The organism is Paenibacillus sp. FSL H7-0714 (assembly GCF_038003765.1).
Taxonomy (GTDB): Bacteria; Bacillota; Bacilli; order Paenibacillales; family Paenibacillaceae; genus Paenibacillus_AQ.
Genome location: NZ_JBBOPT010000001.1, coordinates 5649952 through 5765294, shown reverse-complemented (window position 1 = coordinate 5765294; position 115343 = coordinate 5649952). Strand labels below are relative to the sequence as shown.

Here is a 115343-nt window from a genome sequence, read left to right as displayed (position 1 = left end):
TAGAACTGGAATTCAAACGTTTGGAACGTGTTCTCGCTGAAGAACCTGAAGTTATTCGCGAAATAATCAATCAGATTGTACCGATGCAGCCCGTTGCCCAAGTTGCTATCAGCTAAATCATTCATAAAGGGGGATACATAAGTGTTCAACAAACGATGGAAAAAGATCCTTTTATGGACGCTGTCAGTCATTGTAGTTCTGGGTGTTGGTGGTTTGTTCGCTGCGAATTATGCGGTCGATAAGCTGATGAATTCTATGGTGGATGGTTTTGATCTGGAGTCTGAGGATCAAGTTAATGGTGGTCAAGATCAAGGAACTGCACCTGAAGATAGAGTAGCAGATGGTAAGGTCGAACCTGTAGCTTCTGCAACACCTGTTCCATCTATAGATGATAAGGGAAGCAAAGATACTGGGGAAACTGGAAAAGAAACAACAGCTTCTACTACTAGTGAACCGACCAAAGCTCCATCATCAGATTCAAAAAATGCGAATTCAGATGGTTACACAGCACAGGTCTCCACAGATAAAGCTAAGCAAATTCAAGAGAATGTAACGATTAAGGATAAAGCAGATGTTGCTTCTATTGTTCTCGGTCAACTTAGCGTATCAGATATTAATCGTCTTAAAGATTTGGCAAAGGGTGGCTTAACGACTGAGGAGAAGCGTGAAGCGCGCAGTATCATCCTAGGTAAAGTATCCACAGAGCAGTACAATGAGCTTTCTCAGATTGCTAAGAAGTACGGAGTCAGTCAAGGGAAAACACATGACCAAATCATTGCTGAAGAAGAACAATTAAAAGCGAAAGAAAAGGGAAGTGAATAAGCATGTCTAAAGCAACATTATCAGTCGTGGCTTTATCGTTAATTGCTTCAATTGGTTTAGCACCCTTAACAGCATCCGCACCTATATCAGTATCAGCAGCTGCAGTACCAAGTGCAACGCCTAAGGCTGCAAATAATACGATTAAAGTGCAAAGTATGAACGTGAATTTGATTTTTGACGGCGTGAGTATTCAGCCACCCGCAGGTCAGTATGTATTCATGTACAACAATACAACATATGTTCCATTACGGTTTATGTCATATGCTTTACAAAAGAGTGTAGCTTGGGATGCTAAAAACGTTAAAGTTACCGTAGCAGAGCCTAGTAGCTCAGAGCTAGTTGTGATTAAAGAATACCTAATGAATGCAAAGAACGGGAATGGTTCTTCAGCAGCAGCGAAGAATATTGTCCTCAATCAAGTTAAGGCAAGTTATGTATTTAACGGTGCAACCAAGGCTTTGCCTACAGGCCAATCTAGCTTCATCCTGAATGGTTCCTTATATGTACCCCTACGTTTTTTATCGGAATCTGTAGGTCATAATATTAGCTGGGATCAGAAGACGAAGACCATTACTGCAGCTTCCAAGGCTTATCAGGAACAAACCACTAATGGATCGACAAACAATGACAATGGTAAGGACCCATCTCCAGTAGCGACACCAGCGCCAACGGATACAACAGGTGCACCAGGTGGTACAGGTGCAATAGGTGGTGGTTCTGCAGGAACTGGAAAGGTTTCATATGAAACTATCACTAGTGACACAGAAGCTAAGCTTACGGCGCTTAAAAATCAAAGTCAATCGACATTAATGAGTATTGCATTTGAGTATGTTGGAGCAACAGATGAGGCGAGTAAGAAAAGTATAAAAGCTAAAGGGGTACAACAACTAGCCTCATTCACTGCTAGCTTCAATAGTATAGTTGCTGATGCTGAACAAAAACTGAACAGCAATGGGTACAGTACAGAAATTATTAGTCAATATAAAAGTGAATTTGAATCACAGCTTCAGTTAGGGAAAGATCTGGCTGCGGGAATGGCGGATTAAATATCCGCTGTTTCTTTATCAATATAAATGTAGAGGTTGAGGGATAGATGAAGCCTTACTTAGTTGTAAAAAAAACACTTGATTGGATCACAGCTTGTTTTTTAATCATTTTATCTTCACCTATTATGTTAGCAGCAACAATAGCTATCATGATTGGTTCGAAAGGTCCTGTTTTATTTCGTCAGAAGCGACCTGGTAAGATGGGAAAGATATTTACAGTGTATAAGTTCAGAACAATGTCATTAGAGACTGACCAAGATGGAAATCTATTACCTGACATACTAAGAATGACTAGAGTAGGTTCCTTTTTGAGAAAATGTAGTATAGATGAATTGCCGCAATTATTCAATATTTTAAAAGGCGACATGAGCTTTATTGGTCCCCGTCCTTTACTAGTGCAATATCTTAAACATTATACTCCTGAACAAAATCGTAGACATGAAGTGGTTCCTGGCATTTCTGGGTGGGCCCAGGTGAACGGTAGGAATACCATCAGTTGGGAAGAAAAATTTCAATATGACGTTTGGTATGTAGATCATATTAGCCTCAGTTTGGATACTAAAATTGTCTTTAAAACCATAAAGAACGTTCTAGTAAGAGAAGGAATAAATAATTCTCAGAACGATACAATGCCGATTTTCTCTGGAAGTACTCTAGATATCTAAGTAGAAAGAGCGAAAGCTGGGTGAATATGGGTGTCTAAGTTATTGATTTTGGGAGCAGGTGGGCATGGCAAGGTTGTTGCTGATGCGGCGTTGAGTACTGGCAATTGGGATGAAATAGCCTTCCTAGATAATAATAAAGAGCTTAATGATGTATTGGGGAAAGCTGTATTGGGTGGATTTGAAAGTTATATGGATCATAGAGAAGATTATTCAGCAGCGTTTGTAGCCATAGGAAATAATGTGACAAGAATGATATGGCTGGAAAGACTTGAACGTGCAGGCTATGAAATTCCGAGTATCATTCATCCATCTAGTACAATAAGCAGATTCAGCCAGATAGAAAGAGGCAGTGTCATTATGGCTGGAGTAGTAGTAAATGCTAGTACTAAAGTTGGTAAAGGTTGTATTCTAAATACTTCTTCTTCCATAGACCATGATTGTATATTAGAAAATGGGGTGCACATCTCTCCAGGTGTTAATGTTTGTGGAACTGTTCATGTGAAAAGCTGTAGTTGGTTGGGTGTAGGTTCTAAAGTGCTAAATAATGTAACTATCGGATTTAATGTAATTGTAGCTGCTGGAACCATAGTAATAAAGGATATACCGGACAATGTAATGGTGGCAGGAGTGCCTGCAAAAATAAAGAAAAACTTGGAGATGAAAAGCGATGTCGGAAAGGATTTTTTTATCCCCGCCTCATATGAGTGGGAACGAAATGAAGTACATACAAGAAGCGTTCGATACTAACTGGATAGCTCCCCTGGGGACAAATGTTGATAAATTTGAAGAAGAATTATGCGAGTACGTAGGCGTAGATCATGGATTGGCTTTATCTTCTGGCACAGCAGGTATTCATTTAGCACTGAAATATTTTGGTGTTGGTCCAGGAGATTATGTGTTTTGCTCAGACCTAACCTTTGCAGGAAGCTGTAACCCTATTCTATATCAATATGCTAATCCAGTTTTTATTGACTCTGAACCAGAAACTTGGAATATGTCTCCTATTGCTTTAGAGAAAGCGTTTAAGTGGGCTAAAAAAGAAAATAAAATGCCTAAGGCAGTTATTATAGTTGATTTATATGGTCAGAGTGCTGATTATGATTTGCTACTTCCGATATGTGAAAAGTATGATGTTCCAGTTATAGAGGACGCAGCTGAAGCGCTAGGGGCAACGTACAAAGGGAAAAAATGTGGTTCATTTGGTCATATTGGTATTTTTTCATTTAATGGTAACAAGATTATTACTACCTCAGGTGGTGGCATGGTTGTTTCCAATGACGAAGAGGCTATAAAGAAAATGCGTTTTTGGTCTACACAGTCAAAAGAAGCTTCAAGGTATTATGAGCATAAAGAAGTTGGCTATAATTATAGAATGTCCAATATTTGTGCGGGAATCGGGCGGGGGCAGTTGGAAGCTCTAGATAGCTTTATAAGGAATCGGAAATCTATAAATTTAGAATATAACCAATTAATGAAAAGCTTACCGATTGCATTTATGCCTATGTATGATGCAGGTGAACCAAATTATTGGTTGTCGGTGTTCACTATTTTTTCCAAGCACCCTAGCATTAGAGAAGTTATTTTAGATGAATTTGAAAAAAACAACATAGAAGTCCGGTCTGTTTGGAAGCCAATGCACCTACAACCTCTATTTCAAAATTATCATTATTTTAGACATGCTGAAGATGTATCTCAAAGTCTCTTTGAAACAGGTATCTGTCTCCCTTCAGGAACTGGGATGTCTCAAGATGATATTAGAAGAGTTGCGAATATATTGAGTGAAGTTTTCGATTCTGTACTTATTAAATGAAGGTTTTAATAATTGCTGGTTATACACCATCGCTAATTAACTTTAGGGGAGACTTAATAAAAGCGATTGTGAAAAATGGACATGAAGTAGTTGGTGTAGGGCCCGAAACTGGATTTGAAGCAGAAATAGAGCAACTAGGAGCCCGATTTGTACAACTTCCAATTGTAAGAACTGGAACTAATCCATTAAATGATATTGTTCTTATAAAGGAAATTTATAAATTAATTAAGAGAGAAAAACCGGATGTAGTTTTTAGTTACACTATTAAACCGGTTATATTTGGTTCTATCGCAGCGCGTGTAGCAGGTGTGGGGAAAATTTATTCAATGCTAACTGGTCTAGGCTATGTTTTTATAGCTAGTGGTTTTAAAGCTTTTATCGTTAAGACTATAAGTAAATTTTTATATCGGAGCGCATTGAAAAGTTGCGATAAGGTTTTATTTCAAAATCCAGATGATTTAAACGAATTTGTATCTAGTAAACTTGTTAGTAGTGGGAAGACAGGTCTAATTAATGGCTCAGGTGTGAATTTAGCTCATTTTCATCCTGTACCATTACCTAAAAATATATCATTCTTAATGATTTGTAGAATTATCAAAGACAAAGGTGTAATAGAATACTTAAAAGCTGCTGAAATAGTGAAAAAAACTTATCCTAAAGTTGAATTTTCTTTAGTCGGACCATTTGATGTGAATCCTAATGCGTTAGCTTATGATGACATACAACCATATATAGTTTCTAACATTGTTAATTATCTTGGTGAAACTAAGGATGTTAGACCATTTCTTGAGCAATCATCTGTATTTGTCCTCCCCTCTTATAGAGAGGGAACTCCTAGGACGGTGTTGGAGGCAATGGCAATGGGGAGAGCAATTATAACAACGAATGCTCCTGGGTGTCGTGAAACAGTAGTTGATGGTCTAAATGGCTTTCTGGTTCCTGTTAAAGATGTCGAAAGTCTTGCTAATTCAATGATTTATTTGATAGAGAATCAAAATGATCTGAAGAGCAAAGCAAAGGAAAGCCTTAATATATGTAAACAGAAGTACGATGTAATAAAAGTAAATGATAGTATAATAAAACATTTAGGACTGGAATCTTGATCGATTTATAAAATTGTTTGGAGGACTTATATGACTTCACTATACGAGGGTATTAGAAGCAAGGAAGAAAAAATATCGATTATTGGGCTTGGTTACGTAGGTATGCCGCTCGCCATAGCTTTTGCTAAAGTAGCAGATGTTATAGGGTTTGATATTTCACGTAGTAAGGTAGAGGAGTACATACAAGGAATCGACGTAACCAAAGAGGTAGGAAATGAAGAAATAGCTAAAACATCAGCATATTTCACATGGGAAGAAAGATACTTGAAAAATGCAAAGTTTCATATAGTAGCAGTACCTACACCTATAAATAAGGATAAAACTCCTGATCTAACACCACTTATCTCTGCTAGTAGAACGTTGGGGAGAAATCTTACCAAGGGCTCAATTGTCGTTTTTGAATCTACTGTATATCCAGGTGTGACGGAGGATATATGCGTACCAATATTAGAGGAAACTTCCAATTTAAAGTGTGGTGTTGATTTTAAAGTTGGCTATTCTCCAGAGAGAATTAATCCAGGAGATAAATTACATAGGCTTGAAACTATTGTAAAAGTAGTCGCAGGGATGGATGGGAATTCATTAGAACAAATCTCAAATGTATACAGTATGGTTATAGAAGCAGGAGTGTACAAAGCGGAAAGTATCAAAGTTGCTGAAGCAGCAAAGGTAATTGAAAATTCGCAAAGAGATATCAACATAGCCTTTATGAATGAGCTCTCAATAATATTTAATAAACTAGGGATTGATACGGAAGCTGTTTTAAAGGCAGCAGGAACCAAGTGGAATTTTTTGAATTTTAGTCCTGGATTAGTAGGGGGTCACTGTATTGGCGTGGATCCATACTATTTGACTTATAAAGCAGAAGAAGTGGGTTATCATTCACAGATCATATTATCTGGGAGAAGAATAAATGATGGAATGGGTAAGTATGTTGCCGAGAATGTTGTTAAAAACCTTATTACAGCAGATTTGTCCATACATGACGCAAAGGTTGCAATATTAGGTTTTACATTTAAGGAAGATTGCCCTGATACAAGAAACAGCAAGGTTATTGATATAGTCAATGAATTAAAAGAATACAAAATAAATCCTGTTATTTATGACCCAGTTGCAGATAGTTTAGAAGCAGAACGAGAATATGGGATAAAATTCACGGATATTAGAGATATAAATAATATGGATGCCATTATTATTGCGGTATCACATAAACAGTTTTTGGATATGGATTTAAATGATTTAGATAAACTATTTAAAAAAGTAGACAATAACAAAAAAATAATTATTGATGTAAAGGCAGTACTAGATCGAATAGAAACAGAAAACTTAAATTACCGATATTGGAGATTATAAAAATGGGATATAAAAATTTGGAGTTTCCTATAGGTAGTAGATTTTTAGTTACTGGTGGAGCTGGATTTATAGGTTCTAATTTATGTGAAGCTATTTTAGATATGGGATACTTTGTAAGATGTCTAGACAATTTCTCTACAGGAAAGAGAGAGAATATAGCTCCTTTCTTAGAAAACCCCTTATTTGAACTTTTAGAAGGGGATATTAGAGATTTGGATACTTGTATGCAAGCATGCAAGGGTATTGATTTTATTACACACCAAGCGTCATGGGGAAGTGTACCAAGGAGTATTGAAATGCCGCTTCTTTATGAGGAAATTAACATAAAGGGTACACTAAATATGATGGAAGCAGCAAGACAAAATAAAGCAAAGAAATTTGTTTATGCATCTAGTTCCTCAGTTTATGGTGATGAACCAAATCTTCCTAAGGTTGAAGATAGGGTAGGTAAGGTATTGTCTCCTTATGCACTCACTAAAAAAGTTGGTGAAGAATATGGAAGATTGTACACTCAGATATATGGACTAGAAACAGTAGGATTTAGATATTTTAATGTCTTTGGTAGAAGACAAGATCCACACGGTTATTATGCTGCTGTCATTCCTAAATTTGTAAAAGCACTATTGAATAATGAGATTTCTACTATAAATGGTGATGGAGGACAGTCAAGAGATTTTACTTATATCGAAAATGTAATAGAAGCAAACTTAAAAGGGATGCTTGCTCCTAAGGAGGCTGCAGGCGAGGTTTATAATATTGCCTTTGGTGGTAGAGTGTTCTTGGTAGATTTGTATAATAAGCTATCTGAATTGTTAGAAAAAAATATTCAACCTAATTTCGGACCAGACCGAGCTGGTGATGTTAAGCATTCGAATGCAGATATATCTAAAGCGAAAAAACTTTTAGGATATAATCCGGAGTATGATTTTAATTCTGGTATTGAATTGGCAGTGAATTGGTATAAGTTTAATCTGTGATAAATTGTTTAAAAATGACGTTGAATTTATTTCTTTAACTAGTAAATGGGGGAAGAATGAGAACTTATATATTTGTAAGAAATAAAAAATATCGTCCTAGTACATATTATAGAATTTATCAATATATAGATGAATCTATAGAGGTGAATTGTAAAATCATTGAATACGAATCAAATTTATTTTATGAAGTTAAGGCGAAAAATCGTATTATTAATTTGATTTATTTAATACTGTTTTCTTTTATACCTGGATATTTCCGGAGGATTATAGCGCTTTTAAAAATTTCTACAGTAAATGCCCCTTATAAAGTATTTGTTCAAAGAGAATGTTTTCCTAGAACAATAACACCTCTCGGGAAACTTTTATTAGGTAGGGCCATTAGAAGAGCAGATAAAGTTTATTGGGATTTTGATGATAACATATTTGATGCCAAGGAAATATCAAAATTTGAAGGGAAATTACTCAATAAATATGCGGATTTAGTTATAGTGGGTAACCGTTTTTTGGAATCTAAAGTGAAAGAAAATAAAAATATTTTAGTTTTAAATACAACTGACAAAATGATGGAAAATATACACTTAGAGAATATTAATGAAGAAAGAAAAAGAAAATTTAATGATGAACTGATATTAGTATGGGTAGGGACTAAAAGTAATTTGATTTTCTTGGAACAAATAATTATTGAACTTGATAAAGCAGCGATGAAAATACCAAATAAAAAGGTAATTCTTAGAGTTATTAGTGATAGAGAGCTAGGGGTTAAAACTAAATATCTAATAGTTGATAATATTAAATGGAGTAGATCCTTGGCATTTAGCGAAATGCTTAAGAGCCATATTGGAATAATGCCGCTATCAGAAAATAAGTTAACTCTAGGCAAATGTGCTTTTAAAGCAGTTCAGGCTATAGGATGTGGTTTGCCTGTTATCGTATCCAATGTGGGAATGAATAAAGATGTTGTTACTAAAGGAAACGGTATTCTAATTAACACTAAGACTGAATGGGTAGATGCTATAGTTAGTCTGGGTTCGGAAGTTGATATATGGGAAGGTTACTCTATACGCTCAAGAGAACTTTGGCTTGAAAATTTTAATTCGAAAAAAATACAAAAATATATATTAAATAAATTATTTTAATAAGTAAAATAAACTTTTACGGAAATATATATTAATTTCCTGGAAGTTTCGCGTGAAATTTAGCAGGAATCAGATTTCTTAGTGGAAAATGAGTGTAAAATTGATTTCCGTTTAGTAGAAAGACTTAAGGTGGAAAAATCATGAGTATTATCAAACAAGTTATTCGATATATCCCAGGAACACTTATACCTGCTTTATTAACACTTCTTTCGACAATAGTATTTACAAAGATATTAACAACATCTGAATACGGAATTTATATGTTGGGACTTTCGGCTATAAACATATTAACGTCTGTATTCGCAGAATGGTTAAAACAATCGATCGCAAGATATTTACCAGGGGTGGAGGAAGATGATAAGGTAATAAATATAAAAAATTCTATTCTTATTAGTTTATTTTTATTATTAGTTATAATACTAGTTATTTCTTTGTTGTTAACTCCTATATTCTTTTCAAATATTTATTTATATGGAATTATAGTATTTTCTACTATATTTAATATCTTCTACTTTATATTTTTAGTTGTTTTACAGAGCCAATTGAAGGCAGGTATGTACAGTTTATTTAATTTATTACTCTCTGTGCTAAAGTTAATCATTCCGATATTTCTTATTTGGTTATTAGAAAACTCAGCGCAGCAAATACTGGTTGGAAATATGTTAGCTTTAATTATCGTTACTATTCCTATGTTTATGTATATAAAATTTGATCTGCTTAAAGCATTACGATCTTATAATCATTTAGAGACAAACAAGCAAATCAAAGCTTTCTTCTCTTATGGACTCCCAATGCTTATGTTTTTTCTGAGTGCTCAACTTTTGAATTCTGGCGATAGATTTATTATTAGCTTTTTTTATAGTTCAGAGCAGGTAGGGATATATTCTGCAAATTATACTTTAATATATGGAGGTATTGGACTAGTAAGTACACCCTTTATATTAGCCTTGTCCCCTATCATAATGAAATATAAAAAATTAAATGAAAGTTCAAAAGTACAAAATCTTATTTCAAAGATGACAACTTATTATTTGTTAGGAGCAATACCTGTTATAGTTTTGATTTTTTTGATAGGAAATGAAATAGTATCACTTCTTATCAACAATAAATATGCTACTAGTAACCAATTGATAGGTGTTATATCTATAGGATTTGTATTATGGCAATTATCCATATATGGTCATAAAGTGTATGAAGTTTCTGATAAAACGTTCAAGATGATGATTTACTCTATAATTACTGCAGTTGTAAATATCTTTTTGAATCTAATATTTGTCCCAATATTTGGTATAGTGGGGGCTGCTTGGGCGACTTTAATAAGTTATTTACTATATAGTGGGCTTGTATACTACGGATCTCAAAAATTTCTTCCATGGATAATTCCATGGAAAATCTGGATTAATATATTTTTAGCTTTAATTTTGGGGCTTATTGGTATTTATTTAATTACAAAATGTGGTTTTAGCAGTGGAACAATAGTTAATAAGTTAGTTTTATTTATTGTGTACTTAACAATATATATATCATATTTGTTAATGTTTTATTGGAGAAAACTAAAAACATTAGTTAAACAAAGGAATGGAGTATATTAATGTGGTTAGTATTATTTGTCATAATTGTTTTCCTTATTGCAGTCGTCTTTCTGTGGAAAAAAAATCCGTATCATCCTTTGCTGGTTTATGTAGGGATATGGTTGTTGGTTATTGGACTTTGGTGCCTTGATGATATATTCTCCATAATTGGATATATCAAGATCTCTAAGGAAGCATGGTTCAATTTCTTAGTTATACATTTTGCTTTTGCACTAGGAAGTATAACTGCTACTCTTATGCTACTCCATTCACGAAACAAAATTAATATTTCAGTTCTTAACCCTACTCCTACTCCACATAATCCTAACTATTCCAAAAAAGTAGTTTATATATCTTATCTATTTTTTCTGCTAAGTGGTATTGGATATTTAAGCTATATAAGCCTAGTTTTAAAATCCGTAAATTTAGGATCTGGTATTATAGGGGTATTTAGACAGTGGAACTATGAAGTGGCTTATGGTAATTTGGGTCAATTTGGAGGTCTTATGGGTCGATTATATACATTACCACAAATAGCCATACCTTTTAATGTATATATAATATCTTTTATTCCAAAAAACAGAAAAAAAATAATTATTCTTCTTAGCATTGTCGAATTCTTTTTCTTACTGTCCCCTAGGAGAGCTTTATTATTTCAAACAGCTATTTTGGTACTTTTAATATTATTAATCACGAAAAAAATTAGAATCACAATAAAAACGTTCTCATTATCTATGTTTTTATTGTTCTTATTTTCATATTCACAGTTTATGCTGAATAAAAGTATGGGCAATGGTTTGCTTGGAGGGTTGAAAGATATATACGTATATATCACTGGTAACATTCCCTCATTTGAAATATTAATGAATATAAAAAGAGAAGATAATGGCAATATGTCTTTTGCAAATTTTTATAATATATTTAATTCAATAGGATATCATTTTAATAATGTTGATATGAGTATAGCTTTTGTAAATATTCCAATTCCTTTTAATACCGTACCTTATAACTATTATTTTTTAATGGATTTCGGAATTTGGGGATCATTTCTTGTCATATTTTTAGTAGCATATGTCATAACGTATTTATTTTATAAGACGCGTTATTCGAAAGATAGTTTGAATATCCAGAAATTCAGTATTTTATATATATATTGTTATTTGCTGATGGGAGTGATTTTTTCATTTAGAGAGAATGTATGGATTACTTACAATTCTCTTTTCTTAATTACGCTATCACTATTTTTAGCGGTTGTTTTTAAAAAAAATGATAAAAAAAAAGAAAGTAAGGTGGGGGAATAATGCCGCGTGTATTAATAGTGGCGCAAGCTGTTCCACCAAATGGTGGTTCTCATGCTACAAGAATTAAATACTTTATTAAAGAATTAGCTGAGCTAGGATGGGAGATTGAAATATTAACCACAAGAATATATCCTGGAACTCCACTAATTGATAATTCATTACAAGAAAGTATTCCAAGTCACGTGTCTTTTACAAGATCGTTCCCTGGTCCATTACATGCATATGCATATAGAAAAAAACGCTCTGTTTCAGGAACTGTTAAAGGGAGTAAAAAAAAAAGTATGAAAAAGAAGTTGCTTATCCCTGATACTTATATTGAATGGCTTCCAGGAGCATTGGTCGACGTATTTATAAGAAAGAAAATAAAAAAGAAACCCGATATTATATTAAGTTCAGCCGTTCCCTATACATCTCACCTAATCGCACTTTTTATTTCGAAAAAGTGGAAAACTCCTCTAATAGCTGATTATGGCGATCCATGGGTTTACGATCCCGGAAATCCCAGAAAAGGAGTAAGGTATTTAATTGAAAGATTCCTCGAATCTTTAGTTATATCAAACTCAAATATTATTAGCGTAACAACAGATTTGACGAAAGAACTTTATATTGATAAATATAAAGTTGAGCCAAGTAAATTGAAAGTGATTCCCATGGGATATGACAAGGATGATTTTTCTTTACCGGTGCCTCTTGCAAACAATGAAAAAGTTCGTTTTCTATATACTGGAAGATTAGAACCCGAGAGCAGAGATGCAAATTTATTTTTTCTTACATTAAAGAAATTATATGAAAGTGGTCATTTAAGGCAATGTTCATTTGAATTTATTGGAGTGTTTAACAGAGATTTTTTGGATATTGTGAAAAATATGGGACTAGATGATTTGATTAAATTTCATCCATGGATGAATCACAGAGATTGTATGAAGTATTTATGTACCGCTGATTATTTACTACTATTTGGAAATAATAATAATATTCAAGTTCCTGGAAAAACATTTAATTATATTGGTAGTGGTACTCCAATTATATATTTATCTAACTTGAATGGTGAGAAAGATTCAGTTGATGAAATTCTTAAAGAAAGTGGTACAACATATTGGAAAGTTGAAAATAGTCAATCTTCCATTCAGGAAGTTTTATTAGAATTACAATCAAAGTTTAGTTATGAAAAACGAAATACGGCCAATGATCTTTTTAGCTGGAAAAATCGAGTTAAAGAATTATCAGAGATTATGGTAAGATTATTATAAAAAAGAGTTTAATCATAGATTTATTCGTTAGTACAATTCGATTTTAAAAGTTATACCTGATTATTAATAACTATTTTTAGAAATAGAGGGATGTTATGAAAGGCATTATCCTAGCAGGCGGCAGTGGCACGCGGCTATACCCATTAACAATGGTTACGAGTAAACAACTACTCCCCGTTTACGACAAACCAATGATCTACTATTCACTTTCCACATTAATGCTAGCGGGCATTAAAGAGATTCTAATTATTTCAACTCCAGAGGACACACCTAGATTTGAAAGCTTATTAGGTGACGGTTCACAAATTGGTATATCTCTACAATACATAGTTCAACCAAGTCCTGACGGTTTAGCTCAGGCTTTTATTTTAGGTGAGTCTTTTATTGGTAACGATTCGGTTGCTATGATCCTTGGCGATAATATCTATTATGGAAATGGAATGCGGAAAATGCTACAACGTGCTTCTTCTAAAGAGCGAGGAGCTACTGTATTTGGTTATCATGTACAAGATCCAGAGCGTTTTGGTGTAGTGGAATTTAATGATGATGGAAAAGTATTGAGCGTGGAAGAAAAACCAACTGAGCCGAAATCTAACTACGCAATTACTGGTCTATATTTCTATGATAATAGAGTTATTGAAATTGCTAAGAATGTTAAGGTCTCTTCACGTGGGGAATTTGAGATTACCTCCATTAATGAAGCTTATTTAAATCTTGGTCAGCTTGATGTGGAACTTCTAGGTCGGGGATTTACCTGGTTAGATACCGGAACTCATCAAAGTCTTGTCGACGCAACTAATTTTGTACGGACTATTGAAGATCATCAAGGAATCAAGATCGCCGCTCCTGAGGAAATTGCATATATTAATGGATGGATTACCAAAGAACATTTGTGGAATTGCGGGGAGAAGTTGAGTAAGACTGGGTATGGTCAATACTTGATGAAGGTAGCTACAGGTAAAATACAATACTAATAACTGAAAGTGTGGCAGCGATGAAAATTACAGAAACCATATTGCAAGGCGTATTAGTCGTTGAGCCAGCTGTTTTTGGGGACCACCGAGGTTGGTTTATGGAGACATATAGCGGAGCTAAGTTCAAAGAGCACAGTATTGAGATGGATTTTGTACAAGATAACCAATCTTACTCTGCAACTAAAGGAACATTACGTGGTTTGCATTATCAATTACATCCTAAAGCACAGACAAAGCTGGTTCGTTGTACACGTGGTGCTATTTTTGATGTAGCCGTAGATATCAGAAAAGGTAGTCCTACTTATAGTAAATGGTTTGGCATTGAACTGAGTGCTGAGAACAAGAAGCAACTGCTTATTCCAAAAGGGTTCGCTCATGGATTCATGACGCTAACAGAAGACGTAGAGGTTCAGTATAAGTGCGATGAGCTTTATGCCCCGGAATGTGATGGTGGTATTCTGTGGAATGATCCTTCTATTGGCATTGAATGGCCTCTTCATATTACACCGGTATTATCTGCCAAAGATGAGAAGGCGCCTTTATTAAAAGAGGCTAATTTGAATTTTTTTTACAATAACTAATAAAGCTAATAGATCGGGAGTGCGTTCATTGAGTAAGCAAAAGATGCTGGTTACGGGTGGTGCCGGATTTATTGGAGGCAACTTCGTACAGTATATGGTAGATAAATATCCGCATTATGATATTGTGAATTTGGATTTGCTAACTTATGCGGGTGATCTAACAAAACATAAGGATATTGAGTCCAAATCCAACTATCGGTTTGTTCAAGCTGATATTGCTGACCGAGAGGCAATATTGTCTCTTTTTGAGTTGGAGAAATTCGATTATGTTGTTCATTTTGCTGCGGAGAGTCATGTGGATCGCTCAATTACTGATCCTGCGATATTCGTTCGTACGAATGTTATGGGGACACAGATACTATTGGATGCAGCTAAAAAATTTGGCATTACTAAATTCCTCCATGTCTCTACGGATGAAGTGTATGGCGAACTCGATTTTGATCCTACTGTATTTTTTACCGAAGAAACACCTTTGCAGCCTAACAGTCCTTATAGTGCTAGTAAAACGGCGTCTGATTTACTAGTCCGTGCGTATTATGAGACCTTTGGTTTACCAATGAACATAACACGCTGCTCGAATAATTACGGCCCGTATCATTTTCCTGAAAAACTGATTCCACTAACCATCTCAAGAGTATTAAACGAAGAGAAGGTTCCTGTATATGGAGATGGAAAAAATATTCGCGACTGGCTCCATGTCTGGGATCACTGTGCGGCCATTGACCTTGTCGTGCACCAAGGAGTATGCGGTGAAGTTTATAATGTAGGTGGTCATAATGAGAGAACTAATCTTGAAGTAGTTAAGACGATTATCAGTACCTTGAGGAAATCTGAAGATTTGATTGAATTTGTAACAGATAGATTAGGACATGATAAACGCTACGCCATTGATCCAACGAAACTTGAGAATTTAGGTTGGAAGCCAACTTATACTTTTGAGACCGGAATTGCGCAGACGATCCAATGGTATATTGATAATGCTGAATGGTGGCAACAAATCCTTAGTAACGAATCGCATAAGTGATTTATGCACGAATTAACGGTTAAGAAAAGAAAAGGTAATTTAATGAATAAAAGATTGGTCCTTTTCGTATGCTTACTATTGTTAATTACTGGTTTCTTCAGTGCAGGCCGCTTCTTAGCTCTATCTGACCCTCCCAAACAATCAGATGTAATCATCGTACTTAGCGGAGGCCAAGGTCGTGTGGAAAAGGCTGCTGAGTTATATAAAGCAGGGTATGCTCCTTATGTAATTCTTTCCAATGCTAAAGAGGCAACGAGTAAATCGGGTGACATGGTCCAAACCGCCCTAGCTTTAGGCATACCCCAGGACGTTATTTATACCGAGAACGCGGCGGATAGCACTTATCAGAATGCCGAGTACACTCTTCCTATAATGAAAGAATACAGTTTTAAATCTGCGATTGTTGTTTCCTCTGACTTTCACATGCGGAGGGTGAAATTTCTTTTTGGTCGTGTGTACAAAAAATCGGAGATTGAGCTGACGTATGAGGGTTCTGCATCAGGATATAACGCTAAACGCTGGTGGAGTGACCGAAAGAGTAGGGAAACAACGTTCAACGAGTATGTAAAAATGATCGGCAACACCTTTGGTTACAATGGGCCAGAGGCAAAAAGTATTCTTGATCAGATTAAGAACTGGTTTCGTTAATCTCACCAAAGGCTAAATGAGCAACGAGGATTCAAACTTTTCCCCATTGGTAAAGCTTTTTCTTTTGGCTCACCATTTATCTTCACATTTTGTAAAAAGTGGAGAAGTAGCCTCAATAAAAGTTACCAAACCCGAGAAATTTTGACTCATTGATTCAGGGCTGTATTATTGGAGGATATAAGACGATTTTTAGAATTAATATCTCATATTATTCCCTCCCCACTTCCACCAACTAATAATTAATCACAAAATAACCCATCCTAACCGTAGCGAACCTGCGGTTTTTTATTTATAATAATTATTATCTGGATTTCATAAAGCGTTCAAAAAATCTGTAAAAAGTCGTATTTTCGTGTGATATACTTAACACAGTGTTTTGAGATGTTGTGAAAGTGAATATTATGTAAAAATATTCTTTAATATAGCTGTACTACAGTAATGAATAGAGACTAGGATGGTGAACTATCGATGCACATCGTCGTCGTTGGCCTGAATTATCGTACGGCTCCCGTGGAGGTTAGGGAACAGTTTGCTTTTGCGGAGAGTGATCTTCCGGCAGCGCTTCATCAACTGATGAAGACGAAGGGTGTGCTGGAAGGGGTCGTAGTAGCCACCTGCAACCGTACGGAAATTTATGTGGTCATGGACCGCCTTCATATGGGAGGGTATTTCCTCCGCGGCTTTATGGAGCAGTGGTTTGGAGTGAAAAACGAGCAATTTGCACAGCATATGTATATATATGAAGACGAGCAGGCGATTGCGCATTTGTTCCGCGTGACCTGCGGCCTGGATTCCATGGTGATTGGCGAGACGCAGATCCTGGGACAGGTGCGAAGTTCTTTTCTCACGGCTCAGGCTGAGGGTGTAACTGGAACTTGGTTCAATCGGTTATTTAAACAAGCGGTGACACTCGGCAAAAGAGCACATAGTGAAACGTCAATCGGCGAAAGTGCAGTATCTGTCAGCTATGCGGCAGTGGAGCTGGGCAAGCGGATTTTTGGCATGTTCACTGGTAAAAGGGTGCTGATTCTCGGCGCCGGCAAAATGAGCGAGCTCACTGTAAAGCATCTATATAGTAGTGGTGCGGCTGAGGTGATTGTCGCTAACCGTACGCTGTCGCGTGCGATTGAACTGGCAGAGAAGTTCTCGGGTAAGCCAAGCACGATTGAAGATGCGCTAAAAACTCTTAATGAGGTAGATATCGTGATCAGCTCAACGGGAGCTGACGGCTATGTACTTTCGGCAGATCAGGTAGCGAATGCTATGAAGCGTCGCCCTTCGCGGCCGCTTTTTATGATTGATATAGCTGTACCCCGTGATATTGATCCTGCAGCGGCTAATGTGCCAGATGTTTTTTTGTATGATATTGACGATCTGGAGGGCATTGTGGAGAGTAACCTGGAAATGCGCCGGAGTGAAGCTGCGAAGATTGAAGTGATGATCGGTGAGGAAATGGATGAGTTCCAGCTGTGGCTTAAGACGCTTGGCGTGAGACCGGTAATCCGGGCTCTTCAGGATAAGTCGAATGCGATTCATGAGGAAACGATGGAGAGTCTGTTCAATAAGCTGCCTGAGCTGGACGAGCATCAGCGCAAGGTGATCCGTCGCTTGACCAAAAGCATTGTGAACCAGATGATGCATGATCCAATCAATGTAATTAAAGAGATGTCCGGTGGCAAGCAGGGGAATGAAGCTCTTGATTATTTCTCCAAAATCTTTGCGCTACAGGAACAGCTCGAATCTAATTCAGATGGCGGAGATTCCGCCCCGGTTAAGCAGTCTAGTTCCACAGAACGTACTGCCGGTAGCGGCGATTTTTCTGTGCCTAAGACGGTGCTTGCTCCGGCAGGCCTGTTGGGTAGGTGAGTGATATGCAACTGCTGAACGGAATATATGATGCCGCTCTGCTGCTATATGCCCTGAGCCTGCTGTTTGTTTTCTCGGATTGCCTTTATCGCAACCCGAGTGGGAAGCGGTTAGGCACGGGGCTTCTTGTTGTTGTGGGTCTTTTGCAAGCTGCAGGACTGGGGATTCGTTTCTCTCAGGAGAAGGGACTGCCCATTTTCACACCTTATGATTTCTTGTTCTGGTTTGCATTTAGTATTGTGCTGACTTCGCTTGCGGTGGCTTTCACACGTGGAGGCGAGTTTACGATTCTGCTGCTTAGTGTGGCTGGATTCTGTGTTTTTCTCCTAAATCGGGTGTGGCTGACGGCGGGGGGGCATACGCTTGAGACTTGGAGCTCGGTGTATGGCTGGTTGACAATGCATGTGATTTTGGCCAATTTGAGTTTTGCTGCACTGACACTTGGGACGGTATTTGCAATATTGTACTTATTCCTGCACACCAGACTCAAAAGCAAGCAATGGAGTGACCGAATTCGTCGTTTACCAAACTTAGAGACTACAGATAAATATTCTTACACCGCTATTCTGGTGGGGACTCCTTTGCTGGCAATCTCTCTGGTGGTGGCTAGCTTATCTATTGTTTCTGAGGGACGGACACTATTATTGAAGGATTTAAAAGTACTAACGACACTTATTGGCCTTGGAATTTACATATTTTATATTATCTTTAAGAAATCCGGGCGGAAAAGTGGAGTAAGTATGGCTCGCTGGGCGATTTTAGGATATGCTTTTATTATCTTGAATTTTTTGTTGAATTCTTTATCTGGTTTTCACGGTTGGAGCGGGGAGTGAAGAGCATGACTCGGTATTTGCCCATAATGCTGGATTGTGAAAAGCAACAGGTTGTGGTTATTGGCGGTGGTGCCGTGGCTGAACGGAAGGTGAGTGGGCTGCTGGAAGCTGGAGCGGTGGTTAAGATGATTAGTCCCTCTTTGACAGATACGCTTGCCTCTCTAGTGAAAAAGGGTCTCATGACCTGGCATGACCGCCCTTATGCTCCCGGAGATCTCCGTGGGGCCTTTCTCGTATATGCAGCCACTAACGATAGAGTGATTAATGAAGAGATTGCGCTGGAGTCTAGGCGACTTGGCATTCATGTGAACGTGGCTAGCCATGCGGAAGCGGGGAATTTTATCACGCCCGGAGTTGTACGGAGGGGTCGTTTGACGGTAGCTGTATCTACTTCGGGTGCTGGTCCGTTTGCGGCTGCGAAGATTAAAAGTGTGCTTGAAGAGGCGTTGGATGCGGCGTATGAGCCATATTTGGATTTTGTACATACCATGCGAACCCGGATTAAGGAACAAGAATCTTCTGCTGACGTTCGTGGAAAGCTTTTGCGGAAGCTTGGGGCGCTCGATGTGTTAAATGAAATAAGAAACGGTAGCTTTATTGCGTGGAGCCCGGAGGATATGGAAGCTTGGATTGCTGATCATCGGGCGAAGTAAAAGTGCGCGTGGACACTGTGAAGATTACAAAATTAGGTTAGATTAATGATATGAGTACGGCTGAAGTGGCTGGAATGGTCGAAAAAGCGGTATAAGTACCGTTGAATTGGGCCGAAATGGCTGGAATGGTCGAATGAGCGGTATAAGTACCGTTGAAATGGGCTGAAGTGGCTGAAATGGTCGAAAGAGCGGTATAAATCCCGTTGAATTGGCCTGAAGTGGCTTAAATGGTCGAATAAGCGGTGTAAGTACCTTTGAATTGAGCTGAAGTGGCTGGAATAGTCGAAAGAGCGGTATAAGTACCGTTGAATTGAGCTGAAGTGGCTGAGATGGTCGAAAGAGCGGCAAAAATGCCTCCTAATTGAGTAATAGTCGCCGATAGAGATAAATGAAGGGTATAAATACCCTTGAATTGCCCTAAAACGCTCATATCAGTCAAAAGAGGGGCAAAAATACCCCTTAATTGAGTAATAGTCGTCAAAAGAGATAAATGAAGGGTATAAATACCCCTGAATTGCACTAAAACGCTCATATCAGCAAAATGAGGGGCAGAAATACCCCTAAATTGAGCTATAACCGACGAAGGAGCTAAATAAAGGGCAAAAATGCCCTTTTAATAGTGCGGAGTAGCTTTTGCTTAGTTTAGATTACTATATACAGTCTACGGTGAAGAGTAAGAGGCAGACGTAATCAGGAGGAATGGACAATGCGTAAGATTATTGTGGGGAGTAGACAGAGCGCGCTTGCGTTGACGCAAACAGGGCATGTGATTTCGGATCTGGAGCGACTGAGCGAGGAGCATGGTTTTGGATTCACTTTTGAAGTTAAAAAGATTGTTACCAAAGGGGACCGCATCCTAGATGTCACCTTGTCCAAGGTAGGCGGCAAAGGGTTGTTCGTGAAGGAAATCGAGCAGGCCATGCTGGAAAAGGAAATCGACATGGCGGTGCACAGTATGAAGGACATGCCCTCCGAGCTGCCGGAGGGGCTGATCAACGGTGCTGTGCCGAAGCGCGTCGATCCGCGCGATGCACTGATCTCTAACGGAGGCGTCTCGCTGGACGAGCTGCCTCAGGGCGCACGCGTAGGCACAAGCAGCCTACGCCGCTCCAGCCAGCTAGCTGCGCTGCGGCCTGATCTGGTCATTGAGCCCGTGCGCGGCAACATTGACTCGCGGCTGGGCAAGCTGGAGAGCGGAGAATACGACGCGATCCTGCTTGCAGCAGCGGGGCTGTCGCGCATGGGCTGGCAGGATCGCGTGAGCGCCTACCTGCCGCCGGAAGTTTGCCTGCCCGCTGTAGGGCAGGGCGCGCTCGGCATCGAGTGCCGCGCAGATGACGCCGACCTACGGAAGCTGCTGGAGTTATACAACGACGCCAATACAGCGTTGACGGTGGCGGCGGAGCGCACTTTCCTTGGCGCGCTGAACGGCGGCTGCCAAGTGCCAATTGGCGCTTATGCGGTGCTTGACGCAGCCGCGGAAGCCACTACTGCGGAGCACAAAATAATCTCCTTAACCGGGATGGTGGGAACACCTGACGGTTCAACGATTTTGAAAGAAACTTGCACTGGAGTGGATCCGGTACAGCTCGGCGAAGAAGTCGCTAAGAAGCTGATCGCAAGAGGAGCGGAGAAGATACTGTCAGACATTAGGGGATGAGGGGATTGACGGGGAAGGTTTATTTGGTAGGTGCAGGTCCCGGGGACGCAAAGCTGATTACTGTAAAAGGCCTCGAGTGTATTCGAAAAAGCGACGTGCTGGTGTACGATCGGCTGGCAAGTCCTAGATTGCTGAAATGCATGAAGCCCGGCGGCGAGAAGATTTATGTTGGCAAGCTGCCGGATCGCCACACGATGAAGCAGGAAGAGATTAATCAATTGTTAGTTGATCTGGCTTTACAGGGGAAAACAGTGGTGCGGCTGAAGGGTGGGGACCCTACGATTTTTGGCCGCGTAGGTGAAGAAGCGGAGCTGCTGCGCAAAAATGGGATCTATTACGAAATCGTACCGGGTATCACGTCGGCGATCAGCGTACCTGCTTATGCGGGAATACCTGTCACGCACCGCGATCATGCTTCTTCCCTGTCGATTATCACCGGACATGAGAGTCCAGATAAACTGGATCATTCCATTCATTGGGATAAAGTAACGAATGCCACGGGGACGTTAGTATTCCTGATGGGCGTAGCTAAAATAGGATATATCAGCGCCCAGCTGATCAAGCATGGGCGTCCGCCAGAAACACCAGTAGCGCTGGTGCGCTGGGGTACCCGCGCAGATCAGGAGACACTGACGGGAACCCTCGCCGATATTGAGGCGAAGGTGAAGGCGGCGGATTTTCAGCCGCCGGCCGTCATCGTCGTTGGCGACGTGGTGCTGCAGCGGGAGCAGCTCAAGTGGGCTGAGGCGATGCCGTTATTCGGCAAACGCATCGTGGTGACACGGGCTCGGAGCCAAGCGAGCGAGCTCGTGGATATGATTGAGGAACTCGGCGGGGAACCCTACGAGTTCCCGGTGATCGAGACGATCATGCCGGAAGGCGCAGAGAAGAAGGAGAAGATTGCAGCGGCGTTTGGCGCGCTGGAATCGTACGATTGGGTATTCTTCACTAGCCCGAACGGCGTGGAGTTTTTTTGGCGCCACTTAGCGGAGCAGGGGGCGGACATTCGGGGGCTTCACCGCGCAAGGATTGCAGCGGTGGGGCCGGGTACAGCAGCCGCGCTGGCGCAGCGCGGGGTGATCGCTGAGGAACTTCCGGCAAAGTTTCAGGCGGAAGGTCTGATTGAGAAGTTCGGTCCCCAGCTGCTGCCGGGGCAGAACGTGCTGTTGCCTCGCGGCGATCTGGGGCGCGACTGGCTGCCGGACAAGCTAAGAGAGCTTGGCCTTCAAGTCACAGACGTCGATACCTATGAGACGGTTGTGACGGGTGAGGATGACGACGAGCTGCTGAAGCTGCTGGAGGAGGGGCGCGTTCACGCGGTGACTTTTACTAGTTCTTCAACGGTGCGCAATTTCATCCACATTCTGAAAAGAATGGGGCTCGAAGATCCACTCCCATTGCTAGCTAACGTGAAAATAGCCTGCATCGGGCCATTAACTGAGCAGACTGCCGTGGAAGCGGGGCTTACCCCGGGACTGCTACCTGAAGAAGCAACTATTAATAGTCTGGTGCAGGAACTCTGTCGATGGAATGCGGAGACTCAGCTACAAAAAGCTTGAATTGACGCCAATAGAACATCGGCTTTACAACATCGTCTGTAGTTGTATCTAAGCTCGGAAGCGCCACGCCGCTATTGTAAGTAACTTAAGTAACATTAAATTGGCCACCAAACGCAGGTACTGTTGAAGCTCAGAGTATGATGGATGGCGAAGTTGTAAACTAACTGGTGTGTGTATGGGTGAGTAAGTTTATGTGTGTATGTATAAAGTTCACGCAGTTCTAAGTGATATATTAGATGTTGGGTACTTGGATTAGTATGCAATCTAGTGGAAATATAGCTTTTAATCTGGTTACGAGACTGGTATGAGGTCTGTTAGCATGAGGTCTGATTGAGGTTTAGTTGCACTTTATACACTTAAATTCCCTGGATATAAGCGAAGATCGATTTTAATTGTAATATGTGCAATTAAAAACGGGCTAAAACAGGGAGTTTCGCTCTTTTGTAATAAATAACTGTAGAGAGTGCAACTAAAGCTTACAGTTACGATATAACATCAAAATAACTGCACAAACTACAACTAAGCAGCCGCAGTTAGTCAACGATCGAGGGTTTGGTTATATATTTTATTTTCAGGAGGATGAACAAATGAGCTTTCCAATTACACGTCACCGTCGTCTACGCGGTTCTGCTGGAATTCGTGGTATGGTGCGGGAGACAGTACTGAATGTGCTGGATTTTGTACAGCCTATATTTGTGACTTATGGAACAGGTGTGAAGAATGAGATTAGCTCGATGCCGGGCGTGTACCATTTTTCGCTGGATACTTTAAAAGCAGAAGTGGACGAGATTGCCGCACTAGGCATTCCGGCTGTACTGTTATTCGGGATTCCTGAAACGAAGGATGCAATCGGTTCTTCCGGTTTCGCAGAGGATGGAATTGTGCAAGAGGCTACTCGCTTGATCAAGCAGTGGTACCCTGAGCTGTTGGTCGTTGCAGATACCTGCCTTTGTGAATTTACGGATCACGGACATTGCGGGATGGTGCATACGCATACGGTAAATGGTGTGGTACACGGTGATGTCATCAACGATGCATCGCTAGAGCTTTTGACCCGTACGGCGGTATCTCAAGCTAAAGCTGGAGCAGATATTATCGCCCCTTCGAATATGATGGATGGATTCGTACACGCGATTCGTGCGGGACTAGATGAGAATGGCTTTGAGCATGTGCCGATTATGTCGTATTCGGTCAAATATGCTTCGGCATTTTATGGCCCTTTCCGCGAAGCTGCGGATTCAGCACCACAGTTCGGAAATCGCAAAACGTATCAAATGGACCCTGCCAATCTGCGCGAAGCGCTCCGTGAAGCAGAATCCGATGTGCTGGAAGGTGCAGATATGTTAATGGTGAAGCCAGCTCTGGCTTACTTGGACGTGATTCGTACGATCCGCGACCAGTTCGATTTACCTCTCGTGGCTTACAATGTGAGTGGCGAATATTCCATGGTAAAAGCAGCAGCGCTGCAAGGCTGGATTGACGAGCAAGCCGTTGTGCTGGAAATGCTGACTGGCATGAAACGGGCCGGAGCGGATATTATTATTACTTATTTTGCAAAAGATGCTGCGCGCTGGCTGCGTGGTTAATCTATACCTGTGTGACCAAGAACAGAATAGGAGTGAAGATAGATGAGTAATGAGCCAATGGCGCGTAAAGAGGAAGCGTCCCGCAAGGCTTTTGATGAAGCAAAACAATATATTCCCGGTGGGGTGAACAGCCCTGTAAGGGCGTTCAAATCCGTAGGCTTGACTCCGATTTATGTGGATCATGGGATCGGATCGCGTATTTATGATATCGACGGCAACAGCTTTATCGACTATGTATGCTCATGGGGACCGCTGATTATGGGTCATGCGCATCCTGAGGTTGTAAAGGCATTGCAGGAGACGGCGGTAAAAGGGACAAGCTTTGGCGCACCAACTTTACTTGAAACTGAAATGGCAAAAATGGTTGTCGAACGTGTAGCCTCTGTAGATATCGTACGTATGGTTAACTCCGGAACGGAAGCGACGATGAGTGCGATTCGTTTGGCACGTGGTTATACAGGACGCAGTAAAATTTTGAAATTCGAAGGATCCTACCATGGTCACGCGGATAGTCTGCTTATTAAAGCGGGTTCCGGTGTAGCCACATTAGGTCTGCCGGACAGCCCAGGTGTTCCCGAAGGTGTGGCAGTAAATACGATTACAGTTCCATACAATGATTTGGAGTCCACTCAGATTGCTTTCGAACGTTTTGGCAGTGAGATTGCCGCAGTGATCGTAGAGCCGATTGCCGGCAACATGGGTGTTGTACCACCACTTCCGGGATTTCTGGAAGGACTTCGCAAGTTAACTTCAGACAATGGATCTTTGCTTATCTTTGATGAGGTAATGACAGGCTTCCGTGTCAATCGTGGCTGTGCTCAAGGCTTGTTCAACATTACTCCGGATATTACTTGCTTCGGCAAAGTTATCGGTGGAGGACTTCCAGTCGGCGCTTATGGCGGCAAAAGAGAGATTATGGAGCAAATCGCTCCTACGGGACCGATCTATCAGGCTGGCACACTTAGTGGTAATCCATTAGCGATGGCGGCAGGACTCACTACACTGAAGCTGCTGACACCGGAAGTATATGATCGTCTTGAGCAATTAGGGGCGCGTCTAGAGGCAGGCTTGAAAAAGAATGCAATCGAGACCGGTGTTCCACTGACAATTAACCGCGTGGGCTCGATGGTCTGTCCGTTTTTCACGGAAGGACCAGTAACTAACTTTGAAACAGCCAAGACTAGCAACACGGATCTATTCCGTCGTTATTTTGGTCATATGCTGAGCCAAGGCATTAGCGTGCCACCTTCACAGTTTGAAGGCATGTTCGTGTCGGCTGCGCATAGTGAGCAGGATATTGATGATACCATTGAGGGCCACTATAATGCCCTGAAGGCCCTTTGAGTATTGGAGCCGGAGAACGAACCGGTGGTGGAGCTTGGACTAGACGTGGGGAGTGGCTGGAAGTAACACCCGGCAAAATCATTACAGGAGCCGAGGATTCTGAAGCTGCAATTGATAAGTGGCTGCTGGAAACTGTAGGTATGCCTGAGAAGCTTCATCTGCGTCTGCGCCGCGAGGGGGGCATTCAGTGGAAGGGAGATCGACTGCGACTGGCACTTTTTCCGGATCGTGAAGCCGGCATTGAACCGGTATGGGAAGAGCTTGAGGTGCTGTATGAGGATGATTTTTGCTTGGTTGCCCACAAGCCGGCAGGCATGGCGGTTCATCCGGATGGCAGTGGCTTAGGTGTAACGCTGGATCACCTTGTAGCTGCGCATTATGTCGCTACCGGTGTTAGTGTAGCTGTAAGGCATATTCACCGACTGGACAAGGATACAACAGGCCCGGTGATGTATGCGAAGAATGAATTCGCTCAGCTTGTCCTAGACGAGAATATGCGTGAAAAAAGCATCTCGCGGCTCTACGCCGCGATCATCGAAGGCACAGTGCCGCCGACGCTTAAAGTGATCGACGCGCCGATTGGGCGCGATCGTCATCATGCGGCGCGGAGAAGAGTCTCACCCGGCGGACAGTCCGCCGTGACTCGAATCCTCGGACGCGAAGCACTGCATGGCGGGAGCCTGGTGCATGTGCAGCTGGAGACCGGACGGACGCATCAGATTCGCGTCCATCTCAGCCATATGGGTCATCCCTTGTATGGGGATGCGCTATATGGCGGGCCGGTCTGGGCTCCCAGCGCTAGTGGCAGACATGCGCTCCATGGCGAGCTGCTGTCTTTCCGCCACCCTTGGAGCGGTGAACAACTGGAAGTAAGCGATCCGTGGCCGGAGGATATGCTTCAGCTGCGGGAGCTGCTGTCTGAAGCGCCTTGACGGCTACGTTATAAACCTGAGAATCGTGGTATCAGCAAATGCTGGTATTACGGTTCTTTTTTTATCTATTTTTTCGTGGGAGTAAATAATTTTCTGTTTTTTCAGAAAGAAGCACCTATCTATGTCCTAATAGCAAAAGCAGCATATAATACTTTGTTCATGCGGAGTAGTTCATCTATTGGCCGGCAGATAGGTTCGAATAGTCCCTGAATTTATGAAATTAATAGCATCCTGTCCGGTTAGTGCCACCAAAGTTGTCATGCCTTTCTGTTTGAAGCATATACATGTGGGGAGTAACATTTTGGGCTTATGCTCTGGGCCTGTCTCAGGGTTAGATTATGCCAAGAAGGAGGACATATCCCGTGTTTGATCAGTCCCACGGCTTGCGGTTTGATATTTATGAACGCATTCACCTATCGGAAGAGCTTCCGGGAATAGCTGAGCTGGAGGAGGTTGAACTACTTCCGGAAATCCAGGTGATTCAGCGGGAGGATCGTGCCGAGTTATATGGTCAGCTGTTGCTTACCGGACTCTACCGGAGTGAAGATGACCGAACACAACGTCTGGAGCATGCCATTCCCGTTGAAATCACAGTTCCGCTTACACGCGTCAGCTCGATTGAAGATATCGGGGTGGAGATCGAGAATTTTGATATTGATCTGCTCACGATGCGCACAGTGAATATAACAGGCGTATTATCACTGCGGGGAATCGGTGGTGCGGAGCCTCAACCACAACCGGCCTGGCAGCAGGAAGAGTACACAGTTGCCTATTCCCCTCTCAGTGATGACAGGGTAATCGAAGCATCTGCAGAGAACCAAGAGCACGAAACTGATGCACTTTATGAAAATTCTCAGTGGACCTTTGGCGAGGATGCATCGGAGGTTGCCGTAGAAGAACATGAGCATGCTGAAGCTAATGCAGACGCATCAGAGGCTCCACTGGTCTCAAGTGGAGCTGGTCATTCGTCCCCTATAGTGAATTTCTCATCCGCTCATGAGAAGGACAAGGGCGCGAAAGCTCGGACGCATAGTCTGGATTCGCAAACAGAGGATTCCAAAGCAGGAATAGCGGATTACTGGTTTAAAGCTGAGTCACAGAATGAAGCTGAGGCCACTCAGCTGAATCAAGTTAGCCAGGCGAGTCAAGCGGATCAGGAGCAAGAAGCTGAATATACTTTTGCTTCAAGAGAAACCGCTGTTCCAGCAGCTAATGCTGATGTGGATCAAGATATTGCCGTATTCGCTTCGGAAAACGAGGCCAATAATGAGCTTCATGCACAAGAAGAGAATGCTCAGCCGATCCACGAGAATACGAATGAAGTTTTTGTTTCTCAAGAGACTGTGCCACAGTCAGAGGAGAAGCAAGATCTTAAGATTGCGCTAGGAAGCAAGAAAGATGCTGAGGCTCCAGTCAAAGAACATCTCACCTTCTCTTCATTACTCAGCTCTAGTCGTTCTCGTAAAGAACAAGAGGCTCTCCTATCTGAAGGAAATGCATCGGCTGCAGCGATCATTCCAGAGGCCGGAAATAATACGGAGTGGAAGAGCAGATTCATTGCTGGAGCAGATGGCGCTAACCTATTCCGTAAGGTTCGCCTTTGCATCGTGCAGCGTGAAGAAACGCTGGATACAATCGCAGAGAAATATCAGCTAAGTGCGCGGGAGCTGGGAATGTATAATCGATTGTCTGGGCAGAGTGTAGAAGAAGGGCAAGTGTTGTACATTCCGTAATTGAATTACAATGCGTACTCATATGAATAGGTGAATCCCGATCTGATAGTAGATCGGGATTTTTGTCAAATATAAGAATATATAAGTTTCACGTTATACATTATCCTTATATTTCTCGAATAAACGCTTACCCTCCGTAAAAGGATGTCGAAGGCGTTTATTCTTGTGTGACCGGAGAACGTTAGAATGTGGGGTATCTAACCAACGCAGAGTGATGAATCGAATGAAAATTCGACATATGCACGCTATAAGTCGAAATTCCGCTTAAAGTCCCGCTGTAGAAGCCTATTCAGGTTGACTAGGGATGACTCAAAATGTATTATGGAGTAAGCAATATCTAAGTAAAGACTGGGAACGGGAAGAGTAGGCGGTCAGCCCTTCAGAGAGCGGAATGCAAGTGCTGTGACATTCCGTAGGATACAGCCACCGAAGTCGCCCCGGAGTCGCCCTTCTGAGCTTGTCTTCATGGATATGAAAGATAAGTTAGGATGTGGCCGGTAGCAGCCGTTATCTGTACGAGTGTCGCGCTAAGCTTCTGAACCGTAAGGTGAAAGAAGTGCAGGTTTATTTTTCATTGGCGCGAAACAAAGGTGGTACCGCGAAAGAATGGCCTTTCGTCCTTTGAGACGAGGGGTCTTTTTGTTTTTTAGAAACCAACTACAAGTAACCAAGTGGAGGTATCAGAGAATGGCTGACCAAAACAATCTAACAGCGGCAGAGTTGCCGAACTTGCAAGATACAGCGGCAGATGCTGCCGCTGCAAATGATTCTAAGAATGAAATGCCAACCACGTATGATCCGAAATCGGCAGAAACCAAGTGGTATTCCTACTGGACAGAGGGTGGATATTTCCGTGCAGGCGGGCGTCCAGATGCAAAAGCATACAGCATTGTAATCCCGCCGCCAAACGTAACGGGAATGCTGCACATTGGTCATGCGCTTGATTTTACGCTTCAGGATATCCTGATTCGTACAAAACGGATGCAAGGCTTCGATACGTTGTGGCTACCAGGTACGGACCATGCCGGTATCGCAACGCAGACAAAGGTAGAGCAAAAGCTGCGTGAGCAGGGAATTTCTAGACATGATCTCGGCCGCGAGAAGTTTCTGGAGCAGGTGTGGGAGTGGAAAGATAAATATGCGAACACCATTCATGAGCAGTGGGCTAAGATGGGGCTTTCCCTTGACTATTCCCGCGAACGTTTTACCCTGGATGAAGGGTTGTCGAAAGCTGTACGCGAGGTATTCGTTAAGCTCTATAATAAAGGCTTGATCTACCGCGGCAAACGCATTATCAACTGGGACCCGGCGGCTCGTACAGCATTGTCGGATATCGAGGTTGAATATAAAGAAGTTAATGGTCACTTGTATCATCTGCGTTACCCGCTCAAAGACGGTAGCGGATTTATTACAGTAGCGACCACACGTCCGGAGACCATGCTGGGTGATACAGCGGTTGCTGTTCATCCGGAAGACGATCGTTATAAAGATCTGATCGGCAAAACGTTGATCCTGCCGATTATTGGCCGTGAGATTCCGATTATCGCTGATGATTATGTAGACAAAGAGTTTGGTAGTGGTGCGGTTAAGATTACACCAGCTCATGATCCGAATGACTTCGAGATGGGTCAACGTCACAATTTACCGCAGATTAACGTGATGGATGAGAGCGGTACGATGAATGAAGAAGCAGGACCTTACCAAGGTCAAGACCGGAGTGTATGTCGTAAGGCTATCACTGCTGACCTGAAGGAGCAAGGTGTGCTGATCAATATCGAAGATCATGTGCATCAAGTAGGACACAGTGAACGCTCTGGAGCGGTTGTTGAGCCGTACTTGTCCACACAATGGTTCGTGAAGATGCAGCCACTCGCTGAAGCTGCCATCAATGCACAGAAGGATGGGAACGGGGTTAACTTTGTACCGGACCGCTTCGAGAGAACTTACCTGAACTGGATCGAGAACGTACGTGATTGGTGTATTTCCCGTCAGCTGTGGTGGGGACATCGTATTCCAGCATGGTATTCCGAGTCTACTGGTGAATTGGTTGTGGCAAATGACGAGGAAGAAGCGCGCCGGATCAGTGGTCTAACCGACTTGAAACAGGACGAAGATGTACTGGATACCTGGTTTAGCTCTAATCTGTGGCCTTTCGCCACACTAGGATGGCCAGATGAGAACAGTGCAGATTTCAAACGCTACTATCCGAACGATGTGCTCGTAACAGGCTACGATATTATTTATTTCTGGGTAGCGCGGATGATCTTCTCAGCTCTTGAATTTACCGGAGAAAAACCTTTCTCAGATGTATTGATGCATGGTCTGGTACGGGATTCCGAAGGTCAAAAAATGTCCAAATCACTCGGGAATGGCGTAGACCCCCTTGAAGTAATCGAGAAGTATGGCGCAGATGCAATGCGTTACATGATTTCTACCGGAAGTACAGCTGGACAGGATCTACGCTTCCGTTGGGAAAAGGTTGAGCAGGCGCGTAATTTCGCCAATAAGATCTGGAATGCATCACGCTTCGCGTTGATGAATTTGGAAGGCGTAAGCTTTGACAATATTGACATTTCGGGTGAGCTAAGTACTGCTGATCGCTGGATTTTGCACCGTCTGAACGAAACTTCTCGTGAGATTACGCGTCTAATTGACTCGTACGAGTTCGGTGAGACCGGTCGCCAGCTGTACAATTTCATTTGGGACGATCTATGTGACTGGTATATTGAGTTCGCGAAGCTGTCACTTTACGGATCAGACGCCGCGGCCAAAGCGAAGACACAGTCTGTACTTGCCTATGTACTAGACCGCACAATGCGCTTGATTCATCCGTTTATGCCGTTTATTTCGGAAGAAATTTGGCAGCACCTTCCGCATGAAGGGGAGACGATTACGCTGGCTGCATGGCCGGAGTATGATGCTGCTCTGGAGAATCCGCAGGCCGTAGCGGAAATGAACCTGCTGATGGATGTAATCCGGGCCGTTCGTAATATCCGGGCTGAAGTGAATGTACCGATGAGCAAAAAGGTTGAATTGATCATCAAAGCGGGTAATGAAGAGACGCTGAGTATTATCACCCGTAACGACAACTACATTGGACGCTTCTGTAATACGTCTTCCTTCGAAGCTGGCCTGAATCCAGAAACGCCGGATAAGGTAATGTCCGCTGTAGTAACAGGAGCAGAACTGCTTCTGCCATTGTCGGGACTCATTGATATTGAACAAGAAATCGCTCGTCTGGAAAAAGAAGTGCAGACGCTGAACAGCGAAGTAGAACGCGTAGAGAAAAAGCTGAGCAATCAAGGCTTCGTGGCCAAAGCTCCTGCTAAAGTTATCGAAGAGGAACGGGCGAAGCAGGCAGATTATTCTGCTAAACGTGAGAAAGTACTTGCCCGCATCGCAGAGCTGAGAGGATAAGAGACATGGATGACCTAAATCGGGGCGGAAGTACCGCCCCTCTTGCGACATACACCGAAGCGGTTGATTGGATCAAGAGCCTAATCCCTTTTGGGATACGGCCAGGTTTAGATAGAATCGAGATGTTGATGGACAAGCTGGGAAATCCGCACCGTCGGCTGAAGTTTATTCATGTGGCGGGTACGAACGGCAAAGGTTCAACTTGTGCTTTTTTGACTAGTGCACTTATACAAAGCGGCTATTCAGTAGGCACCTTTACATCTCCGTATATTACAAAGTTCACGAACAGGTTCCAATATAATAATACGGACATCTCTGAAGAAACGCTTGTCGAACTGGTTAACCAATTACGTCCACTAGTCCAAGAAATTTCGGAAACGGAGTTTGGCTCACCTACGATGTTCGAGGTAACTACAGCTGTGGCCATTCTATTTTTTGCGGGCGTCTCTTGTCCTGATGTTGTCGTATGGGAGACCGGGCTTGGGGGAAGGCTGGATGTAACGAACATCGTGACTCCGATTGTTTCTGTGATTACTAATGTTGGTCATGATCACATGGATATTTTGGGAGATACGCTAGAGAAGATTGCAATGGAGAAAGCCGGAATTATTAAGACGGGCGTACCTGTTGTTAGCTGCGTAACTCAGCCGGAAGTCGTAGCGGTTCTGAAAGAGAAAGCAGCGGCTTGCCGCTCTACTCTTTATCTTGCCGGAGAAGATTTTAGCTATGAGGCTACTGAAATCCGGGAGGATGTGCAGACTTTTCATTTTAAGGGTCCCTTTCGTTCGCTTGAACTTGGGATCGTAATGAAAGGCGAGCACCAGATTAGCAATGCGGCAGCTGCCATGATGGTACTTGAGGTTCTGCGTCAGTATATGGCCTTTATGCTTGAGGATGAAGATGTGCTTGAAGGTTTGCGCCACGCATTCTGGGCTGGAAGGCTGGAAGAGGTAAGCAAGTCTCCAAGGATTGTACTGGACGGAGCACATAATCCGGAAGGTGCGGAGAGTCTTGCAAAAAGTCTGCCTCAGCTCTATCAATACGGTAAATTAAATTTACTTATGGGAATGCTGTCAAATAAGCATCATGAATCCTACTTTAAGCATATACTGCCTATAGTGGATACGCTCATCCTGACCGAACCGGATTTCCAGAACAAAATGGACGCGGAGAATCTGCAAGTTATCGCAGAAAGTCTGCGGGAGAAATATGCCAAGGAAAACTTGGCAATCATAGTAGAACATAATTGGGGAAAAGCGCTGCAGCTACTGAAGTCGATTACAGCGGAGGATGACCTTGCCGTCGTATCTGGTACGCTGTATTTAATCTCTGACGTACGCGGTACACTTTTGCAGCAACCCGATACTGAAAAAGGCTGGTGACGACTGTTGGATACTACTGAACGTGTGCATTTTATAGGGATCGGCGGCTACGGAATGAGCGCGATTGCCCGGGTAATGCTAGAAATGGGATATACAGTTACGGGCTCCGATGTGGCTGCCCAAGAATTAACGGATAAATTGATTGCTAAAGGTGCCAAGATTTATATTGGGCATACAGCAGAACAAGTAAAAGGTGCGGATCTAGTCGTATACTCTACGGCTTTGTCTAGTGATAATGTGGAATGGGTGGAAGCTGAGCGTCTTAAGATTCCAATTCTGCATCGTTCGCAAATGTTAGCCCGTTTATTGAATGAACGTAAAGGGGTAGCCGTTGCTGGAGCACACGGGAAAACTACCACCTCCTCCATGATTGCACTTGTGATGGAAGAGTGCGACGTTGATCCAACGTATATTATCGGTGGAGAGATTATGAATGTAGGTACGAATGCAAAGGCGGGACAAGGTGAGTTTGTAGTAGCGGAAGCGGATGAGAGTGATGGCTCTTTCCTGCACTATCACCCTTGGCTTGGGATCGTTACGAATGTTGAAGCGGATCACTTAGAAAATTACGACGGAGACTTTAACCGTCTTAAGGCTGCATACGTGCAGTTCATGAACCAAACGCGCGAAGATGGAACTGCTATAGTATGCGCTGACGACGAGAATGTGATTTCTCTTTTACCTGAAGTAACAGGTAAGGTGATTACTTATGGCATCAAGTCGAACACTGCGGATTATATTGCCACTGATATCGTTTTAGGCGATCGTCAAGTATCGTACACGATGAATCATAATGGAGAAGTGCTTGGACGGATTGAACTCTCCGTTCCCGGACAGTACAATCTTTATAATTCAATGGCAGCGGTAATCGCTTGTTTGAAATCAGGGATTTCTTTCGAGAAAATCGCTGAAGCAATTGTGAAATTCCATGGTGCGAAGCGCCGTTTTCAAGTGCTCGGAGAAGTCAATGACATTCTGGTCATTGATGATTATGCGCATCATCCTACAGAGATTCAGGCAACGATCAGTGCTGCTAAGGCAACAGGGAAACGGATTATTGCGGTATTCCAGCCTCAGCGCTATACACGTACTTTCTTCCTGTTAGATGCTTTCAGCCGTGCCTTTAGCGAAGCTGACGAAGTCATCATCACTGATATTTACTCTCCGGCTGGAGAGAAACAAATCGAAGGTGTTACTTCTGCGAAGCTGGTTGAGCTTATCGTTAAGAACAGTAATGCGGGCGCGAGACATCTGCCAACCAAAGAAGATGTGCTAGCTGATCTGACACCTCGTATTGCTCCAGGTGATCTGGTGATTACGATGGGCGCAGGCGATATCTGGAAGGTCGGATACGCACTGGCAGACGGTTTGAAGAAGAAGCATTAAGTTTGCAAATTGAGGCTAATTCGAGGATATTTATATTCTCTATTCAATAGCACTTCCCCAAAATTTCGTTCAGATAATCCTTGTGTTTATCTGAAGGGAGTTTAGAGGGAAGTGTTTTTTTGGTATTGTTAACGTATTTACTGATATAGTTATAAAGTGCTATAGTGCTGTCAGAAGAGGATCGATTTTTCAACGTATATTTGGGATCCCCACAAAGTACCCGAGTACGCATCGAAGCAAAGCCGCACTTTGTGGGGATATTTTCGCATAGGTGGTGACGTATGAGCTCCCTGCTTGAAATTAGAACACTGATTTATTTGTTTATTTTCGGAAATTTATTTATATTACTGCTTATAACCAATTATCGAAGTACCGCTGTTAAAGATACAGCCTCCACCTTGTTCATCCGATCAAAGGAAGTGCAGCTACTCTTTTGGTGTTCGATTTTATTATGGGATTATCTCCCTCATGCGTTGTCCATTCCGCTTAGCAATGCTCTAATCCTTGGAGGGTGCTGTCTAGAAATTACAGCGTTACTGCTGATGATGGGAGTACTGGGGCCAAAAATAAAGCGATATTACATCATCCTTTCGGTATTGAGCATAATTAGTTTTAGTATCATCGCATTATTTTTTAATCATTCCAACTTGCGCATCGCTTGTACTTCACTTTGGTCTATACTATTTATAGTTTATCCAGCTTATCATCTAACTGTGAATAAAAAGGCTACCCCTCTTCAAAAAATATTAGGCGTATTATTTTATGTATTTGCAGCGATTATGCTGATGCGGGCGCTTGTTGCATTGATTTGGGAGCCCGAGATGAATGTGTTCTCAACAAATCTCACGCAATATTTGTATTATTTGGGGATGTATTTATTATTTATCGTAGGGGCTGCCGGTTATATTCTTCTCTCAAATGAGCATTCCTTCGTCAAACTAAAAAGAATAGCCAGTTATGATGATTTGACGGGGATCCTAAACCGTGGAGCATTTCTTCAGGAAGCGGAGATAAAGCTTGAAAAGGCATTTCGAGCGCAGGAGTACTTCTCATTTTTGCTATTGGATTTGGATTATTTTAAACAGGTCAACGATACTTATGGTCATGATACCGGTGACATTGTGCTGGAAGAGTTCGCATCGACGATTAAAGATAATCTCGGAAATGGCGATTTGTTTGGCAGACTAGGGGGCGAGGAATTCGCAGTCATACTCTGTGGGGTAGATGAGCAGAGCTGCGACCAGAAAGCTGAAGCGCTTCGTGAGGCGATAATGAATACTTCCACTAATAAGGTTCAACAGGGGTACACAGTTAGTATAGGTGTAATTACGATCATGCCAGATCAGGAGATTTCGATAAATAAGTTGTACAAGCTAAGCGACAAGGCATTATATCAGGCCAAACAAGAGGGAAGAAATAGAGTCATCAGATACCGATATGTATACTGAGAGTCAGGAATACTAGGGGAGGTGAACTTCACTTATATGCATCTGGATCTCCAGACACTGCTGGTGTGTCTCTTTTTGTGGCAATCGTTCACGGTGCTGCTTATCGTGGTGTATCGTTTGCGTTATCCGCAGGAACAGACTTCTTCATTGTTTATCACAGCAAAATATTTGCAACTAGCAGCCTTGATCCTCTTATTACTGAAGGATTTTATAGATACACCACTTAGTCTACCGATCATAGCACTTCTTGCTTTGGCTGGAGGCACGCTCGAAAGCTTGGCGCTTCTAATGCTTCTCAGAGTATTCGGGAGCAAAGTGGAGAGATATTATTCTATATTATTTGGAGTATCCATTCTAGTTGTGGTGCTTATGTATTTGTTGATGCCAAAGGATCCTCTCGTTATTCCAGTCGCTTGTCTGGCTGGAGTTCTGATTATAGCCTATCCTGCTTATATACTATGTCTGAAGGTCATGGAGACTTCGCTACAAATAATAATGGGACTGCTATATTGTCTTGTCATCTTGTCGTTGGCGGGGAGAGCCTTAGAACCGCTGTATTCCGTATTAGGAATCAATACACAAGTTGCACAATTTCTTTATTTGTTTTTTTATCTCGGGATTTATTTGTATATGTTTCTAGGAACCGCGGGAATTATGCTGCTTTATAGAGAAGATTCCTTTGCAGAAATGGAGCGGGTAGCAACTTATGATGAGTTGACCGGTATTTTGAATCGCAGGTCGTTCGTTTTGCGTGCTCGGCCTTTAATAGCTGCTTCAGCGATGAAGAAACTGCCCTATTCTTTTTTACTGCTGGATGTCGATCACTTTAAGAGCATAAATGATAATTACGGCCATAATACAGGTGACCAAGTACTAACTGATTTGGCGTCTAAAATAGAGCAACAGCTTGGTCATGGTGATCTGATCGGAAGATTTGGGGGAGAAGAGTTCGCAGTGCTCCTGCACAGAGCCGATGAGAAGAGTAGTGATGTTATTGCTGAAGGAATGCGCACAGCTGTTATAGGTTCAATGATTCATGGCGTACCGCTGCACTACACGATAAGTATTGGAGTCATTACGATAGAATCGGGTGAACGTTTTTCTCTAAATAATCTCTACAAACTTTGTGATAATGCATTGTATCAAGCTAAGAAAAAGGGTCGGAACTGCGTTGTTAGAAGCTATGAAATATAAAAGTGTCTTCCTTTCGTCATTAGATGAGGAAGACACTTTTTTGTTTGCATAGGGAATAGTTCAGAATACCTAACGAGTATAAAATTTTGGAATAGAAAATTCATGTTCGTGTATTACTGGAAAAGAAGTTTTTTTGCTTGAATCTTCAAAAAAATAGCGATATATATAGGTTTATCGCAATGATTTTCGAATAAAGCATGAAAATATATAAAAATTTTAAAGGTTTCCCTATAAATCGACAAAAATTTTATGTGAAATGAGTTACTATTGAACTGCATCTAAAGTTGCAGTGATAAGTAGAGATGATTTATATAAAAAATTCAAGGAGCCAGAGTCATGCGAGAAAGAATGCTGTTCCTTTCAGCACAAAATCAAAGCGCAGAGGATCTAGAAGGAGAAATGAGAACAGGGAGTATTCTCGAGATTTTGCTAGGGAAATTTGATATTGATTTGCTGACGTATGCCAGTACGCACAAGGATATGTCTACAAATGATGGAACTGCACTAACGGTTCATTACATTAACGGGTGCATTAACTCGTGGAGATCTATGCTGCGTCCCTTACATATATTACGGAATTTCACTAATCGGAGTCATGCGGAGAAAGACATGAAGAGTACCATCTTGGAGCTTTGTAGATCGAATAATTACAGACATGTATTTATATCGCATAGCTTGCTGGGAAATTGCATTGATATGGTTCGTAATCTGCTTCCTGAGGCCAGTGTTATTACAGATACGTATCGTTTTGAGAGCGGGCTTGCCGTTGGAAAAGAAATTGGGAAGCCGAGCAGCAGTAATCCTTATTATAAACTAAATGAGGCTTTGGTTCGGCGGAATAAGCGGAGACTAATGAATAAAACGGGTGTACTCTTGGCAACCTCGGAATGGGATGCCCTTTCATTCAAATCTCTATCCTTTGCGGATGCCCGTAAAGTTCATGTTGTTCCTCATTTCATAAAAATGAATGAATACGACGTTTTTACTGAGCCTGTTGCAAAAGAAAATTCAATGGTTCTGCACTGGAATATGAACACCAGACAAGGGATTAAGGCTGCTCAAAACTTCTTTAAGAAAAGCTACCCTTTGATTAAAGAGCAAGTGCCTGATATCAAGTGTTACATCACGGGTCATGAGGTTCATACGGATGTGTTGACGCTTGTAAAGGATGATGTATCGGTCATTATCACTGGACCTTTGAAACCGTCTGCTGATTATATACGTCGTGCTAAAGCGGTTCTTGTGCCGATCCTTGAAGGTTGTGAAGTCTCCAGAAACATTCTGGAATCATGGGCACTCAAAACGCCGGTGGTTACTAGTTCTATAGTATGCGAGCGATTGAACTGTGAGCATAACCGTAATATTTTGCTTGCTAATACCTCAGTTGATGTTGTTGCTAGCGTAATAACGTTGTTAAAGAATCCTGAGATGGCAACGATTATTGCTGATCGGGCGCATCGCACATTGTTGAAGGATTACGAAGTGAATTATGTGAAGAACAAGATTCTTAGTCTTGTGTAAAAGGTACGCCCGAGAAGGCTCTGCCTGCAGTATATAAAAAACCCGCGAGGACGTTTTAGGGTCCTACGCGGGTTATTTCATTTTTGTATGATTTTACAGCAGGTTGCGGCGTAATTCTTCTGGAGATTTCGGAGACAACATTCCAAGTGGAATATCGAATACTGTACGCGCTCCGCTCTGTCCTTCTTGACTCATACGCTGAGCGGCTCTGGCATAGGCCACGAGAACACTAGCTGTAAATTCTGGATTGCTCTCCAGCTTCAGGCCGAATTCAACAATCTGCTTCGTACCTTCCCCTGTTACACCACTGCGAATAACAAACCCGCCGTGCGGAATTCCGCTATGCTGAGCTGCCAATTCTTCTTCAGTGATGAAAGTAACCGTAGTATCATAATCTGCAAAATAGTTCGGCATATTCACGATTTCTGCACGAATGCGTTCTTGATCTGCCCCTGCTTCAGCCACTACAAAACACTCTCTAAGGTGTTTTTGACGAGTGGTAAGCTCTGGTGTTTCACCAGCGCGAATGGCCTCAATAACCTCTTGTACTGGAACGGTATATTGTACACCAGCTTTAACTCCATCTACTCTGCGGATCGCATCGGAGTGGCCTTGGCTAACGCCTTTGCCCCAGAAGGTGTATTCTTTACCTTGTGGAAGAATAGCTTCAGCGAGCAGACGATTCATTGAGAATAAGCCTGGATCCCAACCAGTAGAAATTACGCTGAGTGTTCCACCTTGTTTAGCTGCGGCGTCAACGGTCTCGTAGAACTCGGGGATTTTGGCATGAGTATCAAAGCTGTCCACGGTATTAAACATCCGGGCAATGGCTGGTGTTTGTTCTGGCAGATCGGTAGCCGATCCTCCGCATAGAATCATAACATCCACTTTACCCTTATATTGTTCGACGGCAGAGATGTGTTCGAACTTCACACCGGCTTCTCCGGCTTCCAGTTGTCCAGGTTCTCTGCGCGTAAAGATCGCAACTAGCTCGATATCTTCACTTTGGTTGATAGCCTTACGTACACCTTTTCCTAAATTTCCGTAGCCTACAATAGCTGCTTGAATTTTTTGTTTCAGAAGAAGCCCTCCTAATCAGTAGTGAACTAAAGCATCATTTCTAGCTTACCTAGTATAGTGTACACTTTTAGCTCTTTTTATATAGTATATAAAAGGTACATGTAATGTAAACTGAATCTGCATAATCTTTCATAATTCCTATGGCTTAAAAATAGCATATCTCTCTATTGTCTATCATATATTTACTTATAGATTAGATGAGGTGAGGTGTAACTGTTGAATAACGGAAGAATGACATTCCGATTTGACGTGAACAAGGACGAGCCTAAACCAAAGCCTAAAGTGGTGGAGCGCTGGTCAAATGGCGGATTGGGCACAGCTGAAGAGTACGCTGAGGGACTGCGTCAAGAGGTAGGTCCAGCACAGCAAACATGGCTTTATGAGCCTGATTTTCGTTCCACGCATGAGGCACCACCGGAAGATTCCTATGACTATTACTCGGGTACTGTAGATCCACGTCAGGAAGAATGGGACGAACAGGATAAGGATTTTAGATATACACAGCAATCGTATCTTCTGTCAGATATGGTTTCGGATAGCAGGGATAAATTAGAGAATGTATCCTCTGGCAGTTACGGAGGCTCTTATCATACTCGGCGTCCTTCGTATTGGTGGAAATTAGCTCTTTCTGTTACGGGAGCCATCGGCACAGGGGTACTGCTTGGTTATGCTGCACTTTCTTTTTTTTACGGAGGGAATATGGACAGCAGTTCTGGAAATGGGACAGCAGACATGGCGGCTACTTCAGTGCAGTCCAGTGGAGCTAAAGATCCGGCAGGTGTAGGTACATCAGGATTACCAGTGACGGGTACTGAAAATGCAGGGAAGAACACCATCCCAGTTCAAGTAGCTGCGCAAAGCTATTATCTGCTGCAGTACGGAGTATTCAGTACACCTGCAGGTGCTGAAGAGGCTCGCCAGGAGTTGTTAACCGCAGGATTGGCTGCGGGTATGGATCCTGCAGACGGCAATCGTGTGTATGCTGGAATGTCATCCGACCGTGAACAGGCCAAGCTACTTAGCAGCGGACTAAAGAATCAGGGTATTGAACTGTATGTGAGAGAGGTGGCACTTCCCGGGGCTGAACAGCTTGTCTATACCGGTAATGCAGAGGAAGTGAAGAACTATTTCTCCGTGAGTGGGCAGCTGCTCAGTGAACTAAGCAGTCAATCTGCTTCTTTACTTAGCGCTGGCCAAACTAGTACGACAGCAAATACCCCCGCTATGAGTGATCTCCATCTGAAATGGAGTGAAGCAGTAAAAGTGCTGGAACAAGGCGTATCTCCTGAAGCCAAAAGCATTTGCGCAGCGTTAGAGAAATCAATGAGCCAAGGGATATCAGCCTGGAGTGAATATAACAAGAACAAGGCTCAGGGCCTACTTTGGGAAGTGCAAGAATCGATGCTGAGCTTTTTGACTAGCCAGAAACAGCTACTAACTGCAATGAATTAACTGATAGATTGTTGACATTAAAGACAGCAAGCCTCCAGATGTGGGGGCTTGCTGTTTTGGCGCGAAAGAGGAAATTATCCCTATATAACTTAAACTATAATTGATACGGAGGATGGTATCGCTCCGCAACTTTTAGTGCAAATGGTGGTAAACATTACCGTAAGGGATTTTACGTTTGTATTGATCACAATTTCACCGTATAATAATTAGGGTGTCAAAAAATGGCGAGGGAAGACTGAGATGAAGAAGAAAAATGTAGGAACACTGCTGTTATTTCTAATTCTAGGCTGGCTGGCTGGAGCCTGGATCGCCAAGCTACTGCAGCCGGTAAAGGCTCTTTCTTTTCTAACAACATCGACTGTGCTTAAGTGGTCTCCGCGAGCCGATTTGGACATCATAACCTATGACATCACTATTCATTTGAAATTGTGCATGCTAAGTCTCGTCGGTATTATTACAGCTGTATGGCTGTACCGAAGACTGTAACTCTCGTTACTGATCAAGAAGGGACGTTTACAACGTGGACAACTCACAACACATTATTTTAGCCTCAGGTTCACCGCGTCGACGAGAGCTTTTGTCTTTACTGGGCTTGCCTTTTGAGGTCATTACCAGCGAAGCTGACGAAAGCACACCACCGAACTTTACGCCGGAGCAAATCGTGCGCAGTTTGGCTCTACGAAAAGCAGAGGCTGTAGTGGCTGCAGCAGGAGAGCGTAACGCAGTAATTATTGGTAGTGATACGATTGTTGTACTAGATAACACTGTGCTAGGCAAACCGGTGGACGAGCTGGACAGTAAATCGATGCTTACCAGACTTCAGGGCCGGAATCATAAGGTATACACGGGTGTAGCTTGTATTGGACTTCCGCATGGAAAGACTATAGTGGAGCACCGTGTTACTTCCGTAACGATGAGAGCAATGACGGAGAATGAAATTATTGCTTATATAGCTACGGGAGAGCCCGCTGATAAGGCTGGCTCTTATGCGATACAAGGGCTTGGCTCCACCTTGGTGGAACGAATTGAAGGCTGTTATTTCAATGTTGTCGGATTGCCGCTGTCGCTTCTTGGCGAAATGCTGTCCGAGTTCGGTATAACTGTATTGAACCGGTAGGAAGCTTGGGAAAGAGGGATAGGGATGGAGTCGCAATCAGTAATGCTGCGGGACCTCCCCCATGAAGAACGACCAAGAGAGCGCATGATGCATTATGGGGCGGAATCATTAAGTCAAGCGGAGTTGTTAGCCATTCTGCTGCGTACGGGAACACGCCGTGAATCGGCTATTCATATTGCACAGCAGATGCTGGGGAAAATCGGTGGCCTGCGTGGGCTAGTTGACCTTAGCATCGAAGAACTGACCGAAATCAAAGGTATCGGCCCTGCCAAGGCCGTGCAACTAAAAGCAGGCATCGAACTTGGAAGGCGCCTTGCGAACTCCAGGTTTAACATGCCGGTCATTATCCGTTGTCCTGAGGACGCTGCGGAGATACTGACTGAGCAATTGCGTTATCTGCAGAAGGAGCATTTTGTCTGCTTGTTTCTGAATACGAAGAATCATGTGATAGGACAAGAAACGTTGTCTATGGGCAGTCTTAATGCTTCGATTGTTCATCCTCGTGAGGTATTCCGAGCAGCTATAAAATGTAGTAGTGCCTCTATCATATGCGCACATAATCATCCTAGTGGTGATCCAACGCCTAGTCCGGAGGATATCTCCTTGACCTCAAGACTGCTTCAGGCAGGCGAGATTGTCGGGATTGACGTGTTAGATCATCTAATTATCGGTGATAGCAGCTTTGTAAGCTTGAAAGAAAAAGGACACATGTAATATAAATGTGAAGATTTACTTAGGAAAAGGAGAATTAGCATGTTGGGTAGTTTTACGAAAGATTTAGGAATTGACTTGGGGACAGCGAATACGCTTGTCTATGTACGCGGTAAGGGGATCGTTGTAAGAGAGCCTTCCGTTGTAGCCATTAACACTGACACTAAGACGATTGAAGCCGTGGGTGAATCCGCTAAAAAGATGATCGGTCGTACACCGGGAAACATTCGTGCGATCCGTCCGATGAAGGATGGCGTTATCGCTGATTTTGACACAACGGCTACGATGATAAAATATTTTATTCGTCAAGCACAGAAACAACGTTCTATGTTCCAACGTCACCCTAATGTAATGGTCTGCGTACCATCCGGCATTACTGCTGTAGAGCAACGTGCCGTAGAAGATGCTACTAGACAAGCTGGTGCTCGCGAAGCTTACATTATCGAAGAACCTTTTGCTGCAGCGATTGGTGCAGATCTACCGGTATGGGAGCCAACAGGAAGTATGGTTGTTGATATCGGCGGAGGTACTACTGAAGTTGCTGTAATTTCACTCGGCGGTATTGTTACTAGTCGTTCCGTACGTGTTGCGGGTGATGAAGCGGATGAGTCCATCATTCAGTACATCAAACGTCAGTACAATCTGATGATTGGTGAACGTACTTCGGAACAGCTTAAAATGGATGTAGGTTCTGCCTTGCCACTTGAGAAAGCTGAGACTATGGAAATTCGCGGACGCGATCTCGTTACAGGCCTGCCAAAGACGCTTACAATTACTTCTGATGAGATCTGTGAAGCATTGTCCGATACAGTGAGTTCTATTATTGAAGCTGTTAAAGTAACTTTAGAAAAATGTCCACCGGAGCTCGCAGCAGATATCATGGATCGCGGGATTGTCTTGACAGGTGGAGGCGCCTTGCTTCGTAACTTGGATAAACTGCTTGCGCGTGAAACCGGAATGCCAGTTATTGTCGCTGAGAACCCTCTGGATTGTGTAGCGATTGGAACAGGAAAGGCGCTTGATAATATCCATTTGTTCAAGAGTCGCAGCAGTTCCAGTCTTCGCTCTAAGAGATAAGCCTATGTATTGCCACTTGTGTACGTCAACCCCTGTTATGGGAGAAATACTGTTGTTAGAGGGTGTTGAAACTGTTTAAACTCTTAAGCAATAAACGTCTGTTTATTCTGTTGATTACACTGGTGCTGTTCATTGTAGTGATGGGCTTCAGTTTGGCATCAAGGAGTTCCTTGTCCTGGCCGGAGAATTTTCTTAGAGATACGACTGGTTTCGTGCAAAAAATGTTCTACAAGCCCGCTGGATATGTAGCGGGCTTGTTTGAAGATATCGGAAATCTGAAAGATCTTGCTGAGGAAAATAAGCAACTGAAGATTCTAGCCGCTCAGTATGCGCGTGATAAAGCCCAGTATAACTTCATTCAGGCACGGAATGATTCGTTGGAGAAAAAATGGAAATTTACTGAAGAACAGAAGAAATTGTATAAATATGATTATCATATTGCTCAGGTAATTAGCCAGACTACCGAACCAAGTAATAGTACGATTGTTATCGATTTAGGCTCCAAAGATGGCGTTAGACCAAATATGTCCGTGATATCTGTTGAAGGTTTGGTGGGCGTTATTAGCCAAGTCAGCAATTTCACTTCTACTGTGAAGCTGATGACTATGATGGATACGAATGACCCTAATTCCCAGCCGCCGATTGCGGCAACTGCCTTAAATAAAGAGGGGAAGTCCTTTGGTATGATTGAGAGTTATAATCCAAAGACAAATAGATTGCTGATGACTAAAATTCCACCGGGTGATCCTATTAAGGCGAAGGATGTTATAGTTTCTTCAGGTATTGGGGGATTGTATCCGCGAGGATTGACTATCGGTACGGTTGATAGCGTTGAGGTTGGTGAATTTGGATTAACCTCCACAGCAGTGATTAAGCCTTCAGCGGAATTTCAGGACTGGAAAGAGTTGATTGTTGTTTATACGGAGGAGCGTGCTGAATAGTGAATATGCGCAGATCTGTTCTTGTTCTGCTACTGTTCCTCTTGTTTATTCTGGAGGGAACCATTCTGCCTTGGTTGATTCCAGATGTTTGGCAGATGCGAATTATTCCGAATCTGGTGTTCGTTGTACTATTGTTCGTGGCTGTATATCATCATCGTCATACAGCACTTATATTGGGTCTATCTTTCGGATTATTACATGATGTCGTTTTTTATGGCAGAATTTTAGGAGCACATTCTTTTGCGATGGGTCTGTCGGCTTATTTAATCGGCCTTCTGTTTCAGATTCCGCGTGCGCCACTGCCTCTTATGATGACTGTGATTCTGCTCGGAAGCTTGCTAGAGGATAGTGTGTTATTTGGTATTTATAGTGTATTCAATCTCAATCAGGAGCCTTATAGCTGGGCTATTTTGAATCATATGCTACCAACGATGCTCTTTCATTTTGCTATTGCTCTGATCCTCTACATACCGGTACGACGCCAGCTTGAGCTGATCAAGAAAGAGAAGAGTACGGAAGAAGCGGCATAAAGAGCTTCTATTTTCTTTCTATTCAAAGCAGGAATTTAAGGGGCCCGGCACGAATGAATGAGGATAGGGGGCCAGGCATATGACAGTAAAATCCAAGCATGTAAGGATTAAGGGCATCAAGGATGGCCTGATATTCCTGCTAGACGACAAGTGTCCCTTCGAAGATCTTCTGAGCGAGCTTCGCTATAAGCTGGAGCACAGCCATCAAAATATTTTGACTGGACCGATTGTCCATGTGGATATTAAGCTGGGCAATCGTCCCGTAACTGAGGAAGATAAGGAAGCTGTGCTAGAGATTCTGAAGGGACAGGGAAACCTACTGATTCGTTCCATAGAGGCGCTTCCAGTGCCCGGCAGTGAGGATAATGACGCGTTGTTTCTAATGAGCGGGATTCTTCGTTCCGGTCAGGTGCTGCACCATGATGGAAATCTTTTATATCTGGGGGATGTGAACCCAGGAGGGACCATAACCTGTTCAGGCGATATCTACATTCTAGGTTCACTTAGAGGGATGGCGCATGCTGGAGTAGATGGGAATGAGGAGGCGATTATCGCTGCTTCATTAATGTCTCCAACACAACTGCGTATTGCTGATATTATCAGTCGTCCTCCCGATGAGTGGGAAACCCGAGAGAGTAGTATGGAGTTTGCATATTTGACGAACGGAGCTATGCAAATCGATAAAATTCATAATTTGGTCAAATTACGTCAGGATTTAAATGTGTTTAAAGGGGTGTAGCCTCCATGGGAGAAGCGATAGTCGTAACCTCGGGCAAAGGCGGAGTTGGCAAAACAACCACAACAGCCAATATTGGAACCGCTCTTGCACTGCAGGGTAAAAAAGTATGTCTCGTCGATACCGACATTGGACTGCGTAATCTGGATGTTGTAATGGGGCTTGAGAATCGTATCATTTATGATCTTGTGGATGTAGCGGAGGGTCGTTGTCGCCTTAATCAAGCGCTCGTTAAAGACAAACGCTTTGATGAGCTGTATATGTTGCCCGCAGCTCAAACGAAGGATAAAACGTCCGTCACTCCTGAACAAGTAAAAGATATTATTCTCGAACTGAAGAAGGAATATGAATATATTTTGATTGATTGTCCAGCAGGGATTGAACATGGCTTCCGCAATGCGATTGCCGGTGCGGATAAAGCGATCGTGGTTACCACACCAGAGCATGCTGCTGTGCGGGATGCGGATCGTATTATCGGACTGCTTGAGCAGTCACATGTGGAATCGCCAAAGCTGGTGGTAAATCGTATTCGCCCAGGTCTTGTGAAGTCTGGGGATATGCTTGATATTGAGGATATTTTACAGGTGTTGAATATTGATCTTATCGGAATTGTTCCGGATGATGAACTGGTCATTAAGGCCGCAAATAGTGGAGAGCCTACAGTTATGAATCCCGATTCGTCAGCAGCTATTGCCTACCGCAATATTGCTCGTAGAATTTTAGGTGATGCTGTGCCGCTAATGCAACTTGATCGGAAACCGGGAGCATTTAAGAAGTTCAAGAAATTTTTCGGTATGGCTTAATTCTGCACCAAGCAATCTTACTATAGAAGCATTAACGGTCCCACCACTAGAGAAATCTATGGGTGGGATTTATTTATTTAGTGGTATTTAAGTGCTCCACCTTGGGTGGGCTTGTTCTAAAGAGACTTCCGTGCTTCATAAAATGGAAGTAAAACAAGCCCGTCCGGAGGGATAAACATGGATCTCAAATCAGATATCAAGAATCGCCGTAAGGAGCGTATCCGTAGTTTGCTGGAGGAAATCCCGAATATAGAAACAGCAGAGGTGCCTCCGTTATTCGTTATGCCCGAAAAGAGTACGAGCTTCAAGGAGTGGGGTACGGGGTTTAAGAAAAATGAGGAGCAATCATCTATAGAGCCTGATCCGGAAGTGATGTGGAAAGAGAGACGGGGTGGCTGGGAGGAACCAGGAGGAGGAGGTTCTAAATTTTCTTCCGGTTTTATTCGACGGGTTATAGCCAGTGTGCTTGTGTTTGGAGCGGTGTGGGGAGTTTTTACAGTTCACCAGCCATGGTCCTATAAAGTCCAAGCCTTTATTAGTGATGCCTTGAGTAATGACATGGATTTCACAGCAGTGCGGGTCTGGTATGAGGAGAATTTTAATGGTGCACCGGCGTTCATACCGATATTTGGTGACAAAGACGAACCTGCTCAAAAGGCAGCAGCTCAACATGAGCTTAGTGCTCCGGTAGCTGGAAGCATTGTGGAGCCCTTTGCCTCCACGCTAAAAGGTGTAGAAATTATGCCTCAAATCGATTCAACCTCAAATGTGACGGTGAAGAGTATAGACATGGGACGTGTTCTTTCCATTTCCAAAGAATTGGACGGTGGCATTCGAATTGCAGTTCAACATTCTGGAGGAATCACAGCAGAATACGGACATTTAAATGGCACTAAGCTGGAGATTGATGACTGGATTCAGAGTGGAGATGAACTCGGGTGGATGCTGGAGAAAGAGGGCTCCTCAGCTCCAACGCTATTCTTTGCAGTGATGAAAGACAAGACTTATATTGATCCTACAGAAGTGGTATCGTTTGATTAGGATCTTAGGGATCGATCTGTCACTACATCCATTGTTCGTAATCATTATGTTGTTCTCTGTACTCACAGGACAATTTCTGGAGTTGCTAACTTTATTTACGATCGTCCTCATTCATGAAATAGGACATGTGGTGGCTGCCCTTTTAGTTGGTGTTACAGTCAAATCGGTTCAGCTTCTTCCGTTTGGCGGAGTTGCGGTTATTGAGGATCATGGGCGGCTCACCGCTAGTCGTGAGATTGGTATTGCACTTGCCGGTCCGCTGCAAAATGGAATCATGATTGTTATGGCTCTTGGGCTTCAGCAAGCAGGTTATGGTAATCAGGAATTTTTAGTCTATTTTATAAATGCTAATGCCATTATTGCGCTCTTTAATCTTTTGCCTGTTCTGCCACTTGACGGAGGCAAAGTACTTCAGGCTACAGTTAGTTTATTTCTTCCTTATTACTATACTTTGCTATGGAGCGGACGAGTGAGTGTTGCTGCAAGCATTTTTGTGATTGTTTATGCGCTATTGCCTCTTGGAGCGGGCGGAGGCTTGAGGCTGAATATGGTTATGATCGGTGCTTTTTTATTGTATTCAAATCTCACGGATCATCGGAATTTACCGTACCGATTTGTTGCATTTTTGATGAATAGGGAGGCGGTTTATGAGTATCATTTGCGGACAGGAAGTGTGGCTCGTCCAATTGTTGCCTTATCTGCGAAACCTTTAGATGCTATATTGCGTCTATTTAAACGTAATCAATATCATTTTATCTATGTATTAAACGGCGAAGGAAATGTTGTTGCTGTTGTGCCGGAACAGCGCTTAATATCTACCTACTTCGGAATGTAGTGTATTTATGCAGAGCGTGAGAAGGGATGAATGAATGAACGAAACCAGAGGTGAAGCCATGAAACAGATGATCGTTCACTGCACGCAGCACATTACCCGAATGGCTCTTCTGGAGAACGGAAGGCTTGTGGAGTACGCGGCTGAACGCGATCAGCAGCAAGGGCTGGTCGGAAGTTATTATAAAGGCCGTGTGATTAACGTACTTCCAGGTATGCAGGCTGCTTTTGTTGACATTGGACAGAAGAAGAATGCTTTTTTATATGTTGATGATGTATTGCACCCTCATTTGGATAGACAGCCGGATGTGAAGCCTTCTATCGAGACGCTTTTGCAGCCGGGTCAGGATATTGTTGTACAAGTAAGAAAAGAGCCTAGTGGCGGCAAAGGTGCGCGTGTAACGACCCATTATACATTGCCCGGTCGCTGGATGGTGTACATGCCTTTTGCCGATTATGTTGGGGTATCCAAAAAAATAAGTCGCGATGCAGAACGTAGCCGGCTCAAAGGAATTGGTGAACGTCTGCGAATGAAAGAAGAGGGGGTTATTATGCGGACCGTCTCTCAGGATGAGCCGCATGAAGCAGTGGAGGGTGATCTTTCATTTTTACGTGCGCAATGGGATAACATTACACGTCGGGCACAAACTGCAGAACCCCCAGCTCTACTTCATCGTGATCTTAGTATTGTTCAGCGTTTTATAAGAGATGCTTTTAATCCACAGCGTGATCAGTTGATTATAGATTCTCCAGTTGCAGTTAAAGAAGCCAAGGCATTTCTGGATGACATGGCACCTGATGGGTACAAGCCTGTGAGTTTATATAATGGACCGGAGTCCATTTTTACAGCTTATGGGGTTCAGGAACAGCTGCACAAGAGCTTCAGTCGCAAGATCACGCTGGAGGGCGGAGCGACAATGATCTGGGATGAGACGGAGGCGCTCACCGTTATTGACGTGAACACCGCGCAATACATTGGAGGAGCATCCCTTGAAGAGACGGTGACGAATACTAATTTGCTTGCAGCAGAGGAGATTGGTCGTCTGATCCGTTTGCGAGATACGGGCGGAATTATTATTGTTGATTTTATTGATATGGAAGAAGAGATACACCGTAAAATGGTTACCGAGCGGCTGGAGAAAGTGATCTGCAAGGATCGAACCAAAACCCATATTCTCGGTTGGACAAGACTTGGACTCCTCGAGATGACCCGGAAGAAGGCAAGACATGATTCAGCCAGCTTCGCACCTATCCTTTGTCAGTGCTGCGGAGGGACTGGGAAAGTTGGAGAATGGATGGAATGAGTTGACGATGGGCGATAAGTATGATAATATCTTCAAGTATGTGTTTGATTGATTCGGTCCTGCACATGCTGTAACCGCTCCGATCGGGTACATAAGTGCAGTTCCCACGGGAATCTGCCACCTAGACTAGGCGAGTCTGAGACATGAGGAGGTGCAAGTAAAATGTATGCAATTATCGAAACTGGCGGTAAACAATACAAAGTCCAAGAGGGCGATGTTTTGTTCATTGAGAAGTTGGAAGCTGAAGACGGCGCAAGTGTAACTTTTGACCGTGTATTGGCTGTTTCTAACGAAGGTGGTCTGACTGCAGGAACTCCGCTCGTAAGCGGCGCGTCTGTAACAGCTAAAGTCGAGAAACATGGTAAAGGCGCTAAGGTTGTAGTTTACAAATACAAACCTAAGAAGAACTACCACAAGAAACAAGGCCATCGTCAACCGTACACGAAAGTAACTATCGAGAAGATTCAAGCGTAAGAAGGTGCGTGAATGATTAACGTACGGATTACACGATCTTCGGATCTAGGAACTATCGTTGGCTTTGAGGTAAAAGGGCACGCGGGTTATGCAAAGCGTGGCGAAGATATCGTATGTGCCGGTGTTTCGGCCGTAACGGTTGGAACCGTCAATTCGATTGAGACTTTGACCGGAATCTCCATGGATACATCCATGAAGAACGGATTCCTAAGTGGAACATTAGGTTCCATTGATGATTTCGATACTTCCGCGAAGGTGCAATTGCTGCTTGAATCCATGGTCGTGATGCTAAATGATATCGCAGAATCATACGGAAAGTATCTTCAAATAGAGCAAGTAAATATTTAAAGAAGGAGGTTGACAACATGTTGAAATTGAATCTTCAATTGTTCGCATCGAAAAAAGGTGTAGGTTCCACAAAAAACGGACGGGATTCCCATTCCAAACGTCTTGGCGTGAAACGTGCTGACGGTCAAGCAGTAACCGGCGGTAACATCTTGGTTCGTCAACGCGGAACAAAAATTCACCCAGGCACTAACGTAGGCATCGGTAAAGATGATACGTTGTTCGCATTGGTGGATGGCGTAGTGAAGTTCGAACGTTGGGGCCGCGATCGCAAAAAAGTGAGCGTATACCCAGTTGATGTCGCTCCGGTAGCAGCGGCACTGGAAGCGTAAGCTTACGGAACCATATTTGCATGTAGAAGCCTCCGGCATGAGTGCCGGAGGCTTTTTTGTAGAATATTTAGAAGCGTTTGTGGATACCTCTTTGAGCACTTTAGAAATGTATACCTTCAGAGTTTTAAGAAAACATAAACATCCTTAGACATATGTGAAATCTCACGGTTGTCTCTGGTGAACTACAGGGAACTGCTGTGTTATACTAGGAAATGGTAATTGATGAGGGTAATAATCTAAACGAAGTCATGAATTTTGCGAACTGAGGGACGGGGAGAAAGAATGAAATCCTGGAAAAGTGCAATCTGGGCAGTCATGTTATCCGTAATGCTTCCTTTAGGACTCGTGTATTGGCATACCTCCCTTTTGACGTGTCTGTTGCTTGGAATTTGGATAGCAGCAACGGTTGCTTTCAGCTTGATTTGGAATCAGCGTCATTGGGAACGGGAACTGCGTATACAAGAGAACACTCTGCAACAGGCGGCGATTCGGACACTGAATCATCATCGTCATGATTGGATGAATGATTTGCAGATTCTTTACGGATATATTCAGCTTGGAAAGCCTGATAAATCCGTGGAGTGTGTGGAAAGAATAAAGGAACGCATAGCGCTTGATAGTCGTATCGCGAAGCTGGGCATTCCTTCATTGGTCTTCTATATCCAATCTTTCCGAACTTACCGGACTAGTCTGGAACTGGAAGTTCAAGTGGAGGAAGGATTGCAACTGGAGGAGAAGCTAAACCGGGAAGCAGGAGATGAGCTGACTTCAGTGATCATGCAGACCGTACGAGCTTATCAATATAACGGACTGGCTCCTCAGGGTGAAACGCGCAAGCTGCGTCTTGGCTTTATTCAGGATGGAGGAGACATTCTTATCTCCTTCGAAGGTGAGGGAGAGCATGGCAATCCCGAGCAGCTCAAAGGGCAAATTTATAATATAGTACAAGGGAAAATCATGAAAGCGGAGCAGTTTAAGCCCAGCAAGGCTTATGTAGAGCTGCGTTTGCCGCTTGAAATGTGAGGAAGGTGAACATTAATGTTCGTAGATAAAGCTAAGATTTATGTTAAGGGCGGAGACGGCGGGGATGGTATCGTTGCGTTTCGCCGGGAAAAGTATGTACCGGATGGTGGTCCAGCAGGTGGTGACGGTGGCCGTGGTGGCGACGTTATCTTCCGCGTAGATGAGGGCTTGCGTACGCTGATGGATTTCCGTTATCAACGCCATTTTAAAGCGGACAAAGGGATTAAAGGACGTAACAGAAGTCAGCATGGGGCGAACGCTGATCATATGATCGTGCGGATTCCACCTGGAACCATGTTAATTGACGATGATACTCAAGAGATCATCGCCGATTTGACTCGTCATGGTCAGCAAGTTGTTGTTGCCCGTGGGGGTCGTGGGGGTCGTGGGAATGCTCGTTTTGCAACAGCAGCTAATAAGGCTCCAGAGCTAGCAGAGAACGGCGAAGAGGGTCAAGAGCGTTATATTGTCATGGAACTTAAGGTTATGGCTGATGTGGGACTTGTAGGCTTCCCGAGTGTGGGCAAATCTACGCTACTGTCGGTCGTATCCGCAGCTCAACCAAAGATTGGTGCATACCATTTCACTACGATTACACCGAACTTAGGTGTAGTAGATGTTGGGGATGGACGAAGCTTTGTAATGGCGGATCTGCCAGGATTAATTGAGGGAGCTAGTGAAGGTATAGGGCTTGGTCATGAATTCCTGCGTCACGTTGAACGTACACGGATCATTATTCACGTAGTGGATATGTCTGGTTCAGAGGGGCGTGATCCCTTCGAGGATTGGGTTCTCATTAATGACGAGCTGAAGCAATACAATGCGGCTCTAATTGATCGTCCTCAGATCGTGGCCGCGAATAAAATGGATATGCCAGAGTCAGAGGAGAATCTCATCGCTTTCCGAGAACGCGTAGCTGAGCTGCGTCCGGATCTTGAGGTTATGCCAATCTCCTCGCTTACCCGTCAGGGTGTTCAGGAACTGTTATATCGTGCAACGGATATTCTTGATAGTATTCCGGTGGCACCGGTAGTTGAAGAAGTATCAGGAACAACTGAACGTAAGGTTTATAAGCTAGAAGCGGAAGATAATAACTCGTTCACCATTACACGTGATAATGAAACATATGTGGTCAACAGCCCTCGTATCGAGAAAATGTTGAAACGTATGCAGCTTAGTACACATGATGCGATTCTAAAGCTCGCCCGGACATTGCGACATATGGGTGTAGATGCAGAGCTTCGTAAACGTGGAGCTGTAGAGGGGACTATTGTCCGTATTGGTGAGTTCGAATTCGAGTTCGTAGAGAATAGCAGTTACTATTAATATTTAGCTGATTACAAAGCGCGACTTGTGTTCTCCTGTAAAGGAAGACACAAGCCGCGCTTTTTTTATTTCCATATCGAGTATATTTTTTTCGTGAAAAGAACCCAAATCACGATATATATCGTATACAATTAATATCGAAATACACAATTTCCCATCCGGGAACGCATACGTTATTCATATATCATAGATGATGAAAGAGGGAATAGCAGATGGCAATTATAGAAGTGGTGAAGTACGACGGTCCTCCGGGGATTTTCGCATGGAAATATCCTAACCAAGAGCTAGGGACATGGACTCAGCTAATCGTTAATGAATCTCAGGAAGCGATCCTATTCAAGGGCGGACAAGCGCTTGATTCCTTTACAGCAGGGCGGCACACCCTGAGCACCGCCAATATTCCTATTTTATCTAATATCGTCAATCTTCCTTTCGGTGGGAAGTCGCCGTTCACAGCAGAAGTATGGTATGTGAACAAGACCAATTCGATGAATGTTAAATGGGGAACCAGCGCACCTTTACAACTCCAGGATCCTAAATACAAAATTATGATTTCTGTTCGTTCCTTCGGACAGTTTGGTGTAAAGGTTGATAACCCGCGCAAATTTTTGTTGCAGCTTGTTGGAACGCTTCCTCAGTTTGATCACGATACGCTCGTGAATTATTTCCGCGGCTTGCTTATGTCGAATATAAATGAACTGATTTCATCCTACCTTGTACATAAGCAAATCAGTATACTGGAGATTAATGCCTATGTTGCAGAGATCTCAAAGCATATCCAGGGGCGGCTAGCATCAACTTTTCTGGATAATGGACTTGAGCTGAATAATTTCTATATTGATTCCATTAATATTCCTGATGATGATCCGGCAACGATTCGATTAAAGGAAGCTTTAGCTAAAAAAGCAGAAATGGATATTATCGGCTTCAACTATCAACAGGAGCGTGGCTTTAACACGATGGAAAAAGCAGCAGGTAATCCTGGCAATCTTGGAGTAGGCATGATGAACACCGGGATGGGGCTTGGACTTGGTATGGGATTCGCTGGACCGGCTATGGATATGGTGAATCGTATGACCCGAGGGATGAGTTTTGATTCAGGGACTACAGTTGTGCGCCAAGAGCGCTCCTGTTCGAAGTGTGGGGTTATGAATTCTGTTGAGGGAAGGTTCTGCAGTGGCTGTGGGCATGCTCTGGAGAGCATTCAGCAAAGCGCATCGTCCGGAAACAAGATCAATTGTTTGGAATGTGGACATGAATTGAAAGCAGGAGCCAAGTTCTGTCCTGGTTGTGGCAATCCTTATCGTGCTTGTCCAACCTGTGGAGCAGATAATCCTGAGGGTGCATCTTCCTGTGTCTCTTGTGGAAAAGAAATGCCTAAAGCCTGTGGTAAATGTGGAGAAATGGTATCACCAGGGGTGAAATTCTGTCCTCACTGTGGAGATAGCTTGGTTATTAAATGCGGAGGTTGTGGGCATGAGCTGAAGCCTGGACAGAAATTTTGTGCAGAGTGTGGAACAAAAGCAGGCTGAAGGAGGACGTTATGAACAAGGGCAAAAGCTATATTCGTATCATCACCATTATTTATGTGGCTGCTATAATACTAACGGTGTTCTCCTTTATAGGGTTAGGCTTCTCTGAATCACTGTTTCGATTCGTGATTTCGCTAGTTGCTGTTCTGCTGGCGGAGAGTGTGGTGTATGGCTATTGTATTTTTTGGCTCCGTACTGCAGGTAGTGTGCAGCGGACCTCACCCGTTCTTCTCAGCGGTGCATTCATCACGGGGATTTATGCGGTTGGAGTATTCGCATCGGCTATTGTCTTCGATTGGCTACTGGAGTTGTCCCCTCTGTGGTATGCTGCGGTTCAACTGCTGATTCTTTTGATTGGTGGAATCACACTGGCTGTGATCGGGATTTATGGATGGAATGCCGAAACAGAAGAACAGCAAATGCAGAGGTCCTTGCAAGCTTTTCGGCAGCATCAGAGTGAAATAAACGAGATCAGTACGCTGGCAAGCAGCTGGAACAATCCCGAAACTGAACAGCTTGTAAAATTGCTCAATAAGTTACGAGATCAATTCAAGTTCAGTGATCCTGTATCAGATCCATCTTTATACGCTACTGAGGATATCATGCATCAGCAGATCTCCCTGTTGCATGATCATGTGAAGCTTCTGCTCATGACAAATGAGCCACATGAGAACTGGCAAGCTGAAATCAACGAAATGGCCGACAGTATTAAAGCTACACTAGAGCGGCGAAATCGGGAATTAGCGGCACTTAAATAGGAGGAAATAACTACATGAACAGATTGAACATACAAGAGCCGTCACCGACCCCAGCGGGGAGTGCAGCGGTTCCTCTGATTAAATTAGACCGGACTGGGTTTGATTATGTCATTCTTGCAGCGGCTTATCTATTCACACCCATTGGACTCGTTCTTGCATTGTTACGTTTGATGCTAACCCATTATAAAAATCATCGGAGACCCACCAATCTAAATCTGATCATGCATGTATTTATCGGAGGATTTGTTGAACTCTCTATTGCAATGTTTGTAGATACCATGAGTGGAAACACTGGAACTTCCGAATTATTAACGATCCAGATTTTCCTTGCAGTCATATTTTTGATTCCGGCACTTATTCTTGCGAGTGTGACAGCAAAAGCTAAATATACACTTTCTAAGCTTAACACTTCTTATATAGAGCTGATTCAAAATAAAAATATCCGATATGTCGGCAGTATATCTGAACGGATAGGTCAAAGCGATAGCGATGTACGGAGAGATGTCCAGTATCTAAAGAATAAAGGATTATTGGATATTGATATTGTACTTTCCGAGGGGCGTCAGACGCCAGATCCATCCATGGCAGCACCTAATCTTGTACATCCTGAAAGGACTTCAGGCTTCGGAGCCCAAGCTTCGGGACAGCAGATTCATTCTCAACCGCAGTCCTCACCGCTGCTGCCTAAGTCCATCCGTTGTCCGGGCTGCGGAGCACAGAACACGGTTCAGCCTAGTCAGTCAAAGAGCTGTGAATACTGTGGCACGATGATATCGTATAGTTAATGCCAAGGTTCTCCCTGAGCATTGTAGATATAACTTAACTAGGGGAGATAGAAGATGAGTAAATTGGATATACGAAGGCAGCCACCAACAACAGGCAAACCGATATATAAGCACGAATATGAGCGGACGGCGTTTGATTATACGACTATTGTGTTTGCGTATGTATTTGCTCCGGTTGGCTTTATATTGGCTGCCATTCGGTTATTATCTACACATTCCAAGAGACAGCGCAAAGCAAGCAATATTAACCTGTTTTATCATGCGTGTATGGGTGCCTTTGTAGAATTGGCGATCTATTTCATTATTAGCAAGCTACTCGGTCAAATCGATTATATTGCACTCTTGATCAGGCTGGTGATTATCTACGCATTGTTTAGGGTTCCCGCCATCAAATTGTCGGTTAGGGCCGTAGGATGGAGAGAGGGATTCACCTATCTTTGCAATGACTATATCGCTTTGGTTCTTGTGGACGGCATAAGGCATATCGGCAGCCTATCCGATATTCGCGGATTCAGTGAAGAGAACGTCCGCGAGGTTTTGGAATATTTAAAAGATCAGGGAGTACTTTCTCCAGATATTGTTTATTATGAAGGACGTGTAGACAATCCATTTGTAAAATTGCCGCCGAAGCTTATTTATTCCAAACGGGCACAAGCACTGGTGCGTGCGCCTGAGAATAACCTTCGCTACCGTAACAAGCGAGACCGGACAGTGTTTGATCGAATCATCATGGCGATTGCCTATTTGTTTGCTCCGCTTGGGTTTGTACTTGCGATGCTTCGTTTTGTAAGCACTCATTATAAGAATGAGCGGAAATCATTTAACTACAAATTGCTCTATCATGTATGTATGGGAGCTTTTATGGAACTTGCCGTCCTCTTCGCCGTGGGGACCTACAAAGGGGATTTTAAGTGGTTCACTTTATTGATCATTCTGGTGGTCCTCTACTTGATCTTTATAATTCCGGCGGACAGCTTTGCAGGGAGGGCTACCTTCGCAACAGAAAACTTTGATTTTCTGTGCAAGAAGTATCTCATGCTGATCATAGTGGATGATGTTAGACATATTGGTAATTTAGCTGATATCACGAAACAAAGTGAAGATGATGTACGTAGAGACCTACGGTATTTGGTGAGATGGGGGTTACTTGCTTCTGATCTTGTCTATTATGAAGGACGTGTTAAGCTCTTAGATAAACAACCGCCCAATCTTGTGCATCCTGACCGGGCACAGCCCTCCGCGGCATCAGAGAACCAGCCATCATCTGGGCGGCAGTCATTACCGGAGAATAGGCCTAAGCCACCTGTCCAACTGCCGAAATCCATCGTTTGTTCGAGTTGCGGTGCTAAGAGTAGAGTACTTCCTGGGCAGGATAAAATCTGTGACTATTGCGGGACGACGATTCCATACAGTTAGTGTACATACGATTGCCTGCTGCCCCCGGGAATCCGGGGGTTTTGCTGCACCGTACTCCCTGGCCTCAGAGTATACATATAAAGTTATTGCATTTTATAAGTCTTTTCCGATATAATGTCCACTAAGAAAACACAAAAGTCTTTGAGGTGAGGACGTTCGTGAAAGAACGCTATTATTTGGTCCGTGAGGACATATTACCTGATGCCGTACTTAAGACTATGCAGGTCAAACAATTGCTTGAGGCCGGGGATGCGAAGACCGTACATGAGGGTGTAGAACAGGTAGGATTAAGCCGGAGCGCTTTTTATAAATACAAGGATGGCATTCACCTGATCCATCAGCTCGAACGTGAGCGAATTGTTACGATCTCCATGGATTTGGAACATGAATCGGGGATGCTCTCCAAGGTTCTAGGATCTGTGGCGGGGCATGGGGCTAACGTGCTGACGATTCACCAGAGTATTCCGCTACAAGGACGAGCGAATGTGGTGATTTCCGTGGAAATCTCACATTTGAATGAGGAGCTCGGAGAGATGCTTGATAGTCTGAAGAATATTCCGGGAGTGAAGCGCGCCCTAATCGTTGGACAGGGATAGAGAAATTATATACGTAAAACTTTTAGGAGGATACTGATGAAGCCGGTTAAAGTAGGATTGCTGGGTCTGGGAACAGTTGGTACAGGTGTAGTTCGTATCGTGGAAGGAAATCAGGAGGATTTGAGCAGTCAAGTAGGCTCTCCAATACTCATTGAGCGCATAGCGGTGAATAATTCCAATAAGCTCCGTGATATTGAGGTCGACCCTGCTAAAATAACAACAGATCCATGGGATGTTATTCGTGACCCTGAGATCGATGTAATCGTTGAAGTGATGGGTGGTATCGATGGAACAAAGGAATATATTCTTGAAGCTTTGGACCGTGGTAAACATGTCGTAACTGCGAATAAGGACTTGATGGCGCTGCACGGTTCGGAGATTCTGGCTAAGGCGCAAGAGAAGCAATGTGATGTCTTTTATGAGGCTAGTGTTGCAGGTGGTATTCCGATTATTCGGACGCTTATCGAAGGCTTTTCTTCAGATAAGATCATGAAGATTATAGGTATTGTGAATGGAACAACTAATTACATACTAACCAAAATGAGCCAAGAAGGCGCATCCTACAATGATGTGTTAAAAGAAGCGCAGGATTTAGGATATGCAGAGGCTGATCCAACTTCCGATGTTGAAGGTCTGGATGCTGCCCGCAAAATGGCGATTCTCGGGACCCTAGGCTTCCGTACTAACGTGGAGCTACATGACGTCAGTGTGAGCGGGATTTCAGAAGTGAGTAAAGCCGATATTGCCTTTGCAAAGCGTCTCGGATACGAAATTAAGCTGCTAGGCATTGCTGAACGTCAGGATGAGGAATTCAGTATCAGTGTTCAACCGACCTTGATTCGAGCAAGTCACCCACTTGCATCTGTAAATGGTGTCTTCAATGCAGTTTATGTGTATGGTGAGGCAGTAGGAGAGACAATGTTCTATGGTGCGGGCGCGGGTGCAATGCCAACGGCAACTTCGGTAGTAGCTGACTTGGTAGCCATTATTAAGAACCTCAAGCTGGGTGTTAATGGATTGAAGCAAAAAGTACCTTATAAGCAGAAGAAGCTTAAGAGTGATGAGGATATCTTTTATAAAAACTTCCTACTTTTACACGTTGATGATAAAGCAGGCGTATTGGCCAAGATTACTCAGGTGTTTGCCGAGTATGACGTGAGTCTTGATTCGGTAGTTCAGCAAGCCAATCCAAATAATCCTGATGCGGAGATTATTATTGTTACCCATAACGCCAGCAAAGCAAGTATGAATAAAGTGCTGCGTCACTTTAATGAACTGAAAGTCATCCACCGGATCAAGAGTCACTACCGTGTGGAAGGTTAGCACTGTAGATGGACTATACTTTCTATATTTAAACAATGAGTAAGGAGATTGCACCTGTTATGAGTACTTATGGAGTAGCAAGGGTTAAAGTACCTGCTAGTACTGCCAATCTTGGTCCGGGCTTCGATACTCTTGGCATGGCATTGCCGCTGTATGCCTGGATTGAGATGGAGGAAGCAGAGGAGACTGTTTTTCATCTATATGGTGACGAGATGAAGGGAGTGGCTCAGGATAAGAGTAATTTACTCTATAAGGTCGCTCAAATGGTATTTGCAGAAGCTGGCGTTACGGTGCCTGAAATATCTATTTCGATGTACTCTGAGATTCCGCTTACGCGTGGACTCGGCAGCAGTGCCTCGGCCATCATTGGGGGCATGGTCGCAGCTAATACGATGATCGGCTCTCCGCTCGATGATGCGAAGCTGTTTGATATGGCTACCCAGCTTGAGAAGCATCCTGACAATGTAGGAGCTTCCTTATTTGGTGGCATCATTACCGCAGTGTGGGACGGTGATCATGCGGATTACGTTCGCCTTGATCCACCTCAAGACCTTGAGGTTCTCGTGGTTATTCCTGAATTCGAGCTGGAAACCACAAAAGCACGGGGAGTGCTTCCAACAGAAATCTCAGTTAGTGATGCTGTGTACAACATCAGCAGAACCTCTTTAATGACAGCCTCGTTTGCATCAGGTCGGCTTGACCTGATCAGTAGAGCGATGCAGGATCGTCTGCATCAGCCCTATCGTGCAGCACTTATTCCAGGCATGGAGAAGCTGCTCGCGGAAGCACCTAACCATGGTGCTTTAGGAATCGCACTTAGCGGTGCCGGTCCTACCCTACTGTGTTTAGTTGATCGCCATGAGACTCGTAAGCGAGAGCTTGAGGCTTTCCTGATGAATACGATGCAAGAACACGGCATCTCTGCTCAGACTTGCTGGCTGATGCCTTGTACTTCAGGTGTTACATCAGAGCTTCTTGAAAGAAACGAGATGCAAAACGTATCATTTTTGGATATGATAAAAGGAGAAGTACGGTTATGAAATCAATAGCGGTATTGCCGCAGGGCTCGGTATCTCACGAAGCGCTGCTGCATTTGTTTAACGGCGAGCCTGTAAAAATTGTGCATCACAAGCTAATTTCCGATGTCTTTCTCTCTACGGCTGGTGGCACCACTGATTACAGCGTTATCCCGATTGAGAATACTATTGAAGGCTCAGTTAGTCTACATATTGATTGGCTCATTAATGAGGTCGATCTACCTATGCAGGCTGAATGGATCTTTCCATCGATACAGAATCTCATCGGCCACCCGCTGGAATTCAGAGATACGAACGGCAATAAGGATTTCACTAAAATTAAAAAAATCCTTTCGCATCCTGTTGCAATGGCACAATGCATGCAATTTGTTCGGAAGCATGCACCTTGGGCTGAACTGGAGTCGGTCGGAAGCACCTCTGAAGCTGTTGAAATCGTTAAGAACAATCCTGACAAGGGCTGGGCTGCGATTGGTACTGCTCTTGGCGCAGCAACTCATGGGCTGGAGATTGTTGATCGGAAAGTTACAGATCACAACAACAACTACACGCGATTTGTCCTTGTCGGTCCGCAGAAGGTTGATCTTCCACGGAGCAGCAATGGTGTAAAGACGAGTGTCCTAGTTACGCTGCCGGAGGATTTTCCCGGTGCTTTGCATCAGGTCCTCGCTGCCTTTTCTTGGCGGAAGCTGAATTTATCGCGTATTGAATCACGACCAACGAAAAAGAAGTTGGGTACTTATTATTTTTATATTGATGTGCTGGAACCGATAGAATCAGTCCTGCTACCAGGAGCGATTGAAGAGATTAGCGCTTTAGGCTGTCAGGTTCGGATTCTGGGCTCGTATCCCACATACACCTATGAGGAAGAGAAAGCGGAGGTGCAGTAAATTCATGGCTGAACAATGGATCTATCTGGATGGACAACACGTAACTAAGGAAAATGCAAAGGTATCCGTTTTTGATCACGGTTTTTTGTATGGAGACGGCATATTTGAAGGTATTCGTATCTACAATGGTAATATTTTTAAATGTAAAGAGCATTTGGACAGACTATATGATTCGGCGAAGTCGATCATGCTGGACATTCCGCTTACTTATGACGAGATGCTGGAAGCTATGGCTGAAACGATTCGCCTTAACGACATGCGTAACGGTTATATTCGACTGATCGTATCCCGTGGTCCTGGTAACTTGGGTCTTGATCCACGCCGTTGCCCTAAAGCCAGCGTAATCATTATCGTTGAACAATTAGCTATTTACCCAGAGCAAGCGTACATTAATGGGCTTCGTGCTGTTTCTGTATCCCAACGTCGTAATATTCCGGATGCACTGAATCCGAAGATTAAATCGCTTAACTATCTCAACAATATCCTAGTAAAAATCCAGTCCAATCTGGCAGAAGCCGATGAAGCAATCATGATGAATGCTCAAGGATATGTTACTGAAGGATCTGGAGATAATATTTTCATCATCAAAAATGGTGTGGTCTTTACTCCTCCGTGCTATTTGGGAGCGCTTGAAGGAATCACACGTCTGGCGATCATCGAGTTATGTGAGAAATTGGGTATTAAGCTAAAAGAAGAACCATTCACTATGCATGATGTTTACATAGCGGATGAGGTATTCTTCACAGGTACTGCTGCTGAAGTTATTGCTGCGCGTGAAATTGACGGCCGAATCATTGGTGAAGGACAAGCGGGTCCAATCACTTTGAGATTGCTTGAAGAGTTCCGCAATGTTGTTGACAAAGATGGCTACAAGGTTTGGGAATAACATTTAATCGTACAATTTGCTCTTTACATGCTAGTCGTGTAATGAGTATTGAATAGGCATTAGATATCCTTTCATGCATATGAAGAAGATGGCCGGAGGTCTCTGGTACATCTTTTCATGTCTCATGAAAGGATTTTTTTTATTTCAGGGATGTCATTCGCCCATGGGCTGCATAAGATGTAGTAACGAAGGAGGCGGCTGTACCGCATATAACTTTGTAAGAGAGCAATGTTCCATCCAAAGGGTGTTTGCTTTCAAAGCCAGTTTTGCTGTGTAGCTGTAAGAAAGCAATACTCCACAAAACTTTTAGGAGGTTAATGCTACGTGAAAATACACATTGTCAAACAAGGCGATAGTCTGTATGCATTATCGCAAAAGTACGGAGTGCCGTTACAAAAAATTATTGAAGCTAATCCACAGATCAGTAATCCGAATGTGCTGGCACTTGGTGAAAAAGTAAAAATACCTACGGCTCCTGTATCCGTACCGGATAACAGTGAAGTTTACTACAAGCATACAGTCAAACAAGGAGATACCTTATGGAAATTATCTAAGGCGTGGGGAATCCCTTTAAAAGATATGGTTGAAGCAAACCCCCAGCTAAAGAATCCGAATGTATTGATGTTAGGGGAAGTAGTCAACATTCCTAAAAAGACATCAAACGCTTCACCCGTACAGCCAGGCTACATGCCTTCTAATGCTTCTGAGAAAACACAAGTTGGCGGGAAGGAATATACGGGTCCAAAAGAACAGCCAGTAGCTGAGGTAGTTCCTGCACCAAAACCGGAAACTAAACCAGAGGTCAAACCAGAAACTAAACCGGAAGCAAAAGCAGAAAATAAACCAGAGGCAAAAGCAGAAAATAAACCAGAAGCTAAAGCGGAAACTAAACCTGCACCTAAATCATCGCCAAATATCTCGCCTTTGTACAATTCTGCACCACACCCATCGATGAACATTGCCCCTATTAATACTCAAAATGCTGCACCTAATCCTGCACCGAATATGCAGATGGAAGTTGCTCCTGTGCAAGAAATTGAAATGCAGAGCTTATTTGTTCAGATTACAGTTCCAAATCAAGAGCCTGTAGCACATCATGAGGCACCAAAAGCTGAGATGAAGCCAATGGCTTGCAAAGAGGAAAAGGCAGATGCTTGTGACAACATGGGATATCCAGGACTAGGAGGAAATCCTTATCTCTATGATTCTTATCAAAATAGCCCTAATATGAACATGAATTGGGCACCAAGTTATGTTCAACCGGCGTCATATGGACCTGAATGCATGTCTCCATACTACTTTTCAGAAAATATGTATTCACCTAACATGAGTCCAGAACAATGGAATCCGAATGCTGCGCCTAACATGAGTCCAGAACAATGGAATCCGAATGCTGCACCTAACATGAGTCCAGAACAATGGAATCCGAATGCTGCGCCTAATGTGAGTCCAGAACAATGGAATCCAAACGCGTGGCCTAACATGAGTCCAGAACAATGGAATTCAAACGCGTGGCCTAATATGAGTCCGGAACAATGGAATCCGAATGCTGCACCTAACGTGAGTCCAGAACAATGGAATCCAAATGCTGCACCTAACAATATGGAGGCTAATGTTTCAGGGATGAACCCGATGTATGGGATGTCACCGAACCTTCCTTGGCCAACTACTTGTGGGTGTGGGGGAATGCATGTTCAACCCTATTCATATGAAATGCCCGTATATAATACCTATCCTGCATATGGAAACCCAAATGCATTCTCTGCTTATGGAGCGGGAACACCTAATCAGGGAATAGTTCCAGAATCTCCTCTTGGAGCTTTTGGCGGGCCGATAATGTCGAGTATTCCGTCTAATCCGCAGTATCCAGGTATTGGTAATTATTCGCAGCATAATCGGGTTCCGGAAATCCAAGATCCTGAAACGTTTGTACAGGATACTCCCGAAGTTGCTAGAACAGTGAGTGAGGAATCTACTTCTGGCGCTTCTCTCAAGAGCAAGGGAACTGCAACGAAGGAAACGGCATCAAAAGCAAAGACCTCGAGTCAAAACAGCAGTAAGAAAAACAAAACAGCTGTGAAGTCTCAACGTTCAAATGCTGGTGGTCGTACAGAGAGCTCAAAGAAACGCAGAAATCCGTGGATTTCTAATTAATACAGTTCTAAACTAACATCCAATCTCTATTTAACGTGTAGGTTCTGATTATTAGAATCTGCACATTTTTTATGAGAAGATGGGAACGAGAAGTAGGACTGAAGCAGCGAAAGTACTTATTTATGTTTTTTGAATTTAGGGGTTGTTTTTAGAGTGGGTTATATGTTACATTATAAATCCAGTCGCAAAGAGTAGATATAAACTTTCGGTTGGTGAATGTTAATCCGGATGAAATTACAAAAGACTTTGAAAAAAAAGTGTTGCAATTCATCGGAAAACATGATATATTATAAAAGTTGCTGCTGAGACATTAAACGGCGCCAACGAGAACTTGATCTTTGAAAACTGAACAACGAGTGAGTAGGAAATCACGAAAGTGAAATCCAAAACTAGAGAATTAATTTTCTCGTCAGATGTTTCAAAATGAGCATATCGCTCTTTTCAATACTAATTGGAGAGTTTGATCCTGGCTCAGGACGAACGCTGGCGGCGTGCCTAATACATGCAAGTCGAGCGGAGTTACTTTGAAAGCTTGCTTTCAAAGTAACTTAGCGGCGGACGGGTGAGTAACACGTAGGCAACCTGCCCCTTAGACTGGGATAACTACCGGAAACGGTAGCTAATACCGGATAATTTCTTTTTTCTCCTGAAGAAAGAATGAAAGACGGAGCAATCTGTCACTGAGGGATGGGCCTGCGGCGCATTAGCTAGTTGGTGGGGTAACGGCCCACCAAGGCGACGATGCGTAGCCGACCTGAGAGGGTGAACGGCCACACTGGGACTGAGACACGGCCCAGACTCCTACGGGAGGCAGCAGTAGGGAATCTTCCGCAATGGACGAAAGTCTGACGGAGCAACGCCGCGTGAGTGATGAAGGTTTTCGGATCGTAAAGCTCTGTTGCCAGGGAAGAACGTCCGGTAGAGTAACTGCTACCGGAGTGACGGTACCTGAGAAGAAAGCCCCGGCTAACTACGTGCCAGCAGCCGCGGTAATACGTAGGGGGCAAGCGTTGTCCGGAATTATTGGGCGTAAAGCGCGCGCAGGCGGTCATTTAAGTCTGGTGTTTAAACCTTGGGCTCAACCTGAGGTCGCACTGGAAACTGGGTGACTTGAGTACAGAAGAGGAAAGTGGAATTCCACGTGTAGCGGTGAAATGCGTAGATATGTGGAGGAACACCAGTGGCGAAGGCGACTTTCTGGGCTGTAACTGACGCTGAGGCGCGAAAGCGTGGGGAGCAAACAGGATTAGATACCCTGGTAGTCCACGCCGTAAACGATGAGTGCTAGGTGTTAGGGGTTTCGATACCCTTGGTGCCGAAGTTAACACAGTAAGCACTCCGCCTGGGGAGTACGGTCGCAAGACTGAAACTCAAAGGAATTGACGGGGACCCGCACAAGCAGTGGAGTATGTGGTTTAATTCGAAGCAACGCGAAGAACCTTACCAGGTCTTGACATCCCTCTGAATCCACTAGAGATAGTGGCGGCCTTCGGGACAGAGGAGACAGGTGGTGCATGGTTGTCGTCAGCTCGTGTCGTGAGATGTTGGGTTAAGTCCCGCAACGAGCGCAACCCTTAACTTTAGTTGCCAGCAGGTAAGGCTGGGCACTCTAGAGTGACTGCCGGTGACAAACCGGAGGAAGGTGGGGATGACGTCAAATCATCATGCCCCTTATGACCTGGGCTACACACGTACTACAATGGCCGGTACAACGGGAAGCGAAACCGCGAGGTGAAGCCAATCCCATCAAAGCCGGTCTCAGTTCGGATTGCAGGCTGCAACTCGCCTGCATGAAGTCGGAATTGCTAGTAATCGCGGATCAGCATGCCGCGGTGAATACGTTCCCGGGTCTTGTACACACCGCCCGTCACACCACGAGAGTTTACAACACCCGAAGTCGGTGGGGTAACCCGCAAGGGAGCCAGCCGCCGAAGGTGGGGTAGATGATTGGGGTGAAGTCGTAACAAGGTAGCCGTATCGGAAGGTGCGGCTGGATCACCTCCTTTCTATGGAGAATCGTCTTCTGCAATGAAGACATTCAAATCGGAAGTTAAACTTCCAAATCTCAGGTTTAGGCCTGTTACTCACTCGTTGCTCAGTTTTGAGAGTTTAAGCTCTCAGTAAGACTTGATCCTTGAAAACTGGATACCGAAACGAATTTGCGTTTTAGAACATCTTTTAGCAACTTGTGTAAACAAGTAAATGTTATTAGTGAGATGATTCCAAAGAGAATGTCATTATGTGATATTTTCCTGAGGAAAAATCAAGGTTAAGCTAATAAGAGCACACGGAGGATGCCTAGGCGCCAGGAGCCGACGAAGGACGTGGCGAACAACGAAACTGCCTCGGGGAGCTGTAAGCAAGCTTTGATCCGGGGGTGTCCGAATGGGGAAACCCAGCTGTGGTAATTCGCAGTTACTCATCTCTGAACACATAGGAGATGTAGAGGCAGACCAGGGGAACTGAAACATCTAAGTACCCTGAGGAAGAGAAAACAATAGTGATTCCGTCAGTAGCGGCGAGCGAACGCGGAACAGCCTAAACCTAAGAGCTTGCTCTTAGGGGTTGTGGGACGTCTCACATGGAGTTACAAAGGAATATGGTAGGTGAAGAGGTCTGGAAAGGCCCGCGATAGAGGTAAAAGCCCTGTAACCTAAACTGTGTTCTCTCCGAGACGGATCCCGAGTAGTGCGGGGCACGTGAAACCCCGTATGAATCCAGCAGGACCATCTGCTAAGGCTAAATACTACCTGGCGACCGATAGTGAAACAGTACCGTGAGGGAAAGGTGAAAAGCACCCCGGAAGGGGAGTGAAATAGAACCTGAAACCGTGTGCTTACAAAAAGTCAGAGCCCTATTAATGGGTGATGGCGTGCCTTTTGTAGAATGAACCGGCGAGTTACGTTTAACATGCAAGGTTAAGTCGAGAAGACGGAGCCGCAGCGAAAGCGAGTCTGAATAGGGCGATTGAGTATGTGGACGTAGACCCGAAACCGTGTGATCTACCCCTGTCCAGGGTGAAGGTGCGGTAACACGCACTGGAGGCCCGAACCCACGCATGTTGAAAAATGCGGGGATGAGGTGGGGGTAGCGGAGAAATTCCAATCGAACTCGGAGATAGCTGGTTCTCCCCGAAATAGCTTTAGGGCTAGCCTCGGTATAAGAGTAGTGGAGGTAGAGCACTGATTGGGTGCGGGGTCCGCAAGGATTACCAAGCTCAGTCAAACTCCGAATGCCATATACTTATTGCCGGGAGTCAGACAGTGAGTGCTAAGATCCATTGTCAAAAGGGAAACAGCCCAGACCATCAGCTAAGGTCCCCAAGTGTGTGTTAAGTGGGAAAGGATGTGGAGTTGCACAGACAACCAGGATGTTGGCTTAGAAGCAGCCACCATTGAAAGAGTGCGTAATAGCTCACTGGTCGAGTGACTCTGCGCCGAAAATGTAACGGGGCTAAACACACCACCGAAGCTATGGCTAGATACGTATGTATCTGGGGTAGGGGAGCGTTGTATGTGGGTTGAAGGTGTACCGTAAGGAGCGCTGGACAGCATACAAGTGAGAATGCCGGTATGAGTAACGAAAAGATCAGTGAGAATCTGATCCGCCGAAAGCCCAAGGTTTCCTGAGGAAGGCTCGTCCGCTCAGGGTAAGTCGGGACCTAAGGCGAGGCCGAAAGGCGTAGTCGAAGGACAACAGTTTGAAATTACTGTACCACCGTAATCCGCTATGAGCGATGGGGTGACGCAGGAGGGTAGTGACGCGGACTGATGGATATGTCCGTCTAAGCAGTGAGGCTGATGTGTAGGCAAATCCGCACATCGTTAAGGCTGGGCTGTGATGGGGAGCGAAAATTACAGTAGCGAAGGTCATGATCTCACACTGCCAAGAAAAGCCTCTAGCCAGGAGAAGGTGCCCGTACCGCAAACCGACACAGGTAGGCGAGAAGAGAATTCTAAGGCGCGCGGAAGAACTCTCGTTAAGGAACTCGGCAAAATGACCCCGTAACTTCGGGAGAAGGGGTGCCCCGGTAGTGTGAATAGCACGAGGGGGCCGCAGTGAAAAGGCCCAAGCGACTGTTTAGCAAAAACACAGGTCTGTGCGAAGCCGCAAGGCGAAGTATACGGGCTGACGCCTGCCCGGTGCTGGAAGGTTAAGGGGAGTGGTTAGGGGTAACCCGAAGCTATGAACCGAAGCCCCAGTAAACGGCGGCCGTAACTATAACGGTCCTAAGGTAGCGAAATTCCTTGTCAGGTAAATTCTGACCCGCACGAATGGCGTAACGACTTGGGCGCTGTCTCAACGAGAGATCCGGTGAAATTTTAATACCTGTGAAGATGCAGGTTACCCGCGACAAGACGGAAAGACCCCATGGAGCTTTACTGCAGCTTGATATTGAATTTGGGTACGATCTGTACAGGATAGGTGGGAGCCGTAGAAATCGGAGCGCAAGCTTCGGTGGAGGCGCCGTTGGGATACCACCCTGATCGTATCTAGGTTCTAACCTAGTACCCTAATCGGGTACGGGGACCGTGTCAGGCGGGCAGTTTGACTGGGGCGGTCGCCTCCTAAAGAGTAACGGAGGCGTTCCAAGGTTCCCTCAGAATGGTTGGAAATCATTCGAAGAGTGCAAAGGCATAAGGGAGCTTGACTGCGAGACCTACAAGTCGAGCAGGGACGAAAGTCGGACTTAGTGATCCGGTGGTACCGCATGGAAGGGCCATCGCTCAACGGATAAAAGCTACCCTGGGGATAACAGGCTTATCTCCCCCAAGAGTCCACATCGACGGGGAGGTTTGGCACCTCGATGTCGGCTCATCGCATCCTGGGGCTGAAGTAGGTCCCAAGGGTTGGGCTGTTCGCCCATTAAAGCGGTACGCGAGCTGGGTTCAGAACGTCGTGAGACAGTTCGGTCCCTATCTGTCGTGGGCGCAGGAAATTTGAGAGGAGCTGTCCTTAGTACGAGAGGACCGGGATGGACGTACCGCTGGTGCACCAGTTGTTTCGCCAGAAGCATGGCTGGGTAGCTACGTACGGACGGGATAAGCGCTGAAAGCATCTAAGCGTGAAGCCCCCCTCAAGATGAGATTTCCCAATTAGTAAGACCCCTTGAAGACGACGAGGTAGATAGGTTGGAGGTGGAAGTGCAGTAATGCATGGAGCTGACCAATACTAATCGGTCGAGGGCTTATCCTATACTTAGAACGCAAATTCAATTCGGATTCAGTTTTCAGGAATCAAGTTCTAAACCATATGGTCCTAGTGGCTGTATGTTGATGAATTTGTTTTCAGCATTTGGCGATGCTGAGACCTGAATAATGCATTTGTACCGCAAATGCCCGTTTGGTGGCGATAGCGGAGGGGTTCCACGCGTACCCATCCCGAACACGACCGTTAAGACCTCCAGCGCCGATGGTACTTGGACCGAAGGGTCCTGGGAGAGTAGGACGTTGCCAAGCACGCAAGACCACTGTTGAGTAATCGACAGTGGTCTTTTTGTTGTGCCTTGTAGAGTGAATTTGCTTGTAAGGGTTTTTATGATAAAGTGGTTTAATAGAGTCACTAATAGATTATTCATGGGGGATAAAGATCTTGATTATATGGATCAATGGAGCTTTTGGTGCGGGGAAGACAGAAACTGCATATGAATTACATCGCAGACTTCCTGATTCTTTTGTATACGATCCAGAGAATGTAGGGTATTACATAAGAGCAAACATTCCCGATGTGATGACAAAAAGTGACTTTCAGGACTATTATCTTTGGCGTGAAATTAACCATTCCATGTTAAAATACATAGCTAGCGAATATAGGGGAACGATTATCGTACCTATGACCATAGTCAACCCAGAATATTGGATGGACATTGCTGGTAATCTAATAAATGAGGGATTAGAGGTTCATCATTTTACTTTGTGTGCCTCACGAGAGACGCTGCTCAAGAGATTGGGTGGTAGAGGTGAAGGGAATGACTCGTGGGCCGTTCAACAGATCGACAGATGCCTCACAGGGCTTAATAAGGACGTATTTAAAGACCATTTAGACACAAATAACCTGACTACTCTAGGAGTCGTAAAGATGATAGCTAGTAAGCTTGATATCACTTTAACGCCTATTATAGAAGAAAAGTGAAAATATATTAATTTAGGTATTGCTATACTTCGAAATACATGATATAATCTTTTTTGTTGTCAAAACATTTTGTTTTCAATAAGGCCCGTTGGTCAAGGGGTTAAGACACCTCCCTTTCACGGAGGTAACATGGGTTCGAATCCCATACGGGTCACCAATTTATTTAAAACGTAATTGTTCTTCTGAAATAAAGTGTTGCATTACAGGTTGGAATGTGTTATGATAATTGAGTTGCTTCTTTACATGGAGGCTTAGCTCAGCTGGGAGAGCATCTGCCTTACAAGCAGAGGGTCGGGGGTTCGATCCCCTCAGCCTCCACCATGAAGCTTTCTTATCGTAATGAATAGCTAAATATTTTTAATGACGCGGGGTGGAGCAGCCCGGTAGCTCGTCGGGCTCATAACCCGAAGGCCGCAGGTTCAAATCCTGCCCCCGCAACCAATTTTCATCAAGCAATTATATCTTTTGGAACCGTGGTGTAGTTGGCCTAACATGCCTGCCTGTCACGCAGGAGATCGCGAGTTCGAATCTCGTCGGTTCCGCCATTTTTCTTGCTTCATGAGCCATTAGCTCAGTTGGTAGAGCACCTGACTTTTAATCAGGGTGTCGAAGGTTCGAGTCCTTCATGGCTCACTTCTTAAGTGAGTCGGACACTAATACATATCGTGTGCGGACGTGGCTCAGCGGTAGAGCATCGCCTTGCCAAGGCGAGGGTCGCGGGTTCGATTCCCGTCGTCCGCTCCATATAAATTTTGCGCCCTTAGCTCAGCTGGATAGAGCGTTTGACTACGAATCAAAAGGCCGGGAGTTCGAATCTCTCAGGGCGCGCCATATTTTAACTTCATACTTTGCCGGCGTGGCGGAATGGCAGACGCGCTCGACTCAAAATCGAGAGGGAAACCGTGGAGGTTCGAGTCCTCTCGCCGGTATCAATTAGCAAGCGAAGCTCTTATGCGTTAAGCTAAGGGCTTTTGCTTTTCAAGTATAGTAAGGTAAATCATTATATTGTGGACTCTTAGCTCAGTTGGTAGAGCAGTAGACTCTTAATCTATTTGTCCAGGGTTCGAGCCCCTGAGAGTCCATCCTTAAAAGAAACGGCAGAGATGCCGTTTCTTTTTTTATAAGAGTTATACGGTTTCAATTATAGTCACAAAAAAAGCCACGAAGTACGATATTAGCGTACTTCGTGGCTTTTGATATTTATGGAAGGATATTACCCGCAGCACGGTAAATTTCATACCATTCTGGTCTGGTGAGTGTAATATCGGATGCTTTGGCAATATCCCGCAATCGCTGCGTATTGGTTGTACCTACAACAGGCTGCATATTTGCCGGATGTCTGAGAATCCAGGCAATGGCAATAGCGGTATTGGTAACCTCTTTTTCAGCTGCCAAACGGTTAATGACCTCGTTCAATTCAGGGAACTTGTCGTTGTCCAAGAATACACCTTCAAAAAAGCCATATTGGAAAGGTGACCATGGCTGAATGGTCATGTCGTGTAGACGGCTGTACTCTAAGATCCCGCCATCATGAACAACCGAACCGGAGTTAGTCATATTCACATTGAAGCCGGTATCAATCATACCCGTAAACATAATGCTCAATTGCAGCTGGTTGAACAGCAGCGGTTGCTTTACATTTTTCTTAAGTAGCTCGATTTGTAACGGATTCTGGTTGCTGACACCAAAATGCTTGACCAATCCCTTGCTTTCCAGAATGTCAAAAGCCTCAGCCACTTCTTCCGGCTCGAACAGCGTGTCAGGACGGTGAAGCAAAAGCACATCGATATAATCGGTCTTCAAGCGTTTAAGGCTACCCTCCACAGATTGTAGGATATGCTCTTTGGAGAAATCAAAATAGCCCTTGCGGATTCCGCATTTGGTTTGGATCAGCATTTTATCACGCATACCAGGATTGTTCTGAAGTACCCCTGCGAATACCTCTTCAGCTTTGCCGTCCGCATAAATGTCGGCATGATCAAAGAAGTCTATTCCGAGCTCCAACGCACTATGTACATGTGTATCAGCCTCTTTTGCAGATAAATCCGCAATCCGCATACAGCCAAGCGAAATTTGGGACACGTCAAGTACACCATTCGCTACACTAATTTTCTTAACCATGAGTGATTCACTCCTTAGAATGTAAGTTAGAACTTGCAGTATTCTATCAAACCATATCACAAAGTGGGAGGCTAAGCCAATATGCCCTACGACGTATAGGTAGGTTGTAAGCAAAGTACAAAAAAGAGGCCGCCACATCAGTAGACTTCACTACTTTTGCAGACAACCTCTTTGTTTATACATCCAGAATTAGCATATGGATGTATTCAGAATCATTTTAATACATATTCGGAATGTCGACATTAGGATCAATATCTGCTTCGTAGTCTACGCCATCAGTTCTAAAGCCAAACAGATTGAAGAAATCTTGGCGGTAGCCTTCAAGATCAGCCAGCTCACCTGCATTATCAGTTGTCAGCTCGTCCCAACGTTTCATAACCTCTGTCTGGACATCCTCACGCATTTCCCAGTCGTCAATGCGGATCAAGCAGCTTCCGTCAGCAGTAGCCTTGCCTTCACCGTATAGGTGCTCAGAGAACAAGCGATACATTTGTTCAATACAGTTCTCGTGCAGGCCTTTTTCTTTCATCACTTCATAAAGTGCAGAGATATAAAGGGGCACTACAGGAATAGCTGAGCTGGACTGAGTTACGAGCGCCTTATTAACGGATACAAAGGCACGTCCGCCTTTTGATGAAAGAAGGTCATTCATTTGGATCGCAGTCTGTTCCAGATCGTGCTTAGCTTGGCCAATTGTTCCGTCCCGATAGATAGGGTGAGTGATTTCAGGCCCGATGTAGGAGTAAGCAACGGTAGTAGCACCATCTGCAAGGACATCAGCTGCTTGAAGCTGATCGATCCACATTCTCCAGTCTTCGCCGCCCATTACAGCGATGGTCTGACGTACTTCCTCTTCATTAGCAGGCTCAATGGTGGTCATGGATACTTCGCCTGTATGGAAGTTCAAGGTTTTATTCGAATAAGCTGTTCCCACCGGTTTAATAACGGAGGAGAAGGTTTCTCCTGTTACCGGATGGGTACGACGAGGTGAAGCGACACTATAAATAACTAAATCGATGGTGCCATATTCAGCTTTAATCAATGCAATGGTCTTCTCTTTAATCGCATCAGAGAAGGCATCGCCAACTATGCTGTGTGATTTAAGTCCAAGCTCTGCTGCTTGTTGTTCAAAGGCAGCGGAGTTGTACCAGCCTGCAGATGCGGTGCGCTGACCTTCCGCAGCCTTATCGAAGAACACACCAATGGTATTGGCGCCAGCACCAAAAGCAGCTGAAATTCTAGAAGCCAGTCCGTATCCGGTAGAGGCACCGATGACAAGTACATTCGCAGGTCCCTCAATTTTCTTTTGCGCTTTTACATATTCAATTTGTTGTTCTATTTGTTTGGCGCATCCCTCTGGATGGGCTGTTGTGCATATAAATCCGCGTGTTTTAGGTTGAATAATCATCAAGGAATTCCCCTTTGTATAAAAATTTAAGTCTACTGATACACAGAGAAAGTATAGCAAACAATATTTACTAATACAAAGAATTTAGGATATTCGATAAGAATCCGCTACCCTGTATTTTTGTTTGTTGGCTAGCTGCGCTATCGAGTCTTGATCATTTATTAAGGCTTGCGGACTCCAGTGACGCTATTCCTTAGAAAAGGGGCTGCCCCAGTAGCCATTTCATGACTTCAAGGACAACCCCCTTTACATTATAAGGCGCTATTACGCCTTAAAGATTGAATCAATCGCTTTGATCTCATCTGGTGTCAGCTGAACTTTCAGAGTCTGGAGATTCGATACGATCTGTTCCGGACGTTTAGCTCCGGGAATAAGTGCGTCGATGGAAGGTATGGTCAAATACCAGGCTAGCACCACATGTGCGACTTCAACACCTTTGGCATCGGCAATTTGGCGAACCTTGTCCACCTTCTCCAGGTTTTTGGCAAAGGTCGCTCCTTGAAACATTGGGTTGTTCTTTCTATTGTCGCTGAACGTATCGCCTTGCTTATACTTGCCGCCAAGAAGGCCGGACGCGAGTGGGAAGTAAGGAACGAAAGAAATGCCAAGCTCCTGCGTGTAAGGGAGCAGTTCTTTTTCTGCATCACGGTGCAGCAGGTTGTAATGGGATTGGAGAACATCCACATGCCCGTCCTTGTTGGCTTCTCTCAGCTGTTCAATGGAGAAGTTGGAGATCCCGATCGCTTTGATCTTTCCTTCATCCTTCAGCTTCTTAAGCTCGCCAACAGCTTCATCCTTAGGAGTGCTTTCATCAGGGAAATGAATATAGTAAAGATCGATATAATCGGTCTGGAGGCGTTTCAAGCTGTCTTCCACAGACTGTCTTAGAAAAGCTGGAGAGTTGTCGATCGTAACCTTATCGCCAGTAATCTTGTGAGCGCCCTTAGTAGCAATAACCACATTGTCACGGCCGCCTCTTTCTCTCAGCACTTCTCCAATAAGTTCCTCGGATCTACCTGGACCATAGATAAAGGCAGTATCAATGAAATTGATCCCATGGTCAAGAGCGTTGCGAACGATGTCTTTACCAGTCTCATCATTTAAGCCGGGAAATAAATTATGCCCACCAACAGCATTGGCACCCAGTCCGAGAGGGAGTACCTGCAAATTTGTTCTACCTAAAGTTATTTTACTAGACATAATCAATCGTCAGCTCCTTAAAATAGAATATGAACTATATTAAGTATAGCTAATAGCCCGTGGTAAGACAAATTGCTGATTTCCAGCTTTATACATGAATATTTAAAGCGTATAAGTTATGATATAAAGAATAATTTTGCGTTCCCACATTTGTTGCCACAATGAAGTAAAGGAGGTTTGTCTTATGCTAGTTATTAATCAAAATGAAGTGGCTGAGCTATTAGCAATGGAGTCTTGCATCACAGTGATGGAATCCGTTTTGAAGGACTTGTCCGCAGGACAAGCCATACAGAGCTTAAGACAAGTACTCCCGCTGTACCAAGGCAATCTGATTGGCTTAATGCCGGGCTTTTTGCAGAGTGAAGAAGTAGCAGGTGCCAAAATCATCAGTGTGTTTCCAAGCAACCATGGCTTAGGTTTACCTTCGCATCAAGGCCTTGTTACGTTATTCGATTCTTCTACCGGTATTCTGAAAGCTGTAGTAGATGGACAGAAGATTACCGCAATTCGCACAGCGGCTGTTAGCGCAGTAGCCACTCGTTATCTGGCTAGAGAAGATGCAGAGGTGCTTGCCATTCTAGGTACCGGCGAGCAAGCCAAAAGCCATCTGGAAGCGATGCTACTGGTTCGATCGATTCGTGAGGTCAGAGTTTGGAGTAGAACACTTGCAAAGGCAAGAGATTTCCAAGCAGAAATGAGCCGTAAATATGGTGTGGACATCCTTGTGGCTGAGTCTATTCAAGAGGCAGTTAATCCAGCAGATATCATTTGTACCGTAACAGCATCCACAGAGCCTGTGCTCAAAGGGGAATGGCTGAAGCCTGGAGTACATATCAATGCGGTTGGAGCCTGCAGAGCAGCGGATCGTGAGCTGGATTCGGAGACCGTACGGTTAGCTAAGTTATATGTAGACCGATTGGAATCCGCGCATAATGAATCTGGGGATTATTTAATTCCGCTGAACGAAGGCGTGATTACTTCAGGCCATATTATCGGTGAAATCGGTGAACTGATCAGCGGGAATATTGAGGGCAGAGCTACAGCTGATGAGATCACTCTTTTTAAAGGACTAGGACTTGCAATAGAGGATTTAGCAGCAGCCAACTTCATTTATAATGAAGCTGTTAAATTACAAAAAGGCATTGAAATTGCATTCTAAGGAGCGACCACACGATGAGCACATATGAAGGTTTGTATGATTTCAAGTTGACGGAGCAAGACGAAGAACGGGCCGTACATTTGCATGAGCAGAACATTAATATTGATTTGCTATTTCAAGGTCCCTTATCTCCAAACGCAATTCCAGAGTCTGTGTCTAAAAAAATAAAAGAGCTGTGTGAGCCCTATAAAGATGAGCCGATGATATACAGCAGCATGCCAGCAAAAATGATCACAAAGCTGTCGGCCAGCGGTGAGATCCCCGAGTATAAAAGTGAATGGTATAAATCGGGAATTACCGCGGGTAACCGGGAACTTCACTTAGAATCTTTAGAAAGCATGGTCACTAGCATGGCTGAAGTTCAGCTTCAGTTCGACTCCGCAGATTGGTTAGTAAAAGCATTAACCGCAGAGGACATTCGTGCAGCCAAGCGTAATGGGCATAAAGCGGGTATTATCACGGCGCAAGAAACGGATGGCCTAGGTACCAATCTGGACCTATTAGATGTGTTACATAATTTTGGCTTAAGAATTTTACAATTAACTTATAACAATCAGAATCAGGTCGGTGCAGGCTGTGCAGAACAGTCGAACGCTGGGATTACGAATTATGGAAAAAGATTCATTGAGCGTTTGAACAAGCTCGGGATCATTGTAGATACGGGACATTGTGGAAAACAGACCACGCTCGATGCTTGCCAGTATTCTAAGACTCCGGTCATTGCTTCACACACGGGTGTAGAGGCTATCTATCCACATATGCGCTGTAAAAGTGATGAAGAGATTATCGCGATAGCGAAGACGGGTGGAGTCATCGGTATTTTTGCTATGCCGTGGTTTGTTCATGAAGATCCTAACCATACGACCATTGATCATGTGCTGGATCATATCGAATATGTGATTCGGCTTGTAGGCGTGGATCATGTCGGGATTGGAACGGATTGGCCGATGAGCGATGTGCTCTGGTCATTGGTTTATTTTAAAGAACATATTGCACCTAAGCTAGGATTTGCCAAAGGAGACGGACCTTCTACTGAAACCGTTGCTGGGCTTGAAAAATATAGCAATTTTATCAATTTTACTAGAGGTCTAGTGGCTCGCGGTTATAAGGATGAGGATATTGCAAAGATTATGGGTGGCAACTGGCTGCGTGTATTTGAAGAAATTTGGGGATAGGGGATAAATAGATGACAACATACTTGAACACAACTACATTTAACTTCTACTGTTCTGGCATTTATTCAGGGAAAATACATTTTACGGAACAACAAATTATGCTCGCTAAGGTTGATCCACGCAGACGAACACAAATGCAATACAATGCGCTGGATGGCCAGTTCAAGACCGTTCTTCCATTTCAAAAAATCCACGAACACATGGGCGCTTACGCTAAAGCAGAATGGGTCAATGATGAGGTAGTTCTAAGTAATGGTGATCTTTATCAAAAGCATATTCAGTATCAGGCTGTATTGGATGGCCGTGAGCTTACTTCACAAGTATGGGCGCTACGAATAGAGACGGCACTGGATATTGTGACCTTGGATGGTGAGATTATTGCCTTTCTTACGCCGAATCGGTATGGCATCGAGCTGATTGTTAAAGCAGGATATGAGAAGCTGACGCCTTTGGTTGTTTATGATGATCCCCTTTTGTCCAAACCAGAGTATGGTGTAAATGATTTGGGTACGGATCTGATTCCGATGCGTGATGGCGTGAGACTGGCTACGGATGTGTTTCTTCCTGAGGGCATTCAGCCGGGAACCAAGCTGCCGACGATTCTTGTGAGAACCTGCTATGACCGTAACGGGAAAAAAGAGATTTTTATGAGATGGGCTAACAAAGGTTATGCAGTGGTGTCACAGGACGTTAGAGGTCGGGCGGATTCGGAGGGGGAATTGATCCCTTTTTATAATGAACGGGATGATGGCTACGATACGATCGATTGGATTATCGCGCAGGAATGGTCGGACGGAAATGTTGGCATGTGGGGCGCGTCCTATCTCGGCTTTGTGGTTGTCTCGGCGGCGACCAGCGGGCACCCTAATTTGAAGGCTGTTGTGGATGAAGTGAATGTCGGCTCACCGTTTGTAGATACAGCGCGTAAGGGTGGAACGCTTTGCTCTTGGCCACTCTTGTCTTGGACGCTTGCACAATCTGTGGGTACCCGGACGGATTTTGATATTTTTGGGGGCATTACGGTGAACCCAGAAGCGGCCGTCGATGCGAGACCGATTAAGGAGATTCCACAGCAAATGATCGGAAAAGAATCAGGACCATGGGATTTGTGGAGCCAGCATCCGGAGTATGATGATTTCTGGAGAAACTGTACCTTTACAGAGCGTGGGGATCAGGTGAAGGTCCCTATGTATGTAATCTCAGGCTGGTATGACGGTGACAGCCCTGGCGTATCGGAGACTTGGAGAATGCTGACTGAACATGATGTGCCAAATCGTAAAATCCGTCTGGGTGCATGGGAGCATGGGCCAAACCGAGCCAGAGATTATGAGGGTGTAAGCTTCGGCAATGATGCAGTCGTCTATGATTATGATGTTTCTGTATTGCGCTGGTTCGACCGCTTCCTCAAAGGCATTCCGAACGGAATAGATCAGGAGCCTAGAGCCTCTTATTATGTCGTTGGTGAGAATCAGTGGAGAACGTCGGAGGATTGGACACCAGTTGAAGCTACAACTACGCCGTTTTATCTTTCCAGTGCTGGTCGGGCTAATTCAGGACAAGGAGATGGGAAGCTGCTCACAGCGCCAGAGGAACACTCTCCAGAAGATACTTATGTCTATAACCCAAATGATCCTATGAATGATAGCGGTGAGCGGGAGCCTGAAAATTTGCGGAAATATGAGCTCCGAAATGATATTCTTGTGTACACTAGTGAGGTGTTGACGGAAGAATTGACTATTGCTGGCGAATTGTCTGCTGTCATCTACGCCGCCAGCACAGGTAAGGATACGGATTGGGTAGTTACACTTAGTGATGTGAATGAACATGGAGACTCTATCCGGTTATCTAACTATATTGTCAGAGCTAAATATCGTCATGGGTTTGATGCACCAGAGCTGCTCACGCCAGGGCAAGTGGAGGAATACGATATTTTCATGCCAAATATTGCTCACAGATTTGCGGTAGGACACCGAATTCGTTTTTCGATTACCTCTTCCAGTAAATTCGTTGCTTTCCCGAATACGAATACTGGTGGTAACCCGTATGAAGATTCAGAGGCGATTACAGTGCTGCAGACTGTTTACCATAATAGTGAATATCCAAGCCATGTGAAGCTGCCGGTTATTCCTAACGCTTGAACGATACTGCAAGGTCAACCTTGCAATTAGGATAAAATAGCGATTATTCACAGAAAAGCGCATAAATGATCCCTTCTCAGGTCACAATAGGGAAAAACCAGAATGAAGGGATTAACGTGTCGCGCATAAAAAAACAACTTTGGCAGCGATGGAGACGTTGGAAAAAGGCGCTTTGGGTAGGGGCAGCTTGTTTAGCTCTTACTGTACTGGCATGGCGCAGTATGCAGGTACCTGAGGAAATCAGTGGACTGCTGACGGATTCTAGTTGGACGGATAGCGCCGAAAGCGAGTTGGCCGCAGCTGTATTTAAAGTAGGCGTGGACAACAGTGAGGAGAAAGAGAAGGGCACCATAAAAAACGAACAACTGTTGCAGACGATCGCTCAAAGCGGACGCAGCAGAACCGTTCATTTAAAAATATCGTATGTATCTGGGGAAGAAGTTCAGACATTGCCAGGTGTAAAAACCCCGCTTCAGCTTAAAAAAATAATTCACGAACACCCTGCATGGAGCGGCTTCATCAGCAGTGATGGAGATTTGTGGCTGGAACAAAAAGTGAATGATCTATCGACCCTAACGAAAAAAGAAGCCTATATCGGGGTCGATGCATTTGGGAACTTGAAATTATTTAAAGGCCCTCCGGTACAGGAAAAGGTTCTGAAGACCTTTTTTCAAATGGATATGGGTTCCTTGAAATCCTCTCTGCCGGAAAGTATTTGGATAGAGCTTCATGAGGGCATTCGTGTACAAGATATTGAAGAGTACAACAGCGTATTGTCCACCTTCAGTGACTATGCGCGTGAGGCTGCCGAACATGTCATGCAGAATAAGCAATAGCATCCTTAAGCATATCAGCTGTCCTAAAGTCATTATTAATGGCTTTAGGGCAGCTTTTTTTTGCAAATATAAGAAAGTTTGAGGTTCTCATTGTAGGCCTAAAGTTGCCATTTCGCATTAGAGGGTAAACTTTTTTTCTCGTGGAAGGGGTATTTTTGCTATAATGGTTTGAAGGAATACATATGTTCGCTTCATAGCGGAGTAATGGATGAAAACGGTGGAATAAACTGCCTGTTATAGAGGAGAGATCGTGCTTGCGCATTTTGGGAATTGATCCAGGGCTGGCGATTGTCGGTTTTGGCTTTGTGGATAAGGAAGGTCATAAGTTGACCCCGGTCCAATATGGTTGTATCCAGACTGAGGCTCACACACCTGAGGAAGAACGTCTGCTGCATGTCTATGAAGGCATGGGTCAGCTCATTGATAAATATAAACCTGATGCTGTAGCGATAGAGAAGTTGTTCTTCGCACGTAATGTTACAACAGCATTGCCAGTAGCACAGGCCCGCGGAGTGACGATATTAGCTGCTGTACAGCGTGGCTTACCCGTCTCGGAATATACACCTATGATGGTGAAGCAGGCTGTAGTTGGTTATGGTAAGGCAGAGAAACGGCAGGTACAGGAAATGGTGAAGCTGCTACTGAAATTATCGGCGATCCCTAAACCGGATGATGTAGCGGATGCACTCGCGGTAGCGGTATGTCATGCCCATTCGAGCAGTCTTAATTCTAAATTAAATGAGGTATTGCGAAAATGATAGATTTCTTAAGAGGACCCGTCGTTCATTTAGAGTCGGAATATGTGGTGCTGGATGTGCAGGGCGTGGGATATCGGGTGTTCTGCCCGAACCCTTATGCATTTGCTAAAGTAGAAGGACCCGTAACGATCTATATTCATTATCAAACACGTGAGGATGCGACGCTTCTGTTCGGGTTCCCGACTCGGGAGGAGCAAAAATTGTTCCGCAAGTTGATTGAGGTATCTGGGATCGGTCCGAAGGTTGCGCTCGGAATACTGACAGGTGGAACTCCAGATCAGTTGATCTCGGCAATTTACCAAGAGAATATAACCTTCTTAACGAAACTGCCGGGCATTGGCAAGAAGACGGCGCAGCGGATGATCCTAGATTTGAAGGACAAGCTGGACGGACTCAGTATGGCTTCCATGCAAACGGGATTATTTGCAGTTCCAATGGAAGAAGCATCGGATGGGTTAGCTTGGCAAGAGGCTAGGGATGCCCTTAAGGGATTGGGTTATACCGAAAGTGAATTGGACCGTGTGTGGCTCGCTATGAAGAAAGAGGGCGCAGAGACAGGGACTGTAGATGTGTTGATGAAGAAAGCACTTGGGCTATTATATATTGCTAAGTAAAGCCGAACACATCCTGAAGAAAGGGAGCGATAGGAATGGATGACCGGATTATATCCGCTAATTTGATGATGGACGAGCAAGCGGTAGAATTAAGCTTACGCCCTCGTTATCTGGGAGAATATATCGGACAGAATCAGGTAAAAGAAAACCTGAAAATATATATCGAAGCAGCCAAAATGAGAAGTGAAGCGCTGGATCATGTGCTGCTCTACGGGCCTCCAGGTCTCGGTAAAACAACACTCGCGAACATTATCGCCAATGAGCTGGGTGTGAATTTAAGAACAACGTCCGGTCCTGCGATAGAGCGGCCGGGAGATTTAGCCGCCCTGCTGACGAACCTGCAGGAAGGCGATGTGCTGTTCATCGATGAAATTCACCGCTTACACCGGACGGTGGAGGAGGTTATGTATCCGGCGATGGAGGACTTTGCGCTGGACATCATGATCGGCAAAGGGCCAAGTGCCCGTTCGGTACGATTGGATTTGCCGCCTTTCACACTTATAGGTGCTACCACCCGTGCTGGCCTACTGTCAGCGCCACTACGTGATCGTTTCGGAGTGGTCAGCCGCTTGGAGTTCTATACCATAGATGAGCTAAGCTTCATTGTTGCTCGAAATGCAGATCTTTTAGGAATTGAGATTGTCGGAGATGCGGCGGAAGAGATAGCGCTTCGTTCCCGTGGAACGCCGCGGATTGCGAACCGACTATTGAAACGAGTCCGTGATTTTGCTCAAGTGCGCGGCGATGGGATTATAACCCCTGAGATTTCTGGGGAAGCCCTGAAGATGCTACAAGTGGATCCACGTGGGCTGGATAGCATCGACCACAAGATGTTAAGAGCGATGATTTCAAGCTTTCGTGGCGGTCCTGTAGGGCTGGATACGATTGCTGCTACAATTGGTGAGGAAAGTCAGACGATTGAGGATGTTTATGAGCCCTACCTGCTACAGATAGGATTCTTGCAGCGGAGCCCTCGCGGAAGAATTGTAACCCCGGCCGCTTATCATCACTTAGGCCTTCCGCTCCCTCCGGAGCAGCACTGAGTCAGTAACTACATTTAAAAGGAGGATGCTGGATGAAGCATACGAAGATGAAATGGAGAGGAATAGCTCCACTAAGCAAAGGATTGCTAGCAGCTGCGATTGCTGTGGGAAGTCTCTTGATCCCTGCGGGTGCCAGTCATGCCGATTCTAATAGTACGATACGAGTTGCCCTTTATGCCGATATTGGTAGTAAATATAAATCTACCGTGCCAGTAGTAACTATGTTATCGACACAAAGCTTCACTTTGATGTCAAACCAACCAGGGAGCACTCCTTTGTTATCGGTGCCTGCCCAGAGCAGAATTCGTGTTAGTGTGGATGGTTATAGAGTAAAGGTAATGGAGACTTCAAGCTGGAAAACAGCTGCCGATGCAGCTAAAAAGCTTCAGTCCACCTCTGATAAGCCTCAAATTTATATGATTTCTAGAAATGGAACCAATGTGTATCAGTTGTATACAGGTGTCTATGCCAGTGAAGCTGCTGCCAAGGATGGACTTGCCCGTGTAGTAAAGGCAGGACTCGGCATTCCTGCTGATCAAACCCCTGCGGTGAAAGGGGATAAGCATTTATCGGCGGGTCGCTATTCTTCGGAACAAGAAGCTGATACTGCTCTGAGTAGTATTACAGCTGCTGGTTTTGATGCCTGGAAGGTGTTTCTCTCAGGAAGTGATGGCAGTGCTCAGTTTGAGGTATGGGTAGGCGAAGCTGCGAACGACAAAGATTTGGGTGCTGTTCAGACCGCAGTGTCTGCAGCATTGCCACAGCCTGCTATGTCTGCTGCAACTTCACCTGGGTTAATCATGCGTCTGGATGCTGGGCTGGACCTTAGCAGCGAGACACAGGCTAATCATTATATGGTTTCCGGAAATGATGCTAAATTTTTGGCCGTTGGCAGTGAGGCTGGAATTCAGCTCGAAGAAAGATCCAAGCGTACCTACCGTGGAAATATGGAACTAAGTAATTTGAGAGGTTCCCTAGCGGTTATCAATGAAGTGCCACTGGAACAATATTTGTATGCAGTGGTTGGAGGAGAGGTTTCCTCCAGTTGGCCGGATGAAGCTCTAAAGGCTCAGGCTGTCGCCGCCCGAAGCTATGCAATGGCGCAAGGCAACCGTTTCGAAGTAGCGAATGTAGTAGATTCTACATTGAGTCAGGTATATAACGGAATCGGATCAGAGGCTCCAGTTATTATTAAGGCAGTGGATGCTACTGCCGGTGAAGTATTGATGAGTGGTGGTAAAGTTATAGAGGCTGTGTTCTCCTCGAACAGTGGCGGAATAACCTCTGATCCATCAGAGGTATGGGGCAATGGTGGAGATGCATTTGCCAGCGTTCCCAGCAAAGAGGATGTCGCAGCTACCGCGACCGCTAAGAAGTGGTATTATTTACTGCTCGCTAATGGCACCTCTGGATACGCACGTGAGGATAACATTAAATTGATAGGAAATAAAACTGCAGCGGGACTGGATATAGCGACAGCTACCACTAAAGATGTTAATGTACGTCCCCTTCCTGCTGTTGAGAGTAGTGTAAGTGCGGTAGGTAAGCTGAATCCAGGCGAGAATGCTGTTGTTCTAGACAAAGTCTATGAGTCCGGTAGTTATAGCTGGATCAAAGGGCCATACACCTCTGCCGACCTTCTAAAAAGCTTGCAGGGTAAAACAACTAGCACGCTCCCTTCTAGCATCCTTAATTTGCAGGTCACTCAGCGCGGCCCTTCTGGAAGAGCGATTCAGGTGAAAGCAAATGGCCAGGCACTGGATGTGAAATATCCTGATATGTTCCGTTCTGCGTTCAATGGATTGCCAAGTACATTGTTTGATATTGTACCAGCCGGAAGTTATACTGTATTAGGCGCTGACGGTGCTACCAGCACGGTTGGAAGTTCACAGAACGCAGGTGTACTCTCTGCATCAGGTAAGGTTAATGTGAACGGTAGTGGCACTGTAGTGATGGGTGGGGATTCCTCAGCCAGAGCGATTACTAACAGTTCGGGCTTTCTGTTCATTGGCCAAGGATACGGTCATGGTCTAGGCATGTCGCAATGGGGCGTGAAAGGCATGGCTGACAGCGGGTATGATTACAAGCAGATATTGCAACACTATTATCAGAACGTTACTATAGTTAAGGAATGAAGACAGACCATGAATGTAGACGCATATGATTTTCATTTACCGGAAGAATTAATTGCCCAGACACCACTCTCTGACCGTAGCTCTTCTAGACTGCTCTTAGTAAATAAGGAGGATGGGGAGCTGGCTCACCGGCATTTTACCGATATTATTAATTATTTTCAACCGGGAGATACGCTTGTTCTGAACGATACGAGAGTCATTCCTGCCAGATTGTTTGGGGCTAAAGAAGATACGGGGGCTAAAGCTGAAGTGCTTCTCCTTAAGAATCTGGGAGACGATAGATGGGAAGCTCTTGTAAAGCCAGGTAAAAAGCTCAAGACAGGAGCGGTTATCATCTTTAGTGATGAGCTTCGTGCTGTTATTGAGGACGAGGCTGATATGGGTGGACGAACGCTTCGGTTCATTTATCAGGGTATTTTTCAGGAGATTCTGGACAGGCTGGGAACAATGCCACTGCCTCCTTATATTAAGGAAACACTCGATGATCGGGAACGATATCAGACCGTTTATGCTAAGCATGAGGGATCAGCTGCTGCTCCTACAGCAGGGCTTCATTTTACCAAAGAACTGTTGGATCAGATTGAAGCCAAGGGTGTAAATATTGCTTATATTACACTTCATGTAGGTCTCGGAACGTTCCGTCCGATGTCTGTTGAGAAGGTTGAAGAGCATGTTATGCATTCAGAGTATTTTGTAATGTCTCAAGAAACAGCAGACACTATAAATGCTACCAAGGAACAAGGTGGTCGCATTATAGCGGTAGGGACAACTTCTTGTCGGACACTTGAAACAGTCGGAAGACAATGCCAAGGCGGTCCACTAGTGGAATGTAGTGGCTGGACGGATATTTTCATCTATCCGGGCTATAAGTTTAGTGTAGTTAATGCGTTAATTACTAATTTTCATTTGCCGAAGTCGACTTTGGTGATGTTGGTTAGTGCTTTGGCAGGTCGGGAACATATTCTAGCTGCTTATGAAGAAGCGATAGAGCAGAAGTACCGGTTTTTTAGCTTTGGAGATGCAATGTTTATTTACTAAGGTAAGAGGATGGGTTAACTTATGGCAGCAATTACTTATGAGCACATCAAAACGTGCAAACAATCCGGAGCAAGACTTGGAAGAGTCCATACTCCACATGGTGTGATTGAGACACCTGCATTTATGCCAGTCGGCACACAAGCTACAGTCAAGACAATGAGTCCTGAAGAACTGAAAGAGATGGATGCTCATATTATTTTGAGCAATACGTACCATTTGTTCCTGAGACCGGGCCATGATATTGTTCGTGAAGCAGGCGGACTGCACAAGTTCATGAACTGGGACCGTCCCATTCTAACGGATAGCGGCGGGTTTCAAGTGTTCTCGCTTAGTGACATGCGCAAGATTACCGAAGAAGGCGTTCATTTCCGTTCCCATCTAAATGGGGATAAGAAGTTCTTGTCTCCTGAAGTAGCTATGGAAGTTCAGAACGCACTTGGCTCTGATATCATGATGGCATTCGATGAATGTCCTCCATTCCCAGCGGAATATGACTACGTGAAAAAATCATTGGAGCGTACAACACGCTGGGCAGAACGTTGCCTGAAAAGTCATGCTCGCCCGAATGATCAAGGGCTGTTCGCTATCGTTCAAGGAGGTATGTATGAGGATCTTCGCCGTCAGAGCGCGGCAGATTTGACTTCCATGGATTTCCCGGGGTATGCTATTGGAGGGCTCAGCGTCGGAGAGTCCAAGCAGCTAATGTATGAAGTGCTGGATTATACAGTTCCCCTGCTGCCACAAGGCAAACCTCGCTATTTGATGGGCGTTGGTTCACCGGATGCGCTGTTGGAAGGTTCAATCCGGGGAGTGGACATGTTCGACTGTGTTCTGCCTACCCGTATTGCTCGTAATGGAACAACGATGACCAGTCAGGGAAGACTCGTTGTACGCAACGCAAAGTATGCCCGCGATTTTGGGCCGCTTGATCCGGAGTGCAACTGCTATACATGCCGGAATTATTCCCGCGCTTATTTGCGCCATCTAATCAAAGCCGATGAAACCTTCGGACTTAGATTGACGACATACCATAACTTGCACTTCCTGTTGGATTTGATGCGTAAAGTGCGCGAAGCCATCAAGGAAGATCGGCTGCTTGATTTTCGCGATGAGTTTTTTGCTAAATACGGATTATATGATAATCTTAAAGGCTTCTAAAGCTTCGTTGAGGTCCATGTTTTAATGTGCTTTGAAAGGGGGGAGAAATATGTTTCAATATGCAGCAGCAACAGGCGGAGGTAGTATACTGGGTCTTGTAGGTCCATTCGTACTTATGTTTGTAGTATTCTACTTCTTGCTGATTCGTCCGCAACAGAAGAAGACCAAAACACGTAATGCAATGTTGAAGTCTCTGAAAAAGGGCGATAAAATCGTTACTATTGGTGGTCTTCACGGTACGATCATGGAGATTTCCGATGATATCGTGGTTCTACGGGTCAATGATGTAACTAAACTGACCTTTGATCGCGGTTCCATTAGTCACTCCGTTGCCACGGACGTGGAGGAGAAAGTATAGTTTCGTTATTTAAAAGTACATAAAAAGCGGTGTCTTCTCATTAAGAGAATGACACCGCTTTTTTGACGTTCATCTTTCATCGTGATCTATGGGTTTAACGCATATCCGTTATTCGGCTGCGAACGGTGAGCGATTCTTCACGTCCCCGTAAGGTTAATTTGGCAAGCTGTACACCAACTGTTGAAGCTAGGACTGCTAGCAGAGTGCCGCCTATCATATCTGTAAGCCAATGAATGCCCAGATAGAATATACCAAAGACGATTACGACTGCGGAAATACTCGTAATGACCATCCACCGGCGGTTTCCTGAACGGAATGCCAGTAATGCCATCGTAACGGAAATGGACGTATGTAGACTCGGGAAGCAGTTGTTGAGACCGGATAGAGGGCGGTACTCTTGCTCAAACTTCGGAAATACATCCAGCATAGTAAATCTAACGCCTGCAGGTACATAGGACCATACCTCATTTACAGGGAAGTAAAGGTAGAATGGAATTGCTACAGCATAGTTAATGATAATAGCATAGCAGGTAGCGTACAGCATCACACGGTTCTTATCTAACAGATAGACACCTAGAGAAGCTGCTAGTACAGATTGAAGCATGAAAATGTAGAAGAAAACTATGATAGGCGTTAGCCATGGACTATAGAATATATCCTGAACAGCTTGGACAAAATGCCCCTCTAGCCCAAATACAAATGATGTATAGTCTGAGGTAAGATGCATTTTTTCTTCAATTTGTAGTTCGTATTTATTCAAGACCAGTACACCAAACATGCCTACCATCAATAGCAAAAACTTGTAGGATCGCAGCATCTCTTTTCCGATTTCAACTAATGCCATGATTGGATTTCGACGAGCGCCAATCCATACTAATATCACTACTAATGCAACTGTGTACAAAACAATATGATTCATTGATTGGTAAAACAAAGCATTCGAAGCCTCCTTGATTCTCTTTATGAAGTCAGATGATCACAGTTTAACATATTTCCAAGGAATGTTTCGAATTTTATGGAATAATAATTTTAGCTTTTCTGTAAATTAACCCCAAACATTCCGCCAAGTGCACCAATTGCTGCCGCAGCTAGAACCCAAAGAAGGTCAACACCAGAGGGTGAGCTATCCAGTGCCAGAAATCCAATTAACAGAACGATAATCCCGTAAAAGATTCCTGTAAGACTTCCTTGATACCAGCCTTTTTTCGTGGCTCTGCGACCGGCGGTTAGTCCTCCGAATGCTGCGGCTATGCCGTGCACTATATAAGTGTACATTGAGAGATCCTGCTCCTTCAGACCGCTGCCCCATAATAAAAGAGAGAGGACAAACGCGCCAAGCAGCATCCAAAGGAATGATCGACATAGGCCAGACAATACAGGATTGGCTATTCTCCATGAGAACAGGCGCCGGATTAAATACATGGTACAACCTCCTAAAGTTTTTTTTAGAAAAATAATCTACATAAGTTATTATTCATTGTATGGGGAGGCTTGCCCCAATAGTACAAGAATGGGCATTGTAGCCTTTTTACCATTAATTAATATGTGAACTTCCGAATGTTCCCTGTGCTGAGCGGTCAGAATAGGGTTACATTAATCCGCCCGAGAAAACAAGTCTGCGGGTGAGAGTGGAGGGGAGCGAAGCTATATGTCCCAGCATATCACTACCCATATTTTCTTGACCGTGCTGATGTATTTCTTCATATTCCTGTGCATGCGTATCATGGGGAAGAGGGAAATCGGTAAGCTGTCTGTATTTGATCTAACGATCTCAATTATGATTGCTGAGATTGCTGTTTTTGTGATCGAGGATATTAATCGCCCGATTTACGAAGGTCTGGTTCCGATGGCCACACTGGTTATCATTCAAGTTGTGGTTGCTCAGCTCAGTCTTAAGAGTAGAAAGATTCGGCTGTTAATGGACGGTAAACCGAGCATACTTATTTCTGGAGGCAAGCTGCACCGGGGAGAGATGCGTAAACAAAGGTACAATATTGATGATCTGTTGCAGCAATTGCGTGGTCAGAACATCGCTAGTCCTGCTGATGTGGAATTTGCGATTCTGGAGCCCAGTGGTCAGCTTACCGTTATCGAGAAAGACAAAGGACTTTCATCTTCCAATCAAACAGGCAATAGCAGTTCAGTTGCTGAGAACAATAAGACCGATGAGGATGCTGATGTAAGCAGTCAGAAAGTTAAACTGCCAAAGAACAAAATCAGATATGAAGGGCTTCCTATTCCATTGATTATGGATGGAAAGGTCCAGGATCATAATTTAGAGATGATAGGAAAAACAAGGTTCTGGTTAAGAACACAGATCCGCCAAAAGGGTGTATCAGATTTTCGGGATGTATTTCTTTGCTCCATAGACCATAAAGGCCGAGTTTATGTTGACCGTTTGGATAATCGCTAACCATTCTAAAGCCAACGCTTAATGAAAGGCAGTCGATCCAAATCACGAAGGGAAATAAGGCCAGCTAATAGACTGAGACCGAAATACAGGGCCATTCCTACCGCAGAGGCAAATAAAAATTGAATCCATTGTGCTTCTGCAATGGGAATGGAGATGTATACATAACGCACGCCTGCTCCCATAATGATCATTGCACATAAAGTCTTAATGGTATCGGTTATTCGTAAGGATAATGAAATTAGACTGACTACGCTGTACCCGTGCAGCAGAGTAACAAGAACGCTGTTCACAATAATGGCGATGATTGCGCCGTAGATTCCGTATTCTGGCTGTGAAGCTAATATAACAATCAGAATGATTTTGACTACTGCCCCAATAAGAGTATTGATGAGTGCCCTTCCCGGTCTGTCCATAGCTTGAAGTGCAGCTTGTAAGGGTGCTTGAACATAGATGAACAAAGCGAAAGGGGCCATTAGTTTTAGCATAGGAGCGGTGTCCGGATTTCCGTATAACAAGTTGCATAGTGGGACTGCCAGTACATACATAAGAACAGCAAAGGGAGCCCCTGTTACAAGAGCGAGTCGAAGAGCTTGGTGCATTCGTTTGTGAATGGTAGGCAAGTCCTTTCTCGCGGCAGCCTCGGATAAGGAGGGAACCAAAGACACTGCGAGAGAGGAAGTTAACGCACCGGGAAGTAGCAGTAAGGGGATAACCATTCCTTGTAAAGACCCATATTGAGCAGTCGCGGCGGCTGTTGCGATTCCGGCTAGTGCAAGACTACGTACGGTAATTATAGATTCCAGTAGATAGGAAAAAGAACCGACAAGCCGGCTTGCCGTAACAGGAATTGATACACCTAGTAAACGCCGTAGTATGGGGGAAGTTAATTGTACGGCATCTGGATCAGGAGGTATAACTTCCTTCTCAATCGTTTGCTGTTCTAGGATGGGGGTTGTTTTTTTATCCTTTTTCGTGATGACATAATATTGCCACAGAATGGCTAACATTCCGCCAATCTCTCCCACCGTTACGCCTAGCATCGCCCCTGCAGCTGCAAAAGCGATACCTTTAGGTAACAGCAGCCAAGAGAACCACAGCATAAAAAATATTCGCACGATAGACTCAAAAACGGAAGAAAGTGCGGAAGGAATCATGTTCTGCCTACCTTGAAAATACCCGCGGTATATTGCAGATACAGCAACAATTCCAATCATTGGGATCATGGCAATAAAAGTATAATAAACTCTGTGGTCTGTTAAGATCACATTGGAGACCCATGAAGCACTGACCAGCGCAACAATGGTAAAGAAGATTCCTAGTCCGACACTAAGAGTAAGGCCAGTCCGTAAAATTTGCCGCGATTTCTCAGGGCGGTTCTCTCCCTCTGCTTCCGCTACCATCTTTGCAATTGCTAGGGGAAGTCCGCCTGTGATAACAGTAGCCAGTACGATAAAGAAAGGGTACGCGAGCTGATATAGACCCACACCTTCTGCTCCAATGATGCGTGGCAAAGCAATTCGGGGTATAAATCCAAGCATTCGATTAATGATGCCGGCGGCAAGCAAGATTAAAGTTCCTTGTATAAAGCTCTGTTTCCTCAAAGGTCACGCCTTCTTCCCCAAATGAAATGAAACGCTGGCCAACTTGTCTATTCTTATGGATATGCTATACCCCTATCCCGGCATGCCTTGTTTTAGTAGTTGTAACTTTTTATGACGGAAGGAGGAAAGCAGAGAACTTGGGTCGAATACCTATGGTAAGCATACGAACACGAGCGATCTTTGGAGGTGTCATCACGTGGAATCGGAACAGTGGAATCATGATCAACATAGTGAAGAAATCGAAGCCATGTGCCGCAGCAAAGCTGAAGAATTCCGGCTCCTCGGCTATGAGTATGTAACCAGCAAGGATATTTGGGATTGTATCAGTCGTAATTATGATAAGGACGGAATGCCTCCCTTACATAAGCTGGTAAATGATATTTATTCCTTAAAAGCCAATAGTTACATGACTTATTTGACTCTTGCAGCTTATCGGGGGTTGAACTGAACAATACACATCTCGCTTCTTTTCTTTGCGAAAAGCCTTATAAAGCAGTAAAGTAAGAGAATAATAATAACTTCACATCTCCTATATAAACGGATGTCTTGCTGATATGTGCAGGGGCGGCCGTTTCTTTGTGTGAGTATAGCTATGACTATGCTGTGAATTGACGGTCATTTCACGTGTAGCTATAATAGGAATATTGAGTGAATGAAAGGGGAACTAGCTAGAGCATGAAGAGACTAATGGGCTTTATTATTACCGTGCTCGTTTTGACAGGCGTCATGGCATTTACTACTCCTGGACTGCTGGACAAGGTTAGACTTGGTCTTGACCTGAAAGGCGGATTTGAGATTTTGTACCATGCAGAGCCTATGGAAGCGGGAGCAGCGTTGTCCCGAGCTTCACTGTTGAAAACAGCAGAAAGTTTGGAAAAACGGGCCAATGCGCTCGGAACCAGTGAACCAGAGGTTACAACTGAAGGTACTGACCGTATTCGTCTGAAAATTGCAGGCGTTACTGATGAAGCCGAGGTTCGTAAGAAGATGAAGGAGCCTGCAGTTCTGACTTTCCGTAGTGCTGCTGAAGGTGACGCTGAAGGTACTTACAGCAAGATCGAACTGGTAGGTAGTGATTTTGTTGAAGGTGCGGCAGAGGTTGGACGGGATAATCTGAATCAGCCAATCATCAGTATCAAAATAAAGGACAAGGATAAATTCGCAGAGATTACAAAACGCCTCTTAGGAAAGAATCTCGCAATTTATTTGGATGAGAACAAACTATCTGACCCTACGGTACAAGCAGTACTTACCGATGGTAGTGCGTCTATTTCCGGTCAGTATACAATTAAAGAAGCACGTGAACTGGCTGACACTATTAATCTTGGTGCGTTGCCACTGAAACTTACTGAGAAATACTCCCAAAGTGTGGGTGCAACACTTGGTAAACAATCGCTTGATCAAACGATCAAAGCCGGTCTTTTGGGTTCTTTGATTATTCTTATCTTCATGATCGGTATGTATCGCTTGCCAGGTCTCTTGGCTAGTTTTGCGCTGATCTTGCATACATGGCTGCTAATTGTAGTCTTTGTCTTAGCAGACTTCACATTGACGTTGCCTGGTATAGCCGCATTTATTCTGGGTATAGGGATGGCCGTCGATGCCAATATCATTACAAATGAACGGATAAGAGAAGAAATGCGCAGTGGTAAAAGTGTACTTTCCTCTGTTAAAGCAGGTAATAAATCCTCTTTCCGGACAGTAATGGACTCCAATGTCACAACTGTTATTGTGGCAGGTGTCATGTTCGCCTTCGGTACAGGTGCAGTCAAAGGTTTCGCATTGGTACTGATCGTGGAAATCGTTCTGAGTATCGCTACGAATCTTTATTTCTCCCACTGGTTGCTTAGCCAGCTTGTTAAAGCCGGTAAGCTGAACAAACCGAAGAGTTTCGGTGTTAAGGAGAGTGATATTCGTGCGCTTTAAGAAAGAGCTTGATTTCGTACATTTGAGTAAATTTTTCTATGTTTTTTCTATCGCCCTTACAGTGGCAGGTTTGATTTTCCTAGCAACCTTTGGATTGAATTACAGCGTTGATTTCAAAGCGGGATCTAATGTTGATATCTCTCTGTCTAAGAATTTGACATTGGAAGAGGTTAATTCAGCAGTTGAAAAAACTGGGATTTCAAGTGAGCCAAGCATTACGATAGGAAGTGAACGGGTTAACGTTCGTTATGATCAAGTGCTCGATGAGCAACAAGATGAAGCTCTTAAAGCAGAGATCTTGAAGCTGGACGAAAAAGCATCGTTTGAGATTAACACCGTGGATACTGAAATGTCTAAAGAACTTGCACGCAATGCGATCTATGCGGTTCTCATTTCTTGTCTAGGGATTATCATTTATGTAAGTATTCGTTTTGAATGGCGGTTTGCATTGGCAGCTATTGTTTCATTGATCCATGATGCCTTTATGGTCGTTGCAATCTTCTCCATCTTCCGCTTGGAAGTGGATTTGACGTTTATTATTGCGGTGCTTACGATTATCGGTTATTCCATCAATGATACGATCGTTATCTTTGACCGTATCCGTGAGAATTTGCGTTTTGGTAAACAAAAAACCTATGAGGATTTAAAAGAGCTTGTGAATAAGAGTGTGGCTCAAACGCTTATGCGTTCTCTTTACACAGCATTTACCGTATTTATTGCGGCGTTCTTCCTGTTGATTCTTGGAGGCGAGTCCATCAAGATGTTCTCGCTTGCGATGGTTATCGGATTGCTATTCGGAGCGTACTCCTCTATCTTTATTGCAAGTCCGGTCTGGCTACTGCTTAAAAAGCGTGAGAAGATAAAGGTAAAGAGCCCGGCTAAAGGGTAATGTCTCAAGAGAAATAACATGGCTACACTTGAATGAAAAAAACATCAACTTTATAATTTAAGAAAGCCGCGTCAAATGCGACGCGGCTTTCGAAATCTTTGGGGTAGTATGTCATGTGTATTGTATCATCATGAGATTACTTGCTAGTGGTAAGGGGGGCCTCGTATGAATAAAGAACGATCACCGCAAAGCAAGACGGTTGCTTGGACAGGGATCATCAGCGATGTTACTTTGGCAGTAGCTAAGGGGAGTTTTGGCTATATTTCAGGTAGCAAGGCTTTAATGGGCGATGCATTATATTCTGGAGCAGATGCTGCAGCTAAATTGGCGGATATTCTCCCATGGCGCTCTGAACAAAGCAGAAAGAGCAAGCAGCGGATAGAAGAGCGACGAGGGAATAAGGAGCCGCTTTTAGCTATACTTTTTTCGGTATTAATTCTTATGGGGGGGCTGCAAATCGCCTTCTCTGCAATCCGTGACTTAACCGAGGGACAGTCATCCACTCGCGGAGAACTTGCACTTGTAACTGTCTTACTATCTATTGTACTTAAAGAAGCTGTATTTCAATATCAATATCGGTACTTTAAAAAAATAGGTGATGGCAGCCATGCTGCTTATGCCAATAGTCATCGTTTCAGTTTGTATACTTCTATCACAGTATTAGTTGGGATATCGTTATCAATGGGGGGTACCTATTGGCATCCTCTACTCTATATGGACCCTATTGCTGCACTTTTAACAGGATGCTTAATTCTACGTAAAGGTTATTTGCTCATTGTTAATACTGTTAGTGTTAAGAATGCGCAGGAGCTACCTTCTGAGGAGGCAGCTAATTTTATTGAAACCGTACAACGTGTTCATGGTGTTATTCGTGTAGAACATTTGAAGGCACTTGAGCAAGGGAATTATGTGAATCTGCAAGTGAAGATCAGTGTAAATCCGCGTATTACGGTGATGGAAGCACAGGATATTTCAGAATGTGCAAGAAAGTTGCTGCAGCACAGGTTTGTTCATGTTGGTGAGGTACATATGGACGTAGTTCCTTATGATCCTGGTTATCCATACAAAAGTAATTATGAATTGGTGGATAATGATATTCCGACGCTGCTTCAGTAGTTCGCAAGGTGAGAGAAAGGTGAGCGCTATTGCTTTATTCAAAAACAAGATGGCAATCTCCGGCAGCCGATCCCGACGTCGTAAGGGATATGGCCCGGAGCCTTTCTATTTCTCCGCTCTTATCCTCACTATTAGTGACTAGAGGAATTGATACGCCACATGAGGCTCTATCGTTCATGGATGGCGGTGTGGAAGCTCCGCATGATCCGTTCCTTCTAAAAGGAATGGCCGAAGCGGTTCCCAGAATTAGAAAGGCTTTAAAAGAAGAAGAACATATTCTGATTTACGGCGATTACGACGCTGATGGTGTGTCCAGTACAGCATTAATGATTCATTTGCTGCGTTACTTAGGCGCTTCCTTTGATATTTATATCCCGCACCGTTCTAATGAAGGCTATGGGCTGCATAATCATGCTTTGGATTGGGCTTTACAGCAGAGTGTATCCTTGATCATTACTGTAGATACTGGCATTAGCGCCTATCATCAGATTGCTTACGCTAATGAACTCGGGATTGATGTGATTGTTACGGATCACCATGAGCCACCAGAGCTTCTCCCAGAGGCTTATACGTTGATTAATCCGAAGCTGCCCGACTGCCCCTACCCGTTCAAAGGATTGGCAGGTGTAGGTGTAGCTTATAAGCTCGCCCAGGCTATGCTAGGGGAGGAAACTCCCGAAGAATGGGCAGAGATAGCTGCTATCGGTACTGTAGCAGATTTAATGCCGCTGCTGGGTGAGAATCGTGAGATTGTTCGAAACGGTTTGGTGAGTATGCGAAATTCTCGATTCCCAGGTATTCGTGCCTTACTCGGTGTTAGCGGCGTGACCATGAGTACTGTGAGTGCGGTTAATATCGCTTTTGGAATGGCGCCTCGTATCAATGCGAGTGGTCGTCTGGATCATGCTGGACGGGCAGTGGCGTTGCTTACAACCGAGCATACTGATGAGGCAGAGCAACTGGCTGGGGAGCTTGATCTGCTTAATAAAGAACGCCAATTGGTCGTAGAAAGAATTGTAGTGGAGGCCACTGCAAAACTGGAGCAGATGACTCAGGGTGGAGAAATACCAGACATCATAGTCCTTGCTGAACAAGGCTGGAATGTGGGTGTGGTAGGTATAGTGGCTTCCAAACTGCTGGAGCGTTACTATCGACCTGTGATTATTCTGGATATTCATCCGGAGACCGGCATGTGCAAAGGTTCTGCCCGCTCTATTCCTGGACTTGATATATATGCGGCGTTATCCTCTTGTTCTAACTTAATGGATCATTTCGGTGGTCATCCAGCAGCCGCGGGAATGAGTCTGCATCGGGACGGCTTAGAAGCCTTCGCTGCGGCATTAAATGAATACGCTGCTACTGTGTTAACACCGGAGCATTTCGTTCCTGTTACTTCTGCTGATGCAGAAGTGTCGATTTCCGATTTGTCCCTACAGACCGCGCTTGAATTGGAAAGGCTTGCACCTTTCGGGATGTCGAATCCATTGCCAAAGTTCATCATTCGCGGGGCTACAGTGAAAGAGACACGCACCATGGGGCAAGAAGGAAAACACTTGAAGATCGTCTTGCAACAGGGTAAGAGTACGATCGAAGCCTTGGCTTTTGGTAAAGGGGATTTGGCTAAGCTGCTCCCTGTGGGCACCCCGATCAATGTGCTGGCTGAACTGTCGATCAACGAATGGAATGGCTCAAGGAAACCACAGCTGATGCTACAGGATTTATCAGTTCAGGATGCTCAATTATTTGATCTTCGTGGTGCTGCTGACGCTGTGCGGCAGGCTGCGCATATTAGAGAGCTGCTACTTCCCTATAGTGGTGCTGGCCCATATCGTGCTGCAGCAGTATTCCAGAGTGGACGTATGTCTTCACAGACTGAATTGATAGGAATGTCCTTCTGGGTATATGATAAAGAAGCTGGCATTAGCGCCGCTATTAAGGATGATTCGATTCAGGAGTCAGGGCATGTCTCACTGTTATGTCTACTGGATATGCCGGAGACTCCTGAACAACTAGACGCGTTACTAAAGGCTTTTCCTAATGCTGATAATATTGCGTTATTGCATTCTATAAAGGATGGCCGAGAACGACTTATCATTCCGACACGGGATCATTTTAAAATACTCTATAAATTGCTGGCTTCGATCACTGCTGTTGCAACGCCAGAACATGAAGTGCTGCTGCGGCTAAGTCGACAATCCTCATTAAGTATTCGAATGCTTAGTAATATGCTAGATGTGTTCGAGGAGCTGGATTTTATCGAAAGAAGTCAAGGAAGTGTGACCTTTATTACGCAGCCTACAGCTAAAAGCCTTACAGCATCAAGACATTTTGTTAGACTGGGGCAGATGGCGGAAATGGAGCAGTACTTCATGGAAGGTAGCTTGTCTGAACTGCAGGATTGGATGTTATCACGCCGTTTAGGCGTATCATAAAGACTAAACAAAACAAAGCAGACGCTTACGAAGCAAGTTTTGCCGAAACGGACTCAAAGTAGCATATGCTAACAAAACAAAGCAGACGCTTACGAAGTAAGTTTTGTCGAACCGGACTCAAAGTAGCATATGCTAACAAAACAAAGCAGACGCTTACGAAGTAAGTTTTGTCGAACCGAACACAAAGTAGCATATGCTAACAAAACTTTTAGGAGATGAAAAATTTGGATTTTAAAGATAGTATTCGCGTGATTCCTGACTTCCCAAAAGAAGGTATTAGTTTTAAAGATATCACCACCTTGTTAAAAGATGGTGATGCATATCGCCAGGCAATTGATGCCTTGAAAGCTCTTGTATCCCACTTAGAAATCGATGTGATCGCTGGACCGGAAGCACGTGGTTTTGTAGTTGGTGCACCTCTTGCTTATGCATTGGGCGTAGGTTTTGTGCCGATTCGTAAGAGTGGTAAACTGCCGTATGAGACTATCGAGGTTGGATATGATCTTGAATATGGTAAAGACACACTTGCTGTTCACACGGATGCCATTAAGCCTGGACAAAATGTATTGATTGCTGATGATTTGTTAGCAACAGGAGGTACTATAGCTACTTCGGTTAACCTTGTGGAGCAGCTTGGTGGTAAAGTGGTAGGCGCAGCGTTTTTGATTGAATTAGTTGAGCTTGCTGGACGTAATAAGCTTTCTGGAATTGAAGTTATTACATTAGTTGATTACGAAGATTAATGCGATAAACTTGTCTTTTCCCGGGAAATAAATCGGGATTTATGTATCGAATAATGTGGAAAAGTGCAAACAACAGCAATTCTCTGTTACTACTAGCGGAGGGTTGCTGTTTTTCGATTTTTTGGTCAAAAGAGATACGAAAAAAGACTGCCCAATCCATAAAATGGATCTGGAGCAGTCTTTTTGAATTATTAATTCATAAATAAATTAGTGAGCAGCTTTATCGCTTTCTCCACCTTCATTAGACAGTCCAAGAACTTCAATGAGTTTGAAGAATAGGGCTAGAACGATACCAACAATCGTAGCTAGAGCCATACCACTGAGTTTTACGCTACCCATAGTAAGGGTTGTACCACTAATTCCGACAACAAGCACCAACGTAGCCATAATCATGTTAGTGGCTTTGGAAAAATCAACTTTTTGCTCTACGAAGATTCGTAGACCGGATGCGGCAATTACACCGAACAAAAGTAGTGATACACCACCCATTACAGGTGTTGGGATGTTAGCGATAACGGAGGAGAAAGTTCCGGAGAACGATAGCAGAATCGCAATCACTGCTGCGCCACCGATCACATATACAGAATAAACTTTAGTTAATGCCATAACCCCGATATTCTCACCGTAGGTTGTATTTGGAGTAGAACCGATAAAACCGGAGATAATTGTAGATATCCCGTTACCCATCAGGGAGCGGTCAAGTCCAGGGTCTTTAGCCAGATCTCTGCCAACAATATTGCTGGTTACAAGTAAGTGTCCAATATGTTCAACGATTACTACTAGCGATACTGGGATGATAGTCAGGATTACATTCCAATCGAAGGATGGAGTAACAATGGTAGGGTGAGCTAAAAAATTCGCATTAGATATTGCAGCAGTATCCACCATTTTCATAATATAAGCTAAGCCATAACCAGTTACGATACCGATGAGGATGTGAATGATTTTTGGGAAACCGCGGAAGAGTACAGCTCCAATTACGGTTACGCCCAGTGTCACCATAGAAAGTGTGATTGCTTTGCCATCTGGAGTCCAGTCTGCAACTGCAACACCTTCAGGGGCAATAAGTCCTGCCATTCGCGCGGCAACAGGCACAAGTTCAAGTCCGATCGTTGCTACGATAGCTCCCATTACTGCTGGCGGGAAGACAACATCGATCCATTTTGTTCCTGCATAACGGATGATCAAAGCAACGAGCACAAAGATAACACCTGTGATGATGAAAGCGCCCAAAGCAAGCGAGTACCCTTTCATATGATCATCTTTATGATCAGCAAGCACTGATAATACGGGTGCGATAAATGCAAAGCTGGAGCCAAGGTAAGCAGGTATTTTACCACGGCAAATCCAAATGTATAGCAGTGTGCCGATACCGTTCATCAGCAAAATCATGCCAGGGTCAACCCCGAACAAGTTAGGCACTAGCACTGTACTGCCAAACATGGCGAACAAATGCTGTAGGCTTAATAGAAAACCGGGGCCCCATGGAAGTTTTTCATTAACTTGAATTTCGCGTTGCAATGGAGTTCACTCCTCTTTCTTAATGGATATGATGTTGTCCAGCGAAAATCCGCCTTTACTAGATTAAATAGAACTGGACATTTTTACAACAACATTTTCACAAGTGTTATTAATTTGTCCGATTTTCATAACTTTTACTTCTTGAGTACCATGAGATGGCAAGTGTTGACGTAATCCCTCGTAAGCGTCATAATTATAGACAACTTTGAACAAGAGCGTAAGTTGCTTGCGAAATGATTGGAACCTGCAGATTTCAGAATGATTGCGGGTTCATTTTATTATAGAAAGGAAACGGATACGACGAGAATGGGCATAGAGCGATTAATTGATAAGGCTGGCGCCTATATAAAAGATAAAGATCTTCTCCGCATCCGGGAAGCTTATGAATTTGCCGATCAGGCTCATCACGGGCAGATCCGCAAGTCGGGGGAGCCATACATTCTGCATCCGCTGGCGGTGGCAGATATTGTCGTCAATATGCAAATGGATGTTATATCTATTGTTGCGGCGCTTTTGCATGATGTTGTGGAAGATACGACGGTCTCATTGGAACAAATCCGCACGAAATTTGGCGATACCTGCGCGATGCTTGTCGATGGCTTAACTAAGCTGGAACGCATCCGTTTTCGCTCAAAGGAAGAGCAGCAGAACGAGAATTACCGTAAGATGTTTATTGCGATGGCGCAGGATATCCGGGTCATCGTTATCAAACTAGCGGATCGTCTGCATAATATGCGTACGTTAAAGTACCAATCTGAAGAGAGCCAGCGACGTATTTCTTACGAAACGCTGGAGATTTTCTGTCCTGTGGCTGATCGTTTGGGGATTTCCGCGATTAAGTGGGAGATGGAGGATATTGCGCTTCGTTACTTGAATCCGCAGCAGTATTATCGCATTGCTAATCTAGTGCATAAGAAGCGGGCTGAACGTGAGCAATTTATCGACAGCGTAATTGGCCGTATTCGTGCCAAGCTAGATGAAATGGGCATTGAAGGTGATCTTTCAGGTCGTCCGAAGCATATCTACAGTGTCTATAACAAAATGAGTACGAAAAACAAACAGTTTAATGAGATCTATGACCTGCTGGCCATCCGTATCATTGTGGATAATATCAAGGATTGTTATGCAACCCTCGGAATTATTCATACCCTTTGGAAGCCAATGCCAGGTCGATTTAAAGATTATATAGCTATGCCCAAAGCCAATATGTATCAATCTTTGCATACTACAGTGGTAGGTCCTGGCGGAGAGCCAACCGAAGTGCAAATTCGCACTTGGGAAATGCATCGTACGGCTGAATTTGGGATAGCAGCACACTGGGCATACAAAGAAGGAACCAGCAATAATGTGAATCCTGAGAATCGGATGCCTTTTTTTCGCGAAATATTGGAGCTTCAGCATGAGGCCAAGGATGCCGAAGAGTTCGTAAAATCACTCAAAATGGACTTTTTCTCGGATCTTGTGTTCGTGTTTACGCCTAAAGGCGAGGTTATTGAGCTTCCTGCGGGTTCTGTACCACTTGATTTCGCATTCCGTATTCATACCGAAGTGGGTAATCGTACGATTGGTTCTAAGGTGAACGGGCGGATCGTACCGTTAGATCACAAGTTGAAGACGGGAGATATTGTAGAGATACTGACATCGAAGCATTCGTACGGACCAAGCCGCGACTGGCTCAAGATTGCTCAATCCTCACATGCGCGAAGCAAAATTAAGCAATGGTTCAAAAAAGAGAAACGTGAGGAAAATGTCGAAAAAGGTCGCGAAGCGATTGAACGTGAGCTGAAGCGTCTGAATGTCGAAGTTTCTGAGTGGATTTCTGATGATAAGCTTTTAGAAGCAGCGAAGAAATTTGCTTTTAACGATGTTGAGGATATGCTGTCTGCCGTTGGATTTGGTGGGATTACCGCTTCGCAGATTGCTTCCCGTTTGACGGAAAAGCTGCGCAAAGAGCAGGAAGAAGCTGCTAATCATTTAGAGCTTACTTCAGAGATGAAGGAGATCAAGTCTTCCGGCGAAAAACGTAATCAACCAACCAATGGTGTTAGTGTAAAGGGAATTGAAAATTTACTTGTCCGTTTTGCACGATGTTGTAATCCGGTACCGGGTGACGACATTGTAGGGTATGTTACACGGGGCCGGGGTGTATCTGTACATCGCCAGGATTGTCCTAATATTCCGGGTGAAGGTGACGGAGAAGAAGCAGCAAGGGTGATTGAAGTGGAATGGGAAGGTACGATGGAAGCAAACTACAGTGTGGATATTGAGATTACAGGTCATGATCGTAATGGACTGCTCAATGAAGTGCTGCAGGCAGTTTCCGAGAGTAAAACGAACATTTCTGCGGTCACTGGGCGCTCTGACAAGAATAAAATGGCAATGATTCATATGACCATTCTCATTCGTAACACGGAACATCTGCAATCCGTTGTAGATAAAGTGAAACGAGTCAAGGATGTATATACAGTGAATCGGATCATGCAATAGGGCAAGGAGCGGAGTAGTACGATGAGAGTTGTAGTACAGCGTTGTAAGGACGCCAAAGTAACCGTGGATAAGGCAGTGACCGGAGAAATTGGCAAAGGCTTAATGCTGCTAGTTGGCGTTACGCATGAGGATACAGAAAAGGATGCCAAATATTTGGCGGATAAAATAGCAGGACTGCGAATTTTTGAAGATGATGCTGGTAAAATGAACTACAGTGTCACAGAGACTGAGGGAGCAATTCTTTCAGTATCCCAGTTTACTTTATACGGGGATTGTCGTAAGGGGAGACGGCCGAATTTCATGGGAGCAGCAGCTCCTGCGGAGGCCGAGCGACTTTATGATTACTTTAACCAAGAGCTTAGAGCTGGCGGCCTTCAAGTGGAGACGGGTGTTTTTGGAGCGATGATGGATGTGTCGCTGACCAATTGGGGCCCGGTTACTCTCATTTTAGATAGCCGCAGTTAATGAAAAAAATGTCGAAGATTGCTTCCTATTTATCAAGACCTTAACATCAAAAATTTCAAACTTAAAAAGCGTCCAACATATTAGTCACGACTAATATGTTGAACGCTTTTTTGTTATTGTAATATTCGTTCTCCGTTGGTGTAAACAACATATTAATCTTGTTAATCACTTCAACACTAGCCGATAAGTCGTGAGTTTGGGCTTATTATCCACAAATGTGCTCGTCGAGACCATTAGTTGCTTGCCCGAAGGGCTCCAGGCGACGGTTGCGACATCCTGGAAATCGCCGAGTTGCTCGATCTTGCCGGTCTTCGCATTCGCAACGTAGACACCGTTCATGCCGTCCCTGTCCTTGTTATACACGGCGAACGCCAAGTACGAGCTATCTGGGGACCAATCGAAAGCGTACATCTGAGTCGTCACGGCGAGCTTAGTCCGCTTCGAGGTGTCGTTCGAGTTCATGAGGAACAGCGTGCGTTCCGTATCCCCCGTACTCTTCAGCATGGCTAACTGATTGCCGTCAGGGGACAGTGACATTCTCCAGACGGATTTGTCCACGATCGTCTCTTTCTTCGTCTCCAGATTGTAGGCCGACAGTGTGTTATCGGGATTAGGGTTGACGTAGAAGAGCGTATTCCCGGCCTTCGCTGCATAATCGAACATGACGTTTTTATCTTTGCTAAGCAATACCTCGTCTTTACTAACTGTCCCAACCTGCAGAATAGCACCTTTACCGTTGCCGACGATCAGATGGCTGGAGTCTGTCCACTGGCCCCATTCCTGTCCGCCCTTATCCTTATCCGTGATTATTCGGCTAGTTCCGGTTGGCACATGCACAAGGACACCGCGGCCACCGTCCATCATGAACGAGGTGTTTTCATGGAAAAAGACATATTGGCCGTCCGGCGAGACAATCGGACTCTCATGCACGCGGTCTTCGCTCGGTTTCAGCGCCTTGATCTGCTTCGTTTTCAAATTGTAAATGTACAGCTGGGCAGGCTTCATTGGACCAGAGTCGGAATCAATCTTCTTCGCGTCCGGATTCGTCTGGGCAATTAACAATTCGTTCTCGTTCAGCCAATCTTGCGCATACAGGCCGTCAAGTCGCTCGAGTTGATCCATGGTGATTGGTTTATCGGTTTGCGAATCAGGCTTCTCTGGCTTGTTCTTGTCGATGACGGTAACTGGTGGGCTATTAGTTGCTCCACCGCCGTTATTCTGTGTTGTGCTGCTGCAGCCTGCGATCCCAACCGCTAGTAATACGATCCCAACTTGTTTCATCTTCATGAATGATGTATCTCCTTCTAAGCTGTGTTATAAATCTGATAAGAGTGTACCAACAGGATGTCTCCACAGTATTTCTAATTGTTTCCAAGTTGTAAACGGATCGAGACTTGGAGAAGAGAGAAGTTGGGACTTATACAGAATCATGATGATAGAGGGGAAACTGTACTTCAAACACGCTCCCAGTGGAGTCTGACCGTTTCAATTGTATGATTCCTCTTTGCTTCTCCACCCATTGCTGAACGAGAGCAAGTCCCAAGCCGCTTCCTTTCGTTTCTTTTGAACGCGCCTTGTTCGCGGTGTAGAAGGGTTCAAAGATTCGCTCCTGGGATTCGAAAGGAATGCCAATTCCCGTATCAATAATTTCTACCTTTGCGTGATTCTGTTCGGTATACAATCGAATATTGACGCTTCCACCGGGGAGGTTGTATTTGATCGCGTTGTCCAGTAAATTAACGAAGATGTGTATTAAACTCTCGCGTTCCGCCCATATGGTGGCAGGTACTGTGTGAAGCTGAAAGGTTAGACCGAATTTGTCAGCCTTGCCTTTCATAAAAGAGACGAGCTCGTCCAGCACGATATCAAGTGACACGGTTTCAGCCTGGTATTCGAATTCGTACTTCTCCAGTGAGGCAAGGCGCAGCGCGTTTTCTACCAGCTTGTGCAGTCTAGACGATTCCTTGCGAATGCTTTCCATCGCTTGCTGAAACAGTAAAGGATCATCTGGGTATAGTTCCAGTAGATCGGCATATGCAGTGATAGAAGTGAGAGGGGTCTTAAGTTCATGACTAATATTGTTAATGAATTGCTTCTGTTGCTGCTCCAATACTTGCAGCTTGTCTACGACAAGCGATAGCTTCGCTTTCTCCGTTTCTAACTTCTTCATACTCGATTCGATCTCACGGCTCATGCTATAAATGCCCTCGCTTAATTCGCCAAGTTCATCCTTACGGACTAGTGGTGCATGATCAATATACGCTCCTGCTTCGATGTTGTTCGCTGTCTGCTTGAGCAGAGTTATAGCTTTGGATTGTCGGTAGACATAAAGGAAGCCGAGCAGGAAGCTGGCGAGCAGAACGGTTGAGCCTGATAGGAGGAACATTGTTCTTGTCTGCCGGTAAAAGGCGTGCAGCTCGCCCACGGGTCTCTGGAATTCGGCTACAGCGATCAGTTGTTCCTCGAACATGATGGGTGTGAAATAATATAGCACGTCCTGGACGTCCGAATAAGCAACCTTGCCCTGGAGTGCATACTGCAGCGCATCCGGCATAGTGGGGGAAGGAACGAGAGGCAGCGAATTCCCGATCTCGACACCGGTCTCATCGTACAGTCGGACGTGCAGTCCGTTGGATTGCCCCAATCGATTGGAGAGATCCATGCCACGATACTTCATGAATGCCTTCAAGCTGACCTGTTCCCCGGACAAGTAGCTCATCTTCACCGTCAATTCGGCGCGGTTCGTCATCTCCGCCATTTCACGCTCCAGTCCAGTACGTTGGTTGTGACGGATACTGCGTAGTATTAGCACACTAAGCACGCTCACCGTGAACAATAGCAGTCCGGCGAGCAGCAGGGAGAACTTCCATCGTAAGCTCACCCTCATAAGGACTCCCGGGTGGCCTTGTAACCTACTCCGTATACGGTCTGGAGCAGACGTTGACCTTCGTCGCCCAGCTTACTGCGGATTCGCTGTATATGAATGTCGACAGTGCGCGTGCCCCCGTCATAGTCGAGCCCCCAGACAAGATCTAGTAGTTCCTCGCGCGTGTATACCCGTTCCGAATGGAGGACGAGCAGGTGGAGCAGCTCGAATTCTTTGGGCGTCAGCCCCACCTTCTCACCGGCCACCTGTACGTCACGATGTGACGGGTTCACTGTCACCGCACCAATCATAATTGGACTGTCGGAGGGAGCGTGTTCCGCACTTTTCTCGACTCGACGGTGCAGCGCTCTAACTCGGGCGACGAGCTCCCGAATATCGAACGGCTTGGTCATATAATCATCTGCACCCAGCTCTAGGCCTAGTACTTTGTCTACAATGTCGTTCTTGACCGTGAGCAATAGGATGCCAATCCCTCTCCGGTTCTCCAGCCGACGGCACACATCATAACCAGACAGCCCTGGCATCATAACGTCCAGTACGAACACTTGCGGCTGGAACGATTCGACGAGTCTAAGCGCGGCTTCGCCGTCAGCGGCCGTTTCGACCTGAAAGCCTTCCCGCCGCAGTGCATAGGCGATCGCTTTCACGATAGAGCATTCATCGTCTACGACAAGTACTCTTTTATCCATGCTGTTAATCCTTTCCACCTCGCTATTGTTGTTGTGATACGCCTATTCTACATATTGCGCTCAGCAAAAGCGAACCAATTGGGGGTTTGAAAGCAAACACCAGCTCAAACGGAAATTCCGAAATTCCAGTAAGCCTCCTTCTTCTGATGGCTACAAGTATCCTGCGCGTAAAAGTCTGCTTGTTTCTGTTGTGTTGTAAGTAGAATCTTGTGCGGATAGAGCCTCTTGGAGCTGGATAAACTAAAGGTAGACAGTTATCCCGCACGATGCAAGGAGCCTAGTAATGAGACATTCACAGAAGGCATGGGTATGGAGAAGTATCCCGGCACTAGCGACAGGGAGTCCTGTAGAAGCCTATGCGTTAGCCAAAAAGACGGAAGATGAAATTGAATCTCAAGTGATCAAAGGAAGAAGCCGTAATCTCTTACCGCGTACCTGAAATGGGTGGTGGAGGCGGCTTTTTGATGCGGTTAACCGGGGATATTTTCTGATTAGAGGTTAGAAATCATTGTGATAAGGGTAATAGACGACAAGAAAGATCAATAAGTACCTATTCATTTGCACAAGCAGAGAGGAGAACTTATCACATGAGTAATGTTGCATTTTTACTAGCTAATGATTTTGAAGATTCTGAGATGAAGGTCCCTTACGATGAAGTTATAAAGGCAGGACATCAAGCTGACATTATTGGTTTAAAGAAGGGTGAGACCTTACTAGGCAAAAAGAAGGAAGTCTCCTACGCAGCCGATAAAGGCATAGCTGACGTTCAAGCAGGTAATTATGACGCGATAGTAATTCCTGGAGGTTCTTCCCCAGAAAATTTACGGCAAAATGCAGATATTTTGAAGTTTGTGAAAGAAGCAAACGAAGCTGGTAAGCCTATCGCTTCTATTTGCCACGGACCCCAAATTCTGATCAGTGCAGACTTGCTTAAAGGACGTACCATCACCTGTTATCCTCCGTTGAAAGATGATGTTGTGAACGCTGGTGCGGAGTTTAAAGATGAAGAAGTGGTAGTTGATCGTAATTACATTACTTCGCGTACCCCGAAAGATGAGCCTGCCTTCGTTCGTGAAATATTGAAGGTCCTGCAATAGCAATTAATAACACTGAGTCTTATAATCTAAAGGAGGTAATGGTAATGACCAGAAAAATCCAAGCATATTTTAGAACGGAAAATGAAGCAGAAGGTGCTAAAATAGCATTGATTAGTTACAAGGTAGATGGCTTGGAGGTATGGCCACTCACGGACCCTATTGGGGAAGATCGTAGAATTCTGTTTCCGATAGCCCCGTTTAGTAATACGACGTTAGCCGCAGGTACAGTGGGGACGCTTGGAACGGGTAGCACTCCGGCAGCTGGAGCTATGTTGGCCCCTGGTGTTGCCGCCTCCGAAACGCGTGATGAGCCTGAGACCCATTATAGCGTGGATGAAGACCAGGTTAGTGCGGATGTAGCAGATGGAGAGCTCGAAGATGGGGATTTAAGTAAACTTCGTTATGTGATGGACCTAAGTGTTGCAGAAGAGAATTATAATGAGGTTGTGGAAACCCTTCGGGGCAAAGGAGCATTTGTAGAGCAATTCGATTAACAACAATCTATTAAAATAAACCGCTTTCATGAATGTAATATAATCGTAATATTACATACATGTTTCCTTAATATAGCGTGTTTATAATAAAGGCATGACCCCCTTTTTAATAATATATGATGATGGACCTGCAGCATTTGGCTGCAGGTCATTTTTTTTGTAACGGTTGAAGTTAAAGGTCAAAAGTTGAAAGTTGTCGAATTTTTTATTCATCTTCGCATTTCCTGCCTTGACTTTAGCGCAGTAGTTCAGTAGAATTTAAAAATATACGATTTTATCATATGGTTTTGATGACGGGAACAAGTAATTCGAGGACCCACAACTCCAGAGAGGAATCCCCTGTAGATTCAGATGATATCCAGTACAATGGATGATCTATCGTTTCTGCTTGGCTGCAAGGATTCTGTTGATGAGCGAATGAATGACCTCCCCGAGAACGTACGGCGAAAGTGGGCAATGTATATTGCCGCTATCAGTAGCCGTTATGCGTAGGCGGGCGTTAACCGCTTTGAGCGGATTCAGAATGGTTCTGATCCGGAATGTGGGTGGTACCACGGGTGTATTATTGGTTATGATAATCCCTCGTCCCTGTTTTTTATAAACAGGGCGGGGGATTTTTTGTTTTGTTTAGCATGATGAAGTGATGAAGAGAGCAGATTTAGAGGGGTATTTTTTAGGAGGGATAGACTGTGGCTAAAGAAAGATTCGAGAAACCTACAGGAACGCAGGATGTGCTTCCGGGAGCTGTGGAGAAATGGCAGTATATTGAGGGGAAGGCTAGAGATTTATGCCGTCGTTTCAATTACCGTGAAATCCGTACACCGATGTTCGAGTATACGGGGTTATTCGAGCGTGGAGTAGGCGAAACAACGGATATTGTAGAAGGCGAGATGTACACGTTCAAGGATAAAGGCGATCGTGATCTGGCGCTGCGTCCAGAAGGAACGGCTGGTGTCGTTAGAGCTTATGTTCAGAACAAGCTTTACGGTGAACCTGATGTAAGTAAGCTGTATTATATCGGACCTATGTTTCGTTATGAGCGTCCACAGGCAGGTAGATATCGTCAATTCCATCAGTTTGGTATTGAGGCTTTTGGAGCTGTGGATCCGGCTATTGATGCGGAAGTAGTCTCCTTAGGCTATCAATTCTATAAGGATCTTGGCCTTAAGGATGTAAGAGTGGAAATCAATTCTGTCGGTAACGCACCTAGCCGTGCAGCTTATCGGGAGAAATTATTGGGTTTCTTAAGACCAATGAAGGATACCCTTTGCAGTGACTGTCAGCGTCGTATTGAGCGTAATCCGCTTCGCGTGCTGGATTGTAAGGTAGATCAAGATAAATTTACAGATGCGCCTTCCATTTTGGATAGTCTGGACGAAGAGTGCACCACTCATTTTGAAAAGGTGAAGATGCACCTTGATATCATGGGTGTGGAATTCACCATTAACCCTCGACTTGTAAGAGGACTGGATTATTACACGCATACAGCGTTTGAATATAAAGCAGCAGGTATTGGTTCGATTGATACCGTGGGCGGCGGAGGCCGTTACAACGGTTTGGTTGAAGAAATTGGTGGACCGGATCAACCGGGTATTGGTTTTGGGATTGGACTTGAACGAATTCTCCTCATTTTGGAGGATCAGAAGGTAGAGCTGGAGACGGCGAAGCCACTGGATGTGTACTTCGTAGCTCTCGGTGAGGAAGCTGATATCGAAATCTCTAAGCAGCTATATATTCTGCGCAGCCAAGGGTTCTCAGCAGAACGTGACTACCTAGGCCGGAAAATGAAGGCACAGATGAAATCCGCAGACCGTATGTCGGCACGTTATACTGCGATTCTTGGCGAAGATGAGCTGAAGAATGGTGTAATTACCGTGAAGTCGATGAATACAGGGGAGCAACGCACCGTGAAGCTGGATGAGCTGGGTCAGGCACTGGTTTAGACCATCTGACTAACGTCTTATGGTGACTGTATAGAGAAAGATTAAAAATGTATTTTTAACCATGAAGGGGAATGATAAATTATGCAAAGAAGTCATCAGTGTGGACAATTAACACCAGAACATATTGGACAGACGGTAACCTTGAACGGATGGGTGCAGACTCGCCGTGACCTTGGGGGCGTATTATTTATTGATCTGCGTGACAGAAGCGGTATTGTACAAGTTGTATTTAACCCAGACTACTCTGGCGAAGCCTTACAAATTGCTGATAAGGTTCGTAGTGAATACGTCCTGGCTGTTAAAGGTAAAGTTGTTAAACGTGATGAGGAAACCATTAACCGCAACCTGCCAACAGGTGAAATTGAAGTGCAAATTACGGACATTGAAGTGCTGAACGCAGCTAAGACACCTCCGTTCTTCATCGAAGATGGTGTGGAAGTAGACGAGTCTCTGCGTCTCAAATATCGCTATTTAGACCTTCGTCGTCCGGAGATGCAAAGAACCTTGCTGCTTCGCTCGAAAGCTTCTAAGATTTTCCGTGATTTCCTTGACAGTGAAGGATTCATCGACGTAGAAACACCGATCCTAACTAAGAGCTCACCGGAAGGCGCGCGTGATTATCTGGTACCAAGCCGTGTGCATGAAGGCGAATTCTTCGCATTGCCGCAATCTCCACAAATCTACAAGCAATTGTTGATGGTCGGCGGCGTTGAGCGCTATTACCAAATTGCTCGTTGTTTCCGTGATGAAGATTTGCGTGCTGACCGTCAGCCTGAATTCACTCAAGTCGACATTGAGACTTCATTCCTGTCACAAGATGAATTGCTTGGTATGATGGAGAAGCTGATGCAGCGTCTGTTCAAGGAAACTGTAGGAGCAGATATTGAGCTTCCGTTCCAACGGTTGACTTATGCTGATGCTATGGGCAAATACGGTTCTGACAAACCTGATCTGCGTTTTGGATTAGAGCTTGTAGAAATGAACGATATTGTTGCTACTAGCGGTGTTAAGGTATTCGCTTCTGTAATCGAAAAAGGCGGCGAAGTGAAATGTCTAAATGCTAAAGGCTGTGGCACTTGGACTCGTAAAGAAATCGATGACCTTGGACCTTATGCTGCTCGCTATGGCGCGAAAGGCTTGGCATGGATTCAAGTGAAAGACGGGGAATTCAAAGGGCCGATTGTGAAATTCTTCTCCGAAGAAGAAATTGCGGCTGTGAAGGAACGTACAGGCGCTGAAGAAGGCGACCTTCTCCTCTTCTCCGCTGATAATAAAAAGGTTGTAGCAGACGTTCTAGGCGCCCTTCGTGTTAAAATTGGACGTCAGCTCGGTCTGATTGACGATAACGTGTTCAAGTTCGCTTGGGTTACAGACTTCCCACTCCTTGGATATGACGAAGATCAGAAACGTTATGTAGCAGAACACCATCCGTTCACTCGTCCACGTGAAGAGGATCTGCATCTATTTGACACAGATCCAGGTGCGATCCGTGCACAAGCTTATGACATCGTTCTGAACGGTTATGAAGTAGGCGGAGGCTCCATGCGGATTTACAAACGCGAAGTACAGGAGAAAATGTTCGAAGCCCTTGGATTTACGAAAGAGGTTGCTTATGAGAAGTTCGGCTACCTGATGGATGCGTTCGAATATGGTACACCTCCACACGGTGGTATCGCTTTCGGTTTAGATCGTCTAGTTATGCTGCTGTCCGGTCGTACAAATCTGCGTGAAACCATCGCATTCCCGAAAACGGCAAGTGCAACAGATCTACTTATGGATGCACCTTCGCCAGTAGATGGTTCACAATTGGAGCAGCTGCACATTAAGCTGGCGCTTAAACCGAAGAAAGAAAAAGAATAATTAACTAATCGAAGCGGGCGAGGCAGATTTCTGCTTCGCCAAAGCTTTTGAAGGAGGCTGAACCTCATGCTACATCAGTTCTCACGCACGGAACTGGCGATCGGACCGGAAGGTCTGGAAATAATGAAGAACAGCACTGTAGCGGTGCTTGGCATCGGCGGTGTTGGCGGTATAGCAGTTGAGGCTTTGGCGCGTACCGGCATCGGCAGACTGATTCTGATAGATAAGGACACTGTAGACATCACCAATGTAAACCGCCAGATTCATGCACTCACAACTACGGTTGGGCAGAAGAAGGCTGAACTGATGGTAGATCGTGTGAAGTTGATCAATCCGGAATGCGAAGCGATTGCGCTCAACATGTTCTATACGGAAGAAACCTATGAGGAATTGTTCAAATTAAAACCTGATTATGTACTTGATGCTTCGGATACGATTATTTATAAGGTTCACATAATCAAAGAATGTCTGTCCCGTGGAATTCCAATGATCTCAAGCATGGGCGCTGCCAACAAAATGGATCCTACAAGATTCCAGGTAGCGGACATTTCCAAGACAACTTATGACCCTATTGCGCGTGTCATTCGTCAGAAGCTGCGTAAGGAAGGAATTAAGAAAGGCGTGAAGGTGGTTTTCTCTACGGAGCCGCCAATGAAGCCACGTCAGGATGTTACGGATAAGATCGTTCCGGAGAATGCGCCGGATCGACGTAAAGCGAAACAACCACCAGCTAGTAACGCCTTCGTTCCGCCGGTAGCAGGCCTGATCATGGTCAGTGTTGCCGTGCGTGATTTGCTTGAGGCTGGAGGCGTCAGCGTGTAAGTGAATCGCTGAGCTGAAGCTGTTTCAATTATAGCGATAGTAGTAGTAAAATGGACCAAAAGGGCGACCAGCTGAAATCCAGTTGCGTACGCCCTTTTGTTGTGGTTAACAGGCGGGTCTGCAAGATGTAGACCACAAATAGGCATAATAATTGAACCGGGATGAACCGTTGATTATAAGCCTTATTATCCGGGTAATATCCGCCTGCGGAACTTAATATCAGTGGAGGTTTTTGTACATGAAATCAAATTTTTGGCGAAATAGTGTAGGGCTTGCACCTGAGAATGACTGGAAACGGGAGTGGGCTGCAGGGATCCTTTCGTATTTTGCTTCGGTATACATTGTAATGGTGAATGCGACCATTCTTCATGACGCGGGTATGCCGCTTAGACCAGCAATGGTGGCTACACTATTGACTGCCATTACAGGCTGTCTACTGATGGCCTTCGGTGGGAAGACACCAATCATCGTGGTACCAGGGATGGGGATAAATGCATTTTTCACATACACACTTGTACATTCAATGAATTTAGGTTGGAGAGAGGCACTTACTGTAGTTGTAATAACCGGTGTGTTATTCGCTATCGTGGCCTTCACATCGCTTTATCGTATTCTAAGTGAGGCGATTCCTCAAAACCTACAGCATGCCATTACAGTCGGGATAGGGCTTTTTCTGACCTTTATAGGACTGCAAAAAAGCGGGATTGTGATTGCGCATCAGACCACGTTTGTTGCTATAGGACATTTTAGCGATCCAGCAGTTATCACTTCCTGTGTAACCTTGTTACTCGCTTTAGTACTGTTTATCCGCGGGACCAACGGTGGTTTGCTTATCAGTATGCTGGTTGGTACAGGTCTAGCCTACTTGCTGGGAGCGGCTCACGCGCCTGAGAAGCAGGCATCCGGTCATGTATTTACGGGTTATGAAAGCTTATTTCTGGGAATGGACTGGAGCGGCATAGTGAGCCTTGTGTTCTGGATTGCTGTTTTCTTACTGCTCTTAATTGTTGTATTTGAAAATATTGGGCTAGTCGCCTCACAGACTATGATGGCAGGGCATCCTGAGCGCTTCAAGAGTAGCTTACGAGCACTCTCTATTGCCAATATCGCTGCAGGTCTCTTCGGAAGCAGCCCTGTAGTAGCCGCTGCGGAATCTAATGCAGGTATTGCTGCAGGTGGACGTTCGGGACTGACCTCACTCGTGGCAGGGCTGCTGTTCGGGGCGACATTCCTGTTCCTCCCTCTGCTCTCCTACATTCCAGATAGTGCTATCGCTCCGATCTTGATTGTAATCGGTGGGCTTATGGTACAGAATGTGCGTGAAATGGACTTGGGAGATTTAACAGAGCTCTTTCCTTCTTTCCTAATCATGGTCATGATTCCATTCACCTATAGCATCGTAGATGGTATGGC

Annotated in this window: 100 protein-coding genes, 9 tRNA genes, 3 rRNA genes, 1 pseudogene and 2 other annotated features (2 of these 115 only partly in view); of the genes and pseudogenes, 101 read left to right on the top strand and 12 right to left on the bottom strand. The window is 44.4% G+C overall.

Annotation, left to right across the window (positions count from 1 at the left end):
• The 20 genes from NST34_RS25940 to NST34_RS25845 form a co-directional block, all read left to right on the top strand.
• A protein-coding gene (locus tag NST34_RS25940) for a polysaccharide biosynthesis protein (RefSeq protein ID WP_341129045.1) crosses the window boundary here: on the top strand, positions 1-116 show its 3' end. The gene continues 1717 nt to the left of window position 1, outside the view; only the last 116 of its 1833 coding nucleotides appear in the window; the start codon falls outside the window, past its left edge; its stop codon occupies positions 114-116.
• A gap of 25 nt (positions 117-141) precedes the next feature.
• Positions 142-822: a hypothetical protein gene (locus NST34_RS25935; RefSeq protein WP_341129044.1), complete on the top strand. Its 681-nt coding sequence runs from the start codon at positions 142-144 to the stop codon at positions 820-822.
• A 2-nt stretch (positions 823-824) separates the two neighbouring features.
• Positions 825-1868, top strand: coding sequence for a copper amine oxidase N-terminal domain-containing protein (locus NST34_RS25930; protein ID WP_341129043.1), 1044 nt, complete (start codon positions 825-827; stop codon positions 1866-1868).
• 47 nt (positions 1869-1915) lie between these two features.
• The gene (locus tag NST34_RS25925; protein WP_341129042.1) at positions 1916-2533 is read left to right on the top strand and encodes a sugar transferase; all 618 of its coding nucleotides are present in this window, start codon (positions 1916-1918) and stop codon (positions 2531-2533) included.
• 30 nt (positions 2534-2563) lie between these two features.
• Complete coding sequence (locus tag NST34_RS25920; protein WP_076272798.1) at positions 2564-3280, top strand: acetyltransferase; 717 nt, start codon at positions 2564-2566, stop codon at positions 3278-3280.
• Positions 3234-4343, top strand: a complete 1110-nt coding sequence (locus NST34_RS25915; RefSeq protein WP_341129041.1) for a DegT/DnrJ/EryC1/StrS family aminotransferase — start codon at positions 3234-3236, stop codon at positions 4341-4343. The genes NST34_RS25920 and NST34_RS25915 overlap by 47 nt, the downstream gene beginning before the upstream one ends.
• Entirely contained in the window at positions 4340-5446 is a 1107-nt protein-coding gene (locus NST34_RS25910) for a glycosyltransferase family 4 protein (RefSeq protein WP_341124297.1), read from the top strand. Before NST34_RS25915 ends, NST34_RS25910 begins: the two co-directional genes overlap by 4 nt.
• Positions 5447-5476: 30 nt before the next feature.
• Positions 5477-6799, top strand: a complete 1323-nt coding sequence (locus NST34_RS25905) for a nucleotide sugar dehydrogenase (protein WP_341124298.1) — start codon at positions 5477-5479, stop codon at positions 6797-6799.
• Positions 6800-6801: 2 nt separating this feature from the next.
• The gene (locus tag NST34_RS25900; protein WP_341124299.1) at positions 6802-7776 is read left to right on the top strand and encodes an SDR family oxidoreductase; all 975 of its coding nucleotides are present in this window, start codon (positions 6802-6804) and stop codon (positions 7774-7776) included.
• A 56-nt stretch (positions 7777-7832) separates the two neighbouring features.
• Positions 7833-8912 (top strand): glycosyltransferase, encoded by a 1080-nt coding sequence (locus NST34_RS25895; protein WP_341129040.1) that lies wholly within the window; start codon positions 7833-7835, stop codon positions 8910-8912.
• A 140-nt stretch (positions 8913-9052) separates the two neighbouring features.
• Positions 9053-10504, top strand: coding sequence for a lipopolysaccharide biosynthesis protein (locus NST34_RS25890; RefSeq protein WP_341124301.1), 1452 nt, complete (start codon positions 9053-9055; stop codon positions 10502-10504).
• Complete coding sequence (locus NST34_RS25885; RefSeq protein ID WP_341124302.1) at positions 10504-11784, top strand: O-antigen polymerase; 1281 nt, start codon at positions 10504-10506, stop codon at positions 11782-11784. The genes NST34_RS25890 and NST34_RS25885 overlap by 1 nt, the downstream gene beginning before the upstream one ends.
• Entirely contained in the window at positions 11784-13034 is a 1251-nt protein-coding gene (locus NST34_RS25880; protein WP_341124303.1) for a glycosyltransferase, read from the top strand. Before NST34_RS25885 ends, NST34_RS25880 begins: the two co-directional genes overlap by 1 nt.
• A 95-nt stretch (positions 13035-13129) precedes the next feature.
• Positions 13130-14008, top strand: coding sequence for a glucose-1-phosphate thymidylyltransferase RfbA (gene rfbA / locus NST34_RS25875; protein WP_341129039.1), 879 nt, complete (start codon positions 13130-13132; stop codon positions 14006-14008).
• Between the two features lie 20 nt (positions 14009-14028).
• On the top strand, positions 14029-14589 hold the full coding sequence (rfbC, locus tag NST34_RS25870) for a dTDP-4-dehydrorhamnose 3,5-epimerase (protein WP_341126718.1): 561 nt from the start codon (positions 14029-14031) through the stop codon (positions 14587-14589).
• 28 nt (positions 14590-14617) lie between these two features.
• Entirely contained in the window at positions 14618-15613 is a 996-nt protein-coding gene (gene rfbB, locus NST34_RS25865; protein ID WP_341124305.1) for a dTDP-glucose 4,6-dehydratase, read from the top strand.
• A 42-nt stretch (positions 15614-15655) separates the two neighbouring features.
• Positions 15656-16261 carry a YdcF family protein gene (locus tag NST34_RS25860; protein ID WP_341129038.1) on the top strand — a complete coding sequence of 202 codons (606 nt, stop codon included), beginning with the start codon at positions 15656-15658 and terminating at the stop codon, positions 16259-16261.
• Between the two features lie 468 nt (positions 16262-16729).
• Positions 16730-18127 carry a glutamyl-tRNA reductase gene (gene hemA / locus NST34_RS25855; protein WP_076286482.1) on the top strand — a complete coding sequence of 466 codons (1398 nt, stop codon included), beginning with the start codon at positions 16730-16732 and terminating at the stop codon, positions 18125-18127.
• Positions 18128-18132: 5 nt separating this feature from the next.
• Positions 18133-18960 carry a cytochrome c biogenesis protein CcsA gene (gene ccsA, locus NST34_RS25850; RefSeq protein ID WP_076300727.1) on the top strand — a complete coding sequence of 276 codons (828 nt, stop codon included), beginning with the start codon at positions 18133-18135 and terminating at the stop codon, positions 18958-18960.
• A gap of 5 nt (positions 18961-18965) precedes the next feature.
• Positions 18966-19613 (top strand): precorrin-2 dehydrogenase/sirohydrochlorin ferrochelatase family protein, encoded by a 648-nt coding sequence (locus tag NST34_RS25845; RefSeq protein ID WP_341129037.1) that lies wholly within the window; start codon positions 18966-18968, stop codon positions 19611-19613.
• Positions 19614-19836: 223 nt separating this feature from the next.
• Here the strand turns inward: NST34_RS25845 and NST34_RS25840 are convergent, their stop codons facing one another.
• Entirely contained in the window at positions 19837-20094 is a 258-nt protein-coding gene (locus tag NST34_RS25840) for a hypothetical protein (RefSeq protein WP_341129036.1), read from the bottom strand.
• A gap of 225 nt (positions 20095-20319) precedes the next feature.
• Here NST34_RS25840 and hemC point away from each other — a divergent pair, with 225 nt between their 5' ends.
• The 12 genes from hemC to NST34_RS25780 all read left to right on the top strand — a co-directional run bounded on the left by hemC (position 20320) and on the right by NST34_RS25780 (position 38775).
• A complete protein-coding gene (gene hemC / locus NST34_RS25835) occupies positions 20320-21273 on the top strand; it encodes a hydroxymethylbilane synthase (protein WP_341129035.1) in 954 nt (317 codons plus the stop codon).
• Positions 21274-21278: 5 nt separating this feature from the next.
• Complete coding sequence (gene cobA, locus NST34_RS25830; protein ID WP_341129034.1) at positions 21279-22832, top strand: uroporphyrinogen-III C-methyltransferase; 1554 nt, start codon at positions 21279-21281, stop codon at positions 22830-22832.
• Positions 22833-23419: 587 nt separating this feature from the next.
• Positions 23420-24418, top strand: a complete 999-nt coding sequence (gene hemB, locus NST34_RS25825) for a porphobilinogen synthase (protein WP_042191201.1) — start codon at positions 23420-23422, stop codon at positions 24416-24418.
• Between the two features lie 42 nt (positions 24419-24460).
• On the top strand, positions 24461-25762 hold the full coding sequence (hemL, locus tag NST34_RS25820; protein WP_076300731.1) for a glutamate-1-semialdehyde 2,1-aminomutase: 1302 nt from the start codon (positions 24461-24463) through the stop codon (positions 25760-25762).
• Positions 25759-26694: an RluA family pseudouridine synthase gene (locus NST34_RS25815; protein ID WP_341129033.1), complete on the top strand. Its 936-nt coding sequence runs from the start codon at positions 25759-25761 to the stop codon at positions 26692-26694. Before hemL ends, NST34_RS25815 begins: the two co-directional genes overlap by 4 nt.
• A 362-nt stretch (positions 26695-27056) precedes the next feature.
• A complete protein-coding gene (locus NST34_RS25810; RefSeq protein ID WP_076300732.1) occupies positions 27057-28427 on the top strand; it encodes a LysM peptidoglycan-binding domain-containing protein in 1371 nt (456 codons plus the stop codon).
• Positions 28428-28768: 341 nt separating this feature from the next.
• Positions 28769-29052: a binding site (T-box leader), on the top strand.
• A gap of 155 nt (positions 29053-29207) precedes the next feature.
• Positions 29208-31844, top strand: coding sequence for a valine--tRNA ligase (locus tag NST34_RS25805; protein WP_341129596.1), 2637 nt, complete (start codon positions 29208-29210; stop codon positions 31842-31844).
• 5 nt (positions 31845-31849) lie between these two features.
• Positions 31850-33226 carry a bifunctional folylpolyglutamate synthase/dihydrofolate synthase gene (locus NST34_RS25800; RefSeq protein WP_341052132.1) on the top strand — a complete coding sequence of 459 codons (1377 nt, stop codon included), beginning with the start codon at positions 31850-31852 and terminating at the stop codon, positions 33224-33226.
• 6 nt (positions 33227-33232) lie between these two features.
• The gene (murC, locus tag NST34_RS25795; RefSeq protein WP_042191191.1) at positions 33233-34612 is read left to right on the top strand and encodes a UDP-N-acetylmuramate--L-alanine ligase; all 1380 of its coding nucleotides are present in this window, start codon (positions 33233-33235) and stop codon (positions 34610-34612) included.
• 281 nt (positions 34613-34893) lie between these two features.
• Positions 34894-36060 (top strand): GGDEF domain-containing protein, encoded by a 1167-nt coding sequence (locus NST34_RS25790; protein ID WP_076286490.1) that lies wholly within the window; start codon positions 34894-34896, stop codon positions 36058-36060.
• 36 nt (positions 36061-36096) lie between these two features.
• The gene (locus NST34_RS25785; RefSeq protein WP_340972457.1) at positions 36097-37254 is read left to right on the top strand and encodes a GGDEF domain-containing protein; all 1158 of its coding nucleotides are present in this window, start codon (positions 36097-36099) and stop codon (positions 37252-37254) included.
• Between the two features lie 336 nt (positions 37255-37590).
• Positions 37591-38775 carry a glycosyltransferase gene (locus tag NST34_RS25780; protein ID WP_341124311.1) on the top strand — a complete coding sequence of 395 codons (1185 nt, stop codon included), beginning with the start codon at positions 37591-37593 and terminating at the stop codon, positions 38773-38775.
• A 93-nt stretch (positions 38776-38868) separates the two neighbouring features.
• Here NST34_RS25780 and NST34_RS25775 read toward each other — a convergent pair whose 3' ends face one another.
• Positions 38869-39855 carry a diaminopimelate dehydrogenase gene (locus NST34_RS25775; RefSeq protein ID WP_076286493.1) on the bottom strand — a complete coding sequence of 329 codons (987 nt, stop codon included), beginning with the start codon at positions 39853-39855 and terminating at the stop codon, positions 38869-38871.
• 216 nt (positions 39856-40071) lie between these two features.
• On the opposite strand from NST34_RS25775, the gene NST34_RS25770 reads away from it, so the two are divergent.
• The 40 genes from NST34_RS25770 to NST34_RS25575 all read left to right on the top strand — a co-directional run bounded on the left by NST34_RS25770 (position 40072) and on the right by NST34_RS25575 (position 72486).
• The gene (locus tag NST34_RS25770; RefSeq protein ID WP_341129032.1) at positions 40072-41307 is read left to right on the top strand and encodes an SPOR domain-containing protein; all 1236 of its coding nucleotides are present in this window, start codon (positions 40072-40074) and stop codon (positions 41305-41307) included.
• A 240-nt stretch (positions 41308-41547) separates the two neighbouring features.
• Positions 41548-41793, top strand: a complete 246-nt coding sequence (locus NST34_RS25765) for a DUF4321 domain-containing protein (protein ID WP_042191180.1) — start codon at positions 41548-41550, stop codon at positions 41791-41793.
• A 34-nt stretch (positions 41794-41827) separates the two neighbouring features.
• Positions 41828-42424 carry a Maf family protein gene (locus NST34_RS25760; RefSeq protein ID WP_341129031.1) on the top strand — a complete coding sequence of 199 codons (597 nt, stop codon included), beginning with the start codon at positions 41828-41830 and terminating at the stop codon, positions 42422-42424.
• 24 nt (positions 42425-42448) lie between these two features.
• Entirely contained in the window at positions 42449-43138 is a 690-nt protein-coding gene (radC, locus tag NST34_RS25755; protein WP_042191176.1) for a RadC family protein, read from the top strand.
• Between the two features lie 39 nt (positions 43139-43177).
• Positions 43178-44212 (top strand): rod shape-determining protein, encoded by a 1035-nt coding sequence (locus NST34_RS25750; RefSeq protein WP_042191174.1) that lies wholly within the window; start codon positions 43178-43180, stop codon positions 44210-44212.
• 62 nt (positions 44213-44274) lie between these two features.
• Complete coding sequence (gene mreC / locus NST34_RS25745; protein WP_341129030.1) at positions 44275-45153, top strand: rod shape-determining protein MreC; 879 nt, start codon at positions 44275-44277, stop codon at positions 45151-45153.
• Positions 45153-45683 carry a rod shape-determining protein MreD gene (gene mreD, locus NST34_RS25740; RefSeq protein WP_313636702.1) on the top strand — a complete coding sequence of 177 codons (531 nt, stop codon included), beginning with the start codon at positions 45153-45155 and terminating at the stop codon, positions 45681-45683. The genes mreC and mreD overlap by 1 nt, the downstream gene beginning before the upstream one ends.
• 79 nt (positions 45684-45762) lie before the next feature.
• Positions 45763-46422, top strand: coding sequence for a septum site-determining protein MinC (gene minC / locus NST34_RS25735; protein WP_341129029.1), 660 nt, complete (start codon positions 45763-45765; stop codon positions 46420-46422).
• Between the two features lie 5 nt (positions 46423-46427).
• Positions 46428-47222, top strand: a complete 795-nt coding sequence (minD, locus tag NST34_RS25730; RefSeq protein WP_042130573.1) for a septum site-determining protein MinD — start codon at positions 46428-46430, stop codon at positions 47220-47222.
• A 177-nt stretch (positions 47223-47399) separates the two neighbouring features.
• Complete coding sequence (locus NST34_RS25725; RefSeq protein WP_042191169.1) at positions 47400-48263, top strand: M23 family metallopeptidase; 864 nt, start codon at positions 47400-47402, stop codon at positions 48261-48263.
• Complete coding sequence (locus NST34_RS25720) at positions 48256-49098, top strand: M50 family metallopeptidase (protein ID WP_076300739.1); 843 nt, start codon at positions 48256-48258, stop codon at positions 49096-49098. The genes NST34_RS25725 and NST34_RS25720 overlap by 8 nt, the downstream gene beginning before the upstream one ends.
• A gap of 58 nt (positions 49099-49156) precedes the next feature.
• Complete coding sequence (locus NST34_RS25715; protein WP_341129595.1) at positions 49157-50398, top strand: Rne/Rng family ribonuclease; 1242 nt, start codon at positions 49157-49159, stop codon at positions 50396-50398.
• A 62-nt stretch (positions 50399-50460) separates the two neighbouring features.
• Positions 50461-50546, top strand: a sequence feature (ribosomal protein L21 leader region).
• A 14-nt stretch (positions 50547-50560) separates the two neighbouring features.
• Complete coding sequence (gene rplU / locus NST34_RS25710; RefSeq protein WP_042130566.1) at positions 50561-50872, top strand: 50S ribosomal protein L21; 312 nt, start codon at positions 50561-50563, stop codon at positions 50870-50872.
• 12 nt (positions 50873-50884) lie between these two features.
• Complete coding sequence (locus NST34_RS25705) at positions 50885-51220, top strand: ribosomal-processing cysteine protease Prp (protein ID WP_042191166.1); 336 nt, start codon at positions 50885-50887, stop codon at positions 51218-51220.
• Between the two features lie 17 nt (positions 51221-51237).
• Positions 51238-51549 (top strand): 50S ribosomal protein L27, encoded by a 312-nt coding sequence (gene rpmA / locus NST34_RS25700; protein WP_042130564.1) that lies wholly within the window; start codon positions 51238-51240, stop codon positions 51547-51549.
• Between the two features lie 282 nt (positions 51550-51831).
• Positions 51832-52572 carry a Spo0B domain-containing protein gene (locus NST34_RS25695; RefSeq protein ID WP_076286497.1) on the top strand — a complete coding sequence of 247 codons (741 nt, stop codon included), beginning with the start codon at positions 51832-51834 and terminating at the stop codon, positions 52570-52572.
• A 15-nt stretch (positions 52573-52587) separates the two neighbouring features.
• Positions 52588-53898 carry a GTPase ObgE gene (obgE, locus tag NST34_RS25690; RefSeq protein WP_042191162.1) on the top strand — a complete coding sequence of 437 codons (1311 nt, stop codon included), beginning with the start codon at positions 52588-52590 and terminating at the stop codon, positions 53896-53898.
• A gap of 212 nt (positions 53899-54110) precedes the next feature.
• Complete coding sequence (locus tag NST34_RS25685) at positions 54111-55430, top strand: SPFH domain-containing protein (protein WP_042191160.1); 1320 nt, start codon at positions 54111-54113, stop codon at positions 55428-55430.
• An 11-nt stretch (positions 55431-55441) separates the two neighbouring features.
• Positions 55442-56188 carry a hypothetical protein gene (locus NST34_RS25680; protein WP_076286498.1) on the top strand — a complete coding sequence of 249 codons (747 nt, stop codon included), beginning with the start codon at positions 55442-55444 and terminating at the stop codon, positions 56186-56188.
• A gap of 14 nt (positions 56189-56202) precedes the next feature.
• A complete protein-coding gene (locus NST34_RS25675; RefSeq protein ID WP_076286499.1) occupies positions 56203-56973 on the top strand; it encodes a zinc ribbon domain-containing protein in 771 nt (256 codons plus the stop codon).
• Between the two features lie 54 nt (positions 56974-57027).
• Complete coding sequence (locus NST34_RS25670; RefSeq protein WP_076286500.1) at positions 57028-58389, top strand: hypothetical protein; 1362 nt, start codon at positions 57028-57030, stop codon at positions 58387-58389.
• Between the two features lie 158 nt (positions 58390-58547).
• A complete protein-coding gene (locus NST34_RS25665) occupies positions 58548-58985 on the top strand; it encodes an ACT domain-containing protein (protein WP_042130552.1) in 438 nt (145 codons plus the stop codon).
• Between the two features lie 36 nt (positions 58986-59021).
• A complete protein-coding gene (locus NST34_RS25660; RefSeq protein WP_042191151.1) occupies positions 59022-60308 on the top strand; it encodes a homoserine dehydrogenase in 1287 nt (428 codons plus the stop codon).
• Between the two features lie 59 nt (positions 60309-60367).
• Positions 60368-61348: a homoserine kinase gene (gene thrB / locus NST34_RS25655; protein ID WP_076300746.1), complete on the top strand. Its 981-nt coding sequence runs from the start codon at positions 60368-60370 to the stop codon at positions 61346-61348.
• Positions 61345-62232 (top strand): prephenate dehydratase, encoded by an 888-nt coding sequence (gene pheA / locus NST34_RS25650; RefSeq protein ID WP_042191147.1) that lies wholly within the window; start codon positions 61345-61347, stop codon positions 62230-62232. The genes thrB and pheA overlap by 4 nt, the downstream gene beginning before the upstream one ends.
• Before the next feature lie 4 nt (positions 62233-62236).
• The gene (gene ilvE / locus NST34_RS25645; RefSeq protein ID WP_339798169.1) at positions 62237-63118 is read left to right on the top strand and encodes a branched-chain-amino-acid transaminase; all 882 of its coding nucleotides are present in this window, start codon (positions 62237-62239) and stop codon (positions 63116-63118) included.
• A 324-nt stretch (positions 63119-63442) separates the two neighbouring features.
• The gene (locus tag NST34_RS25640) at positions 63443-65272 is read left to right on the top strand and encodes a LysM peptidoglycan-binding domain-containing protein (RefSeq protein WP_341129028.1); all 1830 of its coding nucleotides are present in this window, start codon (positions 63443-63445) and stop codon (positions 65270-65272) included.
• Between the two features lie 448 nt (positions 65273-65720).
• A 16S ribosomal RNA gene (locus NST34_RS25635) occupies positions 65721-67278 on the top strand.
• A gap of 261 nt (positions 67279-67539) precedes the next feature.
• A 23S ribosomal RNA gene (locus NST34_RS25630) occupies positions 67540-70468 on the top strand.
• 146 nt (positions 70469-70614) lie between these two features.
• Positions 70615-70731 (top strand): 5S ribosomal RNA (gene rrf, locus NST34_RS25625).
• Together the 16S, 23S and 5S rRNA genes form the textbook arrangement of a ribosomal RNA operon.
• Before the next feature lie 133 nt (positions 70732-70864).
• Complete coding sequence (locus NST34_RS25620) at positions 70865-71404, top strand: AAA family ATPase (protein ID WP_076287119.1); 540 nt, start codon at positions 70865-70867, stop codon at positions 71402-71404.
• An 82-nt stretch (positions 71405-71486) separates the two neighbouring features.
• Positions 71487-71561 (top strand) — tRNA-Glu (locus NST34_RS25615).
• A gap of 88 nt (positions 71562-71649) precedes the next feature.
• Positions 71650-71725, top strand: a tRNA-Val gene (locus NST34_RS25610).
• Positions 71726-71768: 43 nt separating this feature from the next.
• A tRNA-Met gene (locus NST34_RS25605) sits at positions 71769-71845 on the top strand.
• Between the two features lie 26 nt (positions 71846-71871).
• Positions 71872-71949 (top strand) — tRNA-Asp (locus tag NST34_RS25600).
• A 15-nt stretch (positions 71950-71964) separates the two neighbouring features.
• Positions 71965-72037 (top strand) — tRNA-Lys (locus NST34_RS25595).
• Between the two features lie 36 nt (positions 72038-72073).
• Positions 72074-72148: transfer RNA gene (locus NST34_RS25590), tRNA-Gly, on the top strand.
• Positions 72149-72158: 10 nt separating this feature from the next.
• Positions 72159-72235 (top strand) — tRNA-Arg (locus NST34_RS25585).
• Positions 72236-72254: 19 nt separating this feature from the next.
• A tRNA-Leu gene (locus NST34_RS25580) sits at positions 72255-72333 on the top strand.
• 80 nt (positions 72334-72413) lie between these two features.
• Positions 72414-72486: transfer RNA gene (locus tag NST34_RS25575), tRNA-Lys, on the top strand.
• 118 nt (positions 72487-72604) lie between these two features.
• Here the strand turns inward: NST34_RS25575 and NST34_RS25570 are convergent.
• From NST34_RS25570 to NST34_RS25560, 3 genes are all read right to left on the bottom strand, one after another.
• The gene (locus NST34_RS25570; protein ID WP_042191140.1) at positions 72605-73525 is read right to left on the bottom strand and encodes an aldo/keto reductase; all 921 of its coding nucleotides are present in this window, start codon (positions 73523-73525) and stop codon (positions 72605-72607) included.
• A gap of 217 nt (positions 73526-73742) precedes the next feature.
• Positions 73743-74933 carry an enoyl-ACP reductase FabV gene (gene fabV, locus NST34_RS25565; RefSeq protein WP_076284851.1) on the bottom strand — a complete coding sequence of 397 codons (1191 nt, stop codon included), beginning with the start codon at positions 74931-74933 and terminating at the stop codon, positions 73743-73745.
• Positions 74934-75197: 264 nt separating this feature from the next.
• Entirely contained in the window at positions 75198-76133 is a 936-nt protein-coding gene (locus NST34_RS25560) for an aldo/keto reductase (protein WP_341129027.1), read from the bottom strand.
• A gap of 184 nt (positions 76134-76317) precedes the next feature.
• On the opposite strand from NST34_RS25560, the gene NST34_RS25555 reads away from it, so the two are divergent.
• From NST34_RS25555 to yajC, 11 genes are all read left to right on the top strand, one after another.
• A complete protein-coding gene (locus NST34_RS25555) occupies positions 76318-77292 on the top strand; it encodes an ornithine cyclodeaminase family protein (protein ID WP_341129026.1) in 975 nt (324 codons plus the stop codon).
• Between the two features lie 14 nt (positions 77293-77306).
• Complete coding sequence (locus NST34_RS25550) at positions 77307-78467, top strand: dipeptidase (RefSeq protein WP_341129025.1); 1161 nt, start codon at positions 77307-77309, stop codon at positions 78465-78467.
• Positions 78468-78478: 11 nt separating this feature from the next.
• The gene (locus tag NST34_RS25545; protein WP_341129024.1) at positions 78479-80605 is read left to right on the top strand and encodes a CocE/NonD family hydrolase; all 2127 of its coding nucleotides are present in this window, start codon (positions 78479-78481) and stop codon (positions 80603-80605) included.
• Between the two features lie 116 nt (positions 80606-80721).
• Positions 80722-81441, top strand: coding sequence for a BofC C-terminal domain-containing protein (locus NST34_RS25540; RefSeq protein WP_179085780.1), 720 nt, complete (start codon positions 80722-80724; stop codon positions 81439-81441).
• A 254-nt stretch (positions 81442-81695) separates the two neighbouring features.
• Complete coding sequence (ruvC, locus tag NST34_RS25535) at positions 81696-82199, top strand: crossover junction endodeoxyribonuclease RuvC (protein ID WP_036677679.1); 504 nt, start codon at positions 81696-81698, stop codon at positions 82197-82199.
• A complete protein-coding gene (gene ruvA, locus NST34_RS25530) occupies positions 82196-82813 on the top strand; it encodes a Holliday junction branch migration protein RuvA (protein ID WP_042191130.1) in 618 nt (205 codons plus the stop codon). Before ruvC ends, ruvA begins: the two co-directional genes overlap by 4 nt.
• A gap of 35 nt (positions 82814-82848) precedes the next feature.
• The gene (gene ruvB / locus NST34_RS25525; protein WP_042191128.1) at positions 82849-83856 is read left to right on the top strand and encodes a Holliday junction branch migration DNA helicase RuvB; all 1008 of its coding nucleotides are present in this window, start codon (positions 82849-82851) and stop codon (positions 83854-83856) included.
• Between the two features lie 32 nt (positions 83857-83888).
• The gene (locus NST34_RS25520; RefSeq protein WP_341129023.1) at positions 83889-85991 is read left to right on the top strand and encodes a SpoIID/LytB domain-containing protein; all 2103 of its coding nucleotides are present in this window, start codon (positions 83889-83891) and stop codon (positions 85989-85991) included.
• A 9-nt stretch (positions 85992-86000) separates the two neighbouring features.
• On the top strand, positions 86001-87029 hold the full coding sequence (gene queA, locus NST34_RS25515; RefSeq protein WP_341129022.1) for a tRNA preQ1(34) S-adenosylmethionine ribosyltransferase-isomerase QueA: 1029 nt from the start codon (positions 86001-86003) through the stop codon (positions 87027-87029).
• A 21-nt stretch (positions 87030-87050) separates the two neighbouring features.
• Positions 87051-88187 (top strand): tRNA guanosine(34) transglycosylase Tgt, encoded by a 1137-nt coding sequence (tgt, locus tag NST34_RS25510; protein WP_042130504.1) that lies wholly within the window; start codon positions 87051-87053, stop codon positions 88185-88187.
• A 49-nt stretch (positions 88188-88236) separates the two neighbouring features.
• The gene (gene yajC / locus NST34_RS25505; protein ID WP_042191123.1) at positions 88237-88545 is read left to right on the top strand and encodes a preprotein translocase subunit YajC; all 309 of its coding nucleotides are present in this window, start codon (positions 88237-88239) and stop codon (positions 88543-88545) included.
• Positions 88546-88639: 94 nt separating this feature from the next.
• On the opposite strand, the gene NST34_RS25500 is transcribed toward yajC, so the two are convergent.
• Entirely contained in the window at positions 88640-89479 is an 840-nt protein-coding gene (locus tag NST34_RS25500) for a phosphatase PAP2 family protein (protein WP_256990033.1), read from the bottom strand.
• A 95-nt stretch (positions 89480-89574) separates the two neighbouring features.
• Entirely contained in the window at positions 89575-89967 is a 393-nt protein-coding gene (locus NST34_RS25495; protein WP_341129021.1) for a TIGR04086 family membrane protein, read from the bottom strand.
• 226 nt (positions 89968-90193) lie between these two features.
• On the opposite strand from NST34_RS25495, the gene NST34_RS25490 reads away from it, so the two are divergent.
• Positions 90194-90958: a DUF421 domain-containing protein gene (locus NST34_RS25490; RefSeq protein ID WP_076284845.1), complete on the top strand. Its 765-nt coding sequence runs from the start codon at positions 90194-90196 to the stop codon at positions 90956-90958.
• 5 nt (positions 90959-90963) lie between these two features.
• On the opposite strand, the gene spoVB is transcribed toward NST34_RS25490, so the two are convergent.
• Positions 90964-92559 (bottom strand): stage V sporulation protein B, encoded by a 1596-nt coding sequence (gene spoVB, locus NST34_RS25485; RefSeq protein WP_076284844.1) that lies wholly within the window; start codon positions 92557-92559, stop codon positions 90964-90966.
• A gap of 196 nt (positions 92560-92755) precedes the next feature.
• Between spoVB and NST34_RS25480 the strand changes: the two genes are divergently transcribed.
• The 6 genes from NST34_RS25480 (at position 92756) to NST34_RS25455 (ending at position 99665) form a co-directional block, all read left to right on the top strand.
• Positions 92756-93007: a post-transcriptional regulator gene (locus NST34_RS25480; RefSeq protein WP_042191115.1), complete on the top strand. Its 252-nt coding sequence runs from the start codon at positions 92756-92758 to the stop codon at positions 93005-93007.
• Between the two features lie 227 nt (positions 93008-93234).
• Positions 93235-94485, top strand: coding sequence for a protein translocase subunit SecD (secD, locus tag NST34_RS25475; RefSeq protein ID WP_042191112.1), 1251 nt, complete (start codon positions 93235-93237; stop codon positions 94483-94485).
• Positions 94475-95374 carry a protein translocase subunit SecF gene (gene secF, locus NST34_RS25470; RefSeq protein WP_076284843.1) on the top strand — a complete coding sequence of 300 codons (900 nt, stop codon included), beginning with the start codon at positions 94475-94477 and terminating at the stop codon, positions 95372-95374. Before secD ends, secF begins: the two co-directional genes overlap by 11 nt.
• Before the next feature lie 165 nt (positions 95375-95539).
• Positions 95540-96490 carry a cation diffusion facilitator family transporter gene (locus tag NST34_RS25465; protein ID WP_042191108.1) on the top strand — a complete coding sequence of 317 codons (951 nt, stop codon included), beginning with the start codon at positions 95540-95542 and terminating at the stop codon, positions 96488-96490.
• A gap of 29 nt (positions 96491-96519) precedes the next feature.
• Positions 96520-98922 (top strand): single-stranded-DNA-specific exonuclease RecJ, encoded by a 2403-nt coding sequence (recJ, locus tag NST34_RS25460; RefSeq protein ID WP_341129020.1) that lies wholly within the window; start codon positions 96520-96522, stop codon positions 98920-98922.
• Positions 98923-99146: 224 nt separating this feature from the next.
• Positions 99147-99665: an adenine phosphoribosyltransferase gene (locus NST34_RS25455; RefSeq protein ID WP_042191103.1), complete on the top strand. Its 519-nt coding sequence runs from the start codon at positions 99147-99149 to the stop codon at positions 99663-99665.
• Between the two features lie 207 nt (positions 99666-99872).
• Here the strand turns inward: NST34_RS25455 and uraA are convergent, their stop codons facing one another.
• Positions 99873-101186: a uracil permease gene (gene uraA / locus NST34_RS25450; RefSeq protein WP_042191101.1), complete on the bottom strand. Its 1314-nt coding sequence runs from the start codon at positions 101184-101186 to the stop codon at positions 99873-99875.
• A 306-nt stretch (positions 101187-101492) separates the two neighbouring features.
• Between uraA and NST34_RS25445 the strand changes: the two genes are divergently transcribed.
• Together NST34_RS25445 and dtd are read left to right on the top strand one after the other, a co-directional pair.
• On the top strand, positions 101493-103673 hold the full coding sequence (locus NST34_RS25445) for a RelA/SpoT family protein (protein WP_076284873.1): 2181 nt from the start codon (positions 101493-101495) through the stop codon (positions 103671-103673).
• A gap of 21 nt (positions 103674-103694) precedes the next feature.
• Positions 103695-104138 carry a D-aminoacyl-tRNA deacylase gene (dtd, locus tag NST34_RS25440; protein WP_076284841.1) on the top strand — a complete coding sequence of 148 codons (444 nt, stop codon included), beginning with the start codon at positions 103695-103697 and terminating at the stop codon, positions 104136-104138.
• A 165-nt stretch (positions 104139-104303) separates the two neighbouring features.
• On the opposite strand, the gene NST34_RS25435 is transcribed toward dtd, so the two are convergent.
• From NST34_RS25435 to NST34_RS25425, 3 genes are all read right to left on the bottom strand, one after another.
• Entirely contained in the window at positions 104304-105425 is a 1122-nt protein-coding gene (locus NST34_RS25435) for a TolB family protein (RefSeq protein WP_341129019.1), read from the bottom strand.
• A 130-nt stretch (positions 105426-105555) separates the two neighbouring features.
• Positions 105556-107019 (bottom strand): sensor histidine kinase, encoded by a 1464-nt coding sequence (locus NST34_RS25430; RefSeq protein ID WP_341129018.1) that lies wholly within the window; start codon positions 107017-107019, stop codon positions 105556-105558.
• A gap of 2 nt (positions 107020-107021) precedes the next feature.
• A complete protein-coding gene (locus NST34_RS25425) occupies positions 107022-107714 on the bottom strand; it encodes a response regulator transcription factor (RefSeq protein WP_149647658.1) in 693 nt (230 codons plus the stop codon).
• A gap of 103 nt (positions 107715-107817) precedes the next feature.
• Here NST34_RS25425 and NST34_RS32195 point away from each other — a divergent pair.
• The 9 genes and pseudogenes from NST34_RS32195 to NST34_RS25385 all read left to right on the top strand — a co-directional run.
• Positions 107818-107913, top strand: a pseudogene (locus tag NST34_RS32195) (hypothetical protein); the annotation flags it as partial.
• Between the two features lie 84 nt (positions 107914-107997).
• On the top strand, positions 107998-108153 hold the full coding sequence (locus NST34_RS25420) for a hypothetical protein (protein ID WP_179085778.1): 156 nt from the start codon (positions 107998-108000) through the stop codon (positions 108151-108153).
• Between the two features lie 148 nt (positions 108154-108301).
• Positions 108302-108811, top strand: coding sequence for a type 1 glutamine amidotransferase domain-containing protein (locus tag NST34_RS25415; RefSeq protein WP_341129017.1), 510 nt, complete (start codon positions 108302-108304; stop codon positions 108809-108811).
• A 44-nt stretch (positions 108812-108855) separates the two neighbouring features.
• Positions 108856-109305 carry a hypothetical protein gene (locus tag NST34_RS25410; RefSeq protein WP_076284836.1) on the top strand — a complete coding sequence of 150 codons (450 nt, stop codon included), beginning with the start codon at positions 108856-108858 and terminating at the stop codon, positions 109303-109305.
• Between the two features lie 366 nt (positions 109306-109671).
• On the top strand, positions 109672-109797 hold the full coding sequence (locus NST34_RS25405) for a hypothetical protein (protein WP_256716317.1): 126 nt from the start codon (positions 109672-109674) through the stop codon (positions 109795-109797).
• Between the two features lie 197 nt (positions 109798-109994).
• Positions 109995-111248, top strand: a complete 1254-nt coding sequence (gene hisS / locus NST34_RS25400; protein ID WP_042191091.1) for a histidine--tRNA ligase — start codon at positions 109995-109997, stop codon at positions 111246-111248.
• Between the two features lie 81 nt (positions 111249-111329).
• Positions 111330-113108 (top strand): aspartate--tRNA ligase, encoded by a 1779-nt coding sequence (gene aspS, locus NST34_RS25395; protein WP_042191089.1) that lies wholly within the window; start codon positions 111330-111332, stop codon positions 113106-113108.
• Positions 113109-113174: 66 nt separating this feature from the next.
• On the top strand, positions 113175-113930 hold the full coding sequence (locus NST34_RS25390; RefSeq protein ID WP_042191088.1) for a tRNA threonylcarbamoyladenosine dehydratase: 756 nt from the start codon (positions 113175-113177) through the stop codon (positions 113928-113930).
• Between the two features lie 238 nt (positions 113931-114168).
• Positions 114169-115343, top strand: the 5' portion of a protein-coding gene (locus NST34_RS25385; protein WP_341129016.1) for an NCS2 family permease. It continues 124 nt past the right edge of the window; only the first 1175 of its 1299 coding nucleotides appear in the window; it begins with the start codon at positions 114169-114171; its stop codon lies beyond the right edge, outside the window.

Excerpts from the sequence above, each read along its gene's own strand:
- ccsA (WP_076300727.1), top strand. The coding sequence starts at position 18,133 with ATGCAACTGCTGAACGGAATATATGATGCCGCTCTGCTGCTATATGCC.
- NST34_RS25415 (WP_341129017.1), top strand. The coding sequence starts at position 108,302 with ATGAGTAATGTTGCATTTTTACTAGCTAATGATTTTGAAGATTCTGAG.
- hemB (WP_042191201.1), top strand. The coding sequence starts at position 23,420 with ATGAGCTTTCCAATTACACGTCACCGTCGTCTACGCGGTTCTGCTGGA.
- radC (WP_042191176.1), top strand. The coding sequence starts at position 42,449 with ATGGAGTCGCAATCAGTAATGCTGCGGGACCTCCCCCATGAAGAACGA.
- yajC (WP_042191123.1), top strand. The coding sequence starts at position 88,237 with ATGTTTCAATATGCAGCAGCAACAGGCGGAGGTAGTATACTGGGTCTT.
- NST34_RS25845 (WP_341129037.1), top strand. The coding sequence starts at position 18,966 with ATGACTCGGTATTTGCCCATAATGCTGGATTGTGAAAAGCAACAGGTT.
- NST34_RS25780 (WP_341124311.1), top strand. The coding sequence starts at position 37,591 with ATGCGAGAAAGAATGCTGTTCCTTTCAGCACAAAATCAAAGCGCAGAG.
- NST34_RS25410 (WP_076284836.1), top strand. The coding sequence starts at position 108,856 with ATGACCAGAAAAATCCAAGCATATTTTAGAACGGAAAATGAAGCAGAA.
- NST34_RS25390 (WP_042191088.1), top strand. The coding sequence starts at position 113,175 with ATGCTACATCAGTTCTCACGCACGGAACTGGCGATCGGACCGGAAGGT.
- dtd (WP_076284841.1), top strand. The coding sequence starts at position 103,695 with ATGAGAGTTGTAGTACAGCGTTGTAAGGACGCCAAAGTAACCGTGGAT.
- NST34_RS25800 (WP_341052132.1), top strand. The coding sequence starts at position 31,850 with ATGGATGACCTAAATCGGGGCGGAAGTACCGCCCCTCTTGCGACATAC.
- NST34_RS25765 (WP_042191180.1), top strand. The coding sequence starts at position 41,548 with ATGAAGAAGAAAAATGTAGGAACACTGCTGTTATTTCTAATTCTAGGC.
- NST34_RS25435 (WP_341129019.1), bottom strand. The coding sequence starts at position 105,425 with ATGAAGATGAAACAAGTTGGGATCGTATTACTAGCGGTTGGGATCGCA.
- thrB (WP_076300746.1), top strand. The coding sequence starts at position 60,368 with ATGAGTACTTATGGAGTAGCAAGGGTTAAAGTACCTGCTAGTACTGCC.
- NST34_RS25750 (WP_042191174.1), top strand. The coding sequence starts at position 43,178 with ATGTTGGGTAGTTTTACGAAAGATTTAGGAATTGACTTGGGGACAGCG.
- NST34_RS25520 (WP_341129023.1), top strand. The coding sequence starts at position 83,889 with ATGAAGCATACGAAGATGAAATGGAGAGGAATAGCTCCACTAAGCAAA.
- NST34_RS25785 (WP_340972457.1), top strand. The coding sequence starts at position 36,097 with ATGCATCTGGATCTCCAGACACTGCTGGTGTGTCTCTTTTTGTGGCAA.
- rplU (WP_042130566.1), top strand. The coding sequence starts at position 50,561 with ATGTATGCAATTATCGAAACTGGCGGTAAACAATACAAAGTCCAAGAG.
- NST34_RS25490 (WP_076284845.1), top strand. The coding sequence starts at position 90,194 with ATGTCCCAGCATATCACTACCCATATTTTCTTGACCGTGCTGATGTAT.
- secD (WP_042191112.1), top strand. The coding sequence starts at position 93,235 with ATGAAGAGACTAATGGGCTTTATTATTACCGTGCTCGTTTTGACAGGC.
- NST34_RS25890 (WP_341124301.1), top strand. The coding sequence starts at position 9,053 with ATGAGTATTATCAAACAAGTTATTCGATATATCCCAGGAACACTTATA.
- NST34_RS25560 (WP_341129027.1), bottom strand. The coding sequence starts at position 76,133 with ATGTCTAGTAAAATAACTTTAGGTAGAACAAATTTGCAGGTACTCCCT.
- NST34_RS25895 (WP_341129040.1), top strand. The coding sequence starts at position 7,833 with ATGAGAACTTATATATTTGTAAGAAATAAAAAATATCGTCCTAGTACA.
- ruvB (WP_042191128.1), top strand. The coding sequence starts at position 82,849 with ATGGATGACCGGATTATATCCGCTAATTTGATGATGGACGAGCAAGCG.
- hemL (WP_076300731.1), top strand. The coding sequence starts at position 24,461 with ATGAGTAATGAGCCAATGGCGCGTAAAGAGGAAGCGTCCCGCAAGGCT.
- NST34_RS25925 (WP_341129042.1), top strand. The coding sequence starts at position 1,916 with ATGAAGCCTTACTTAGTTGTAAAAAAAACACTTGATTGGATCACAGCT.
- NST34_RS25495 (WP_341129021.1), bottom strand. The coding sequence starts at position 89,967 with ATGTATTTAATCCGGCGCCTGTTCTCATGGAGAATAGCCAATCCTGTA.
- queA (WP_341129022.1), top strand. The coding sequence starts at position 86,001 with ATGAATGTAGACGCATATGATTTTCATTTACCGGAAGAATTAATTGCC.
- hemA (WP_076286482.1), top strand. The coding sequence starts at position 16,730 with ATGCACATCGTCGTCGTTGGCCTGAATTATCGTACGGCTCCCGTGGAG.
- NST34_RS25420 (WP_179085778.1), top strand. The coding sequence starts at position 107,998 with ATGAGACATTCACAGAAGGCATGGGTATGGAGAAGTATCCCGGCACTA.
- NST34_RS25900 (WP_341124299.1), top strand. The coding sequence starts at position 6,802 with ATGGGATATAAAAATTTGGAGTTTCCTATAGGTAGTAGATTTTTAGTT.
- NST34_RS25685 (WP_042191160.1), top strand. The coding sequence starts at position 54,111 with ATGGCAATTATAGAAGTGGTGAAGTACGACGGTCCTCCGGGGATTTTC.
- minD (WP_042130573.1), top strand. The coding sequence starts at position 46,428 with ATGGGAGAAGCGATAGTCGTAACCTCGGGCAAAGGCGGAGTTGGCAAA.
- NST34_RS25805 (WP_341129596.1), top strand. The coding sequence starts at position 29,208 with ATGCCAACCACGTATGATCCGAAATCGGCAGAAACCAAGTGGTATTCC.
- NST34_RS25790 (WP_076286490.1), top strand. The coding sequence starts at position 34,894 with ATGAGCTCCCTGCTTGAAATTAGAACACTGATTTATTTGTTTATTTTC.
- rpmA (WP_042130564.1), top strand. The coding sequence starts at position 51,238 with ATGTTGAAATTGAATCTTCAATTGTTCGCATCGAAAAAAGGTGTAGGT.
- ruvA (WP_042191130.1), top strand. The coding sequence starts at position 82,196 with ATGATAGATTTCTTAAGAGGACCCGTCGTTCATTTAGAGTCGGAATAT.
- tgt (WP_042130504.1), top strand. The coding sequence starts at position 87,051 with ATGGCAGCAATTACTTATGAGCACATCAAAACGTGCAAACAATCCGGA.
- NST34_RS25675 (WP_076286499.1), top strand. The coding sequence starts at position 56,203 with ATGAACAGATTGAACATACAAGAGCCGTCACCGACCCCAGCGGGGAGT.
- NST34_RS25880 (WP_341124303.1), top strand. The coding sequence starts at position 11,784 with ATGCCGCGTGTATTAATAGTGGCGCAAGCTGTTCCACCAAATGGTGGT.
- NST34_RS25570 (WP_042191140.1), bottom strand. The coding sequence starts at position 73,525 with ATGGTTAAGAAAATTAGTGTAGCGAATGGTGTACTTGACGTGTCCCAA.
- NST34_RS25680 (WP_076286498.1), top strand. The coding sequence starts at position 55,442 with ATGAACAAGGGCAAAAGCTATATTCGTATCATCACCATTATTTATGTG.
- hemC (WP_341129035.1), top strand. The coding sequence starts at position 20,320 with ATGCGTAAGATTATTGTGGGGAGTAGACAGAGCGCGCTTGCGTTGACG.
- NST34_RS25715 (WP_341129595.1), top strand. The coding sequence starts at position 49,157 with ATGAAACAGATGATCGTTCACTGCACGCAGCACATTACCCGAATGGCT.
- NST34_RS25545 (WP_341129024.1), top strand. The coding sequence starts at position 78,479 with ATGACAACATACTTGAACACAACTACATTTAACTTCTACTGTTCTGGC.
- NST34_RS25425 (WP_149647658.1), bottom strand. The coding sequence starts at position 107,714 with ATGGATAAAAGAGTACTTGTCGTAGACGATGAATGCTCTATCGTGAAA.
- NST34_RS25885 (WP_341124302.1), top strand. The coding sequence starts at position 10,504 with ATGTGGTTAGTATTATTTGTCATAATTGTTTTCCTTATTGCAGTCGTC.
- NST34_RS25725 (WP_042191169.1), top strand. The coding sequence starts at position 47,400 with ATGGATCTCAAATCAGATATCAAGAATCGCCGTAAGGAGCGTATCCGT.
- minC (WP_341129029.1), top strand. The coding sequence starts at position 45,763 with ATGACAGTAAAATCCAAGCATGTAAGGATTAAGGGCATCAAGGATGGC.
- aspS (WP_042191089.1), top strand. The coding sequence starts at position 111,330 with ATGCAAAGAAGTCATCAGTGTGGACAATTAACACCAGAACATATTGGA.
- rfbA (WP_341129039.1), top strand. The coding sequence starts at position 13,130 with ATGAAAGGCATTATCCTAGCAGGCGGCAGTGGCACGCGGCTATACCCA.
- pheA (WP_042191147.1), top strand. The coding sequence starts at position 61,345 with ATGAAATCAATAGCGGTATTGCCGCAGGGCTCGGTATCTCACGAAGCG.
- NST34_RS25905 (WP_341124298.1), top strand. The coding sequence starts at position 5,477 with ATGACTTCACTATACGAGGGTATTAGAAGCAAGGAAGAAAAAATATCG.
- ilvE (WP_339798169.1), top strand. The coding sequence starts at position 62,237 with ATGGCTGAACAATGGATCTATCTGGATGGACAACACGTAACTAAGGAA.
- NST34_RS25860 (WP_341129038.1), top strand. The coding sequence starts at position 15,656 with ATGAATAAAAGATTGGTCCTTTTCGTATGCTTACTATTGTTAATTACT.
- NST34_RS25915 (WP_341129041.1), top strand. The coding sequence starts at position 3,234 with ATGAGTGGGAACGAAATGAAGTACATACAAGAAGCGTTCGATACTAAC.
- NST34_RS25405 (WP_256716317.1), top strand. The coding sequence starts at position 109,672 with ATGGATGATCTATCGTTTCTGCTTGGCTGCAAGGATTCTGTTGATGAG.
- fabV (WP_076284851.1), bottom strand. The coding sequence starts at position 74,933 with ATGATTATTCAACCTAAAACACGCGGATTTATATGCACAACAGCCCAT.
- NST34_RS25910 (WP_341124297.1), top strand. The coding sequence starts at position 4,340 with ATGAAGGTTTTAATAATTGCTGGTTATACACCATCGCTAATTAACTTT.
- NST34_RS25695 (WP_076286497.1), top strand. The coding sequence starts at position 51,832 with ATGAAATCCTGGAAAAGTGCAATCTGGGCAGTCATGTTATCCGTAATG.
- NST34_RS25555 (WP_341129026.1), top strand. The coding sequence starts at position 76,318 with ATGCTAGTTATTAATCAAAATGAAGTGGCTGAGCTATTAGCAATGGAG.
- NST34_RS25660 (WP_042191151.1), top strand. The coding sequence starts at position 59,022 with ATGAAGCCGGTTAAAGTAGGATTGCTGGGTCTGGGAACAGTTGGTACA.
- NST34_RS25930 (WP_341129043.1), top strand. The coding sequence starts at position 825 with ATGTCTAAAGCAACATTATCAGTCGTGGCTTTATCGTTAATTGCTTCA.
- NST34_RS25465 (WP_042191108.1), top strand. The coding sequence starts at position 95,540 with ATGAATAAAGAACGATCACCGCAAAGCAAGACGGTTGCTTGGACAGGG.
- obgE (WP_042191162.1), top strand. The coding sequence starts at position 52,588 with ATGTTCGTAGATAAAGCTAAGATTTATGTTAAGGGCGGAGACGGCGGG.
- NST34_RS25550 (WP_341129025.1), top strand. The coding sequence starts at position 77,307 with ATGAGCACATATGAAGGTTTGTATGATTTCAAGTTGACGGAGCAAGAC.
- rfbC (WP_341126718.1), top strand. The coding sequence starts at position 14,029 with ATGAAAATTACAGAAACCATATTGCAAGGCGTATTAGTCGTTGAGCCA.
- NST34_RS25445 (WP_076284873.1), top strand. The coding sequence starts at position 101,493 with ATGGGCATAGAGCGATTAATTGATAAGGCTGGCGCCTATATAAAAGAT.
- NST34_RS25705 (WP_042191166.1), top strand. The coding sequence starts at position 50,885 with ATGATTAACGTACGGATTACACGATCTTCGGATCTAGGAACTATCGTT.
- NST34_RS25670 (WP_076286500.1), top strand. The coding sequence starts at position 57,028 with ATGAGTAAATTGGATATACGAAGGCAGCCACCAACAACAGGCAAACCG.